The organism is Ureibacillus sp. FSL K6-0165, from assembly GCF_038004285.1.
In the GTDB taxonomy this organism is placed as follows: Bacteria; Bacillota; Bacilli; order Bacillales_A; family Planococcaceae; genus Ureibacillus; species Ureibacillus thermosphaericus.
The window spans coordinates 1938530-2053872 of record NZ_JBBOQS010000001.1 but is presented as its reverse complement, the minus strand read 5'-3'; the positions used below and the strand labels follow the sequence as shown (position 1 = coordinate 2053872).

General features: G+C 35.0%; 107 protein-coding genes, 6 pseudogenes and 1 riboswitch (2 of these 114 running past the window's edge). Of the genes and pseudogenes, 30 read left to right on the top strand and 83 right to left on the bottom strand.

Annotated features, from left to right (window positions below):
- From parE to NST00_RS10210, 3 genes are all read left to right on the top strand, one after another.
- On the top strand, positions 1 to 586 hold the final stretch of the coding sequence (gene parE / locus NST00_RS10220; protein WP_016838099.1) for a DNA topoisomerase IV subunit B. Its footprint begins 1388 nt before the window's first position; the window shows 586 of its 1974 coding nt (coding positions 1389-1974); its start codon lies off the left edge, out of view; it ends in the stop codon at positions 584 to 586.
- Entirely contained in the window at positions 586 to 3036 is a 2451-nt protein-coding gene (parC, locus tag NST00_RS10215; protein ID WP_096551117.1) for a DNA topoisomerase IV subunit A, read from the top strand. The genes parE and parC overlap by 1 nt, the downstream gene beginning before the upstream one ends.
- 115 nt (positions 3037 to 3151) lie before the next feature.
- A complete protein-coding gene (locus tag NST00_RS10210; RefSeq protein WP_016838101.1) occupies positions 3152 to 4054 on the top strand; it encodes a DMT family transporter in 903 nt (300 codons plus the stop codon).
- 122 nt (positions 4055 to 4176) lie between these two features.
- Here NST00_RS10210 and NST00_RS10205 read toward each other — a convergent pair.
- The 6 genes and pseudogenes from NST00_RS10205 to NST00_RS10180 all read right to left on the bottom strand — a co-directional run bounded on the left by NST00_RS10205 (position 4177) and on the right by NST00_RS10180 (position 10406).
- A pseudogene (locus tag NST00_RS10205) lies at positions 4177 to 5377 on the bottom strand (branched-chain amino acid ABC transporter substrate-binding protein).
- Between the two features lie 232 nt (positions 5378 to 5609).
- Positions 5610 to 7154: a solute symporter family protein gene (locus NST00_RS10200; protein ID WP_016838103.1), complete on the bottom strand. Its 1545-nt coding sequence runs from the start codon at positions 7152 to 7154 to the stop codon at positions 5610 to 5612.
- Complete coding sequence (locus NST00_RS10195; RefSeq protein WP_016838104.1) at positions 7151 to 7477, bottom strand: DUF485 domain-containing protein; 327 nt, start codon at positions 7475 to 7477, stop codon at positions 7151 to 7153. The genes NST00_RS10200 and NST00_RS10195 overlap by 4 nt, the downstream gene beginning before the upstream one ends.
- Positions 7478 to 8591: 1114 nt before the next feature.
- Complete coding sequence (locus NST00_RS10190; RefSeq protein WP_168412567.1) at positions 8592 to 8960, bottom strand: helix-turn-helix transcriptional regulator; 369 nt, start codon at positions 8958 to 8960, stop codon at positions 8592 to 8594.
- 279 nt (positions 8961 to 9239) lie between these two features.
- On the bottom strand, positions 9240 to 9989 hold the full coding sequence (locus tag NST00_RS10185; RefSeq protein WP_340709932.1) for an HAD-IIB family hydrolase: 750 nt from the start codon (positions 9987 to 9989) through the stop codon (positions 9240 to 9242).
- A gap of 222 nt (positions 9990 to 10211) precedes the next feature.
- The gene (locus NST00_RS10180; protein ID WP_016838108.1) at positions 10212 to 10406 is read right to left on the bottom strand and encodes a hypothetical protein; all 195 of its coding nucleotides are present in this window, start codon (positions 10404 to 10406) and stop codon (positions 10212 to 10214) included.
- Between the two features lie 801 nt (positions 10407 to 11207).
- Here NST00_RS10180 and NST00_RS10175 point away from each other — a divergent pair.
- Positions 11208 to 12599, top strand: a complete 1392-nt coding sequence (locus NST00_RS10175) for a hypothetical protein (protein ID WP_016838110.1) — start codon at positions 11208 to 11210, stop codon at positions 12597 to 12599.
- 185 nt (positions 12600 to 12784) lie between these two features.
- On the opposite strand, the gene NST00_RS10170 is transcribed toward NST00_RS10175, so the two are convergent.
- Positions 12785 to 12943, bottom strand: a complete 159-nt coding sequence (locus NST00_RS10170) for a hypothetical protein (RefSeq protein ID WP_016838111.1) — start codon at positions 12941 to 12943, stop codon at positions 12785 to 12787.
- Between the two features lie 128 nt (positions 12944 to 13071).
- On the bottom strand, positions 13072 to 13497 hold the full coding sequence (locus NST00_RS10165) for a GatB/YqeY domain-containing protein (RefSeq protein ID WP_016838112.1): 426 nt from the start codon (positions 13495 to 13497) through the stop codon (positions 13072 to 13074).
- A gap of 323 nt (positions 13498 to 13820) precedes the next feature.
- On the opposite strand from NST00_RS10165, the gene NST00_RS10160 reads away from it, so the two are divergent.
- The gene (locus tag NST00_RS10160) at positions 13821 to 14615 is read left to right on the top strand and encodes an enoyl-CoA hydratase/isomerase family protein (RefSeq protein ID WP_016838113.1); all 795 of its coding nucleotides are present in this window, start codon (positions 13821 to 13823) and stop codon (positions 14613 to 14615) included.
- A 160-nt stretch (positions 14616 to 14775) separates the two neighbouring features.
- Here NST00_RS10160 and NST00_RS10155 read toward each other — a convergent pair whose 3' ends face one another.
- On the bottom strand, positions 14776 to 15579 hold the full coding sequence (locus NST00_RS10155; protein WP_016838114.1) for a hypothetical protein: 804 nt from the start codon (positions 15577 to 15579) through the stop codon (positions 14776 to 14778).
- A 165-nt stretch (positions 15580 to 15744) separates the two neighbouring features.
- Here NST00_RS10155 and NST00_RS10150 point away from each other — a divergent pair, with 165 nt between their 5' ends.
- A complete protein-coding gene (locus NST00_RS10150; RefSeq protein WP_016838115.1) occupies positions 15745 to 16908 on the top strand; it encodes an aminotransferase class I/II-fold pyridoxal phosphate-dependent enzyme in 1164 nt (387 codons plus the stop codon).
- A gap of 138 nt (positions 16909 to 17046) precedes the next feature.
- On the opposite strand, the gene NST00_RS10145 is transcribed toward NST00_RS10150, so the two are convergent.
- Together NST00_RS10145 and NST00_RS10140 are read right to left on the bottom strand one after the other, a co-directional pair.
- Positions 17047 to 18216: an AI-2E family transporter gene (locus NST00_RS10145; RefSeq protein WP_040764551.1), complete on the bottom strand. Its 1170-nt coding sequence runs from the start codon at positions 18214 to 18216 to the stop codon at positions 17047 to 17049.
- Between the two features lie 115 nt (positions 18217 to 18331).
- Positions 18332 to 19282: an LCP family protein gene (locus NST00_RS10140; protein WP_016838117.1), complete on the bottom strand. Its 951-nt coding sequence runs from the start codon at positions 19280 to 19282 to the stop codon at positions 18332 to 18334.
- Positions 19283 to 19468: 186 nt separating this feature from the next.
- On the opposite strand from NST00_RS10140, the gene msrA reads away from it, so the two are divergent.
- The 4 genes and pseudogenes from msrA to NST00_RS10120 all read left to right on the top strand — a co-directional run bounded on the left by msrA (position 19469) and on the right by NST00_RS10120 (position 24545).
- Complete coding sequence (msrA, locus tag NST00_RS10135; protein ID WP_016838118.1) at positions 19469 to 19987, top strand: peptide-methionine (S)-S-oxide reductase MsrA; 519 nt, start codon at positions 19469 to 19471, stop codon at positions 19985 to 19987.
- A 388-nt stretch (positions 19988 to 20375) separates the two neighbouring features.
- Positions 20376 to 21032, top strand: a complete 657-nt coding sequence (locus NST00_RS10130) for a 2OG-Fe(II) oxygenase (RefSeq protein WP_340709931.1) — start codon at positions 20376 to 20378, stop codon at positions 21030 to 21032.
- Between the two features lie 319 nt (positions 21033 to 21351).
- The gene (locus NST00_RS10125) at positions 21352 to 22956 is read left to right on the top strand and encodes an ABC-F family ATP-binding cassette domain-containing protein (protein ID WP_340709930.1); all 1605 of its coding nucleotides are present in this window, start codon (positions 21352 to 21354) and stop codon (positions 22954 to 22956) included.
- Positions 22957 to 23184: 228 nt separating this feature from the next.
- Positions 23185 to 24545 (top strand): annotated as a pseudogene (locus NST00_RS10120) (transposase).
- A gap of 276 nt (positions 24546 to 24821) precedes the next feature.
- On the opposite strand, the pseudogene NST00_RS10115 reads toward NST00_RS10120, so the two are convergent.
- The 3 genes and pseudogenes from NST00_RS10115 to NST00_RS10105 form a co-directional block, all read right to left on the bottom strand.
- A pseudogene (locus NST00_RS10115) lies at positions 24822 to 26018 on the bottom strand (IS256 family transposase).
- Positions 26019 to 26129: 111 nt separating this feature from the next.
- Positions 26130 to 26312 carry a hypothetical protein gene (locus NST00_RS10110; protein WP_096551983.1) on the bottom strand — a complete coding sequence of 61 codons (183 nt, stop codon included), beginning with the start codon at positions 26310 to 26312 and terminating at the stop codon, positions 26130 to 26132.
- 97 nt (positions 26313 to 26409) lie between these two features.
- Complete coding sequence (locus NST00_RS10105; RefSeq protein ID WP_340709929.1) at positions 26410 to 27264, bottom strand: hypothetical protein; 855 nt, start codon at positions 27262 to 27264, stop codon at positions 26410 to 26412.
- A 149-nt stretch (positions 27265 to 27413) separates the two neighbouring features.
- Between NST00_RS10105 and NST00_RS10100 the strand changes: the two genes are divergently transcribed.
- Positions 27414 to 28091 carry a glutathionylspermidine synthase family protein gene (locus NST00_RS10100; RefSeq protein ID WP_340709928.1) on the top strand — a complete coding sequence of 226 codons (678 nt, stop codon included), beginning with the start codon at positions 27414 to 27416 and terminating at the stop codon, positions 28089 to 28091.
- A 568-nt stretch (positions 28092 to 28659) separates the two neighbouring features.
- Here NST00_RS10100 and NST00_RS10095 read toward each other — a convergent pair.
- Positions 28660 to 29825, bottom strand: a pseudogene (locus tag NST00_RS10095) (IS256 family transposase).
- Between the two features lie 263 nt (positions 29826 to 30088).
- Here NST00_RS10095 and NST00_RS10090 point away from each other — a divergent pair.
- From NST00_RS10090 to NST00_RS10075, 4 genes are all read left to right on the top strand, one after another.
- Positions 30089 to 31224, top strand: a protein-coding gene (locus NST00_RS10090) for an IS3 family transposase (protein WP_445329560.1) whose coding sequence is annotated in 2 segments (ribosomal slippage) — positions 30089 to 30323 and positions 30323 to 31224 — 1137 coding nt in all. Because the reading frame shifts where the segments join, the coding sequence is not laid out codon by codon here.
- A gap of 646 nt (positions 31225 to 31870) precedes the next feature.
- Positions 31871 to 32239 (top strand): hypothetical protein, encoded by a 369-nt coding sequence (locus NST00_RS10085; protein WP_340709926.1) that lies wholly within the window; start codon positions 31871 to 31873, stop codon positions 32237 to 32239.
- Between the two features lie 652 nt (positions 32240 to 32891).
- A complete protein-coding gene (locus tag NST00_RS10080; protein WP_340709925.1) occupies positions 32892 to 34214 on the top strand; it encodes a GntP family permease in 1323 nt (440 codons plus the stop codon).
- A gap of 22 nt (positions 34215 to 34236) precedes the next feature.
- On the top strand, positions 34237 to 35001 hold the full coding sequence (locus tag NST00_RS10075; protein ID WP_340709924.1) for a 3-hydroxybutyrate dehydrogenase: 765 nt from the start codon (positions 34237 to 34239) through the stop codon (positions 34999 to 35001).
- 105 nt (positions 35002 to 35106) lie between these two features.
- Here NST00_RS10075 and NST00_RS10070 read toward each other — a convergent pair whose 3' ends face one another.
- The 4 genes from NST00_RS10070 to NST00_RS10055 all read right to left on the bottom strand — a co-directional run bounded on the left by NST00_RS10070 (position 35107) and on the right by NST00_RS10055 (position 39375).
- Positions 35107 to 37305, bottom strand: coding sequence for a penicillin-binding transpeptidase domain-containing protein (locus tag NST00_RS10070; RefSeq protein WP_016838967.1), 2199 nt, complete (start codon positions 37303 to 37305; stop codon positions 35107 to 35109).
- A 353-nt stretch (positions 37306 to 37658) separates the two neighbouring features.
- On the bottom strand, positions 37659 to 38078 hold the full coding sequence (locus tag NST00_RS10065; RefSeq protein ID WP_016838968.1) for a pyridoxamine 5'-phosphate oxidase family protein: 420 nt from the start codon (positions 38076 to 38078) through the stop codon (positions 37659 to 37661).
- Between the two features lie 64 nt (positions 38079 to 38142).
- On the bottom strand, positions 38143 to 39027 hold the full coding sequence (locus NST00_RS10060; protein ID WP_340709923.1) for a patatin-like phospholipase family protein: 885 nt from the start codon (positions 39025 to 39027) through the stop codon (positions 38143 to 38145).
- Positions 39028 to 39186: 159 nt separating this feature from the next.
- Positions 39187 to 39375, bottom strand: coding sequence for a hypothetical protein (locus NST00_RS10055; protein ID WP_172597866.1), 189 nt, complete (start codon positions 39373 to 39375; stop codon positions 39187 to 39189).
- Between the two features lie 139 nt (positions 39376 to 39514).
- Here NST00_RS10055 and NST00_RS10050 point away from each other — a divergent pair.
- Positions 39515 to 39760 (top strand): annotated as a pseudogene (locus tag NST00_RS10050) (Lrp/AsnC ligand binding domain-containing protein); the annotation flags it as partial.
- A 98-nt stretch (positions 39761 to 39858) separates the two neighbouring features.
- Here the strand turns inward: NST00_RS10050 and NST00_RS10045 are convergent.
- Together NST00_RS10045 and NST00_RS10040 are read right to left on the bottom strand one after the other, a co-directional pair.
- Positions 39859 to 40464, bottom strand: a complete 606-nt coding sequence (locus NST00_RS10045; protein WP_016838971.1) for a superoxide dismutase — start codon at positions 40462 to 40464, stop codon at positions 39859 to 39861.
- A 209-nt stretch (positions 40465 to 40673) separates the two neighbouring features.
- The gene (locus NST00_RS10040) at positions 40674 to 41156 is read right to left on the bottom strand and encodes a DUF456 domain-containing protein (RefSeq protein WP_026019114.1); all 483 of its coding nucleotides are present in this window, start codon (positions 41154 to 41156) and stop codon (positions 40674 to 40676) included.
- Positions 41157 to 41272: 116 nt separating this feature from the next.
- Between NST00_RS10040 and NST00_RS10035 the strand changes: the two genes are divergently transcribed.
- The 4 genes from NST00_RS10035 to NST00_RS10020 all read left to right on the top strand — a co-directional run bounded on the left by NST00_RS10035 (position 41273) and on the right by NST00_RS10020 (position 43951).
- Complete coding sequence (locus NST00_RS10035; protein WP_016838973.1) at positions 41273 to 41788, top strand: DUF1189 family protein; 516 nt, start codon at positions 41273 to 41275, stop codon at positions 41786 to 41788.
- Between the two features lie 42 nt (positions 41789 to 41830).
- A complete protein-coding gene (locus NST00_RS10030) occupies positions 41831 to 42163 on the top strand; it encodes a LysM peptidoglycan-binding domain-containing protein (RefSeq protein ID WP_168412309.1) in 333 nt (110 codons plus the stop codon).
- A gap of 96 nt (positions 42164 to 42259) precedes the next feature.
- Entirely contained in the window at positions 42260 to 43366 is a 1107-nt protein-coding gene (gene ispG, locus NST00_RS10025) for a flavodoxin-dependent (E)-4-hydroxy-3-methylbut-2-enyl-diphosphate synthase (RefSeq protein WP_016838975.1), read from the top strand.
- A 9-nt stretch (positions 43367 to 43375) separates the two neighbouring features.
- Complete coding sequence (locus tag NST00_RS10020; protein ID WP_016838976.1) at positions 43376 to 43951, top strand: 5' nucleotidase, NT5C type; 576 nt, start codon at positions 43376 to 43378, stop codon at positions 43949 to 43951.
- 74 nt (positions 43952 to 44025) lie between these two features.
- Here the strand turns inward: NST00_RS10020 and NST00_RS10015 are convergent, their stop codons facing one another.
- Positions 44026 to 44154, bottom strand: coding sequence for a hypothetical protein (locus tag NST00_RS10015; RefSeq protein ID WP_016838977.1), 129 nt, complete (start codon positions 44152 to 44154; stop codon positions 44026 to 44028).
- A 130-nt stretch (positions 44155 to 44284) separates the two neighbouring features.
- Here NST00_RS10015 and NST00_RS10010 point away from each other — a divergent pair, with 130 nt between their 5' ends.
- Together NST00_RS10010 and NST00_RS10005 are read left to right on the top strand one after the other, a co-directional pair.
- On the top strand, positions 44285 to 44791 hold the full coding sequence (locus NST00_RS10010) for a hypothetical protein (RefSeq protein WP_016838978.1): 507 nt from the start codon (positions 44285 to 44287) through the stop codon (positions 44789 to 44791).
- Between the two features lie 275 nt (positions 44792 to 45066).
- Positions 45067 to 47253, top strand: coding sequence for an EAL domain-containing protein (locus NST00_RS10005; RefSeq protein ID WP_340709922.1), 2187 nt, complete (start codon positions 45067 to 45069; stop codon positions 47251 to 47253).
- Between the two features lie 24 nt (positions 47254 to 47277).
- Here NST00_RS10005 and NST00_RS10000 read toward each other — a convergent pair whose 3' ends face one another.
- On the bottom strand, positions 47278 to 47913 hold the full coding sequence (locus NST00_RS10000) for an alpha/beta hydrolase (protein ID WP_339288426.1): 636 nt from the start codon (positions 47911 to 47913) through the stop codon (positions 47278 to 47280).
- Positions 47914 to 48220: 307 nt separating this feature from the next.
- On the opposite strand from NST00_RS10000, the gene NST00_RS09995 reads away from it, so the two are divergent.
- Entirely contained in the window at positions 48221 to 48838 is a 618-nt protein-coding gene (locus NST00_RS09995; protein WP_340709921.1) for a hypothetical protein, read from the top strand.
- Between the two features lie 104 nt (positions 48839 to 48942).
- Here the strand turns inward: NST00_RS09995 and NST00_RS09990 are convergent, their stop codons facing one another.
- The 12 genes from NST00_RS09990 to NST00_RS09935 form a co-directional block, all read right to left on the bottom strand.
- Complete coding sequence (locus tag NST00_RS09990; protein ID WP_339288422.1) at positions 48943 to 49260, bottom strand: heme oxygenase; 318 nt, start codon at positions 49258 to 49260, stop codon at positions 48943 to 48945.
- An 82-nt stretch (positions 49261 to 49342) separates the two neighbouring features.
- Complete coding sequence (nrdF, locus tag NST00_RS09985) at positions 49343 to 50323, bottom strand: class 1b ribonucleoside-diphosphate reductase subunit beta (RefSeq protein ID WP_016838983.1); 981 nt, start codon at positions 50321 to 50323, stop codon at positions 49343 to 49345.
- Complete coding sequence (gene nrdE / locus NST00_RS09980) at positions 50311 to 52404, bottom strand: class 1b ribonucleoside-diphosphate reductase subunit alpha (RefSeq protein WP_340709920.1); 2094 nt, start codon at positions 52402 to 52404, stop codon at positions 50311 to 50313. The genes nrdF and nrdE overlap by 13 nt, the downstream gene beginning before the upstream one ends.
- 2 nt (positions 52405 to 52406) lie before the next feature.
- Entirely contained in the window at positions 52407 to 52772 is a 366-nt protein-coding gene (gene nrdI, locus NST00_RS09975; RefSeq protein WP_340436011.1) for a class Ib ribonucleoside-diphosphate reductase assembly flavoprotein NrdI, read from the bottom strand.
- Positions 52769 to 52999 carry a glutaredoxin family protein gene (locus NST00_RS09970; protein ID WP_340709919.1) on the bottom strand — a complete coding sequence of 77 codons (231 nt, stop codon included), beginning with the start codon at positions 52997 to 52999 and terminating at the stop codon, positions 52769 to 52771. Before NST00_RS09970 ends, nrdI begins: the two co-directional genes overlap by 4 nt.
- 135 nt (positions 53000 to 53134) lie before the next feature.
- Positions 53135 to 53321: riboswitch (cobalamin riboswitch) on the bottom strand.
- Positions 53322 to 53440: 119 nt separating this feature from the next.
- Entirely contained in the window at positions 53441 to 53854 is a 414-nt protein-coding gene (locus tag NST00_RS09965; RefSeq protein WP_340709918.1) for a bifunctional adenosylcobinamide kinase/adenosylcobinamide-phosphate guanylyltransferase, read from the bottom strand.
- Positions 53806 to 54402, bottom strand: a complete 597-nt coding sequence (locus NST00_RS09960) for a histidine phosphatase family protein (RefSeq protein ID WP_016838988.1) — start codon at positions 54400 to 54402, stop codon at positions 53806 to 53808. The genes NST00_RS09965 and NST00_RS09960 overlap by 49 nt, the downstream gene beginning before the upstream one ends.
- The gene (gene cobS / locus NST00_RS09955) at positions 54375 to 55148 is read right to left on the bottom strand and encodes an adenosylcobinamide-GDP ribazoletransferase (RefSeq protein ID WP_340709917.1); all 774 of its coding nucleotides are present in this window, start codon (positions 55146 to 55148) and stop codon (positions 54375 to 54377) included. Before cobS ends, NST00_RS09960 begins: the two co-directional genes overlap by 28 nt.
- An 11-nt stretch (positions 55149 to 55159) precedes the next feature.
- A complete protein-coding gene (locus NST00_RS09950) occupies positions 55160 to 55714 on the bottom strand; it encodes a bifunctional adenosylcobinamide kinase/adenosylcobinamide-phosphate guanylyltransferase (RefSeq protein WP_339288415.1) in 555 nt (184 codons plus the stop codon).
- 97 nt (positions 55715 to 55811) lie between these two features.
- On the bottom strand, positions 55812 to 57014 hold the full coding sequence (locus tag NST00_RS09945) for a Ger(x)C family spore germination protein (RefSeq protein ID WP_340709916.1): 1203 nt from the start codon (positions 57012 to 57014) through the stop codon (positions 55812 to 55814).
- The gene (locus tag NST00_RS09940; RefSeq protein ID WP_340709915.1) at positions 57011 to 58105 is read right to left on the bottom strand and encodes a GerAB/ArcD/ProY family transporter; all 1095 of its coding nucleotides are present in this window, start codon (positions 58103 to 58105) and stop codon (positions 57011 to 57013) included. The genes NST00_RS09945 and NST00_RS09940 overlap by 4 nt, the downstream gene beginning before the upstream one ends.
- Positions 58102 to 59706, bottom strand: coding sequence for a spore germination protein (locus tag NST00_RS09935; protein WP_340709914.1), 1605 nt, complete (start codon positions 59704 to 59706; stop codon positions 58102 to 58104). The genes NST00_RS09940 and NST00_RS09935 overlap by 4 nt, the downstream gene beginning before the upstream one ends.
- A gap of 191 nt (positions 59707 to 59897) precedes the next feature.
- Between NST00_RS09935 and NST00_RS09930 the strand changes: the two are divergent.
- A pseudogene (locus NST00_RS09930) lies at positions 59898 to 61290 on the top strand (MDR family MFS transporter).
- A 96-nt stretch (positions 61291 to 61386) separates the two neighbouring features.
- Here the strand turns inward: NST00_RS09930 and NST00_RS09925 are convergent.
- The 4 genes from NST00_RS09925 to NST00_RS09910 all read right to left on the bottom strand — a co-directional run bounded on the left by NST00_RS09925 (position 61387) and on the right by NST00_RS09910 (position 64436).
- Positions 61387 to 62322 (bottom strand): ABC transporter substrate-binding protein, encoded by a 936-nt coding sequence (locus NST00_RS09925; protein ID WP_016838995.1) that lies wholly within the window; start codon positions 62320 to 62322, stop codon positions 61387 to 61389.
- Positions 62323 to 62417: 95 nt separating this feature from the next.
- Entirely contained in the window at positions 62418 to 62831 is a 414-nt protein-coding gene (locus tag NST00_RS09920) for a Fur family transcriptional regulator (RefSeq protein ID WP_016838996.1), read from the bottom strand.
- A gap of 15 nt (positions 62832 to 62846) precedes the next feature.
- Positions 62847 to 63683, bottom strand: coding sequence for a metal ABC transporter permease (locus NST00_RS09915; RefSeq protein ID WP_016838997.1), 837 nt, complete (start codon positions 63681 to 63683; stop codon positions 62847 to 62849).
- Positions 63684 to 63695: 12 nt separating this feature from the next.
- On the bottom strand, positions 63696 to 64436 hold the full coding sequence (locus tag NST00_RS09910; RefSeq protein WP_016838998.1) for a metal ABC transporter ATP-binding protein: 741 nt from the start codon (positions 64434 to 64436) through the stop codon (positions 63696 to 63698).
- An 86-nt stretch (positions 64437 to 64522) separates the two neighbouring features.
- On the opposite strand from NST00_RS09910, the gene NST00_RS09905 reads away from it, so the two are divergent.
- Complete coding sequence (locus tag NST00_RS09905; protein ID WP_172597868.1) at positions 64523 to 64795, top strand: hypothetical protein; 273 nt, start codon at positions 64523 to 64525, stop codon at positions 64793 to 64795.
- Positions 64796 to 64925: 130 nt separating this feature from the next.
- On the opposite strand, the gene dacB is transcribed toward NST00_RS09905, so the two are convergent.
- From dacB to NST00_RS09890, 3 genes are all read right to left on the bottom strand, one after another.
- Positions 64926 to 66353, bottom strand: a complete 1428-nt coding sequence (gene dacB, locus NST00_RS09900; protein WP_083839543.1) for a D-alanyl-D-alanine carboxypeptidase/D-alanyl-D-alanine endopeptidase — start codon at positions 66351 to 66353, stop codon at positions 64926 to 64928.
- 112 nt (positions 66354 to 66465) lie between these two features.
- Positions 66466 to 67353 carry a deoxyribonuclease IV gene (locus NST00_RS09895; RefSeq protein ID WP_340709911.1) on the bottom strand — a complete coding sequence of 296 codons (888 nt, stop codon included), beginning with the start codon at positions 67351 to 67353 and terminating at the stop codon, positions 66466 to 66468.
- A 16-nt stretch (positions 67354 to 67369) separates the two neighbouring features.
- The gene (locus NST00_RS09890; protein ID WP_340709910.1) at positions 67370 to 68662 is read right to left on the bottom strand and encodes a DEAD/DEAH box helicase; all 1293 of its coding nucleotides are present in this window, start codon (positions 68660 to 68662) and stop codon (positions 67370 to 67372) included.
- A gap of 276 nt (positions 68663 to 68938) precedes the next feature.
- Here NST00_RS09890 and NST00_RS09885 point away from each other — a divergent pair, with 276 nt between their 5' ends.
- Positions 68939 to 69607, top strand: a complete 669-nt coding sequence (locus tag NST00_RS09885; protein WP_340709909.1) for a DUF2642 domain-containing protein — start codon at positions 68939 to 68941, stop codon at positions 69605 to 69607.
- A 397-nt stretch (positions 69608 to 70004) separates the two neighbouring features.
- Here the strand turns inward: NST00_RS09885 and NST00_RS09880 are convergent, their stop codons facing one another.
- The 11 genes from NST00_RS09880 to NST00_RS09830 all read right to left on the bottom strand — a co-directional run bounded on the left by NST00_RS09880 (position 70005) and on the right by NST00_RS09830 (position 80543).
- Positions 70005 to 70976, bottom strand: a complete 972-nt coding sequence (locus tag NST00_RS09880; RefSeq protein WP_168412319.1) for a 4-hydroxy-3-methylbut-2-enyl diphosphate reductase — start codon at positions 70974 to 70976, stop codon at positions 70005 to 70007.
- 66 nt (positions 70977 to 71042) lie between these two features.
- Positions 71043 to 71489 (bottom strand): VrrA/YqfQ family protein, encoded by a 447-nt coding sequence (gene vrrA, locus NST00_RS09875; RefSeq protein WP_016839005.1) that lies wholly within the window; start codon positions 71487 to 71489, stop codon positions 71043 to 71045.
- Between the two features lie 519 nt (positions 71490 to 72008).
- Positions 72009 to 73130 carry a Nif3-like dinuclear metal center hexameric protein gene (locus NST00_RS09870; RefSeq protein WP_016839006.1) on the bottom strand — a complete coding sequence of 374 codons (1122 nt, stop codon included), beginning with the start codon at positions 73128 to 73130 and terminating at the stop codon, positions 72009 to 72011.
- Complete coding sequence (locus tag NST00_RS09865; protein ID WP_016839007.1) at positions 73130 to 73825, bottom strand: tRNA (adenine(22)-N(1))-methyltransferase; 696 nt, start codon at positions 73823 to 73825, stop codon at positions 73130 to 73132. The genes NST00_RS09870 and NST00_RS09865 overlap by 1 nt, the downstream gene beginning before the upstream one ends.
- Positions 73826 to 73914: 89 nt before the next feature.
- Positions 73915 to 74259 (bottom strand): c-type cytochrome, encoded by a 345-nt coding sequence (locus tag NST00_RS09860; protein ID WP_340709908.1) that lies wholly within the window; start codon positions 74257 to 74259, stop codon positions 73915 to 73917.
- A gap of 275 nt (positions 74260 to 74534) precedes the next feature.
- Entirely contained in the window at positions 74535 to 75095 is a 561-nt protein-coding gene (locus tag NST00_RS09855; protein WP_340709907.1) for a hypothetical protein, read from the bottom strand.
- Between the two features lie 175 nt (positions 75096 to 75270).
- Positions 75271 to 75414 (bottom strand): hypothetical protein, encoded by a 144-nt coding sequence (locus tag NST00_RS09850; protein WP_172597779.1) that lies wholly within the window; start codon positions 75412 to 75414, stop codon positions 75271 to 75273.
- Between the two features lie 473 nt (positions 75415 to 75887).
- Positions 75888 to 77012, bottom strand: coding sequence for an RNA polymerase sigma factor RpoD (rpoD, locus tag NST00_RS09845; RefSeq protein ID WP_016838553.1), 1125 nt, complete (start codon positions 77010 to 77012; stop codon positions 75888 to 75890).
- 31 nt (positions 77013 to 77043) lie between these two features.
- Positions 77044 to 78861 (bottom strand): DNA primase, encoded by a 1818-nt coding sequence (gene dnaG, locus NST00_RS09840; RefSeq protein WP_016838554.1) that lies wholly within the window; start codon positions 78859 to 78861, stop codon positions 77044 to 77046.
- 213 nt (positions 78862 to 79074) lie between these two features.
- Complete coding sequence (locus tag NST00_RS09835; protein ID WP_340709906.1) at positions 79075 to 79893, bottom strand: pyruvate, water dikinase regulatory protein; 819 nt, start codon at positions 79891 to 79893, stop codon at positions 79075 to 79077.
- A gap of 11 nt (positions 79894 to 79904) precedes the next feature.
- Positions 79905 to 80543, bottom strand: coding sequence for a helix-turn-helix transcriptional regulator (locus tag NST00_RS09830; protein WP_016838556.1), 639 nt, complete (start codon positions 80541 to 80543; stop codon positions 79905 to 79907).
- 382 nt (positions 80544 to 80925) lie between these two features.
- Between NST00_RS09830 and NST00_RS09825 the strand changes: the two genes are divergently transcribed.
- Both NST00_RS09825 and NST00_RS09820 read left to right on the top strand, forming a co-directional pair.
- The gene (locus tag NST00_RS09825) at positions 80926 to 82311 is read left to right on the top strand and encodes a glycine--tRNA ligase (RefSeq protein WP_016838557.1); all 1386 of its coding nucleotides are present in this window, start codon (positions 80926 to 80928) and stop codon (positions 82309 to 82311) included.
- Positions 82312 to 82477: 166 nt separating this feature from the next.
- Positions 82478 to 82957 (top strand): hypothetical protein, encoded by a 480-nt coding sequence (locus tag NST00_RS09820; RefSeq protein ID WP_168412324.1) that lies wholly within the window; start codon positions 82478 to 82480, stop codon positions 82955 to 82957.
- 45 nt (positions 82958 to 83002) lie between these two features.
- On the opposite strand, the gene recO is transcribed toward NST00_RS09820, so the two are convergent.
- The 25 genes from recO to gpr form a co-directional block, all read right to left on the bottom strand.
- Positions 83003 to 83797 carry a DNA repair protein RecO gene (gene recO, locus NST00_RS09815; protein WP_340709905.1) on the bottom strand — a complete coding sequence of 265 codons (795 nt, stop codon included), beginning with the start codon at positions 83795 to 83797 and terminating at the stop codon, positions 83003 to 83005.
- Between the two features lie 125 nt (positions 83798 to 83922).
- Positions 83923 to 84837, bottom strand: coding sequence for a GTPase Era (gene era, locus NST00_RS09810; protein ID WP_016838560.1), 915 nt, complete (start codon positions 84835 to 84837; stop codon positions 83923 to 83925).
- Positions 84830 to 85231, bottom strand: a complete 402-nt coding sequence (locus NST00_RS09805; RefSeq protein WP_016838561.1) for a cytidine deaminase — start codon at positions 85229 to 85231, stop codon at positions 84830 to 84832. Before NST00_RS09805 ends, era begins: the two co-directional genes overlap by 8 nt.
- A gap of 20 nt (positions 85232 to 85251) precedes the next feature.
- Entirely contained in the window at positions 85252 to 85602 is a 351-nt protein-coding gene (locus NST00_RS09800; protein ID WP_016838562.1) for a diacylglycerol kinase family protein, read from the bottom strand.
- A complete protein-coding gene (gene ybeY / locus NST00_RS09795) occupies positions 85595 to 86077 on the bottom strand; it encodes an rRNA maturation RNase YbeY (protein WP_340709903.1) in 483 nt (160 codons plus the stop codon). Before ybeY ends, NST00_RS09800 begins: the two co-directional genes overlap by 8 nt.
- A gap of 8 nt (positions 86078 to 86085) precedes the next feature.
- On the bottom strand, positions 86086 to 88209 hold the full coding sequence (locus NST00_RS09790; RefSeq protein WP_340709902.1) for an HD family phosphohydrolase: 2124 nt from the start codon (positions 88207 to 88209) through the stop codon (positions 86086 to 86088).
- A 113-nt stretch (positions 88210 to 88322) separates the two neighbouring features.
- A complete protein-coding gene (locus NST00_RS09785) occupies positions 88323 to 89279 on the bottom strand; it encodes a PhoH family protein (protein ID WP_016838565.1) in 957 nt (318 codons plus the stop codon).
- Positions 89280 to 89281: 2 nt separating this feature from the next.
- Entirely contained in the window at positions 89282 to 90409 is a 1128-nt protein-coding gene (locus tag NST00_RS09780) for a sporulation protein YqfD (protein ID WP_172597871.1), read from the bottom strand.
- On the bottom strand, positions 90393 to 90647 hold the full coding sequence (locus NST00_RS09775) for a hypothetical protein (protein ID WP_016838567.1): 255 nt from the start codon (positions 90645 to 90647) through the stop codon (positions 90393 to 90395). The genes NST00_RS09780 and NST00_RS09775 overlap by 17 nt, the downstream gene beginning before the upstream one ends.
- 57 nt (positions 90648 to 90704) lie before the next feature.
- Positions 90705 to 91142 carry a hypothetical protein gene (locus tag NST00_RS09770; RefSeq protein WP_096551216.1) on the bottom strand — a complete coding sequence of 146 codons (438 nt, stop codon included), beginning with the start codon at positions 91140 to 91142 and terminating at the stop codon, positions 90705 to 90707.
- Positions 91143 to 91172: 30 nt separating this feature from the next.
- On the bottom strand, positions 91173 to 92165 hold the full coding sequence (floA, locus tag NST00_RS09765; RefSeq protein ID WP_445329559.1) for a flotillin-like protein FloA: 993 nt from the start codon (positions 92163 to 92165) through the stop codon (positions 91173 to 91175).
- Between the two features lie 2 nt (positions 92166 to 92167).
- Positions 92168 to 93493 carry an NfeD family protein gene (locus NST00_RS09760; protein ID WP_340709901.1) on the bottom strand — a complete coding sequence of 442 codons (1326 nt, stop codon included), beginning with the start codon at positions 93491 to 93493 and terminating at the stop codon, positions 92168 to 92170.
- A gap of 235 nt (positions 93494 to 93728) precedes the next feature.
- Entirely contained in the window at positions 93729 to 93902 is a 174-nt protein-coding gene (gene rpsU, locus NST00_RS09755; protein ID WP_016838571.1) for a 30S ribosomal protein S21, read from the bottom strand.
- Between the two features lie 102 nt (positions 93903 to 94004).
- Positions 94005 to 94658, bottom strand: a complete 654-nt coding sequence (deoC, locus tag NST00_RS09750; RefSeq protein WP_096551221.1) for a deoxyribose-phosphate aldolase — start codon at positions 94656 to 94658, stop codon at positions 94005 to 94007.
- A gap of 146 nt (positions 94659 to 94804) precedes the next feature.
- Positions 94805 to 96136, bottom strand: coding sequence for a tRNA (N(6)-L-threonylcarbamoyladenosine(37)-C(2))-methylthiotransferase MtaB (gene mtaB / locus NST00_RS09745; RefSeq protein WP_016838573.1), 1332 nt, complete (start codon positions 96134 to 96136; stop codon positions 94805 to 94807).
- 15 nt (positions 96137 to 96151) lie between these two features.
- Positions 96152 to 96892 carry a 16S rRNA (uracil(1498)-N(3))-methyltransferase gene (locus NST00_RS09740; RefSeq protein ID WP_016838574.1) on the bottom strand — a complete coding sequence of 247 codons (741 nt, stop codon included), beginning with the start codon at positions 96890 to 96892 and terminating at the stop codon, positions 96152 to 96154.
- A gap of 47 nt (positions 96893 to 96939) precedes the next feature.
- Positions 96940 to 97875, bottom strand: a complete 936-nt coding sequence (prmA, locus tag NST00_RS09735) for a 50S ribosomal protein L11 methyltransferase (RefSeq protein WP_026019091.1) — start codon at positions 97873 to 97875, stop codon at positions 96940 to 96942.
- 34 nt (positions 97876 to 97909) lie between these two features.
- Positions 97910 to 99043, bottom strand: coding sequence for a molecular chaperone DnaJ (dnaJ, locus tag NST00_RS09730; protein WP_016838576.1), 1134 nt, complete (start codon positions 99041 to 99043; stop codon positions 97910 to 97912).
- A gap of 372 nt (positions 99044 to 99415) precedes the next feature.
- Complete coding sequence (gene dnaK, locus NST00_RS09725) at positions 99416 to 101239, bottom strand: molecular chaperone DnaK (protein WP_016838577.1); 1824 nt, start codon at positions 101237 to 101239, stop codon at positions 99416 to 99418.
- Positions 101240 to 101287: 48 nt separating this feature from the next.
- Complete coding sequence (gene grpE, locus NST00_RS09720) at positions 101288 to 101926, bottom strand: nucleotide exchange factor GrpE (protein WP_016838578.1); 639 nt, start codon at positions 101924 to 101926, stop codon at positions 101288 to 101290.
- Between the two features lie 12 nt (positions 101927 to 101938).
- The gene (gene hrcA, locus NST00_RS09715) at positions 101939 to 102973 is read right to left on the bottom strand and encodes a heat-inducible transcriptional repressor HrcA (protein ID WP_168412331.1); all 1035 of its coding nucleotides are present in this window, start codon (positions 102971 to 102973) and stop codon (positions 101939 to 101941) included.
- A gap of 89 nt (positions 102974 to 103062) precedes the next feature.
- On the bottom strand, positions 103063 to 104205 hold the full coding sequence (hemW, locus tag NST00_RS09710; RefSeq protein WP_016838580.1) for a radical SAM family heme chaperone HemW: 1143 nt from the start codon (positions 104203 to 104205) through the stop codon (positions 103063 to 103065).
- A gap of 121 nt (positions 104206 to 104326) precedes the next feature.
- On the bottom strand, positions 104327 to 106156 hold the full coding sequence (gene lepA / locus NST00_RS09705; protein ID WP_016838581.1) for a translation elongation factor 4: 1830 nt from the start codon (positions 106154 to 106156) through the stop codon (positions 104327 to 104329).
- 305 nt (positions 106157 to 106461) lie between these two features.
- Positions 106462 to 107265, bottom strand: coding sequence for a stage II sporulation protein P (gene spoIIP, locus NST00_RS09700; protein WP_016838582.1), 804 nt, complete (start codon positions 107263 to 107265; stop codon positions 106462 to 106464).
- Between the two features lie 48 nt (positions 107266 to 107313).
- On the bottom strand, positions 107314 to 108342 hold the full coding sequence (gene gpr, locus NST00_RS09695; protein ID WP_096551240.1) for a GPR endopeptidase: 1029 nt from the start codon (positions 108340 to 108342) through the stop codon (positions 107314 to 107316).
- Between the two features lie 162 nt (positions 108343 to 108504).
- Here gpr and rpsT point away from each other — a divergent pair, with 162 nt between their 5' ends.
- Positions 108505 to 108765: a 30S ribosomal protein S20 gene (gene rpsT, locus NST00_RS09690; protein WP_016838584.1), complete on the top strand. Its 261-nt coding sequence runs from the start codon at positions 108505 to 108507 to the stop codon at positions 108763 to 108765.
- A 74-nt stretch (positions 108766 to 108839) separates the two neighbouring features.
- Here rpsT and ltrA read toward each other — a convergent pair whose 3' ends face one another.
- Both ltrA and holA read right to left on the bottom strand, forming a co-directional pair.
- A complete protein-coding gene (gene ltrA, locus NST00_RS09685) occupies positions 108840 to 110102 on the bottom strand; it encodes a group II intron reverse transcriptase/maturase (protein ID WP_096552510.1) in 1263 nt (420 codons plus the stop codon).
- A gap of 681 nt (positions 110103 to 110783) precedes the next feature.
- Entirely contained in the window at positions 110784 to 111794 is a 1011-nt protein-coding gene (gene holA, locus NST00_RS09680) for a DNA polymerase III subunit delta (RefSeq protein WP_016838585.1), read from the bottom strand.
- 174 nt (positions 111795 to 111968) lie between these two features.
- On the opposite strand from holA, the gene NST00_RS09675 reads away from it, so the two are divergent.
- On the top strand, positions 111969 to 112133 hold the full coding sequence (locus NST00_RS09675; protein WP_016838586.1) for a YqzM family protein: 165 nt from the start codon (positions 111969 to 111971) through the stop codon (positions 112131 to 112133).
- A gap of 55 nt (positions 112134 to 112188) precedes the next feature.
- On the opposite strand, the gene NST00_RS09670 is transcribed toward NST00_RS09675, so the two are convergent.
- The 3 genes from NST00_RS09670 to NST00_RS09660 form a co-directional block, all read right to left on the bottom strand.
- Positions 112189 to 114258, bottom strand: coding sequence for a DNA internalization-related competence protein ComEC/Rec2 (locus NST00_RS09670; RefSeq protein ID WP_340709900.1), 2070 nt, complete (start codon positions 114256 to 114258; stop codon positions 112189 to 112191).
- A 205-nt stretch (positions 114259 to 114463) separates the two neighbouring features.
- Positions 114464 to 115033: a ComE operon protein 2 gene (locus tag NST00_RS09665; protein WP_096551254.1), complete on the bottom strand. Its 570-nt coding sequence runs from the start codon at positions 115031 to 115033 to the stop codon at positions 114464 to 114466.
- Between the two features lie 58 nt (positions 115034 to 115091).
- A protein-coding gene (locus tag NST00_RS09660; protein ID WP_016838589.1) for a helix-hairpin-helix domain-containing protein crosses the window boundary here: on the bottom strand, positions 115092 to 115343 show its end. 387 nt of this gene lie beyond the right edge of the window; 252 of the gene's 639 nt are visible here — the last part of the coding sequence; its start codon lies off the right edge, out of view — the gene reads right to left on this strand; its stop codon occupies positions 115092 to 115094.

The window sequence follows — 115343 nt, the reverse complement described above, 5'->3', positions numbered from 1 at the left end:
AAAACTTACGGACATTATGAAAAATGAGGAGATTGCTACCATTATTCATACAATCGGAGCCGGAGTAGGTCCTGATTTTAATTTAGAGGATGTGGCTTACGATAAAATTATTATAATGACCGATGCAGATACTGACGGTGCCCATATCCAAGTTCTTCTACTGACATTTTTCTATCGTTACATGCGCCCATTAATTGAAGCTGGAAAAGTCTATTTAGCTTTACCACCGCTTTACAAAGTGTCAAAAGGCAGTGGTAAAAACGAAGTTGTTGAATATGCTTGGACCGAAAATGAATTACAAGAAAAAATTAAAAAAGTAGGGAAGGGCTATGTTATCCAACGCTATAAAGGTCTCGGCGAAATGAATGCGGACCAATTATGGGATACGACGATGAATCCTGAAACGAGAACACTGATTCGTGTAACGATTGAAGATGGCGCCCGTGCAGAACGTCGCGTTACAACTTTAATGGGTGATAAAGTCGAACCTCGCCGTAAATGGATAGAATCCAATGTAGATTTTGGTATGGAAGAAGATACAAATACTTTAGTAACCGATTTCATCCAACATAAGGAGGAAGAATAATGGCGTCAACCGAACGATTTCATGAATTGACTTTAGAAGACGTGATTGGTGATCGTTTTGGTCGCTACAGTAAATACATCATTCAAGATCGAGCGATCCCCGACGCTCGAGATGGATTAAAACCTGTGCAACGTAGAATTCTTTATGCGATGTATAGGGAAGGGAATACCCATGAAAAACCATTCCGAAAATCTGCGAAAACAGTCGGTAATGTTATTGGTAACTACCATCCTCATGGGGATTCATCCGTATATGAAGCAATGGTACGACTTAGCCAAGATTGGAAAGCTCGCTATCCGTTAATTGAAATGCATGGAAATAACGGTTCGGTTGATGGTGACCCCCCAGCAGCAATGCGTTATACGGAAGCGCGCCTTTCCGTTGTAGCTGCAGAAATGCTAAAAGATATTGATAAACAAACAGTCGATTTCGTTCCAAACTTTGATGACCAAGACACTGAACCGACTGTGCTTCCTGCTAAACTTCCTAACTTACTTGTAAACGGTGCTACTGGTATTTCTGCAGGTTACGCAACAGATATACCACCTCACAACTTGTCAGAAGTATTAGATGGAATATTGATGCGTCTAGACCATCCAAATTGTACTGTAGATGATTTAATGACAGTCATAAAGGGGCCTGATTTTCCTACTGGTGCAATCATAGAAGGGATTGATGGCATTAAAAAAGCCTATGAAACAGGCAAAGGAAAAATTATTATTCGCTCCAAAGCAACAATAGAACCCATTAAAGGTGGAAAAGAGCAAATTGTCATCACTGAAATCCCTTATGATGTGAATAAAGCACAACTTGTAAAGAAAATTGATGAAATGCGTTTTGACAAGCGTTTAGAGGGGATTGCTGACATTCGAGATGAATCTGACCGAACAGCAGGACTCCGAATTGTTATTGAATTAAAGAAAGATATTGATGGAGAAGCCATTTTAAACTATCTATATAAAAACACAGACTTACAAATCACATATAACTTTAATATGATTGCTATTCATAATCGGCGTCCAACAATGATGACACTTCCATTAATGCTAGATGCATATATCGATCATCAAAAGGATGTTGTAACAAGAAGGACGAAATTTGACCTTCAAAAAGCAAAAGATCGATTACATATCGTTGAAGGTTTGATAAAAGCTTTATCCATTTTAGATGACGTCATTCAAACAATTCGTTCTTCTAAAGATAAACGAGATGCAAAAAACAATTTGCAATCGAAATTCCAATTTACTGAAGCACAAGCAGAAGCAATTGTTAACTTGCAATTATATCGTTTAACAAATACAGATATTACGCAGCTCCAAAAAGAGCATGAAGAATTACAAAAAACAACAGAAAAACTATCGAAAATATTAAGTAGTGAAAAAGAATTAATTAAGGTCATTAAAAAAGAAATCCAAGAATTGCGTAAAAAGTTTGACGAGCCTCGACGTTCCACTATCCAAGCTGAAATTAAAGAAATCAAATTGTCTCTAGACGTTTTAGTGCCAAGCGAAGATGTTGTCGTGACTGTTACAAAAGATGGTTATGTAAAACGGACAAGTCTACGATCTTATGCAGCGTCAAGCCCGGAAGATATTGCAATGAAAGAATCGGATTATTTACTATTTGAAGAGACATTGAATACTCAACATTACCTATTAATTTTCACGAATAAAGGTAACTACATTTATCAACCAGTTCATGAATTGCCGGATATTCGTTGGAAAGATTTAGGTCAACATATTTCAAGTATTGTTCCGATTGAAGAAGGCGAAAAAGTAATAGGTGCTATTGGCGTTGAAAACTTTGATGATGAAAACTTACATGTATTAACGGCATCAAAACAAGGACAAGTGAAGCGTTCGAGTCTAGCTGAATATCAAGTATCTCGATACTCCAAACCAATTAAGTCAATGAACCTAAAAAATGACGATGAAATGATTTATGCAAACCTTGTATCTTCCGATAAGGATGTTATCCTAACATCATATTTAAGCTATACAGTACGATTTAACATGGAAGAAATACCGATTACGGGTGTCAAAACAGGTGGGGTTAAAGGCATCAATTTAAAAGATGATGATATATTAGCCGCAGTTAATGTAATTGAAAAAGATGCTAAACAAGATGTACTTGTCGTTACCCATCGAGGTGCAATCAAACGGATGAGTATTTCCGAAATCGAACGAACAGGCCGAGCTAAACGTGGTCTTGTCATATTGAAAGAATTAAAAACAAATCCTCACCGTATCTTTAACGTTTTGGTTGTTAATGAAGAAGATTCGGTACTTGTAGTAACGAAAAAACAAGTACAAGAGAAATTTGCAATTTCTGAACTCACTAAAGCAGATCGTTATTCAAATGGTTCATTGAAATTCGATATAAACAACGATGGTGAATTATTATTTGTAAAAATTCTCAAACCTATTCAAGAAGTTATAAAGGATTTATAATCAATAAGAACATAATATTGTGGATGACTCTATTATTGAGTTGTCCACTTTTAAATTGAAAAAATTTCGAAAACGGTTTACTATTGTTATCATCGTTTATTTTGGGGGAATCATTATGGGGAAATTAGTGTTATCCATTGAACATCGTTCGAAAGGAATGGCGTTAGTAATTCTTGCTGCATTGTTTTGGGGAATATCCGGTACTGTTTCCCAATATATGTTTCAACATTTACATATCAACACAGAATGGTTTACAACTGTTCGGTTACTACTTGCTGGATTGTTATTATTAATCATTGCTTATAATAAAGAAGGAAAACATATTTTTGACATATGGAAACAAAAAAATGACGCCATTCCATTAGTCATTTTCGGAATATTTGGTATGATCGGTGTTCAATATACATACTTAGCTGCTATCAAACACGGAAACGCGGCAACAGCAACGGTTTTACAATACTTAGGTCCAGGATTAGTGACAATGTATTATCTTATTATTGCCAAACGTCTACCGACATTAAAAGAACTGATTGCAGTTTTTTCAGCACTTTTTGGAACTTTTTTGCTTGTCACTCACGGAAACATTCAGACATTAACGATTTCAAAAGAAGCTTTTTTATGGGGAATTCTGTCTGCCCTTGGTTTAGCATTTTACACGATTTATCCAATTAAATTATTAAAAAAATGGGGATCCTTTATTACCATTGGCTGGGGAATGTTAATAGGTGGAATAGTTTTTAGCATTATAAGAGCTCCTTGGCAATTTGAAGGGCAATGGCATATTGAGGCAAACTTTGCTTTCTTATTTGTCGTTGTTTGCGGAACCGTTCTTTCATTTTATTTTTATTTAGATAGCTTAAAATATTTAAGCGCTTCTGAAACAAGTTTACTAGCTTGTTTTGAACCATTATCCGCAACATTAACATCTGTAGCATTCTTAGGGGTTGCTTTTGGATGGATTGATTGGATTGGATCATTATGCATTTTACTAACAATAGTTATTTTATCGAGAGAGTAGGGAAGGGAACCTTCGAATTAAATAAAATGATAAAAAGAGGAAAGCTCATCTGCCTTCCTCTTTTTGTTTTGAGTAAAATGCATTGTTTATTTTTCTAATTGGTTTTGTTGTTAAAAGTCTTTTTATTGGCTTATTTCACCAACAAATGTGGCTGGATATGTTGCTTCATCAAATTTATAAAGATACAATTTTGCGTTGATATTATCGCCTTTTTCATCAAAAGAAACGTCTGTTAAAACGCCTTTATAATCTTTGACGGATCGAACTGCTTCTGCTACTTCTTTTCTAGATGGTAACTCACCGTTATTGGCATGAATGGCTTTTTCTAATCCTTGTAAAAATACTCCCATCGCATCGTAAGCATATGCAGAATACGGCTCGATATCTTTATTAAATTTCGCCTTATAATTTTCAATAAACTGTTTACCTTCTGTTGTAGAGCTCGCATCTCCAGCAATATTTGTAATATACACATTTTTCACTGTTTCACCTGCAATATCGACAAGCGCCGAGGAATAGAGCGCATCTCCACCCATAATTGGAATTGTTATGCCTTTCTCACGTGCCTGTTTTATAAGAATTCCACCTTCGCCAAAAATACCTCCAAAGTAAATTAAATCAGGCTTTTTATTTAACACTAAGTTTAATACGCCATTGAAATCTTTTTCGCCAACAGTAATTCCCTCATACCCTACAATCTCAGCACCTAGATTTTCAGCTTCCTCTACAAAGGCGTCTGCCAATCCTGTTCCATATGTTGTTTTATCTTGAATAACAAAAATCTTTTTTGCTCCCAATCCATTCACCGCATATCTTGCTCCTGCAGGCCCTTGATGATCATCTCTTGCAACGATGCGATTAACTGTTGTCAGCCCCCGATCTGTCACTTCTGTTGCTGTACTTGCAGGGTTGACCATTGTAACATAATACTTTTCATATATTTCGGAAGCCGCAATCGATACGCCAGAGTTATAATGACCGATAACGCCGTAAATAGATTCATCTGCTCCAATCAAATTGGCATTGGATACGCCTTTTTTTTGGATCTGCCTGATCATCGTATGGTTCCAATTGTAATGTAAAACCCATTTCCTCAAACTTCGCTAATTCTTCCTCTAATTTCATTTGAGCGCCTAATTTGATGGCTTCACCAATGATAGCATTACTACCAGACATTGGTGCATGAGCAGCAATTTTGATGACTTTAGAATTTGTTGAATTGGAAGTGTTATTAGAAGTATTCGATGTGCTGGTAGAACAGCCTGCTAGTATTCCGAATAAGAAAAGCAAAGTTAAAATAATAATGGTAGTTTTCTTCAACATTACATTCCTCCAAACCCGTCATGTTCCACTGCATACCAATTAAAGTTATTACAGCTTTATGTGACAGATTTGTGATATATACCATCTAGCAATAAAAAAATAAAAATATTTCTACTATAATAAGAATTAAATAGAGAATAACAATTGGAGAAAAGAGTAGGGGAGTAATGGATAAAAGATGTGCAATTAAAAAATCCTTGAGTTATGAAACTCAAGGATCAAAGGGTTAGAATTAGTGAGAGACTTTATTAACGGAAATACCAGTTTGTGCGCGAACTTCAACTTCGCTATATTTTGCATAATCAGTTTCTTTAGATAAAATAGTTCCAATCCAACCGCAAATGAAACCAACTGGAACAGAAATAATTGCTGGGTTTGTTAAAGATACTAATGGCGTACCTACGAAAATCGCTTTACCTGGTTCTGGATTCCATACGTTTGGTGAAACTGCCACAAGAACTAAAGCAGTAATTAATCCACCAATGATAGCCCATACAGCACCATTAGAATTGAATCGTTTCCAGTAAATTGTGTAAATGATTACTGGTAAATTAGCAGATGCAGCAATACAGAATGCTAATGATACCAAGAACGCAACGTTAAGTGTTTGAGCTCCTAATGCAAGTAAAATAGAAATAACGGAAATGACTAATGAACCAATACGAGCAGCAATAACTTGCTCTTTTTCAGTAATTTTGCCTTTTTTAACAATTTGACCATAAATGTCATGAGATAGGGCAGAAGCACCTGAAAGTACTAGACCTGCAACTACCGCTAAAATTGTTGCAAAGGCAACAGCTGAAACGAATGAGAATAAAATATCTCCACCTAAAGCTTCAGCAAGTAATGGTGCAGCCATGTTACCAGCAGGGTTTGCAGCAACAATAGTTTCTTTACCAACGAATTTAGCTGCTCCAAATCCTAAGAAAATTGTTAATACATAGAAAATACCAACGATCCAAGTAGCCCAAATTACTGAAGAACGTGCAGTTTGAGCATCTTTAACTGTGAAGAATCGCATTAAAATGTGTGGAAGACCAGCAGTACCTAATACTAATGCTAATAATGTAGAAATTGTATTAATACCGCTCTTATAAAGCATACCAGGATTTAAATAAGCTTCACCTGCTTCGGTAGCAGTAGCCATTTCAGAGAACATTCTAATAATGCTGAAATCAAATCTCCATAAAACTAAAAGTGAAATAATTGCAGTACCAAACATTAATAGAACAGCTTTAATAATTTGTACCCAAGATGTAGCAGTCATTCCTCCGAACAATACATAGATTGTCATCATGACGCCAACGATTAATACAGAAACCCAATAAGGAATACCGAATAATAATTGAATAAGTGCACCTGCACCAACAAGCTGTGCAATCATGTAGAACAATACGATAACAATTGTACTTAATGCAGCTGCTCCACGAACTTTTGCCATATCGAAACGAGCAGTAATCATGTCTGCTAAAGTGAATTTACCTAGATTTCGTAAAGGCTCAGCAACAATATATAATACAACTAAATAAGCTACTAAATAACCGATGGAGAAGTAGAAACCATCATATCCATATAAAGCAACGGAACCTGCAATCCCTAAGAATGATGCAGCAGATAAATAATCCCCCGAGATAGCTAGTCCGTTTTGCCAACCTTTAAGGCCGCCGCCAGCAGTATAGAATTCACTTGCAGTGCTGGTTCTTTTAGAAGCCCAATAAGTAATATACAAAGTAACAGCAACAATAGCTAAGAACATGACTATAGAAGTAAGACTCATTGACCAGCACCTCTTTCGTATTCATCAATAATTTCTCTTGCTTCTTTGTCAAATTTGTTCGCTCTTCCCACATAGAAGTGTGCCAGTCCCCAAACCATTATAAAGAGACCAAATGAATAGAACCATACCCACGTAATTTCTCCAATTGCTTTTTGATGCAAAATTTCTGTGTACGATGTTAAAACTGGAAGAAGCATGTATAAGACAAAGAAAATTACTGCCATCGTCCAGAGAAATGAGTTTTTCTTTCTAGATAACTGTCTGAACGATTCCATTTTGGCGATTCTTTCGTAATCAATTTGCTTTCCGCTATCTTTCGCCATAAACATACCCCCTTATTTTTGATTTTTTTTGCTGCTTTGTGTGCGCAAAATTCTTTTTTAAGAATTTTACAATTTTAATTTTATTTAACAGTTCAAAAAATTGCAACAACTTTTTTCTATAAATATTCCAATTTTTTTTAGTAAAAAACAAGATTAAAAGAGAAATTTTTTTCAAATGTTAAGAAATATGCAGTATGTTAGAACTATTTATTTGACAATTAATTTACATATTTTCGGGATATTATAACAATGAAGGATAATGAAAAAAAACAAAAAATAGAAAAAAGGGAAAAAAGTTAGGAACAATGACCGAAGAAATTGGTGTGAATAGAAGTTAATAATTATTGAGGGAATAACAATTATAGGAAAGTACAAGATCAACATATGTGAAATAATGATGATCCTATAAATAGTTATGTATAACTGAAACATTTTATTAATTTAACAGTTCATATTATTAAATTTTTATTAATTTAAACTAATAAATCGGTAAAATAAATACAGTTATTTCAATTCTGTCTCACTATTACAAGTATTCTTATATTTTGAGATTTAACTTCCGATAAGATATATTATGTAAACTAAAAACAGAAATAAAAAATTAGTTTATTTTCATTCCATAAAATATGAATTCTTTCCCACCCATTGAATAATCAATAAATGGTTGAGTATCAATTTGTTGGTTTCAAAAGTTTAAGAAGAATCATTAATAAAAGTTTTATCTAAATTGACTTGCCTCATGATTAACTTTTGATGTTTTAGTCCAATTAACCGTAAATATAAGTGATTTCCCAACAACAATCTTTACTTATCAAAACTAAAATTGATATGTTTGAACACCTATATATTATAAGTAGAAAATTTATTATCTCGAGAAATGCTACTGAGGGTTTGATCGTTCCATTGGCAGCAAAATATACTCCATCTCCATATTTTATTTCGTTTTAAGTTGCTCTCGCTCTTTTCAGCAATCACTATTATATACGGTTGTTCCGTATATCATAAACAATTCTAAAATCAGACATTTCATTCATCGGAGATTTGCTTGGACTAAAATAAGTAATAGAGGATGGGTTATCAAATAATACATAATGTAAGATACAGATTTTTCTATTTAACCTCTCTTCTGGGAATAATTATCTTTTAGAGCCCTATTTAGTAGTGCAATTGAACGGTCGATATCAGCTTTAATCGTATCTTTATAGGCTTTTACCTTCTCTTTGTCTCCCAGCCTATAAATATAAATCGTCTGCATTTCTGTTCCTTCTTTTGTTATTGGCTCCCTAACAACATAGCCCTCTTTTAACAACTCATGCAAGGACTTATAAATTTCAGATTTTGTTGGTTTATAACCGAGATCTTTAAAATGATTTTGTAATTCTTCTAATATTTGAAGTCCATAAAGTCTTCCCTTCTCTGCTGCATGAAGCATATAAAGTTTTAAGTAAGCTCTTTGTTTAATGACAAATGTACTTTTCCCCATTTTATCCCTCCATAATAGCTGTACGTGTTTTTACTTGATTTTAATAAATCGTTCGGAGCGAGTGTTTTCAATAAATAAAGGATTTTTTAGAACCATCCTCTATAAGAATATAATAAACGAGTTTATTGATAAAAGTAATATGTCCTGACGAACTTTTTGTCAGGCCAAACCACTTATTATATGATTTTAAAATTTCTCTCCAGGTCGAAATTTATTGCTTTATAAGAATCAAATGGCTACTAAAAATTGCTTTTCAAACGCACTTCAATTGTTCAGTTATCATAATAATGAGAGGATTTTATCTGAGATTGCTTGTTCAACATCGCCGCGCATCGATAAACTTTCCTTCGCAAAAGGTGCTAGTTGTTCGTTTGAACCAATCATCACGTTATGGAATGCATGTTCAAACATCGATATATCATTTGCATCATTCCCGAATACAATATATGTATTTTCCTCAATTCCCAATGACTTTAAAGCACTTCCTTTATGAATCCCCTTTGGACTAATATCTATTACATCTTCATTGCGATGTCTATGTACAAAAACATCAAGTTTTAAGACCTGTTCAGATAATTTATCCATATCATTAGCTGTTAATAATAATACTTTTACAATTTTATCAAGAGAATCTATATTTACTTGTTTTGCTAATTTTCCTGGATCAATATTATGAAAAATTGGGTGTGTTTTCGGTCCAGTATAAGCATAATTCCATTCCCCATCAATCAAATAAGTAGCTTGATACAGATTAATCAGTTCTTTTAATTCTTCCACTACCTTCTTTGGAAATGTGTGACTTTTTATCACTTTTCCCTCTTTCCATATTAATGAACCATTTCCGCCTATCATTGTCAGATCATGAAATTCTTTATCTATTACAGGCAGCATATCACGAATGGGGCGCGCTGAAGCAAAAATGATTTCATGCCCTTCTTCCCTCAACTTTTTTAACGATTGAAGAATTATTTTTGATATCGGTTGCCCATTAAACACAATCGTCCCATCTAAATCGAACACATATATCAATGAACTCACCTTTTCTATGGAATAATACCATTTTAATGGTAGACTAAAATAGAGTACTTGTAAATAAATCCCAACAACATCTTTTTTTATGTCATATACACTGCTTTTGACGCTCTATAGTTCAAATCAAAATACGCTAGTTACAGAAACTGTGTAACTAGCGCTCGACAAATTGAGGTCGCCTACATATTGCATTGAGACGCCCTTTATATTTTAACTAGATTATGCTCTAGCAATTGTTAAGTTAGTAGTATCTGTACTTAATAATCTTGTTGCTCCGCTAATGAAAGTTACCCAAACTAAGAAATTATCTTGGAATGCAATGAAGATTCCTTGTTGGTTTGAAAAACCATTGCCTCCTACCAAAATAGTGTCACCGAATTCTAATCCTAAATTGTTAAAGTGTTTTTCCATCACTTCATTCACCTCCATTCTTGAAGTTACTATAATAAATGCAAGTTTTAATAATTGATTTGAGTCATATGTACTAGAAATGAAGGAAAAAATTTCACATTTTTATAGAAAATCATCTAACGTAAATCTCCTTCTACAAATGCCTATTCCTATTAAATAAAAATAATAACAACAGGCAAAATAACAGTAATTAGACAATCACTAACTTCCTGTATTATCTAAAATTTTTATATAATCCTTCAAATTTAATTGGAGTAACCATATCATTTTCACGTGCTAGTCCTTCCCCTTCCCCACTTCCCTTTTACCAACTCGAAAATATTTTCTTCAGCAATGAAAAGACTATCAATATTATTTAGGATGAATTTCCTCTACCTTAATTTTTTGATCTGCCCACTTGAGTTATATTGCCTCTCTTACAAATTTCGAGGAAAATTATTCTGTTACAAAACTAGCAACCTGGTTTTTCTAATCATATTTGCTGTTCCATTAAAAAACATTTTTATAGAAGTTCTATTTTGAATAAAAAAATCATCCAAACTTTCGTGGATGATTTTTTTTATAAATGATCATTTTTTACTTAATTATTGTTCATGTTCAATCAAAGAAAATGAAGAATTTGTTAAAATTAATAAAATTAAATGCAAATTATTCATGATTATGATATAACTTTCATAAACTTTACAAGATAGTCTATTAGTACATATACATGGAAATACTGTTGTTTTTTCCATCAATTTATTCAAACAATTTATTCTACGTTATTATTCCTAAAAGGGTATAATAACAATATGGAGGTCGAGCATGCTTAAAATTAAAAAAATCGAATTTATTAAAGCAGTATATGATGAATCTTTATCTCATAATATTTTTTCTATTGCTAACATCTATTTTTCAAATTATCCGCCCATTCTAGGTGCGTTAATATATTGGAAGAAAAATAATTCGCGGTCTGAATTTACTCGTGAAGGAGAATATAAATTTTATTACAATCTTGATGATATTACTTATTTTGCTGCTGTAAAATTTCCAAAAGATACGAAGTTAACGAGAGATCAAAAACAAGAATTATCTTATATTTTATTAGACGAAAGAGGTTCCATCGGGACATATACCATCAAAACTCATCCAAGCCGTCGAAAGCGATTTAATCCGAAAAAAACCCTTGAACAATTAAACATACCTGATGATTTTGATGTCACGTCCATACCTGTTCATTACGGTCCTATTATTGATGAAACAAGTGCAGAAGAAATCCAAAGAGACAATCCGCATTTATCAAAGAAATTTATAATGGATTATTGTTACTGGAGATATAGTTTAATAAAGTTGCATCCAACGGAATTTGAGCCATATTTAAAATATGTAGATTTTGCTTATGTATGTTATGCATGTGATCAAATCACTGAAAAATATTTAATCGATCATTTAGATTTAGTAGATGTTGCCGCGCTGCAATATAATTATCCAGTACTCGCAAGACTAACTCCTTCATTTAAAAAATATATTGTTGACGAATTAATACGTAAAAAAGAAGAAATCAATCCTCATTTTGCAGATGAAATTGATGAATTTATTGAAGATGACACTTATTTTAGTGAATATGCAACCATTCATTTATTAGATGAAGATGAATATGAGGAAGAAGAGGAAAAAATAGATTTCCAATTTTTTGAGTTTGATCGCGGTCCATTTAAATGGCCTGGCAGCGAACACATGGTAAAAGGGATTCCTTCCCTCGCTTGCCAGTTATATGATGACATGGGTTATAAAAAACCAACAAATGAAGAAATGGATGAACAATTTAACAAATACAATGCAAAACAAATTTCATTAATTAGTGCGATTTTAGAGCCCCATTGGTTAAATCGATATAAAGATAAAATTGATTGGAAAATCGTATGTTTATATAATAAACATTTAACGGATGAATTTTTAAATGAGCATATAGAATACGTAGACTTTGAATGCTTAGGAAACAATTTAAGGTGTGTTTTATCGGAAGAATTCATTGAAAAACATATGAACCAATTCAATCACGATAAACCGGTACCATTAATTATTCGCTTTTTAACAGAGCAAATGTATTTAAATCATAAAGATAAAATCAAAGTAAATTCCGACTTACTTTTCCAATACTATGATTGTATTGGTGCTCCCGAATACAATCGTATACTCGATTTATTGGATGAATAGCTTCATTATCTTTTTAATTGAACGCCATTTTTAATGAAAATGGTGTTATTTTTTTACATACTGCAATTTTTTGCAAATAAATACCTCACTTGTTGTTACAAAACAAGTGAGGCTTTTAATCGACTTCAATTTTAAATATATCCAAATTATTAACCTCTTTCCTATAATCTAGCGATTTTATCTGATTATTTAACTTGTTCTTTCATTATTCGTGCATGCTCATTAAATCTGTCTAACTGTTCTTGAGATAAATGTTCGATAAAGTTTGTAAAATTGATTGGTTCAAGACCAAACTGCTCACATTTTGAAACATAATACTCATAGCCTTCTTGATAAATTGTCATACATATCCCCCTTTTACATTGTACTATAACAGTTGTTTTATTTTGATTCTAATATAGTACAGTTTTAATTTTCTGTCAACGGTAAAATGAAAGACTTGTCTAAAAATTTAAACAAGTCTTCGTTAACCTTATATGAGGCTTTTCACCATTTTTGCGATTGTTGCTCCATCAGCCTTGCCAGCAAGGAGCGGTTTTGCAATTTTCATCGCCTCGCCCATATTCATTCCTTTTGTAATACCTGCGTCCACTAAAATTTTGACAATTTCTTCTTCTGATAATTGTTTTGGTAAGAAGCTTTGTAATATTTCCAGCTTACGATTTTCTTTTTCAATTAAGTCTTCACGGCTCGCTTGTTTTGCACCCTCTAACGCTTGTTGAGTCTGTTTCAATTCACGATTAATAACCGCTACTTCTTCTTCAAATGAAAGTTCAGAGCCTTTTTCTTTTTCTGCTTGATCTAATGCAGATTTTAATAATGTTAGAACTCCTTTCGCCACAACATCTTTTTCTTTCATCGCTTGTTTTAATTGTTCAAAAACTGTTTTTTTCAACATAATTATGCTCCTTTATTGATGTTTTATGTATTTCATTATAATAAAAATATTCAACCATATTAATTAATAGACATTCATTGTAATGGCTAACACTACATTTAATATAAATATGTGCTCGATTGAGCTTGCAGTATCACTACGGCGATTGGAGCAGATGGTCATCACAATGTTTCATTTCTTTTTGTTCCTCCTCCCTACCCTTCACTAAATAAATTTGTCGATTATTTCTGAAAATTGTTTAATTTATTGTGAATATTGAAATAGCTGTAGGATAATTTACTTAATTCAAGTAATATGAAACTAATGTAAAGGAGGTATTGAGAATGCAAGTTCGTACGACGAGACTCGAAGAAGAAGAAGCAAAAATTGTCTATCAAGAAACAGCTGGTTTAGCCATTATCACCATTCATCGACCGCAATTAAAAAACGCTTTGACAGCAAAAATGTGGGATCAACTAGCAAAAATCGCTACGCAATCTATAAAAAATCCAAAAAATAAAGTATTAATTCTTCGAGGATCCGGTGAGAATTTTACTGCTGGTTCAGATATAAAAGAATTCAATCGCATGTCATTAGAAGAAGCTGAAGAGGCCTTTGTTCGAATGGAAAATACAATCTCCACCATCGAAAACTTACCACTTCCTACAATTGGTGTCATTAACGGTCCAGCGATGGGAGCAGGTCTTGAGCTTGCATTAGCTTGTGATATACGAATTGGTTCTGAGAAAGCTCGCATGGGAATTCCAGTTGGGAAGCTCGGCATTACATTGAATAATAAGTTTGCAAAACGACTCGTTGATTTAGTTGGCCCAGCAACGACAAAAGATTTTGTTTTCACTGGCCGTACATTTAAAGCAGAGGAAGCATATAGAGCCGGTATGTTAAACTACTTAGTGCCTGAAAAAGATTTAACTCGTTTCTCTATTCGTTTGGGAAAACTAGTGGCGAGCATGTCCCCTGCTTCATTACTGGCGGTCAAAAATTCGGTAAAAGAGTGCGTTAACTCAACTCCAGCCCTATGGCAAGGCACTACATCTTTTGTCGATCCTGAGGATTTTCCTGAAGGAGTTCGTGCTTTCGTTGAGAAACGAATGCCTCAGTTTAGACGGAAAAACTAAAGCTTTGTAGGCTTCAGAAAAGTCATTAGTAAATCCAAATCACGGCTATCAATTCCCTTTCGCCTAAAATCAATAACTGCAAGTAGATGTTTTCATATAATTCACACAAAATGCAATAGTAAGACTGTCCGAAAAAGTATTGTAGTTTTTGGACAGTCCTTTACATTATTCCTTTAATAAAAATTTGCATTTGCATTGGTTCAAATTCAAAATGGCGTTGAAATTCAATGGAAATCTGCTTTTGCAATTCTTCGATAGCATTGACCACATCGTAATGTACTGGTGCTTTAATCTGAAGGGATATATAAATTTTTGGCGTCAATTTCTTCATTGTGAATTGTATAGAATCTACTTTCGCGATAACCGGATAATTCGAAACAACATAGTGAATTAAATCAATAAAAACATTCGGTGATATTTCAATTGTTTGACGATGAAAATCAGGTTGAACAATCGTCGTTTCTCCTAATTTCACCCGATTCTTTGAAAAAATATCAAACCCTTTTTGAATAAAACGTTTAAAAAAATTTTGCTCCACTTGACGATAAGGAATGGGCATTAAATGTTTACCTTGAGTCGAGCGAATAAATTGAGCTAATTTAATCTCATTTTTCGAGCGTATGTTATCAATATAATAAAACTGTTGAATTGGACCAATGTTCAATTGTTCAGCAATTTTTTTTGTCATTTTATCGCTCGTTCCAATAATTAAAATCGATTGAATATGATGTTTTTTTATTGCATCCATTACTTCTTTTCTATGTAATTCATCTTGAAATATCGCTCTTCGAATAGCTTTTATTGTATTTTTTTCAAATTTTGCTGAAGTACCTGCAATTTTTTGACCGTTCTTAATTAATAATCCATCATCAATGATTGCTTCAATTCGATGATCATGGGCAAACTGTAAAGCGCTCGTGCTTTTTCCAGAACCACTTGGACCACTTAGGGAATACACTCTCATATTTTCATCTCCAAAACTTTTACTATTTTTCTTGTATCATAAACAAAATTGTTAATTAAATCAAAAAACTTAATTTTTACTGTATTGAAGAAAGATTAAAAGTATTGAAAAATATGTTAAAATATTTTTTATATTCAAATTCGTCAAAATTAAGGAGTGTTACTATTGAATATTGTACCTTCTAAGAAGATGTCATTATTCCAACCAGCAATATTCGGTCAATTAAAGGATCATGCAAGAGCTTATCAAGAAAAAGGAATGAAAATGATTGATTTGAGCCTTGGAAGTCCAGATCTACCACCTCATGAAATGCTTCGCAATCACATGGCGGAAAAAAGCAAAAATCCTGCTGCCTATGGGTACACATTAACAGGAACAATGGAATTTAATGAGGCAGTTGCACGCTATTATAAGAGAGTCAATAAAGTAGATGTTAATGCCGAGTCAGAAGTTTTACTCACAATGGGTTCTCAAGAAGGACTAGTTCATTTACCAATCGCCTTTTGTGATCCTGGCGATATCGTTCTCACTACAAATCCTGCTTATGTCGCTTATATTGCCGGCATTCATTTGGCAGGTGCCCGCCCCTATTACATACCATTAAATAAGGAAAGAGGATTTCTTCCAGAATTAACAGCGATTCCTGAAGAAATTGCCCAGCAAGCGAAATTGCTTATTTTGAATTTACCAGGAAATCCTGTTCCGGCAATGCCTACTATCGAATATTTTACGGAAGTTGTAGAATTTGCAAAAAAATATAACATTATCGTCCTACATGATGCGGCCTACTCAGAATTTTACTTTACTGGAGAGGGACCAATCAGCTTCTTAAATGCTCCAGGTGCAAAGGATGTTGGAATAGAAATCAATTCTCTATCAAAAAGTTTCAGCTTAGCTGGCGCCAGAGTAGCTTACATCGTTGGCAATAGAGAAATGATAAATATTATGAAACAATTGAAATCAAATTTAGATTACGGTATTTTTGAACCGATTCAATCCACTGCCGCACTTGCTTTAGACAATTCGGAAGTTATCACTGATCATTTACGTAAGACATTTGCTGAAAGACATCATGTCATTACAAAAGGGCTAGAAAAAATCGGTTGGGAATACGCCCCATCAAACGGAGGGATGTTTGTTTGGGCGAAATATCCTTATTCCATTGATAGTGTGTCTTTCGCATTTAAAACTATAGAACAAGCAGGAGTAATCATGGTCCCAGGAATTACATTCGGATCTGAAGGAGAAGGATATGTACGCATTGCCCTCGTTCAAGAAAAAGAATTATTAGAGGAAGCGATTGAACGGTTACGCGAATTAAAAATTTAATATTATTCGAATTGATAAGCTATCATTCACTTGAATAGTTGAATGATAGTTTTTCTTTATTTAGAGCAGCGTTTATTACTTTAGTCATGCGAAGATATTTCTTCTAAAAAATAAAAAACCGGCTAATAAATAGCCGATTTATTCTACATGATATTTATTCGTTTCATCTTCTTCAAATCGATTATAGCGCCTTTTAAACAATTGGAACATGTATGTCACTAACACTTTCAGCAAGGCATATCCTGGAATTCCTAATACGACCCCAGCCACACCAAATAATGAACCCGCTGTTAATAATACGAAAATAATCGTAATTGGATGAATCTTTAATGAAGAACCCATGATATTCGGTGTAATAAGCTTTCCTTCAATTAATTGTACTATCGTCCATACTATAATTAATTTCAACACCATCAATGGTGAATTTACGATTGCAATGATGATGGCAGGTGTGATGGCGATGGCTGGCCCTAAATAAGGCACAACACTTGTAATCATCGCTAAAAATCCAAGTAAAAACGCATAATCTAACCCAATGATTAAAAATCCGATTGTCATCATGACGCCGATGCAGAAAGAAACTAAAATTTGACCTTGTATGTAATGACTGATTTGATGATCCATTGCTTTCATCACTTTGGATGCATCATTTCGCATGCGAGGAGGAAAAATACTTAAAATGAATTTTGGGAATTTTTCTCCTTCATATAATAGATAGAATAAAATAAACGGTACTGTTACTAAAGATAAAACGATTCCCGTTACCGTTGAAACAAATCCTGTGATGCCACTCGCTACAGTAGTTGCTAAATTCGCAAAAGTTTCCCTTACCGTCGTAATTAAATTGTTCGTTACATCCAGTAATACTCGGTCATAATCAATATTGTATTTTGAGAATAGTTCATTCACACCAGAATTATTTAAAAACGTAACAGTCCCTTCTACAACTGCCATGAAATAAACAGGAAACTCATGTACTAAATTCGTAAATTGATCCCGCAAAAATGGAAAGACAAGTAATACCAATAATGTAATGGCGCTAATCGCAATAATGAATATTAAAAAAATTGACCAAATTCTCGGGATCCACCGTTCCAACAAATACAATAACGGTCTAAATAAATAATATAAAATGACAGCAAGAACTCCTGGGAGTATTACTACTTCAAACAATACTTGAATCGGATAAAAGATAAACGAAACTTTATTAAAAACGAAAATTACGCAGCCTAATAATAAAAGAACGATTAGCGAGAAAAGTAAATTTTTACCTCCAAGAAATCGAATGTATTTTGTTGTCTGAAACATGGAATATTTATTTTGTTTTACTTCTTGCTCTAATTCTTTGTCTTTTTCCAAAAAATCACCTCATCAAATTTCGACAAAATTATTTTATCATGAATAATTTCTGAAAAAAACTTCTCTACTCCCCTATTTTTAAAAATTCATGCAATTTTTTCTTATTGGCCTCCAAGTCGATTTCAATGACCGATCCTGCATGTTGATAGGAGTTAAATCGATATGTCCCTTCTACAGGAATTGTCATCTTTTCGATGGAAGGTGATCCACCTTTTGCAATTGATAAAGCAGTTTTTAGTTCCTCTACTGAAGACATATCCGTGATGATATAGCCTTGTGCCGCACCGATAAGTTTTGGTAAATTTTTAACATTTTGCGGCTTTAACAATTCGTCTTTTAATGCTTCAATGACTTTTTGTTGACGCTCTACCCTTCCAAAATCGCCTTCAGCATCGTGTCGAAATCTCGCATATCCTAATAATTCTTTACCGTTTAAACGTTGCAAACCTTTTGTTAAGGTTACACCAATATAAGCGGACATGTCTTTTTCAACTTCTATTTCAATACCATTTGGTGCTAAAATATCAATCATCGCTTCAAAGCTTTTGAAATCAATCACCATATAATGATGAATCGGGATTTCAAACATATGATTCAATGTATCCTTCAACAGTTGTACCCCACCTAAATAATAAGCGGTATTTAATTTCCAACGATCATATCCTGGTATATCTGCATAAATATCTCGCATGAAAGAAACTAACTTTAAATCGTTGGTTTCTTTATTCCAAGAAAGAACCATCATCGTATCGGATCGGGATTTTTCCTCTCCCCTACTATCCACACCAATTATTAAATAATTCTCGATTTTTTCTTTAGGTTCATCGGGTGTAAATTCTATTTCTTCTTTATTCTCTTCGCCAGCCAGTTCCAACCCCGTACGATATTGGTGAATAGAATATGCAATGATTGCAATCAGCACAATGAAAATTGAAAATAGTATTACTCTACCTTTACGTAAACGTTTTTTCTTATAACGTTTTTCACTTCTACTACGAACTTGATTTTCTTCCATATTCATTCCCCTTAGACATATAACTTTATAAAAATATAACGATAATCAAAACGATAAGTTCGATATCAATTATTATACTATGCTATTTTACGAAAAGCTTTTTTTGTATATAAAAGTTGTAAATTTGATACTATAAAGTTATCTTGTAACATTGTTAAGAATTTTAAGCAATAGGAAGTGAAAAAAATGGAAAAAGCAACATTTGCTGGTGGATGTTTTTGGTGTATGGTAAAACCATTTGTTGAATGGGAAGGTATTGAAAAAGTAACGTCAGGTTATATGGGAGGACATGTTGAAAATCCTACATATGAAGATGTAAAGTCCGGGAAAACTGGCCATTTAGAAGTCGTTCAAATCGAATTTAATCCGAATATTTTCCCATATGAAAAACTACTTGAAGTTTATTGGATGCAAATCGATCCAACGGATGATGGAGGACAGTTTCATGATCGCGGAGAATCTTACAAAACAGCTATATTTTATCATTCAGAAGAGCAAAGAATCTTAGCGGAAAAATCGAAAAAAGAACTGGAAGCAAGCGGCAGATTCAAAAAGCCAATCGTAACTGAGATTCGACCTGCCATGATATTTTATGAAGCAGAAGAATATCATCAAGATTATTACAAGAAAAATCCCGAACATTACCTTGAAGACCGGAAGAAATCCGGAAGAGATGAATTCATTAAAAAATACTGGAATAAATAAATGTTGAGCGGTTAAAAGTGTGTTACTTTTGCCGCTCTATTTTTGACTGTTTTTAATTTTATAATTTACTGCCTTTCACTAAAAATATATTTCTGACCACTTATCCTAAAAATTAGTTTACATAATATTATTATCAAAATCTGAGAGTATAACTCTTTCCTTCTCCATTAGTGTGCTTGGTGTCTATATCCGACTTCATACTTTAGTAGTCAATGATATTAATAGTAATAAATTTTAATAGGAAGAAATCATTATAAAATAATCCATTCTCAAAAAAACAGTAATGATAAAACGAAAAAATTATAGTAAAATTTAATTATTCAAATAAAATATTCCTTTTTATACCTTTTTATTCCATTATATTCCAGTTAATCGGAGGGAATGAGCATTGACTACATATGTTACAAATACTCGTTCAAATGAACCAACAATTTTTAACTTCACTGGAAACAAAATCAAAACAGAAGACAGAGAAATTGATGTATTGGTAAAATTTGAGGAACCTTTAGTCGTTGTACTGGGTTCTGTATTAGATGATGAAGAATGTGACAGATTAATTGAATTATCAAGAAATCGTCTTCAACGTTCCAAAATTGGTGTAGAAAAAATTGTTAGCGATATCCGAACTAGTAGTGGAGCATTTTTGTCGGATGTTCAAGATGACCTTGTATCAACAGTTGAAAAAAGAATTTCTTCTATTGTAGGTATCCCTGTTGAACATGCGGAAGGTTTGCATATTTTAAATTACAAACCTGGACAAGAGTATAAAGAGCATTTTGATTATTTCGCAGCAACAAGTAAAGCAGCAAGCAATAATCGAATTTGTACAGTTGTTTTATATTTAAGTGATGTGGAAGATGGCGGAGAAACCTATTTCCCAAAACTTGGATTAAAAGTGTATCCTAAAAAAGGAATGGCTGTATATTTTGAATACTTTTACAACAACCAAACATTAAATGAATTAACATTACATTGTGGCGCTCCAGTTAATACAGGTGAAAAATGGATTGCAACGCTGTGGTTTAGAAGAAAGAAACTCGATTAATTTAATATGACAAATTTCCTTCTTTTCTTAAAAGTCATTGCCTATACATTATAATCCCCTTTTGCATTCCCCTTCCTACATAAAAATGCAGAATTGGATTACTCATGATTCCAATTCTGCTTATATTTTGTTAACCAGTCCCCATTTCATTACGTTGTTTTTATTCTATTCTTTCAAACTAATTCATCGTTGAATGCCAAACCTTCTATAGCTTTTCCCTTCACTTCTTGATATAATGGTGCCATTATGTGTAAAAGAGAAAAAGAAGTTAGATTCCATCTTTTTTGCACATTGAAGTAGTATTAAAGGAGGAACTTACATGATTCAAGTAAGTAATGTAGGTCTTCGTTATGGTGATCGCAAACTTTTTGAAGATGTAAATATTAAATTTACGCCTGGGAACTGTTATGGTCTCATCGGAGCAAACGGAGCGGGAAAATCTACGTTCCTTAAAATATTATCAGGAGAAATCGAACCACAAGAAGGTCAAGTAATCATAGGGAAAGACCAACGTTTAGCGGTATTAAAACAAAACCATTTCGAATATGACGAATATACGGTATTAGAAACAGTGATTATGGGACATAAGCGCCTGTATGACGTAATGAAAGAAAAAGACGCCATTTATATGAAAGAAGATTTTTCAGATGAAGATGGCATGCGTGCTGCCGAACTAGAAGCGGAGTTTGCAGAATTAAATGGTTGGGAGGCTGAATCAGAAGCGGCCACTCTATTACATGGCTTAGGTATCAGCGAAGATAAACATTATATGAAAATGGCTGATTTAGAAGGTTCAGAAAAAGTTAAAGTATTGCTTGCTCAAGCATTATTCGGCAAACCAGATGTGCTGCTATTAGACGAGCCAACAAACCACTTAGATTTAAAAGCTATTCGTTGGTTGGAAGAGTTTTTAATCAACTTTGAAAATACTGTAATCGTTGTTTCCCACGATCGTCACTTCTTAAACAAAGTATGTACACACATTGCTGATTTAGACTTTGGACGAATTCAAATTTATGTGGGGAACTATGATTTCTGGTATGAATCTTCCCAACTAGCTTTAAAAATGGCACAAGAACAAAATAAGAAAAAAGAAGAAAAAATTAAAGAACTTCAGGAATTTATTGCCCGTTTCTCAGCAAACGCTTCTAAATCAAAACAAGCGACTAGCCGTAAAAAAATGCTCGAAAAAATACAATTGGAGGATATTAAACCATCCAGTCGTAAATATCCGTACATTAATTTCCAAATCAATCGCGAAATTGGAAATGACTGTCTATCTGTAGATGGCTTAACTGCAACGCAAGATGGCCAAGTGCTATTTAAAGATATTCGTTTCATAATGAATCGTGACGATAAAATTGTGTTGCTAGGAAATCCTTTAGCAAAATCCGCATTGCTTGATATATTAATGGAAGAACGACAAGCTGATAGCGGTACATTTAAATGGGGCGTAACGACTTCGAGAGCCTACTTCCCTATGGATAACTCAAAATACTTTGAAGGCAATGAGAAAACATTAGTGGATTGGTTGCGCCAATTCTCTCCAGAAGATCAAACAGAAACATTTTTACGTGGTTTCTTAGGACGTATGCTCTTCTCAGGAGAAGAAGTAAAAAAATCACCTTCCGTGTTATCCGGAGGCGAAAAAGTTCGCTGTATGCTAGCAAAAATGATGCTTTCTGGTGCAAATGTGTTACTACTAGATGAACCAACAAACCACTTAGACTTAGAATCCATTCAAGCTCTGAACAACGGTTTAATTGCCTTTAAAGGTGCGATGATTTTCACATCCCATGACCATCAATTTATTCAAACAATAGCAAACCGCGTCATTGAAATTCAAGACGACGGGACTATTCTTGATAAACAATGCACATATGACGAATTCCTTGAGTGGAAAGAAGCGCAAGGATTATTGTAATATTCAATATTGCTGGGCTGTTCGGATTGATTCCCAACAGCCTTTTTTATGACATCTGAAGAATCGGTAAACTACCACTTTGATGAATATAATTATCAATCGAGTTAATTTCATAATTCTCACCCCTTGATTTTCAAGGGATTCAAGACAATAAAAAATGGGTACCTCCCCAAATTTCGTTATAATGGTAAGTAACCAAACAAACCATACGAAAGAGGTGAGTACCCTATGACTATTGTAAAACAAATTTCTCTTTTTGACATCCATCAATTATTAGAAATGGAAAGTTCCCATCGTTATGATGCCATTTTTAGTGTGATTGACATTCAACCTATTTTTCAATTGTTTTCTAAAAAGACATTGAAAGGTGCACCACGCCACGTGAATGGAATTATGGTGCAATGATTCAATCGCTGATTATTCGTATTGTCGAACGAATTCCAACAATGAAGGATTTAGTCAAACGTTTGGTCCATGATCCTTTATTTCGTTTCGACTGTGGATTCCTTGTGTCTGATGTCGTACCATCTGAAAGCTCTTATTCACGCATGATTCAAGTCATTAGTGAATCAGATGTGCTAGATAAAATGAACGATACACTCATCAAAACAGCGATGTTGGAAGGCTTTCTAAATGATGAACATGTCGCCATCGATGCGAGTCACTTTGAAGCTCGTGATGCTTTCACACCATCAGAAAAGAAAGCACCTAAAACTCCTAAAAAACGTGGTCGTAAAACGAAAGCTGAACGAGCTGTTTGGTTAGCCGAACAAGTAGAGAAAAAAGGAAATCAATCAACCTATGAAAAAGAACTGAAAGAACAGCTGGATATCCCATTAGAAACCCTTTGGAAGGATGTACCGATTGAGCCAAAATGGGGTGTGAAAAAGAATAGTAAAGGAAAAAATACATTCTGGTTTGGTTATAAAGCACATTTAGCTGTTTCGACGAAAAGTCAATATATCATCACTCGTTTGATGTCCTCAGGTAATTTAAGTGATTGTAAAGCTGCGATTCCATTATTGAAAAAACTTCATCACTTAGGAAACGGTCAATTTACAATAGCTATATTTGATGCTGGTTATGATGTTGAACCTATTTACCGTCAAGCCGTATCACAGTCCATGCGAGTCGTGATTCCTTACAACGTTCGCCGAGAAGGAGAATATATAGGATTCGATGAACATTTTCGTCCAACCTGTGTGCGTGAACATAGTTACCAATATGACAGCTTTGACGCTAAGTACAATACATTAAAATTCACACGTCCAAAGGAATGTGCAACTTGCCCATTACGAGAAGACACCCTTTGCCAAAAAGTTTTCAAAATCAAATGTGATATAGATATCCGTAAATTTACCTATCCAGCACGTGGGACAGAACGATGGAAACAGCTTTATCAAGAACGTACAGCAGTCGAACGCGTTAACGCTTATTTAAAGGAATACTTTCAATTAAACAATGTCCGTCATCGTACAGGAAAGAAAGCAAAAATGCATTTCAATCTGGTGACGTTAATTTATAATACCTGCAAACTAGCAGTTGATCGAATCAATGCTTTATTACAGCAACAAAACCAAGTTGCATAATTTAAAAAAAAACAAAGTTTTTAGTATAGGGGTACTCTATACTTCAGAAATACTATGATTTATGAAATTGATTCAATCTTTTATTTTAAAATTTGTTTTAATAGTCAAAGTCATGAATTTAATAGGGAGTGTCAAGAATTTTGTGTAAATGAATTTACCCTTTCAGATAGAATTTTACCTTCGGCATATAGAAACACGTGAGTGGTGGATTGATTTTGACTGAACGGAAATGGCTAGCCATTTCCGTTCAGTCAAAATTTCGCAGTTGGCAGAGGGCTAATCCTTCTTGCGATAGAAATTTTCAAACATGCGTTCCAGTTCTGTCCTTGCCATGTGGAAGCCTCGATGACATCGCATGACACCTCGTTGATTATAATTTTCAAATTGAGTGACAAGGAATCGTTCGAGTGATTCTTCATTCGGAAACTGTTCTTTACGACTCGTATATCTTTTGATTGATTTATTGAGCGATTCAATTAAATTGGTGGAATAAATACTCAATCGAATTTCTTTAGGAAAATGATAGAATGTCAATAAATTCGGATTATCTCGCAAAGTTTGAACGTCTTTTGAATAAATCTTCTCCCATTTTCAACAGAATGCATCGAGTGCCTCTAGTCCTTCTTCGAAACAATTTGCTTGATGAATCTTTTTAAAGTCATTACAGATTTCTTGGCGATCCTCTACTCGAACTTTATGTGAAATATTTCGGGCAACGTGAACTAAACATTTTTGATATTTGGCTTTTGGGAATACGCTAAAAATCGCATCTACAATGCCTTTTAAACCGTCTGAAATAAACAATAATACTTCCTCTACGCCACGTTCTTTGAATTCTTCTAAAAGCTCTTGCCAGTTATAGGCTGATTCTGTTGGGGCAATCGTATATCCTAGCACTTCTTTTGTGCCGTCTATACGGATACCTACAGCAATATAAATAGCTTCTTTCGTTACAGTATCCCTTCGCAACGGAAGATAAGTAGCATCTAAATAAATACACACATAGCGTTTATCTAATTCTCGTTGATTGAACTCTTCTACGGCTTCGGAAACGGCTTTAGTCATATTGGAAATGGTTTGAGGTGTATAGTGATGACCATACATTTTTTCAATTAAATCTGCTATTTCAGACGTAGTAATGTCTTTTTGGAATAGATGGATAATCGTTGTCTCGAGTGAATCAATAGTGCGTTTATATGGAGCAATCGTTTGTTGTTTAAATTCTCCCTTTCGATCTCGTGGAATTTGAAGTTGTAAATCGCCATATTCCGTATGAAGGGTGCGTGAATAATACCCATTGCGCGAATTTCCAGAGTTAAAGCCAGCACGATCATATTTTTCGTAATCCAGAAAGGCTGTTAATTCTGTTTCTAATAGGAAGTTCATCGCTTTTTCTAAATGAACACGAAAAACTTCTGTAATATCTTGTTTTTTTACTAGTGCTTCAATTAATTCTGTTGTAAACTGATTCATAGGAAGACCTCTTTTCTTGGGATTTTGTTGGTAACTTTATTCTATCAAGAAAAGCTCTTCCTTTTTTATTGGATTTTTTATTTACACAAAATATTTTATACTCTCGGTAGTTCACCTCATATGACTTTTATTTTCGTAATTTTTATGATTTTCATCAATCTTTTTTTCAAGCTTTTTTAGTTTTAAATATATATCAATTAGAAATCCAAAAATCAAGCCCTGTCCAGCAAAAACTTCTGTTTTAAAATATGCACCGCTAGCAAAACCAATAATAAATCCTATAATTGCAAACATATTTAAACTTCTCCTTTAGAATAAAATAAATAACAAGTACAAAATTAAAGAAAAATCTCGCAATGTAACATTAATATTTGAGATTTTTCTACTACAATCACCATGAAAGATTAGCTGCTATATTTCCTTTTTTAACACCTGTTGTAACACTAACACTAAATACACCATTTTTATCGAATCCAATTGAACTCAAAGCTAGTGTTTGATGTCCATATTCGAATTTAATAGTAGCGTCTCCAGATGACTTTTTAGTATAAACATATTGTTCCATATAACCATTGTGTAAATTTAATTGTCCTTGTCTTAAATTTATAAAACATCCTACCCCACCATTTGTAGAAAAATCATCGGGATGATTTCCGTTGTCTCTTAATTGCCATCCACCAGCGCCTGTCCAATATTCATGTCTATGTTGTACAACTTGATTGTTGGAAACAGGAAGAATAAATCCCGCACTATCTGCAACACCAATTGCAAAAGCATCTGTTAAAGTAACTACTGGAGTAGAAATCCACTTCCATCTTCCTACAATTCTGAATTTTTTATAACCACTTTTATCTGATTTTACTTCATAAGCTTCTCCCTCCATTTGGATCGAACCTTTTAAATCTCCTTGTGGATCAGTATACATTGGTTGAATTGTATTAAATTTATTATTAGAAATTCCATCTGTTACAGTAATTATATCACTTGTAATAAATTTCTTCTTTGCTCCTTCTTCGATTAAGGAACGTAAGAATTCTGGTGACCTAGTCTTAATTTCTTCTAATGTTAGTCCTACATCTTCTTGTAATATATTAATTTCTTCCTCAGTAAGTAATTCTAGCGAGTTACTTTCAACTTCAATTTCTGAAGCTTTAGCAAATGATGGAACGATTAAAAATAATATAATCGTAAATAATAAAACAACATAATTTTTCATCATAGATGTTTCTTCAATTTTTTCAATCATTTTACATACCTCCTAAAATTTGACTTTATAATATTATAAAAAATATTAAAAATTATTACTAAATAACAAAGTACTATTTTTTAAATTAGTTAATATGTAACACAAACAATTCAGAGGTTGTTGTTCAATCGCTCGGAAAAACTCTAGAAATGGCTCTAAAACACGTTGGAAAAGAGAAAAGGGATAATCCTAAGATAGTTATTACAAGTTTCCGTGAGGATGATGATTTTGAGGAATATTGCAATGTTCAAACGATTAAAAACCTAATTCCTTACGATAATGTTGAATATGTACCGATTACCGATTTAATTTTTCCAAAAAGCACAAACGAATATGAGCGAGGATTATATACAAGCTCATTAGAGAAAATAGATGTGCTGTATCGGCCAGCCCATCCAGCCCATCCTATTGATTTTCTCATTTATGATGTAGCTACAGATGGGAATAGAATTGGTTTGCATTTATTGGATTTAGTAAAAGACCATAAATTAGCAATCATCAATCCACCTGTTTCATACTTCTTACAATCAAAAGTATTGATGATGTTAATTTGGGGTTGCCGTGAAAGCGAAATGTTCACGAAAGAAGAACGTCATGCTATTGAAAAATATATGTTGCCCACTTACCTTACTGAAAGCGAATTTTTAAAAAATAAAATGCCTTATGTAAAAAAATCTGTATATAGCCGTGAAGGCAACACAATTGAAATTTATGACGGCAATGGTAGAGCATTGAATGCTAGTGGTTACCGTCATTATGAAGATAATCAATACATCTATCAAAAGTACATTAATCTCCCAGAAATTGATACCGTAAATATTGGCTAATTGGTTCATTTGTAGCGAATGGACAAGCATGTGGTTTATCTTGCAGAGTAGGAAACGAAATAACAGAATGGGATTCTCACTGGATGGCAATTAGTTATAAAAGTTAAGGAGAAATGAAGAATGAAAAAGTTTTCAATTCTATATATTAATGGTTTTTCTTAAACAAAAACTAAAAAAAACAATAACCATTAAATAAGTTAAATATAGAAAAGGAGTTTAAAAACATATGAAAATTGCAATTTTAGGCGGTACAGGATCACTCGGAACTATCATTGGTGGATTAATTGCCAAAAACGGATATGATGTAAAGTATGTAAAGTCAAGTCCCGATAATTGTGTAAAAACTCTAATACACTGTTTCCAAATCCGATTAAAGAAGCGTAAGTGGAATCAAACCAAATATAGCAGTTTTGATTCCATTCCCCCCCACATTTTTTAGCCGCAACTTCCATGGGGTTTTCTATCCATATTCGTAAAGGGCTGTCAAAGGCTCTTTTCACTTTGACAGCTGCTTTGCGAATATGGAATCATCCCACAATGGAAGATGCGCGTGAAAAAGAGTGAGTGATTATCTACCTGATAGATTCTTACGTCGGTCATAGATATCTTGGTAATCCATTAAGACAGCACCAATCAAACGAAAAGCTGATTGTGTATTAGGGAAAATTCGGATTACTCTTTCTCTTCTCCGAACCTCTTGATTCAACCGTTCAAGAGTATTTGTACTGCGAATATGAGGACGAATTTTTTCAGGAAAATTCATATATTGAATTGTATCTTCGAAACCTTCATCTAGAATTTTCAATGCTTTTTCAAATCGTGCTTGGTCACTAAACTTTTCAAACAATTCATCTTTAAATTGACGCATATCTTCAATCGTGACAGCTTCGAAAATTCGTTTCAACATTGTTCGGAATTCAGCAGTATCTTTTTTAGGTAACTTGTCAATGATATTACGTTTAAAATGAACATTGCATCTTTGCCAAGAAGTCCCGACAAATTCACGCTGGATGGCCTTTCGTAACCCTTCATGCGCATCTGAAATCACAAGTTTAGGGGATTGTAATCCTCTTGATTTTAGATGCTGGAAGAAACGGCTCCAACTCTCCGCACTTTCAACGTGGTCAATATGAACACCAAGGATTTCACGTTTATTTTGATCGGTAATCGCTGTCGCGATATAAGCCGCTTTAGACACTACACTATGACCTTCGCGAACTTTAATATACATAGCATCGACAAAGATGTAAGGATAGTATGTAGTATTTAGAGGGCGATTGGCCCATTCATTGACAATTGGATCTAATTGTTTTGTCAAAGATGATACGAATGATTTGGAGACATTTTCTCCACAAAGCTGTTCAACGATTTTCGTTACTTTTCGAGTAGACACCCCATTCACGACCATCTCAAGCATAGAAAGAACGAAAGCTTGATCACAACGTGCATATTTTTCAAACACGGTAGTTGAAAACTCTCCATTGCGAGTTCTTGGAACCTTTAATTGAATCTTTCCAATACTCATCATTAAATCACGTTCATAATAACCATTTCGGTAATCACGACGTTCAGGAGAACGTTCATAAGCAGCAGCTTGAAGATAGTCATCAGTTCTTTTTCCATAAATTCATTCAGAATTAAAACTATCGCTGATTTGATAACAGTATCAAGATTCGAATTGATAATTGAGTCTTTTAAAAGGTCCATGTTTAAGTTAAACTTTAATTGAGTCATTTTTTCATCCTCTTTCTAATTGTTTTTATTGGGTCTGAAAACAGTGTATCAAAAGAGGAGGAAAAATGACTCTTTTCTTTTTACACAATTATATGGACTTTATCCATTCTTCCAGTTATAATAGTCAAATTTTCATCAATATTAGCCAATCTCTAATTTTTCACTTCGAAAATTTGTTTTATTAGTCTAGATGTAGTATAGATTTATGGACACAACTTGGTTAAGTCATTAATATTAAACTAACGAAAGGTTGTGTCCGAATCATGAGTCAAAAGCGCTATAATCAAGAATTTAAACAAACAGTAGTTGAGCTTTATCGCTCAGGCACTCCAGTCAGTCAACTCTCTAGCGAATATGGTGTTTCAGAAGTAACGATTTATAAATGGATTAAGCAACTCTCTCCAATTGAATGTGAACAGGAATTAACTTTGGCTGATATAGAAGCCATTCAAAAGGAAAATCTTCGATTAAAACAGGAGATCGAAATCTTAAAAAAGGCTATGACCATATTCGCGAGAAAATAGATGAGCAAGAACTGATTGACTTGATTACAAAAGAAAGCGAACATCATCCAATCCAAATGATGTGTCGTGTTTTAAAGATGCCTAAAAGTACGTATTATCAATCGTTTCACAAGAAGCCGAATAGCTATCATGTCGCCAACGAACAACTGCTTGAACGAATTCGAGCAATCCATAAAGAAAGTAAGGGTCGTTATGGGGCCCCTAAAATCTTTGAAATACTAAAAAAAGAAGGCTATACAGGCAGTATCAATCGAGTTCAACGTTTGATGAAACAAGCAGGCATCCAATCATGTATTGTAAAAAAATTCCGCCCAACACCAACACAAAAGCCCGTAGAAGAACGAGAAAATGTATTAAATCAAGATTTCACTACAACAACAATCAACGAAAAATGGGTAGCTGATATTACATATGTCCATACGCTTCGTGATGGTTGGTGTTATCTAGCGTCCGTTCTTGATTTACATACAAAAAAAGTGCTCGGATATAAATTCTCTCGTACCATGACAACAGAAATTGTGCTGGAAGCACTTCAGAATGCGATTCAAGATCAAAAGCCCGATCCTGGTCTTATCGTGCATACAGATTTAGGCACACAATATACAAGTGAAGCCTTTCAAAAACTACTAAAAAAACATGAAATAGTTCCGTCATTTAGTCGAAAAGGATGTCCATATGATAACGCTTGTATTGAATCTTTTCATGCCATATTGAAAAAAGAAGAAGTGTATCTAACCAAATACGAAAGCTTTGAGACAGCGAGAATTGCGTTATTTCAATTCATCGAAGGTTGGTATAATCGAAAACGAATTCATGGAAGCATTGGTTATTTGACACCGGATGAATACGAAAAAATGTGCCGAATAGCAGCGTAAAACATGGGGTACAGAACACTTCCCCCCTTCACATTTTTTTGGCACAACAGCCATGGGTTTATTTCTCCACGTCCCAAGTAGATTGTCAAAGGCTCTTTTCACTTTGACAATCTACATGGGATGTGGAACAATCCATGAATGGTTGTTGTGCAAAAAAACTTAATCTTTTTGTGTCCAAAAACTTGACGTAGATCCAGTCAAAATAATCGATTTTATAGTCATTCTTCAAGAAATAATAGTCAAATTTCTATAAATAATAGCCATTCAATAAATAAACCCATTTTTGTTTACATAATATTATTATCATTAATATAGTGTTTGAATTTATATAAAACTATATAATGATAAATACTAACCAATGAAAGGAGTCGATAACACTGAAGGCTTTTTATCTTTCTCTCTGCTTTTTGTTCCTGTTGATTGGCTGCCAACCCCAAGAAAACACAACTAATAAAACGATGTTTCCCCAACCGATCAAAATGCTTCAGAAAATAATCATGAAGACTTAAGTCGATTTTTTAAACCTGATAAATCCATTGCGAAGTTCATAGGAGACGGGAATGAATTTGCAACGTATACTGAAAAAACAACTTGGTTGGACAAAGAATATGTAGGCACGATTGTCGATAACGGCGGCGTAACCCTAATGAATATTTATAAAATCGGCGATGATAAAATTGAAATCATTTACAAAGAACCGGTTGATCACGATGCAACTTTCCCTGGATTAGAAGAAATCAAATCAATGCAGCCAATTGAGACTTATTTTGCAATGCCAATTCAAGTCGGTACAACGTTCGGCAATTGGAAAATTGTCGACACAGGTATAAGTATTGAAACCCCATATAAAACATTTGAAGATGTTATTGTAATTGAAGAAAACGGCGATAACTATGTAAACCGTAAATATTTCGCGGAAGGATTTGGAGAGATTAAATCTGAATATATAATGAATACAGATCAAGGCGAAAAATATATTGTCACTTCCACTTTAGAATCCATTACAATGGATTAAAGTTTATACTTAATACTCAGCAATCACCAGACAAAAGGAATAGAAAAACCGAACGATATTGAAACTCTATATTTAGTTTCAATATCGTTCGGTTTTTATGTTAATGAAATAACAAAATACATATTAAATTTTATGAAAGTTCATTTTAGTTCTAACCCTACCCTTCCTTCTGCCATTATTCTGAGCCTCAGTCAGCTAGAATATAAATTTCCAGTATTTCTGAGCATCTCGTACAATTTTCTCAAAATATGATTCCCTAGTTTTTCTGATGGAGACAACGGATTTCATGTAAAACTCATTTTCTTAGTGGGCATTTATAATTGTTGCTATATAGGATGATACATGTATAACTTCTACCAAATTCTTCTTCAATAGCAATTTAATTTTTAAAATAGAATCTTTATCAAGCATATTATGCTGTGCAAAATCAATGTTATCAATTAAATTTGAGCTCTGCTTCGCAATCATATGATTAATTTTATATATGTAAATCTATGAAAATTATTTTCTGTTACTTTTGACTTATTTAATATAATGCATCTATTTTTAGAGAATAATTTCTACCCTTTTACATACGTATTAATGAGGAATTTCTGAAAATATGTAAGAAATTTCTTGAGAATTCTAGAATTTTACAAAAAGGAGGTTTTTTATGGTATTAGGATTTATTGGGCTTCTAGGTAGTTTAGCATTAATGATTTATTTGACGATGAGAGGCGTAAACTTGCTGATTGCAGCCCCTTTCGCAGCATTTATAGCAGCAATATTAAGCGGTATTACAATTTTCCCACAATTAGCTGCTGAAGGAGATCCTGATTTTATCACAAGTTATATGGGCGGATTTACGGGATTCATTAGTTCTTGGTGGCTCATGTTCTTAGCGGGAGCAATATTCGGAAAAGTGATGGAAGATAGCGGTGCTGCAGATAGCGTTTCAAAATGGATTATCGAAAAAATCGGTGCTAAACATGCCATTTTAGCAGTTGTTGTCGCATGTGCAGTACTTACTTATGGGGGAGTTAGTTTATTCATTGTTGCCTTCTCGGTATTCCCAATGGCATTAGCCCTATTTAAAGAAGCTAATCTACCAAGAAGGTTCATTCCTGCTGCTTTGGCATTAGGGTCTGTAACTTTTACGATGACTTCTGCTGGTTCACCGGAGATTCAAAACTGGATTCCAATCCAACACTTAGGAACGACTCCATACGCTGGATGGCAAGTTAGCTTAATCGTGGCCATTTTCATGGCAGTCGCAGGGTATTTTTGGCTAAAATGGATGGTCAATCGTGCAGTTACGAAAGGTGAAAAATTCGTTGCAAAAGAAACTGATAACCTAGATAAAGCAGAAAATCGACCACTTCCTAGTCCTTTGCTTAGTGTTTTGCCATTAATCGTTGTGCTCGGGTTTTCGTTTATTTTCCATGAACGTTTGGGTACGTCTGCATTGATCATTGCTTTACTTGGTGGAATTATTATGACTTATCTCATCAGTTTCAAGTATATGCAAAATCGTGATAAAGCAATTGCAGAAGGTGCACTGGGAGCCGTGATTGCCATTGCGAATACAGCAGCTGTGGTTGGTTACGGCGGAGTTGTGAAAAAAACAGAAGCCTTTTTAACGACAGTTGATTATATGACGAACATCCCTGGCAGTCCACTTATTGGTGGTGCTATTGCTGTTGCTGTATTAGCAGGTCTAACTGGTTCATCTTCTGGCGGTCAATCTATCGCTTTACCATTAATTGCACCACATTACTTAGATATGGGGGTTAATCCGGAGCAGTTGCATCGGGTTATCGCCATTGCTTCAGGATCTTTAGATACATTGCCACATAGTGGTTACGTTGTTACAACCATCACTGCCATTGCACAAGAATCGCATAAAGATGCTTATCCAGCAATGGGCGCTTTAACAGTAATTATTCCGTTACTCGGAACTATTCTAGCAATCATTCTATTCTCTTTAGGTTTATAAAAATAATGTTGGAGGTCCAAACATGAAAGGAAAAACACTTTTTGTTACAGGAAGTGCACAGGGAATTGGATTTGAAATTGCAAAAAACTTTGCGGAAGCGGGTGCAAATGTCGTCATTTCGGATATTCATCAAGAAAAATTAGACCAAGCATTAAAGGAATTACCTGATAATGTTTCAAGTGTTGTCTGTGATGTAACGAGCGAAGAACAAATTAAACAGGCAATTGATTTCACTGTTGAAAAATACGGTTCCATTGACATTTTAATAAACAATGCAGGCATACAACATGTAGCGTTCATTGAAGATTTCCCTACTGAAAAATTTGAATTAATGATTAAAATTATGTTGACTGCTCCATTTATTACGATGAAATATGCGATTCCATATATGAAAAAGAATCAATTCGGCAGAATCATCAATATCGCTTCGATCAATGGTTTAATTGGATTTGCTGGAAAGTCAGCATACAATTCTGCAAAACACGGTGTAATTGGTCTAACAAAAGTAGCCGCATTAGAAACAGCACCGCATCAAATAACTGTGAACGCGATATGTCCAGGCTATGTAGATACAGCTTTAGTTCGAGGACAATTTGAAGATTTGGCGAAAACTCGCAATATAGCAGTTGAAAATGTGTTAGAAGAAGTCCTTTACCCTTTAGTTCCTCAAAAGCGGCTAATTTCGGTAGATGAGATTGCTTCCTTAGCGCTTTTCTTAGCTAGCGATGCCGCTAAAGGAATTACAGGGCAAGCAGTTGTGTTAGATGGAGGTTATACCGCTCAATAAGCGAATGTTCAACATTTACTTAGATTGAAATAGTAATTAACATATTTAAAGCAACATCTTCTCTTGGGAGAAAATGTTGCTTTTTGAATTGTTGTTTGAAATTTATTATTCATTTACAACTTGTTCTTCTGTATCCTCATCAATTTTTTCATTCGTAGTTGGAGGTAAAATTTCTTTCTTCACAGTTTCGTCAGTGATTTTACTACTTGCATATTTCTTTTTCAATTCGAAGTATACATCCAATACTTCTCGGGCAATTTGATTGTTATGTGAAATATATTGGCTAAAGTTTGTTGTCACCCAAGGAATCACCACAGCATAAGCAACCTCAGGGTTTTCAAACGGAGCGAAGCCAACATGAGATACTGTTTCAGTTAATGTGCCAAATTTTTCTCGAATCGGGCCATAGTAAACTACTTCCGCAGTACCTGTTTTCCCTGCTGCTGTAAACGGTGCATTTGCAAATTGAGCGCGGGCAGTACCTTGGCTGCCAATATATACTCTGCGAAGCCCTTGTTTTACATGATTAATTTCTTCTTCAGTATTTGAGATTCTATTCAAAATTTTCGGTTGGACTTCTTCAATTAACGGCCCTAAAGTTTTTCCATCTTTAGATGGTTCACGAATTTCTTTTAATAGTCTTGGCTGCACTCGATATCCACCGTTTGCTACCGTTGAAATATATTGCACCAATTGCATCGGTGTATACGTATCGAATTGTCCGATTGCTAAGTCTAGAATTTTACCAGGAGTATCCATTTTTCCTTGGAATCCTGCAAATTCATTCGGTAAATCAATTCCTGTATTGACACCTAAACCAAATTCAGCATAACCATTTCTCATTTTTTTCAAAACATCTTCTTTTAATTGTAGCCCCATATTATAGCGATAGTTTACTCCACCAATTTTCATAGCAATTTGGAACATATAGGAGTTTGAAGAACGCTCTAACGCTGTTAAATCATTCATTGCAATGCGGCCACCTCTGTTGAAGATGGAACTTTTCGATTTTGTACCTGCAAGCTTAATTGGTTGGTCAATTAAAACTGTACCAGGCTTTATAACGCCTTCTTTATATCCCATTAATATAGTAGCCGCTTTCACCGTTGAACCGGCTTCATAAGCTGTCGTAAATGTTCCGTAAGAATAATCAATCACATATGGTTTTCCCGTTTCTGGATCCTTTTCTATTTTCTTTCCAACCATCGCCAGTATTTCACCAGTATTCGGATTCATCATCACAAAAAAGGCACGATCCAATAAGGACGAACCACCCATCGATTTTAATTGCAGCAATTTCTCTTCAACAATTTTTTCAGCAGCTGCTTGCAATTCAATATCGATTGTCGTTACCAAATCATTCCCAGGTTTCCCTTCAAAAGTCGTAATCATATCAATGACTTCGCCTTTTTTGTTCGTAATATTTTTCACAACAGATTTTTGCCCCTGTAGTAATTCTTCATATTGAGATTCAAAATAACTTTCTCCAACACGATCATTTCGAGAATAACCACGGGCTAGATAATAATTTAATTCAGACTTAGGAATCCCCTTACTTGGGACTGTTGTTCTACCTAATACCGATAACGAACTTAACTTTACCCTTTTCCAATCGGTCGTCGTATTGACACCTGGCAATTCATATAATCGTTCAGAAACACGTGCAAACTCTTCATCGGATACATTTTCACTTTTAATAATTTGTGGAGATAAATAATATCCAGAAGACATTTCACGATAAATTGCTAACACTTCCAAATCAAAAGGCGTTAGCTCCGCCAATTCTTCTTCGGTAATTCGATCTCTCACTAGTTGGTCGATTTCTGCTTGAGCCTTTTTCTCATCTTCATGTTTTTCCTTTATTTTTTTCTCTTCTGCTTTCGAAACTTTCGCATAGGCTTTTTCTGTATTTTTTAAAATCCAAAAGTCTTGCTTATCACGAAGCGTTACTCGTTTCGTTGGTTGTTCAATTAACATAGCCAATTTTTCAGCGACTTCTAACATTTCTTCTTGGGACGTTGATTGAAACTTTGTATATGTAATGGCGTTTTGCGGATCGTTATCTACGAGAATTCTTCCATATCGATCATAAATTCTTCCACGGGGAACACTCGTATTGACCGCTACTTCTTCCGTTCTTTCTATTGCCCGAACATATTCTTCACCTTTTACGATTTGTAAATAACCTAAGCGAAAAATGAGCATGGAGAACAAAACAAAAATCGAAATAAACAGGACGTTCATTCGAAATGAAAGATTCGTACGAGAGTTTCCTTTATTGTTCGTTTTCTTTACATTTCGCATATGTCCCCCCCTTTCAAAAGAAACCCATACATGCTCTTTAGTATAACATTTTAAAGTTTGAGAAAAAAGGAGATTCCCTTCTTGATTTGTAACGGTTCTTTTCATTTTTAGGTTTCCTTTTTTAACATAAATACATTACTTCATTTATATTGGATTTTTCAAATTAAACATTCATCGATGATTAGTTTAATAAAAAATTAAAAAACATCAATAAATAAACATTGATCAACTTTTTCTATAAAATTGAAAACGACTCAAGCTTCCTACATTTTGAAGCCTAAGCCGTTTATGTTGTTAACTTAGTAAATATTATTTTTTCAAATTGATAGGACTATCAGCAATAGTTCTATCAATTAAAATTGAATAATTTTCGGATCTTTTCCTTTCGAATTCATGATGCGAATTTGAGAAGGAACGATTTTTAAAACTACCATATTCGGATCATCTGGACCATCGAACCAAAATCTTAATACTTTGTTCCACACTTTTTCTTTCATTCCTTCATCGGATGAAACTTCCGCTTTTCCTTCTATTTCTAAATAGGCATCGCCAAATCCTTTCCCATCATAACCAATTAAAATATGTGTGTATGGATTTTTCGAAAGTTCTTCAACTTTATGGGTATTTTTGCTCGTAACCGTATACAAAGTGAAATTATCGTTATAAAACGTCATATAGCGAGTGTGAGGTTTATCTCCTTCAATGGTAGCCATTGTTCCAATTAACTGATTATTTAATATTTTTTCAGCAATTTCTTTATCTGTTTTTGGCATTGCAACCACTCCATTTGACCTTTTTAATTTTAGTATTTCATAAATTCCTAAAAATATGTGATTGTTAAATAACGGGTCGCCAATTTTTTAGAAATTCTTCAGTTCTTGCCCTTCCCAATTGAATTAATTGCTCTTTTGCATCATCATCTAAATCAAATTGTGTAGCACTATATTGTTCAACAGGAATGAAGATAATATTTTTTTCGTGTCTTCTTGAGATATATCGATTATCGTGGGCATTCATCATCGCCTTAAATAATGCTTCAAATAAATCTAACCCATTATCAATTATCTGTGGTGGAATTTCTCCTTCTGGTCTGCTGAGTTTTAATCCTAATAATGGCCTTTTCCTTTTACCGTTATCATAAATCCATAATGGAAAATTGCTTAATACCCCACCGTCAACGAATACGGAATCTCCTTTTCCATTACTTAACATGACCGGCTCAAAGAAAAAAGGAATACCACAGCTCATTCTCAACGCTTTTGCGACAGAAAAATCTCTCCAGTCCTTTCCATATAAATGCAAGTCATCAGGTATGACAATTATGCGACCATTCGTTAAATCGGAGGTGACAACTTTCAATGAATCCTTTGGTAAATCCCCAAATGTATACACATCTTTTTCTGCTAGTTTTTTGTACAACCATCTTTCTAGCGCTTTTCCTTTGTACAATCCTAATCGAAAATATAAATTCAGCCATTTTATAAAAGGAAGAGTTTTTGAAAATTTGGGTGGATCAAGAAGCGATTTTGTATCTAATTCTTCTAATGCCTTTTCAATCTCTTTTACGGTAAACCCTGCCGCGATAAATGCAGCTACGATTGAACCAGCACTCGTTCCTGCGACTCTTTTAAAGATAAAACCCTTCTCACTCAAAACTTGATAGGCACCAACAAACGCAAAAGCTTTTATTCCACCACCTGAAAAAACACCATCAATTTCCATTTTCTCTCTCCCTTATTTTTCATTGGTATACTTTAAGAAAAAATAAGGGATTTTAGAACTATTTATCGAAAATAATCGAATCAATAAGAAAAAATTCGCAAGTTCCATAACAGTGTAGACTGTTTATTCGGAATGCTTGCGAATTTTTGGTAATATTGATTACTCATTTAAGATAGAAGGATTTTGCTTACTAGAGGGTTTACGTTTATTTTCATTTTGATTTTCTTTTTTTGCTTTTTCATTTTGACCTATCACATCTAAATCATCGGGACTTAAATCATATCCATATCCATACTCTTCCCGATCTAATTGATTTCTTTTCTTCTTTGACAATGTAGTCACCTCCATTGGACTTAATTTGTCACAAACCCATTATTTTATACTGAAATATGAATCACTAATAATTACATCATTGAAATAGTAAAAAAAGACGAACCCAAATGATTCGCCTCTTACTTTAAATTCTCTTCTTATCCAGATCTCTTCTATCCAATGTATAGTAGAAGCAACCGTTAAAAACGGAGATTATAAATCCTTTAAAAATTTTATAGAAGGTCTGCCAAATGTGGAGTTTTGTTACCGTATATCAGGAAAAGCATGCTTTATGCTTAAACTGCAATTTGAAAGCTTTTCCAAGGTAGAAGAGTTTATCAATGATGTAAGTCCATACGCAACTACCGTCACCCATTTCATTTTTTCCAAGGTTCAAACAACGATGAAATTTAGTGAATGAAATTTAATATCTAGGCTCGGTCAAACTTACCGATAATCTTTTCAAAAATAAAAAAAGGAAAACCTATGTTTAGGCTTTCCTCATTTTTTTAAAGTCAATTATTTTGCTGCAGCATATTTTTCTGCTACAACGTCCCAGTTTACTACATTCCAGAATGCAGCAATGTAGTCAGGACGACGGTTTTGATATTTTAAGTAATAAGCGTGTTCCCAAACGTCTAATCCAAGGATTGGTGTTTGGCCTTCCATGTATGGAGAATCTTGGTTTGGCGTAGAAGTGATTTTTAATTCACCGTTATCTACTACTAACCAAGCCCATCCAGAACCGAAGCGGCCTGCAGCAGCTTTTGCAAACTCTTCTTTAAATGCATCGAAGCTACCGAATTTCGCATCAATTGCAGAAGCTAACTCACCAGTTGGAGTTTTTGAACCTCCAGGTGTTAAAATTTCCCAGAATAATGAGTGATTTGCATGTCCGCCACCATTATTGCGAACTGCAGTTTGTTTATCAGCTGGAAGAGCATTGATATTTGAAATAAGTTCGATTAAATCTTTATCAGCGTATTCAGTACCTTCTACAGCAGCATTTAAATTTGTTACATACGTATTGTGGTGTCTTGTATGATGGATCTCCATTGTTTGTGCATCAATATGTGGTTCTAAAGCATCGTAAGCATAAGGTAATTTTGGTAATTCGAATGCCATTATAATTTCCTCCTTTGTATAAATCAGTAATTTCCTACCTCTATAAGATTATCAAAATAGAGGTAGTCATTCAATGATTTAGCTCTTTCTTAGTGATTTTCATACTTTTGGCTGAAATCAATCCATTGTTTGTCTTTTAACAGTGACGCACTTATTTTTCAACCAAACTCACTATTTCCTTTTAGATGATTTTTTATACAAAAAACTTATTATGCGATTGCGATTACAAAAACAATAATCATCACTAATTGGATCATCGTTTTTGTTACAACAGATGTTAAGAAGCCAACAAGCGAGCCAATACCAGCTCGAACCGCTTGGCTAAATTCTTTTTTCGCAACTATCATTTCCCCAATTACTGCACCTATAAATGGCCCGATAATAATGCCCAGAAATGGTATGATAAATGGTCCTGCTAATAAACCAATCGTGCTGCCCCAAAGTCCAGCCTTCGTTCCGCCAAACTTTTTCACGCCAATCAGATTCGCTAAAGTATCCGCCACAAACAATAAAATAACAAACAGAATCTCGATGATCCAAAACCACCATGAAAGTTCTGCAAAGGAGAAAAACAAACCATAAACGATAAATCCTAATAGTATAAATAATACCGATGGAATGATTGGATAAACTAATCCTACAAAAGCCACGATAAAACAAATAATAATGAGTAACCAAGCAATGATTTCCAAGTTCTTCCCTCCATGATACAGTTTACGGACAGGTTTGCAAAAAGTTTCAATAAAATGTTTTTGTACGTTTTTTCTTTTCATCATTTCATGTTAAACTCTCAATGGAGGAGAAGAAAATGGTTACTCATTTACAAATATTCATACACAGTCTGTTTCAACCAAACAAGCTAGCTGCTTATCGACTATTAACAATCGGTAAAGTAATTCAATATGTATTTATTCTAATTGCGATTGTTACGATTTTCTCGTTTATACAATTTTTAACAGGGGTATCGAAAACTACTATTCAATTTGAAGGGTTGCAACAATATGTCTCTGATATTCAATGGCTGCTCTATCCTTTTGCGCTTCTTTTATTACTCTTAACTTCTACCGTTTTATTATTTGTGAGAATTACCATTTACGCAGCCATAGGAACATTATTATTAAAAATATTCAATCGTCGCGGGGAATATCGACATATGTGGAGAACGACCGCATTAGCGATTACATGGTCAACACTACTATCTATCCTATTTTCATTTATTAATATATCTAGTTGGTTTGGAACAGTTGTTAATGCCATCATTACCATCATTCTATTAACAATTGCATCACTAAAATATCCAAAAATAGAAAAAAAGAAGTTCTGAATCCTTCCTTGCTTCATATAGTGGAGCAAGGAGGGTTTTTATATGAGATTTTTTCTATTAACATCTATCATCATCATAATCGTTACGGTCATTAAAATAGATTTAACTGAAGGAACAGTACCATTAATCGCGTTTTCTGAAAGCGTTGACCAATGCAATGAACAACTAGCTGTAAAAACAGTACCTGTTATTACAAAAGAAGGGGATACTTTACAAGGGTTACTCGCCCAATATCCAACAGATGAAAGAATTTCAGTACCAGAACGAATGGCGGATTTTTACAAATTTAATCCACATTTAAAAAATCAAGTCATAGCACCAGGTGAATTAATCAAAATACCGATTTACTCAAATAACCATGAATGTAAAAAATAAAAAAACGTGTTTCTTCCTTGTCGACACTATTTTACACTGCTAAAATAATGGAAGTGAAGGTACGGAAAAAGTACCTCAAGAAGGAGAGAGTTATTGATGAGTGAAATTATTCATCGTTCGAAAACACGTCCAGTACGTGTCGGCAATTTAACAATCGGCGGTAGTAACGAACTAATCATTCAAAGTATGTGTACAACGAAAACTCACGATGTGGAAGCTACTGTTGCTGAAATTTTACGATTAGAAGAAGCAGGGTGTCAGCTAGTACGTGTTGCTGTTCCAGACGAACGAGCTGCAGCGGCGATTCCTGAAATAAAGAAACGCATCCATATCCCTTTAGTAGCGGATATTCATTTTAACTATAAACTTGCCTTGATGGCTATAGAAAACGGTATCGATAAAGTACGCATTAATCCCGGCAATATTGGTCGTCGCGAGAAAGTTGAAGCCGTAGTGAATGCGGCAAAAGAAAAAGGTGTTCCAATTCGAATTGGTGTTAATGCAGGATCCTTAGAACGCCATATATTAGAAAAATATGGCTATCCTACTGCAGATGGAATGGTTGAATCTGCTTTACATCATATTAAAATACTGGAAGATTTAGATTTCCATGATATTATCGTGTCGATGAAAGCTTCTGATGTAAATCTTGCTATCGAAGCTTACGAAAAAGCTGCACGTGCATTTGATTATCCATTGCACTTAGGTATTACAGAATCTGGAACGCTCTTTTCCGGTACAATTAAATCCGCTGCTGGTTTAGGTGCTCTTTTATCCAAAGGAATCGGCAATACATTACGTATTTCTCTTTCTGCTGATCCAGTAGAAGAAGTAAAAGTAGCTCGAGAATTATTGAAAGCATTTGGTCTTGCATCAAACATGGCTACTTTAGTTTCATGTCCAACATGTGGTCGAATCGAAATCGATTTAATTTCCATTGCTAACGAAATAGAAGAGTATATTTCAAAACTGAATGTACCATTGAAAGTAGCGGTATTAGGCTGTGCGGTAAACGGGCCGGGAGAAGCGAGAGAAGCAGACATTGGAATCGCAGGTGCTCGAGGAGAAGGTTTACTCTTTATGAAGGGTAAAACCGTACGAAAAGTACCAGAAGAAACAATGGTAGAAGAATTGAAAAAAGAAATCGATAAATTGGCAGCAGAAATGTTAACAGAGCGAGAACAAAAACAAATTGAATCTTAGGGGGTCCATATGAAGCAAAATAAGCCTCGTTTCGGTATTGATATTGATGGAACAGTAACAACTCCTGATACGCTGATTCCACATATAAATAAACAATACAATACAAACATCGTACTTGATGATGTCATTGAATATGATTTTTTAAGCGCATTCCCCCATCCGGTTGATCGAAACGAGTTTGCTCGTTGGTTTAAAGAAAATGAACCTTATTTATATTCAGTAAGCAAAATTGCTAACGATGCTCAACAAATCTTAAACAATTGGCATAAACAATATGAATTATATTATATATCCGCTCGAGACTTGCATTTATACGATGTGACGAAAAAATGGTTTGAACAGCATCAAGTACCTTATGATCATATTGAATTAATAGGTAGTCATGATAAATTGGAAGCTGCAAAAAAGTATCGCGTAGATGTTTTTTTTGAAGATAAACATGATAATGCGGTGATACTTGCAGAAGAACTCCAAATTCCCGTACTGTTATTTGACACACCATACAATCGTAAAGTTATACCTTCCAACGTGATTCGAGTTCATAATTGGAAAGAAGCAAACGAATGGATTGAGCGTCATTTTTAGCCACATTTCAATCGCTAGACTTGTCCAACCTATTGGTGACATCGTCTAGCGATTTTTTGTGAACGCTATTCGTTTTAAATCTCTAATGTTCCCCTCACCCAACGTTCAACAAATGTTTCAAAAGTAATTCCATATCGATTATAAATATCATGATATACAAAATACACTCCTAATTTTTCAAGCAGTTCATCATTGATTTTCATGAAAACTTCCCTTCTATTAAAGTTGAAAAACAAGAAATGTAAAGGAATTTTCTAAAATCTCCTAATACAACGATGAATTTTTTCGCTATGATGAAAATAGCCAATAGTTTGAACACTAGGAGGTTTTATAATGAGAAACATACATATTTATGTTGTATTACTACTTGCTATGTTTCTATTAATAGGTTGCAAAAGTTCCGTCAGCGACTTAAAGGAGGCAGTTTCTGGTATCCATACACAAGCAGAAAAAGCAAAAAGCGGTCTAACGATCGATGCATATACTTTGCGTGAGTATGAGATTGAATATAAAGACGAATTATTTACAGTTGACGAATTATTTAAAACTATTCTACGTGATGTCCAATGGGAATATGAAAAAAATCATAATAAGCATATTTTGCTAGTAAAAGGTACATGGAAGGAACCATTATTTGAACAATTACAGCTTTCGGATGATGTAAAAGAAAGACTCTCAAAGAGCGGTAAAATTTTTATTGAATTAGTATTTGTAGATGAACTGCTAAATTCAAATGAAACAACGGTCAGCATGAAATTAAATGAAGAATTGTTAGTGGATGAAAAAGGAGCAGAAATACTTTATTACTTATACGATATTTATTTACAACAGAAAATGTAATGAAAATTTACTCTAGTAGTACTAACCATCGCAAGGTTTGTACTACATTTTTTTAATGACTTATTCAAAATAAAATGCATAAACCCACAATTTTATTAAAAAATTACAATTTATAGAAAAACCATTTAAACTTTTCAAAAACCATCCTCTTCTGCCAAAAATACGACAAATTAAACATAAAACACTATCATTATTTCAAAAAATTATTAATGCATGTTAATAAATACTTTTGTTATAATTACTTTACAGTATTATCAAAATTTGGTGGGAAGTATATGTTTAAACAAGAACAAATCGACCTAACAAATGATGATTTATATTCATATTTATACACGATAGGTGAACAACTTCAGCAACCAATTGTAATCATTGATTTAAAACGGCAACCACTTTCCATTAAGTATTACAATCAATCATTTGCCCAATTAACTGGTTATGATATGGCTGAATTATTAAACAAGCATATTTCATGTTTATGCGGTCCAAATACCCTTCCCGAAACTGAACAAGATCTGGAGTTTCATATATTAAATAAGCTCACCTATGAAACAACAATGATTCATTACAAAAAAGATGGTACCGCTTTTTGGAACCAGCTTAGTATTCAACCAATTCAAAACTCCAAGAAAGAAGCAACCTTTGTGCTTATTCAATGCAAAGATATTACATCCGAAATGTTGGAAAAAATGCTTCACAAAATTGAGCATGAAGTATATGTCGAATTAGGAAAGGATAGTAAACTAGAAGATATTCTTCAACGAATAACCGCACAGGTAGAAAAAAATTATATTAGACAAGTTTATTGTGCTATTCATGTTCTTCAAAAAGATGGTACATTAAAGGCTATTGCCAGTCCCACGATACCCTTCAGTTGGATAGAAAACCTCGTCGGAATGGAAGTTAGTCCAACAACTGGTAATAGTGAAAATGCAATTTATATGAAAGATTTATCTTATATACAATCCATTAGCTTACAAGAGGATTATGAAAAATTACGGAAAATTATTTCAACCTATAACATTCAGTATTGCTGGTCAAAGCCAATTGTCGACAACGAAAAAAAGATGATTGGCACATTTACGATCTATATTCAAAAAAATTTATATTTGAAACAATCGGATATTGATTTTTTAAATAAACTGTCCCCTATTATCGCCTTGACAGTCAAACATTTTAAACAAAAAAACCTATTAAAACAATTAGCTTATTATGATATAAATATAGGAATTCCAAATTACCATTATTTTTATAAAAAATTAAACGAGTGGATTCAAAACGGTGTTGAAGGAGTCATTTTATTAATACAGCCAGGAGAATATACTTCCATAGTCGATATGTATGGGCGCAAAGTTGGCGACCGTTTAATTAAACAAATCGTTCATCGCATTGAAATGATTACTCAAAAAAACCGAACGATTTTTAGTCGTTTTTCAAATTCTACATTTATTTTAGGGAGCGTAATTCCTGTAAATAAAGTGGATGATTACATTCATAAGATTATTGAATGCACTTCCCAACCTTTTGATGTAAATGGAAGGGAAATGTTTATATCATTAAAAATTGGCGTTAGTTATTTTCATCAACAACTGTCGATTGATGAAAGTATACGGCAAGCAGATATTGCTATCACAAAATCAAGAAAAAAAATAGGAACTGTCATTTCCTATTTTGAAAAAGAAACCGATCAACAAATACAAAGAGAACTGAACGTATTAAACGAATTAACAACTGGATTAAAAAATGATGAACTTTCCGTTTATTTGCAACCAAAAGTCCATTTGTTAACAAAGGAAATTATTGGATTCGAGGCTCTTGCGAGATGGTATTCTCCTGTACTTGGAAACGTTTCGCCGGCAGAATTCATCTCGATAGCCGAACATAGCGGAAAAATTAGGGATATCGATCATGCTATTTTTGAAAAAGTATTACGATGGCAATGGGAAAGAAAGAAGCAAGGCCATCAATTGTATCCTGTATCCATCAATGTATCACCTGTACACTTTTATCATGATTCTTTTGCAGATGATTTATTAACCCTTGTCCGCCAATATCAAATTGAGCCGAAATATATTAAAATCGAAGTTACTGAGAACTTTGAATTATTTGATTTTGAAAAAGCAAAGAACATCTTATTAAAATTAAAGGAACATGGCTATGAGAGTTCGATTGATGATTTTGGAGTCGGATTCTCGTCATTAAGTTATCTACAACGGCTGCCTTTTTCAGAAATTAAAATTGATAAATCGTTTATTAATGAAATACATGATTCAGGTATGTATGCAATCGTAAAATCAATTGTTCAACTTGCAAAAAGTTTAAACATGCATGCGGTAGCGGAAGGGATCGAAACGTTGGAACAATATAAAACCCTTGTTCAAATTGGTTGCCATACAGGTCAAGGTTATTATTTCCATAAACCAATGCCGATTGTAGAAGCTGAAAAATTAATCAATTCAAAATAAAAAAGCTGACTAGCGTCAGCTTTTTTATTTAATTTCTTCCATTATAAAATGAACAAAATCTCTCATATTTTCTGGCGAAACGCCGTGTCCTACAGGATATGTTTTATAAACAACTTTCGCTCCATGTTGCTCAAAAAATTCTTTACTATCTGCACTCCACATAATTGGAAAATCGTAATCATATTCCCCATGAGAAATGAATAATTTCGTCTCATCCATTTTATTTTTGTGATATTGTTCTTTCACAAAATCTGGTAAATACCCTGACATTGAAGCACATGCTTTAATTTGATTTCCCATCACGATGCATAATGTTTGTGCGATGACTGCTCCTTGATTAAATCCTGCAATACATATCTTCGTCGGATCTAATTGATATTCTTTGATTGCTTGTAAAATAAAATCTCTTGTAACAGCAATCACTTTATCAAAAACAGGTTGAATAGGCTTTCCTTCCTCTACAAAAGTATAGAAGGCATAACCAGGATCATGACTGATTGGTCCCCTTAAACTAAATACATGGCAAACTTCTTTTATTTCACCTATAATTTGTAATAAATCTTCTTCATCGCTTCCTAATCCATGAAATAAAAAAATAGCTGGACTTTGTTCAATATTATTCTTCGGTTCAATATGTTTGAATGTATATAATGACTGCATTCTATTTCCTCCTCAAGTTTCCCTTACCTACAACGCTTCATTCCCAAATCTTTTTTTCCAAAATATTATTTTATTCTTAATTTCTATTTAAAAATAGTATGTTTCATTTACTAAAAATACTGATATTAATCAAAAATTTTGTCGATAACATAAATCTTTCTTATTATTTTTAAAAAATTTGTCTGATTTTTGAAATATGATTTGGAAAAATAGTTTTTAAACGATAAACTATTAGTAGAGTTGGTTAAAAATGTCTGTTTTGACTGGGTGAAAACAAAACAACATTCTTAGCAAAGGGGTGTTTGGAATGTATAGGAAAATTACAGTAGAACGAAGCATACTATATATTGAGCAATATCATGTAGACAAATTTATTGATTTAGCGAAACAAAATAGCCAATTCAATTATCTAGTTAAAGAAGGCGCATTAAATACCATCGATGCTTGGATTATCGCCTTCAATATTTGGCTTTTATTGCTGCCCAATAAATACAATATCATTCACTCAGCTGAGAAAACCTTATACTACTCCTCGAATTTCGTTATACTAAATGCTCTTCAAGACAATGTACATTTTAACCAATTAAAGTTCCGTGAAAATCGCCCAGAACTATTATATTATATCATGTCACTCCAACTAGCTACAGGATTAAACGAATGGATTTTACGCGTGATGATCAAACATGATTTAACATATATGATTGAAAGAAATAAAAAACGTATCTATTTTGATGCTCATTTAGGATCAGAAGATGAAATTCAATCCTTTTTAGAAGATCAATCGAAGTTTGTAAAGGCAGCTGTGAAAGAACTGCATTCTACTAATTCATTTGATCGAATGATAAGAAATGCAATTGATGAAGCATACAAAGTATATAATAAACATCGTGAACGGTTAGCAAAAGAAAAATTGAAACGAGGATAGTACAATCTTGTTTCGACTACTTCAGGAGCAAAGGTCTATATATAAGAAGCGAGGGTATCTAGAAAGTTTTCGACTTTCTAGACACCCTCTTTCCTATTTAATCATTAATTGTTTTCTAATGTTGAGACAACTTCAGAAATTACGATTACATTTTCGATTGTAGGGGCTTCTTCGCTATTACCGCTTGGACGTTTATGAGCTTCTTTAAATGCATCACTTGCTCTCCACGCCTCAAATTCTTCGAGTGAATCCCAATACATAACGACGTTCATTTCATCGTAGTCTTCAAATTGTGTACTTACGAGTACTTCTACTTTACGAAATCCTTTAAACGTTAATAATGGACCAGGTTGCGTGAAGAGTGGTGCCATCTTTTTTGCCAAGCCTTTTTTCACTTTAATTCGATTAGTTACTGTATACATAAAAACAAAACTCCTTTTTGAATTTTTGAAATTCATTATAATAATTAAAACATTATTTTAATAGAACAGCAATTTATAAGCCTCAATCATCTAGTAAAATGTCAAAATGGAACGTTTCATCCGTGATAGGCTCTACTTTTGCTAAGGCATATGTGGAACCCTTTTGAGAAAAGAAATCATATGTGGAACCTTCATTTCGTATTCCATTCATCACGATTGGATGAATTTCTTCTTCAGGAAACATTGTATCGAACCCTAAATTCATTAATGCTTTATTCCCATTATAGCGAATATACGCCTTCACCTCATCTTCCAAACCTGTTCCTCGATAAATTTCATCTGTATAACGCAATTCATTATCATATAAATCTAGCAATAATTCATAGCCCCAATTTTTTAATTCATCTTGTTGTTCTTTAGAAAATTGATTAAAAATGTTTTGTGCGAATATTCCAACAGCCACCCCATGAATGGATTCATCCCTCAATATTAGCGAAATCACCTCTGCGCTGTTCCTTAAAATGCCTTGTCCCCCTAAATAGAGCGGATAGAAAAAACCAGAATAAAATAAAAAGGATTCGAGCATGACGGAAGCAAACATCGCTTTCCATAGGCTGACTAAATCATTTTCCTTAATAGACGAATATATATTGGCAATTTTTGAAGCTTTATATTGTAATAGTTGATTTTTTTTTACCCATTGAAAAATTTCTTCGATTTCGTCGTTATGACAAAGGGTTGTAAAAATATACGAATAGGATTTCGCATGAATGGCTTCAAAGGCACCAAATACCGTTAATACAGCTTTTTCTTGTAAATTGGGATTGTATTTTGCTATTTCATTCATCCCGATATTTGTTTGAATTGTATCGAGCAGCGTCAGTCCACCAAACACTTTTTTATATGTTTCTTGATGCTCAAAATTTCTCCATTGTTGAATATCCTTTGAAACTGCAATTTCTTCTGGAAACCACATTTGTTTCCATTGTTGATCCCAAAAAATTTTAGCAAGACTGCTTGCTGACTGATTCCAATTGACTGCTTCGTATGTTAAATTGTACATGCTACACATTCCTCCAGTGATTGTAATCGTTGGCGTACATAATAGACCGTTTTGATTCCTCGCATCCAAGCATAAATATAGGCTTTCGCTAATTGTTCCGTCGTCCACTTGTCTGTTACATATAAAGTCATTGAGATACCTTGATCAACATGCTTTTGTGCAGCGACGTATAAATCAATGATTTTATAGACATTCATGTCATATGCTTCTACGTATAAATGTTGATTGTCATTATTTAAAAATGGCATCGGATAAATCGTGCGGCTATCTGCATAATCTCGTATCTCTACTCGCTCAGTAATGGGTGCAATGGATGCCGTGCAAGAACGAACGTAAGAAATCGAGCCGGTTGGTGCGATTGCTAACCGATAAGCATTAAATAATCCGTATTTCATTATATCTTCTTTCAATTTTCTCCACATTTCTTTTGTAATGATTGGAACATTACCTAAAGCTTTTTTCACCAATTCACTAGGTTCCTTTTCCAATTTATTCACGTACTTTTCAAAATAATGACCATTTGCATATTCGCTTATTTCAAATCCGTAAAAAGTTTCACCTTTTTCTTTCGCAAGTAGCATCGATGCTTTTAATGAAAAGAAGTTCAATGCTTCCATAAAGTAATCGATAAATTCAATTGATTCTTTTGAACCATATAATATATTTTGAGTTACAAGATGTCCGTGCAAATTCATAACACCTAATCCGACAGAATGCATCATCTGGTTTGCTTTTTTTACAGATGGAACGTTTTTTATATTGGTCATTAAAGACACTTGTGTTAACAAACGCATGGCTGTATCTACTAACTCTTCAAAATCATGAAACTTCGTCGCATGGTGAATATCTAATGATCCAAGATTGCAAGATACGTCTAATCCATATTCATTTGGTGTATCTTGATCATTAATGATGCTCGTTTGTTGAACTTGTAAAATTTCAGTACAGAGGTTGGACATTTTGACTCTTCCAAGTTTTTTTAGTGGATGTTGTTTATTTACATTATCATCAAATATTTCAAAAGGATATCCGGATTCGAATTGGCTCTTTTTGATTTCCGTATATAGTTTTCTAGCATTGATTTGCTTTAACTTTCGTATATTTGGGTTGTTCAACAACTCCCGGTACATTTCCGTTATGCTTATTTCAGACATTCTTTTTCCGTATTCTCGATAAATATCATAAGGACTAAAAAGAACGATATCTTCATCTTTTTTCATCAGTTCAAAAAATATATCTGGAATAATGACACCAGTCGATAAAGTTTGTAACCGAATTTTTTCGTCGGCATTCGGCTTCTTAGAAGAAATAAATTCTTCAATATCCGCGTGGAAAATATTTAAATAAGCAACACCTGAACCATTCCGTTGTCCTAATTGATTGGAATAAGAAAAGGCATTTTCTAATAATTTTGCAACGGGCATAACACCGCTTGCCCGATTGGCGATACCTTTTATCGGATCACCCAAAGGTCTTAAATCCGTTAAATTTACCCCTACCCCTCCGCCAAGCCTTGAGAGTTCTAAACAATAACCGAGGTTTTCTGCAATGCTATTCATCGAATCATCCATGGATAATTTAAAACAACTTACCAATTCCCCACGCGCTTTTTTACCGCTATTCAGTGTGGTTGGTGTTGCTGGTTGAAAAGCCTCCATCATCGCACGAATTGCTTTTTCTGCCAACAATTCATCACCATTCGCTAAATATAAGGCGATAATGCTCATCCGATCCTCATAAGTTTCTAAAATTTCTTTTCCATCTCGACTTTTCATTGCGTAACTTTCAAAAAATTTGCTCGCGCTCATAAATGTTTGAAATCGAAAACGATAAGAATACGCAATGTCAAAAATTTTATTTATAAATTCGAAAGAATATTTTTGTAAAAATTCTTTCTCATAATATCCTTCTTCAATGAAAAAGCGAATCTTTTCTTCCAAACTAGAAAACTTCCGCATTTTCTGATTAACATGTTCGATAAAATATTGACGAGTAGCCTCTCGATCTTTCTCTAAATCAATTTTTCCTGTTTGGTGGTAGTGATTCAAAATTTCATTATTCAAAGTTAAATAGCTTTTCATCACTAAATCTCCTTTTGAATTACTCTGTTATAATAATCAATTATGGCATCATAATTTTTCTGAAATCCGCGTAATTCTATCTTTTGAACAATGGGAATTCCGTACCTTTCGTTAATCAAATGAGCAGAACGGCAAAAATAAGCATGGCCGAAATTCGAGTTCCCACTTGCAATAACACCCTTACAGAAACGAACATTATGTTGTAAAAACGTTTCCACGTTTCGTGGTACTTCGCCTAATCCATCGGTATAGGTGAACAATAAGAAGGGTTCATTCAAAATAAGATCATCGCGAATTTCAATGTGGGGTAATTCTAATTGATGAACGATAAAACGCACGTTGCCCGTTCGAGATGCATAAGCAATCATAGTGTGATCCTGCTAATGAATTTTTTTATATTTTCTATGTTATCCATTAGCTCTCCATCGATTTCGATTACAGGGACAGAAAGGAATCCAGCATTCAATAATTTTTCTTTCGCTTCTTCATTGTGATCAATCAAAATTTCTTCATATTTCCCTTCATAACCAAGTTGATTTAATTCGTATTTCATCAACAAACATTTTGGGCAAACTTTTTTTGAATATAATTTCATTTCCTTCTCCCTTTCTACCATTCTTTTATGAAAATAAAAAAGCCATACCTTTTTCGGTATGGCTTTGAAATGGAAACAGTCAGGTACTAGGAAATGGACCGTCTTGCTTCCATTTCCTAGCCCCCGAAGAAATGAGCAATTCACGTTTATTAGGCAGGTCTCCTGGCTTATGCTTCATCCTCCAAGTTCCCTTCCCATACAAATTTGTACAGTGGATTTGAACTTTTCGTCAGCAATTACAGTTGCGGGGACAGCGTCAGATTTTCACTGACTTCCCTTTTAATCTACTATATATAGTAGAACCTAATAAACGAAATGCTATATATTGTGTTTTCGTGTTTCATTGTAACATGTAGTATTGTTAATTACAAGCTTATTTGGTAAATGATACAGTATCTACTAAAATCATTCACTCGATACGTAGAACTTAAGAACGGTTGGTTAATTTTCCTCTTTTAATATCTCAGGAATACCATACCAAACGCGAATGACTTTCTCACTTTTCTCAAAAAGTTGTTGATACAATCTACCACAAGTATCTCTCAAATGACGATCCTCTTTTGAAAGCGGCACTATTCCACGTCCGATATCCGTACAAATACAAATTAGGTTTGTCTTATAATCTAAATTCATTAATTTCCCCATTATTTGTGATACGATTTCATCTTCCGATAAATCCGGGACGAGCAAAATCATATTTTCAAAACTACCTATAATAACGTATTCATCTTTTGTAAAAGGGCCTTCCGGTATTTCGCCTTCATAAAAATAACAGCGATTCGCACCTATTTCTTTTAACATGTTACTTACAAATTTTCGTTTACCATTATAGGCGCCTCCAATAACTGATTGCATTCTCTTCCCCCTTTCAAAGATTCAATATCGTCCCAACATAGGGTATAAATCATCCGATGCTGTGCAATAACATCTTGAAAACTTTTCTCTTTTTGAAATTTCGATAGGATAACACGAATGACACCACCGTGGACGACAAACACATATTCTCCACCACAGCTCACGATTTGATGAAAACAATTTAAAATCCGTTCTTTAAACGAAACAAAAGATTCACCATTTGGTGGCGCAGCTTTCTCTGGTGAATCAATCCACTGCCGATACGCTGGATTATCTTTTAATTCATCATAAGTTTTCATTTCAAAATCTCCAAAATGTAATTCCCTTAATTGAAAAAAAGGATGGTATTTTGCCTCGGGGAAATAAAGTTGCGCTGTTTCTATGCAGCGCTTTAAGTCACTGCCAAATACATCCTTAGTATGAATCGGTACTTGACAATTTGCTGTTTGTATGTATATCGATTCATTCGTCCATCCAATATATTTTCGCTCTAAATTCGCTTTCGTTTTTTCATGCCGAATTAAATGAACAGTAACAGCATTCCCCATAATGCCAATTCCATCCCTTCATATAAAGCACCTAGCAAGTCTCCCGTCATTCCGCCAAAATGGCGATATGTCCAATGCCGATAAATCCAAGTCATCACAAACATGCTAAATGTTAAAACAAATAGTTTATATTCATTTAACACAAAACCTGTTATGAGGATAATGAATATATAACACGCAATATAAATCCATAACGATTTTGCCTTCACAATTTTTTTAAAGTAGGCTGCCAATCCAGATTCCTTCACATTTACTGACAGATTGAAATAAATCAATATTGCTAATCGACATAAGACAGGTATGATGATAAAAAATAAATAAAAGTTTGTTGGGCGCTGATGTAAATACTCATAAAATATGCCGATTTTCAGTAGAACAATGAGCACTAGATTAATAGCACCAAAAGCTCCAATACGGGAATCGCTTAATATTTCTAGTCGTTTTTCTTTATCTCTATAAGAAAAATAAGCATCGCTTAAATCGATCCAACCATCGAGATGCAACCCACCCGTCATCATAATATTGATAATGACAATGATAATTGCTAAGAAAAGTGGAGTAAAATTGAAATAAACATCATTCAGTAGAATGACAAGTACAACGATTACCCCCATAAAGAAGCTAATGAAAGGCATTGTGCCAAACATCGCTGTAACAGTTTTATTATTCATTGGAAGTGTCTTCCGAATGGGGAAAGAAGTAAAAAATTGAAGAGATAATAATAACCCTACAATAATATTTTTCACAAAAACACCGCCTATTTTCTGCGTACGCTAATACCATAATCCAACTCATATGCTTCATCACAAATGGAGACAATCCATTGATGAAGAGTTCCGAGGAGTTTTCGATATAGTTGGACTTCTTTGAATGAAGATGGTACTTCATCAAGCACTTCATTTGAAACAATTAAGATGATAACACCATTTTCTTTCCATTGCGTTATTGCCTGTTGAAACTGATGCATCCAATGATAGATTGTATGTAATCGGTCTTCTTTTAAATGTTCGGTCTTGTATAAAATATTGTTCAGCCAAGTTGTTATACAATCCCATAATACAATGTCATTCTCTTGAAACCTTTGTACAGGCAAGTCATCAATTACGTCTATTGTATACCATGGCTTTTTCGAGCGTTCTCGATCCTTTTGATGTCGAACTATTCGACTTTTCATTTCTTCATCGAAGGGGACACCGGAAGCTAAATAATAGAGGCCTTTTTGATTTTGGTCGAAAAACTTTACAGCCACACTTTCTGCAAAGGAACTTTTACCACTTCGAACCCCGCCTGTAATAAAAATGATTTTTCCCATTCTCTCCCCTCCTCTAATCTATTTTCCCCCAAAAATAGAGCTGTCCAAAATGAGTATATCATTTTATGGACAGCCTGCGAAAAATATATTTTATTTATCATTTCCATTCCATTCCGACACGCAAAATCTTATAATCCATTTTGACTTGAATATCCATCTCTTTATAAATTTCACGCCAAGCATCTTCTGTTTTTACATTTTCTTCCCAATATTTCGGATGATATGCACGCACCCTTGCACCAATTGCAAGTATATCCGATTCATCTTGCTGCAATTTTTTCACTAGACTATTTAAGGCTTTTCCTCCCAACTCAGATGCTGATTTTTCAAGTTCTTGCAATTTTTCTTTACTTAAATCATTCGTATAAAGTTGTTCTTCAACAAAACCTTCTACTTTGACATCGATCAATACTTTCGGTTTTCCGTCTTGAATTTCTACTGAGATTTTTGAAATTCTTTTGAATGGCTTTACAAGATAAACCCCTTTTTTATCACCAGGTACAATTACATTAGAATAACCAGCAGGATTTATTCCCTGCATCGCTAAAATAGCTCCTGTTTCCGTTGGCGTTAACGTACCAACCATTTGATAATCTTTAAAATAAACGAGTCCGTCAACCAAAATATGATCTCCCATCGGCTTTACAAGAGGAATGATTGCATCCACACCTTCATCAGAAAAATCAATCCACACTTTCCCTAAATACTCTTTCGGTAACTTTCCGAACTTTACAGCATCTCTTAACGTATTAGCTAAATATAAAGAAGGGACTGTTTGAATGGGTGGTGTAGCATTTAATATTTCTAGTGCTTCCCCTTCCGTAACCATAATCCACGCAGTTCTTCTTACTTCAAAATCTCTTTTTAAAAAATCCATAATATCTTCAAGACCTTTTTTTGCAATTTTGTCACTGACAACAATCAATTGAATATGTCCTAAATAAATTTTTTCTGCAAGTTCTTGTTGTAAATTGGATAATACATCCTTCATTGAATATCCATATGTTACTAACAGCCAATCAGTCTCTGCGGAATTTGTATCTCCTCCTTCGGGTCCAAGCATAATTTTTCCTGGTACTGCTAATTGGGCTGCCACTTTATAAATGATTTTTTCCTCTGCTGGAAACTCTCCTTTCGAATGGGTGACTTCAGGCATTTCAATGTCTTCACCTTCTTCAGCAATATCAATCGATAAAGCTAAAATATTTGCCCTTTCTTCAAGTTCATAACGATCCCAACAACCACTTAACAAAAAGACAGCAATCAGAACAAAAGCGAATTTTAATTGAAACCTTTTCATTGCACTCCCGTCCTTTTTCGAAAATGGCCAATGATTAATAAACAAACTGGGAGTATAATAAATAGAAATAGACCAACATAAGTAATTTTTGAAGCATATTCATATATTTCATAAACATTATTTGGAATTAACGCAAAAACAAAAATTACCGGAATCATGAGCACTGTAATGAAACTATATTTATCTGTACGAAATAACTCTGCAGTGCCACGTACAATCACGAAGTAATATGAAAGCAATGTCGTAAATACAGCAAAAATCCAAGTAATTAAAATAATGGCGTCGATTCGTGATAAAACTTCTCCGGGTATTTGGATAATTCGACTAAGGGATAAAATAGGCCAATACATTTCTTGTAATTCCTTAGCACCAAATACCCCTAGAGAAACCACAATGCAATAAAGAATGGCTAATGCTCCTAAAAAGAATCCCCAAATTCCATTTTTAACACAATTTTCGTAATCCTTTATATACGGTATCAACATGGCAATAACAAAATAATTCGTTATGACCTGCGTCATGATGATGGCCCCAGACAAAAACTGTTTCACCGATAAATTATGGCCTAAAATCGGCAGTAAATGATAGATTTCAACATCTTCTAGGGCAAACAAAAAGAAAAACATTGGAACTAATAAAAACGGTAAATAAAAAAAGTGAATATAGGCGAAGGTAGAAACATTGCTATAACCGACTAAAGCACAAATTATAATCATGATAAGAATGGAAATTTCAATAGGTGTATTGGGCAATAACCCAGTTGCTAATACTTCCGCGAACTGTCTTACTTCAAGCCCCATAATAACAATAAACACAATGACAATCATGTAATTAAATAAATTTCCTATATATTTTCCTAACAATAGTCGATTGCACCCAATGATTGTATGTTCTCGATACTTCCTTGCTAATAGGGTAATAGCAATCACACTTATAGACGAGATGAGTATTCCAACGATACTTGCAAGAATGGCTGCTTCTCCTACTTCAGCAGCAATGAATCGAGGTAATACCAATAAAGATACACCGATGATTGTACTTGCAATTATGACAGCTAATTGAATCGAACTGATGGAATCTGTATGTTTCATAATTTTTCCCTTTCTTCTTCATCAAGGAAATTGTAATTCGTATAATCCTTTTCCGTTTCTCCCACACGAACTGGATTCTTTGGATGAATGTTGGATGGACGTCTTTTTAATTTATGGAATGGAGCTCGAATAATGCTATCTTTTAAAGCTTTTATATTTAATGGTGCATATGGATCCATATATGGAACACCAAAGGAGCGCAAAGAAAGCATATGATTCACGACAATCATAAGCCCTGCCGCAAGTCCTAATAAACCTAGAGTACCGGCTAAAATGATTAGCAAAAATCGTAACATGCGGAAAGTATTGGCTGCATTATAAGATGGAACAGCAAAGGACCCGATCGTGGACATCCCAATAATAACCACAGTAATTGGACTAACAAATCCCGCTTGGACAGCAGCCTGACCAACAACAAGTACCCCTACAATCGATAAGGCTCCACCTACTTGTTGAGGCATTCGAACACTTGCTTCTCTCAACACTTCCATCCCTAATTCCAATAACAATACTTCAATAACAACCGGGAATGGAATACTGTGTCGGCCGCTAGTTGCTGCCACAACATACTTTGCAGGTATCAATTCCGGATGAAAAGAAATGACGGTTACGTATAAAGAAGAAAAGGTCAATGAAAAAACAAGTGCTATGATTCGGAAAAATCGTACAAATGAAGAGATAATCCAATGCTCATTATAATCTTCCGTTGTATGATAAAACTGATTAAAAGTTGCAGGCGCAATTAATGCAGATGGACTGCCATCCATTAATACAGCAATGCGACCTTCCAGAAGATTCCCAACCACTTTATTCGGTCTTTCTGTATTGATGAGCTGAGGGAAAGGAGATGTTGGATTATCCTCGAGAAACTGTTCAACATAACCTGAATCTAAAACCCCATCAATTTTAATTGCATCAATTCTCTTCTTAACTTCTGTCACTAATGTGGGATTTACAACATCCTCAATATAACAGACAGCGAGTTTTGTTTTTGTACGAGTACCAACTTCCGTTTCTTCTACACGGAATTCAGGAATGGGAAGGCGATATCGAAGCAATGCAACATTGATAGGCAATTGTTCAATAAATCCATCTCTCGGTCCTCGTACAACCCGCTCCGTATCCGGCTCCTCTATACTTCTTTTTTCTTTTTCAATTGCATCGATTTCCAATGCTTCTTGAATACCATCAATAAAGACAATCGCTTTTCCTTGAACAATGGCGCTGATAATTTTCGGTATGTCTTTAATCGCTTTCACATCATTAAAAAAGAGTATATTCTCAATAATATATTGGGGTAAAATTATATTTTTTTCTTCATCCATCTCATGATCTTGAAGGGGTTTAATAACATCGTTATTAATGATGTCTTTATTGGCTAATGAATTAAGATAAATAATTGTAGATTGTGTTTCGTGAAATAATTTAAATGTCCGAACAGAGAAATCCATATCTTTTTGAAATATTTCTTTAAAAATTTGTACATTTTCTTCAAGACGATTTGTGATTTGTTTGTCTTTGTATTTATTGACAATATGACTTTCTGGAAATATTGGGGTTCTGTCTACATAATGATTGCTTTTCTTAAAGAACGGTGACAAGCTGAATCACCTTCCTATTCTTTCATCATTTGCTGTTATTATGGCTCAAAATAGAAATAACATACATCTTTTCTTCATCCACTTAGTTATTGTTCAATTCTTTCTTTGCTTGATTTCTTTACCAACATATTTTAAGCTTTTCTTATTACAAAATCCCTTTCATTAAAAGGAGTATTACCGCTTTGGATACTATGAATCATGTTTCATATAATCGTAGTTTAATTGTCAGCATTTTACTTGCAGCATCCTTTGTTTCTTTACTTAATCAAACATTGTTAATTGTTGCTTTACCGTCTATTATGAATGAATTCTCAATCAGCCCAACCGAAGCTCAATGGGTGACAACGGGATTTATGTTAGCAAACGGAATTATGATTCCTATTACTGCATTCTTAATCGAAAAATTTAGTAGTAAATCTTTACTAATTACCGCCATTAGTATTTTTGGACTAGGTACACTTCTCGGTGCTATTACACCACACTTTTGGCTATTGATTGTTGCTCGCATCGTGCAAGCGATTGGTGCGGGGATGTTAATGCCATTAATGCAAACAGTCATTTTTTCAATTTTCCCCGTGGAAAGACGAGGTACTGCAATGGGGATGAGCGGTTTAGTGATAGGTTTTGCTCCAGCCATTGGACCAACTCTTGCAGGGTGGATCATTGATCACTTTTCATGGAGATCATTATTTTATACAGTCTTGCCATTTACACTAGTGGTCCTGGTATTAGCAATCTTTTTAATGAAAAATGTGACGGAACAAAAGGAAAGAAAGCTCGACATATTGTCCGTCATATTATCTTCCATTGGATGGGGAGGTATACTTTACGCATCGAGTTTAGTAGGTACGTATGGATGGGGTAGTTTAAATGTCATCTCATCTCTTATAATTGGAGCATTTGCTTTAGTATTCTTCATTCGAAGACAGTATAAGTTAAAGCAACCTATGTTGAATTTTAGCGTGTTTCAGTCAATTTACACTCACAACAATCCTATCAATTGTTGTATTTGGGTTGTTAATCGGCATTGAAACAATCTTGCCGATTTATGTGCAAAATGTTCAACAAGGTTCTGCACTTACTTCGGGGGCAATGCTTCTTCCGGGGGCGATCATCACTGGAGCAATGTCGCCAATTTCAGGGAAATTATTTGACAGATTCGGGGCAAAAGGATTATCCATCGTCGGTTTTGGATTTACGGTTCTTTCGGCCATTTTATATACCTTCATCAACCAAGATACATCCGTTATCGTCATTACTGTCATATTTTCCATTCAAATGCTTGGCATGTCATTACTAATGATGCCATTAATGACTGCTGGAATTAATGCATTGCCACAATCATTAATTGCCCATGGAACAGCCATGCATAATACCATTCGAACAGTTGGTGCTTCAATTTTCACTGCACTCTTGGTTTCGGTGATGAGTTTGGGTAAATCGCAACAGATAGCAAATAGCGATGAAATCTTTCAAGGAATTAAACTCGCATTTCTAGTGGCACTCATTTTTGCTTTTGTCGGACTTCTTCTATCTTTCTTCTTATCAAAAAAGAAAAAAACTCCGATGGAAAGTGTGAATTAAATTATAAAGGCTATGCCCTAAAAAAGTAAACGAGCGAATTGGAAACAATTTCTCCATTCGCTCGTTTTTGCACAAATTGGGATAAAGCCCTGCCTTTTAATCTTCAAATAATTCTGGGTAAATAGCCCGAGCAATTATTTCTGTTGCTTCTGCAATTCGTGGACCTGGTCTATCCAAAATATCTGGGTTTAATACATATACTTCATTATTTAAAACAGCAAGTACAGATTCCCAGCCTTTTCGAGATTTAATTTCTCCAGTTGGATCATCAGAAAAATTGACCGTTGTAATAATAGCTTCTGGATTTCGATTAATAATATCTTCCTCAGAAACTGAGAACCATCCTTGTTGATCCGCATATATATTTTCAACACCCGCTGCTTCTATTAACTCCTGTTGAAACGTACCTGATCCGATAGACCAAATATCAGGAGCTGGTGCAATTTCAAAATATACTTTCTTTTTCTGTTCAATTGAAGCTGTTTTTTCTTTAATTACTGCAAACTGTTCCTTTATTTTTTCTACTAATTCATTCCCTTTTTCTTCAACACCCATGACTTGAGCAATTTGCTGAATGTCTCCATATACATCATCAATGGAGTTTGCTGGCTTGATTACAAATACTTTCAAACCAATGCTTTCTAATTGTTCCAATTGTTCCTCTCCACCAGTGATATAAGCAAATATGACATCAGGATTTAACTCAACTACTCTCTCCACATTGACAGTCGTAATATCGGAAACTTTTTCAACATGTTGTACTTCTTCTGGCCACTTATCATACTCTGTAACACCGATAACTTTATCACCAACACCTAATTCATATAAAATTTCTGTATTGCTCGGCTGTAATGATACGACCGTTTCAGGTACTTGTTCGAAAGCAATTTCTACTCCCCGGTCATCAACAACTGTATATAAATAATCGGATTTATGTAGATCTGTTTCCTGTGAAGTTCCATTTTCTTTATTGTTGCCACAGCCTGCTAGTATCACGATTAATAATACAGTTAAGAACCAAATACGCTTCAATTCTTTTCCCTCGTTTCAATTTGCTTTTCTCATTATTTCTTTTCAACGAAATATTTTGTTTCTGGAGTGACAGTATCGCCTTTCAAGCTTAAACATTATCCGTTACATTGTGGACATTTCCCATAGATTTCAAATTTATGGGATTCGATTGTATATCCAGGAAGCATTGCTTCCAACTTTTCTATTGGACATAACGAAACTTCCTTCACATTTCCGCATTCCATGCATATAAAATGATGGTGATGATGATCGATTTCGCAATGCATTCGGAAATTTCTCTCTCCATTGAATTCCGTTTCTTCTAATATACCTAATTCAACAAATGTTGCTAGATTACGATAAATGGTATCATAACTCATTCCAGGATAGTCTTTTTTTAATACTTCCAATAAATCGCGAGCTGTTAAATACTTATCTGTTTCCTCAAACATTGATAAAATTAGCTCACGTTTATCTGTTTTTTTATATCCATGGGCTTTTAATATTTCCCACGCTCGTGTCCGATTCACAGCTGTGACTCCCTTCTAATCGAATTTAAACCATTTCTTGAATAAGATTACTACCACTAAAATGATGATCGATGTTATGACAATTGTTCCACCTGGTGCAAGATTTAAGTAAAACGCCAATATTAAACCAATAATAACCGCTAATTCGCCAAATAAAACAGAATATATTATCGTCGCCTTAAAGCCTTTCGACAATCGCATGGCGCTGGCAACTGGCAACGTAATTAATGATGAAACGAGCAATATTCCTACAATCCTCATACTAGCAGCAATCGTCAATGCAACAACGAGCATAAATAATAGGTGAATCATTTTTGATGGAAGCCCTGATGCATTCGCATATTCTTCATCAAAGGATAAGACAAATAACTCTTTAAAAAATAAAGCTAAAAATAGGATTACAATAATCGCAATCGTAATCACAACAAATAAATCTTGCCTTGAAACAGCAGAAACAGTACCAAAAAGATACCCCATCACATCGGTACTAAAACCTTTTGCTAAAGAAATAAATATAGCACTTAATCCAATTCCACAAGACATAATGATTGGAATGGCTAATTCCTCATAATGTTTATATATAGTCCTTAACCGTTCAATCAAAATGGAACCAAGTACACTAGCCGCAATTCCAAAATAAATAGGATGAATAAAAAAGAAAACAGCGATATTTTGACTTAAAAATAACCCTCCTGTGATTCCGGCTAATGTTACGTGGGACAGTGCGTCGGCAATTAAAGACATTCTACGAACAACTATAAATACTCCAAGTAATGGAGCTATGAAACCAATTATAATTCCAGAGATGAAGGCATTTTGTAAAAATTCATAGTTGAGTAATGCTTCAATCATAGCCCTCTCTCCTTACATCGCCCGTACGGAATGACCGTACCACTTATAAATTTGTTCTTTTGAAATTTGATTGTATTGTTCGATGTCTCCGTAAAATAGAATTCTCCCATTTAAAAAAGCAACATGGCTGATTTGATTGGAGGGTGTTTCAATGTCGTGCGTCACTAAAATAATGGTTAAATTATGTTTCTTATTTAATTCACCTAACATATCATAAAATGATTGTACGTTTTTCATATCAATTCCAACAGTTGGTTCATCTAATACGAGTAATTTTGGTTCAGAAATTAATGCTCTAGCAATGAATACTCTTTGTTGTTGGCCACCGGATAATTCTCCGATATTACGATTGATAAATTTATCCATTCCTACAGCGCTTAACGCATCATTTACTCTTTTAATCGTATCTTTTGGGAGTTTTTTAAATAAACCAACTTTTTTCGTTAATCCGCTTTGCACAACTTCTTTCACCGTTGCAGGAAAGGCAGAATTGAAGGCATTTGATTTTTGCGAAACATATCCAATCCATTCACGGTGTTGGAATGAAGTGAATGGTTCACCAAAAAGTTTTATTTCACCTTTAGGTTTCAATAATCCTAAAATGATTTTCAGTAAAGTAGATTTACCAGAACCATTCGGTCCGACAATCGCTAAAAAATCCCCTTCATTCACATTAAAAGAAATATCATCTAATACAAGTCTCGAATTATATTTAAATGAAACATTCTGTAATTCCACAAAAGTTTTTTTCATCATTTCTCTTCTTTCTAATTCATAATCATTACGATTTACATTTTGTTAGTATAAGGGATTTAATTTTCTTTGTAAAGGTTTCTTGCTTGATGAACGGAAAGGATGATGTTATGAATGCGATTGAATTTTGGGAATCCCTAATTTCGAAATCCGATAAAGAAATTCGGAAATTGGCGAAACAATATGGTGTGGATTTAACGATTGAGGAAATCCAACAGCTTCGTCCACTAGCCCAACAAGCAAACATCACCTGGCTTATTACAGGCATTCCTGAGAATGTGTTAAAACAAGCCGAGCAGATTTTAGGTTCTAAGAAGTATAAAAAATATAAAAAAATGCTTGATGATTTAAGAAATTAAATTTCCCTCAAGAAGCACTTAAAAAACGATGAGTTAGTTCAAAAAAGATACTAATGGCAATCGTGAACGAATGTAGGCTGTTTAGAAAGTTTTTCCTTCCTAGACAGCCTATTTTTTCTTAAATGTTTGTTTAGTATTGTTCAATAATCGATTCCACAACTTTGTCAATGTCTTTTATTTTGTTAGTTGTTTGATATTGCGTCATGATTGCAAATGCATACATTTTCCCACTATTAGCCTTTACATATCCTGCTAACGTATATACACCAGTAATGTGGCCAGTTTTGGCAAATACTCGATTTTTCAAATGTTCACCTAAATATCTTTCTCTTAATGATCCCCCGATTTGTCGATTCGTGTCTCCTCCCACAGGCAAACTGCTAAAAAAGATCGGGAAAAAAGGTTCTTCTTGAACTTTTACTAATAAGTTCGTTAACTCATTAGCAGTTGTACGGTTATAATGTGAAATTCCTGAACCATCTTCAAACTTCCACTGTTCCATTTTTAATCCTAAATCTTTGCCATATTGTTGAATGACCTTTAATCCATTTTCAAAATTTCCATTTCCATATACTTTTTGTCCCATTGTCTTTACTAAAATATCCGCAATGCTATTATTGCTTAATTTCAAGAATGTATGGTTGATATATTTCAGAGGGGGGGATTGTTTTCTATAAATCAACGTTGCATTTTTAGGTACAGATTTTCGAACAACAGATGTTTCATAAAATGCAATCCCTTCTTCCTCCAACGTGATTTTGAGAGCCTCGAGCGTGTTGAGCGTTGGGTCATATAATGTCACCCAATCTTTATGAGATGCCCCTAACGGAATATTTCCTGAAATTACTACCTCATTTGAATGATATTTACGAATGATTTCGATAGTATTTTTGTTATTCGAAGGAACCGTCATTGCGTAGTTCAATAAAATCATCCCACTATCATTCGGTTCCGTTTGTATGATTGGTTTATTTCCAATGGAAGTAGGGATTACATGAACAATGAGCGTTCCTGCATCGTAATCTCCATCCGGTGACATCGTTAATGCGCTTATTCTTGATGCGTAATAAAAACTTTCATCTTCTTTAGAAACGCCAGGAGAGAGTGCTTCACCATTAAAATAAAAATCATCGCCATATAAATTGCCTCTTACCGAATAAATGCCTAACAACTTTAATATATCTGCAATTTGTAAAAAATGTTTCTTTTGAAAAGTAGGATCACCTTTTCCTTTTACATAAAGATTACCTTGAAGTTCCCCGTTGTTTACTTTCCCATCAATATAAACTTCTGTTGCAAATTGATGCTGTTGTCCCAATACATGTAATGCACTAGCTGAAGTAAGCAATTTTAATGTGGACGCGGGTTTCATTCCAATATCCCCATTTTTCGTATATAATAGCTGTCCAGTTTCTAGATCGCGAATGGACACGCTGATATCCTTTGTACCTAAATGGTGTGTTATTTTTTCATGGAGTGACATCGCTTGACTTGGATGAAGATATTGGAAAAAGAAAAACACGATAACAATACATAATACACACTGTTTTTTCATCATGGCAGCCACCTTGAACCATTCTTTTATATTCTATTATGCTCGTATACGCCTTCTTTTATCGTCACCTTCACTTAAAATTTCCTTCATTAAAAAAAGGGACTTATTTCAGTCCCTAGTTGCGTAACGCTTCAATCCATTCAGGTTGAAATGTACTTGTTTTAAACATTTCAATTTCTTCTTTATATGGTGGCTTTTTATTTTTTGAATCTGTACCTACCCAAGGTGTTTCAAGTATTTTTGGGATTTCTTTAAATGCTTCGTGATGTACTATGTAATTTAATACATCAAAGCCGATATGGCCAAATCCAATATTTTCGTGGCGGTCTTTTCTTGCCCCTCTCTCATTTTTGCTATCATTTATATGAACCACTTTAATGCGGTCTAGACCAATGATTTTATCGAATTGTTCTAGAACACCATCAAAATCTTCTACAATATTATAGCCTGCATCATGAGTATGGCATGTATCAAAACATACAGAGAGTCGCTCATTATTCGTAACCCCGTCGATAATCATCGCAATTTCTTCAAAGCTTTTGCCACATTCTGACCCTTTTCCAGCCATTGTTTCTAATGCAATTTGAACAGGAGAATCGACTGACAACACTTCATTTAATCCTTCAATAATTTTTTTAATCCCCTTTTCTTCCCCTGCTCCTACATGGGAACCCGGATGTAAAACAATTTGTGTTGCACCGATCGCTTCTGTGCGCTCAATTTCTTTTTGCAAAAATTCCACCCCTAAAGCAAACACTTCAGGTTTTACAGTATTTGCAATGTTAATGATGTACGGTGCGTGGACAACAATATTTGAGATACCGTGTTCTTTCATATGCTTTAATCCTGCTTCAATATTTAAATCTTCAATAGCTTTTCTTCTTGTGTTTTGGGGTGCCCCCGTATAAATCATAAAGGTCGTTGATCCATATGATACAGCTTCCTCACTAGCAGCAAGTAACATCTTCTTGCCGCTCATGGATACGTGCGATCCAATTAACATTCTCTTCCCCTCACTTCTAGCGATTTCTTTTTCTTCTTTCTCTCTTCTTAATCTGTTCTATTTGCATTTTCATTGCCTTTTTATAGCCCGGCTTTACTTTTTTCGGTTTGCGCACTAATGCTTTAGCGAGTTGGTCTAACTCATTTTCCTGTTTCACTCGTTTTTTTCGAGCGTGCCGTTCTTTTAACTCAATCCATTCGCCGTTTTTAACATCTTTCTGTTGGAATGGAATACCCATTTTTTCAATTCGGGCTAAATCATTTTCATCGTCCGGTCCATATAAGGTAATCGCTGTTCCTTGAAGTCCAGCACGCGCTGTTCTACCTACACGATGGATGAAAAATTCTAAATCCTCAGGTATTTCATAATTAATAACATGAGAAACACCCTGTATATCAATACCTCGAGCAGCTAAATCTGTCGCTACGATATATTGATACTCTAAATCTCGAATTTGCTTCATCATCTTTTTACGCTCTCTAGGCGTTAAATCACCATGTATTTGTCCTGTACGTATGCCATTTTCCGCTAAAAAGTCTGCAACTTCCTCAGCAGTTTTTCGCGTATTGCAGAAAATAACACATAAAAATGGATTAATCGCCTCACAAACTTCTAGTAGTCGAGTCGTACGAGATTTAGAGCGAATCGGTACAAGGAAAAATTCGATTCCTTCCGCCACCGGTTTTCGATCGTTCATTTGAATGTGTACTGGGGATTCCATATATTTTTTGAGGAATGGTTGCAATTTAACAGGGATTGTAGCAGAGAACACATACATTTCTAAATCTTCAGGCATTCGAGCTGCAAATCCATCTATTTCTTCAATGAATCCCATATCGAAGGCTAAATCCGCTTCATCTACTACTAAAATAGATGCTTTGTGAACTAGTAAAACATTTTCCTTTACTAAATCATGAATTCGCCCTGGTGTTCCTACAACAATTTGCGGTTGATTTTTTAATTTTTCAATTGTTCGCTGCTTGTCCGTACCCCCAATTAATAATTTTGCGGAAATTTCAGTGCCTTCTATTAATTGCTTTAGATGTTCAAAAATTTGAGTTGCTAATTCCCTTGTTGGTGAAGTAATTACTGCTTGGACTTCTGTATTCTCTACATCTATTCTTTGAACGATCGGTAATAAAAACGCATGGGTTTTGCCTGTCCCTGTATGGGCTTGTCCAATCGCACTCTTCCCTTGCAATATTAACGGAATCATCTCTTTTTGGATGGGAGTTGGTTCTTTAAAGCCGAGCTTTTGAATTGCATCCGTAATAAATGGTTTGAATTGAAAATCTGTAAAGTTCGACATTTTTCGTACCTCCTAACATGAATATTATTGTACCAAATACGCTTTCTAAAGAACAATAAACAACTTTGGTTCATTATGCTTTCAACAGCGATTATTAAATAGGAACAATTAAACTTTGTGTCTAACAAATGGAAACAAATGATAATGATACATAATTTTTTTCTTTGTTGAAATATGTACCGATTGTTTAATTAAAATGGAATATTAATAAAAATAAAAAAATATCATAAAGTAATACTTTTGTTCTTGATTGTAAGTAGATTGGAGGGGCACCATATGCATCATTTAAATAATGAAGTTGTTTTCATTGAAATCATGGGCGGGAAAATATTTAACGGCTCCTTAATTGATTCAAGTGATGAAATTTTCGTGATCCACGTAAATAATCAATTTGTATATTTGCCAACTGACCATATATATACTTTGGAAAGGGATATTGATAATGAAAATAATATTCAATCCCCTTCAGAATTACCGCAATTTATTACAAAAGTCAATCAAGATTTGACGTTATTAAATATTCTTTCCATGGCAAAAGGACTGCACGTAGAATTAATGGTGACAAGAAATGAAGCGCTACATGGCGTCATTACGTCTGTGATGGATGACTATTTTGTATTTCAGTCACCCATTTATAACACTATGTACATTCCAAATAAACATTTAAAATGGATAATACCTCATATTAAAAATGACCTTCCTTACGGCATCAGTGAAACCGAATTCTTATCCTTATCGAAAATTAAGCTTCCAACATTAAAAAAGCAATTTGCTGATCAAATTGCCGAATTAAAAGGTCAACTGGTTATTTTAAATTTAGGCAAAGATTTTTCTCATATTGGAAAAATCAATCATGTAGAGGGACGATTAATTGAAATGAAAGATGGAAAGTCAAATACTATATACTGCAATCTTTCACACATACAAATTGTCAATCCTGTATAAAAAGTTAAGTAAACTTTCAATTATTCGCACTCATTTCACTTAAATCTTACATAATTCTTAACATTCTATTTAAACGATAATTATTATATGATAGATTATTCATTTTTCCCTTTCGGCTTATAAAACTAGCGATAAAATGAAAAAGGGGAAGTCTGAAAAGTTATTTTGAGACGCCCCCTTTGCGGCTGTCGCGATCGCTTTCGCCGCAGATAAATTGCGGCTGTCGCGATCGCTTTCGCCGCAGATAAATTGCGGCTGTCGCACAAGCTTAGCCGCAGATAAATTGCGACGAGGAGGCACGTTTGATGTGACCACCGCAGGAGCAAAGTTTTTAAGAGAAGTTTACTATAAGAAGTAAGACTGTTCAGAAAGTGTTCGACTTTCTGAACAGCCCCTTTTACTCGTTAGGAAGAATAACGTTAACAGGTTTTGGTTCTTTAATTTTTGGAAGTATTTTATCCAGTGTCACAGTACGCTTTATTTCATGAGTAGATGGATCATTTTTATCAAACTTCTCTAAAAATGATATGACTTCCTTCACAATAGGAGTTGGTGTCGAAGCACCTGCTGTAACAGCAACTTTTTCAATATCCATCAACCACTCGATTTTTAACTCTGATATATCAGCAATGCGGTAGGCTGGGGTACCTGCAATTTCTTCAGAAACTTGAGTTAAACGATTTGAGTTGTTGGAACGAGGATCTCCTACTACAATAAGTAAATCCGCTTCTCCTGCTTGATTTGCTACCGCTTCTTGTCGTACTTGAGTAGCCATGCAAATCTCTTTATGCTCTTCCACATGGGGATATTTTTCTTTAATGTAATCCATTAAATCCTTAACATCCCATTGGCTCATAGTTGTTTGATTTGTTACTAGCAATTTATCATTTTGTAAATTTAGATTGTCAATATCTAGTTTATTTTCAACTAAATGAACGTGGTTCGGTGCAACTCCAATTGCTCCTTCAGGCTCTGGGTGATTCTTTTTCCCTATATAAATAATGTCATATCCTTGCTTAGACTTTTCACGGATTAATTCATGAGTGACTGTTACGTCTGGGCATGTAGCGTCAATTGCTACAAGTCCTTTTCTTTTCGCAATTTCTCTTATTTCAGGTGATACTCCATGAGCAGTGAAAATAACAGTCCCTTTATCCACTTTTTCAATGATTTCTTTTCGATTGCTTCCGTCAAGAGTGATAATCCCCTCTTTTTCAAAAGCATCCGTTACATGTTTATTATGAACAATCATTCCTAAAATGTAGATTGGTCTTGGCAATGATTTATCTAATGAAGCATTTCTTGCAATAACCATTGCATCAACTACACCATAGCAATAGCCTCGAGGATTTATTTTAATGACTTCCATCATGACAACTCCTTTTGTTGGTACATAACTTTATTATAACGGAGCTATGGTGTTATTACAAAGTTTCTATTCAAAATGATCGAACGGCGGTTGATAGATTTTTGGAATTGACGGTCTACTAATTTCTTCTTGTCTTAGATTTCTTTCATTTCTTCTTTCTTGTCTTGAATGATTTGACGGTGATATTTGTCTTTTTCCTTCCTCATTTGATTGTTTCCCTTGAGTTTGAGTTGGAAGCCCTTGAAACCCTTTATATAATTTCCATAGTGCAGGCAAATTCCGAAGCATCGGCGCTGCTTGTTGGATATAAGGTTGGAAACTTTGTGCTGTCGCTAAAAATCGATTAGCTGTTTCTAAAATGGAGTCTAATCTCGCTGTTCCTTTTGGTGGTTGAAAACCAGGTGGCATTGGTGGCGGATATGGTCCGGGTCTAAAGCCGTATTGAGGAGGTCTTGGTGCATAAAAATTAGGTCTTCCTGGAGGCATTTGGTTTGGAAAGTGATGTGGACGCATAGAAATCTCCTTTCTGTTTATTCCAAATGACGTAAGCTTTCTAAAAGCTATCATATGCAAATGCATTTTGAAAGGTACAGCAACAGGTAGTAGGCTATGCTGAAAAGTTGGTAAAATTCATGTCATAGAATTTGGCAATTAATTTTCAAAATTTGACTATTATATTTAGTAGTTTGACTAATAACTGTTAAGTTTTGGCTATTATCTTACTTTTCAGAGGTTATTTTTTTTAGATTGGCTATTAAAATGACAGGAATGACTATTATTTTTCATGATTGGCTATTATTGTAACGAATTTGACTATTATCTTATTTTTCAAAAGTTCTTTTTATCCATTTGGCTATTATGTTCACAAGTGTGACTATTATCCATTGGAGATTGGCAATTATTGTCACATATTTGACTATTATCGGACCTTTCGTATACGAATTTTTCTCGCCTGTTTTCTGTACTCAAATAAAAAATTGAGCGAATGAAAAACAAATTGTTTTCTCATTCGCTCACGTAACTTTTAATTTCCTATATAAAAATAAATGGTTCTGTATTTACTTCTGATTCAATAAATTCTACATCAAGCTTATTCTCTTGACACAGGCTTGTCATTTTTTCTTTAACGCCTTTTATCATCACTTTTTCAACATGATGGCCGGGGTCCACAATATTTAGTCCTATCGCTTGTGCTTCTTGAGCAACATGGAAATACATGTCTCCTGTTACAAATACATCCGCACCAGCTCTTTTTGCAATATGGATATATTTATTTCCATCTCCTCCAAGTACAGCAACTTTTGAAACTGTACTGTTTTCATTCCCTACTATACGAACCATTGGAACTTGTAGTCTTTTTTTTACATAATCAGCAAATTGTCGCAAACTCATAGGTTCCTTCAACATTCCGATGCGTCCAATACCGTATTCATTCGTTTCTTGAGCTAGAGTATAAAGATCATATGCTGGTTCTTCATATGGATGTGCATTTAACATTGCTTTTAATATTCGGTTTTTCATTGATGTTGGAAATACTACTTCTATTTTTTCTTCATCGGTTACTTCGATCTCTCCAACATCACCGATATATGGATTAGCACCTTCTAATGGACGAAAACGCCCTTTTCCATCCGTTGAATAACTGCAAGAATCATAATTCCCTATCTTCCCGGCACCTGCTTTTGCTAGGACATATCGAAGTTCATCCGCATGCTCATCAGGCACAAACACTGCTAACTTCATTAAATGTTCTGAATACGTTTTTTCTAAAATTTCACGATTTTGTAATTGTAAAGCATCAGCCAGCAAATCGTTGACGCCGCCTTCAGCAACATCTAGATTCGTATGAGCTGCATAAACAGCAATATCATTTTTCAATAGCTTTTCATATAGTCTTCCGCTCGGTGTATCTGTTCTTAAATTCGACAATTTCCGGAAAATAGGTGGATGGTGGGCAATAATTAATTGGCACCCTTTCTCTATAGCTTCATCTGCAACTTCTTGATTGACATCAAGAGTAACAAGCACTTTCGTAACTACTTTATTTAAAGTGCCTATTGCGAGTCCAATCGGATCATTTTCCATACAAGCAAGTTTTTTCGGTGACCAGCTCTCAAAAAGTTGAATGATTTCGTTTCCATTAGCTTGTTTCATCAATGGATTACCTCCTCAACTAGTGCTATTTGATGAAGCAATTCTTGACGTTTTTCAACGATTTCAGGAGTCGGCTCCGCATATTCTAATGATTTAAGTACTTTTTTCCAATGGTTTACTTCATTCGACCATTTTTTTAGAAATACCTCTGATTTTTCTTGAATTAATATGTTCCCCATCAAAATTTCTGCTTCAGTCAATTCCATGTTCCCTCGTTCTAATACGATGATTTCATAAATTTTTTGATCTTCCTCGACTATAGCTTCTTCAATAATCTTCCACTTGTTTTCTAAAGCCCATTGTCGAATGACGCGTGCATGAATATTTGGTTGTAAGATGAGGCGATTAACGGTTTCGAGTTTTTCAGGATTTTTTTCTAAAATAGAGACGATTAAGGAACCACCCATTCCTGCAATCGTGATTGTATCAACATGATCGCTGCTCTCAATTGCTTCTAATCCGTCAGCAAGTCGAACGGTAATTTGATTTTCTAACCCTTCTTCTTTTACTTTCTTTAACGCTGACTGATAGGGTCCTTTCACTACTTCTCCTGCAACAGCTTTTTGTATGATTCCTTTATGGACTAAGTAACATGGTAGATAGGCATGATCTGAACCAATATCTGCAACAATTGCCCCTTTTGGCACAAAAGAAGCAACTTTTTCTAGTCGTTTGGAAAGATTTTGTGCATTCATGTTGTACCCGCCTTTATTGTAAAATTCTAACTCTCATTATATAAAAAAATAAACCCTTAGTCGCCTTTTGCAACTAAGGATTTATTTTTTTATTCTAATGAACTGATGTACTCAGCAATCGCGCGAGCTTCGTCACCAGTTTTAAGACCTGGAGTCATTAGAGTTCCTTCAATACCGTTTTCTAAAACGTCAACGATATGATCTGCATCAAGTCCAACTAATGAAGGTCCCATACCACCTTTTAAGTCGCCGCCGTGGCAACCAATACAAGCTTGAACTAGTGCTTCATCTCCTCCTGCACCTTCTTCAGTTGTTCCATGTTCACCTTCAGCTAATTCAGCTTGTTTTCCAACTCCATCTAATGACATAAAGAAGATAAGTGCGATACCGAATGCCATAATGAGGATATAAGGAACGATCGGATTATTTTTCATGTCTTTACCTCCCTTGTAGAATCATCAATGCTATAAATATAGAATATAGTCAACAACAATTATTGTACTTCATATTTCTTAAAACGAAAAGACCTAAACCATAACTTTTACAAGGAATGTAACAATTTCGACATTTTTTCACAATTTAGCCAAAGAATAAATTTCCGATTGAATAATTATATATTCATCATTTTTTCTATCAATTGTCTTTATTATTTGCTTTCAACAAAAAATTATATTTAAAAAATGAAATGAAAAACTACTTTTCGATGGAATTATAGGAAAAACAATTGATATGCAATAATGATAATGAATCCTAATACACCAGAAATTGTGAAATATAATAGTTTTAATTTAATACCTGTAATCGTCCACATAAAACAATTAGCTACTAATAAAGAATAAAGTACAACATTATTATTTTCGAAATATACTAAACTAACTTTTACTGAAATTCCAAAAATTAATAGCGCCGCAGCTACTTGTAAAATGGGAGCAATCAAATCATGCTTCTTTGCAAATTTGTATGAATATACAAGAAAAAGTATTGCTATTATTCCGACTATGAAAGCAGCGATATAAAAATATGCAGTCATAAGAAAAAGGAATATTAAGAGTGCTGCTGTTATCGCCATTATTAATAAAGAAATAGTTGTTTTTTTACGTTTTTCTTTCATTTTAATTGATTTTTTAATACTAATATGATTTTGAAGTTGAATGTCTTCACCTTCAGTATAAAGTGTCATTAAAAAGTCGCAGTAATGTTCTGGTAATAACTTATTTTGCTTCCAAAATAAGATTTCATTGATTATGATTTGTTTTTTCGGATTATCCATAAACATTCACCAAATTTGTTTATTTATGTATTATTGTATAGTATTTTCTATATTTCGACATCCGTACAAAGTATTATCAAAGAAAATTTTTTATAATTTCAATCGAGTAGGAGGGAGCGATTAACTCCCGTCCTCTCACACCACCGTACGTACGGTTCCGTATACGGCGGTTCAATTAAGATGATTGACGCAAGTCTTTATAACTTCCGTGAATAGCTGTTCTCTTTATGCCAGTGGTCACTCCACCCTCCAAGAGGTCTCCCACGGGATTCACCGCTTCCTTCCTCAAGTGAGGTACTACGTTTTCTGTGTTCATCATGACTCACTGAATGCCAAGGGCTATTCTCTCTTAATTGTTCGGTCCTTCTTAGTAGTTCTAAACCAACTAATACTATGACCTCTGCTGACTTCTGACGGTTCAGCTACTTATCACTAAGTAGGTTATGAAGCGTACTTCACATATCCGCCAGACCTCCCCGGGTAAGAATGTAATCTTTCCTTCCATCTATCTGCTTCATTTACTCTGTACCACCTTTGGCAGAAAGGACTTTGTTTTGTTTAGCAAACTCATCCAATGATACCTAGCCTTATATGAAGTTCGTGTTCCTCAGACCGGAAGTTTGCCGCTCGCTTCCTTCAGATTCCGCGTCACCACGGACACCCTTGCGTTAAGCTAACTGTTACTTCTGCCTTCACAGTTCGGGACTTACACCCTATAGATTACACCCATGCCAGGCGCACTAATAAAAAAGGTACCTAAAATTAGGTACCTTTACATTTCTCAGAATGATGTTACTCAAGAAAATCTTTTAGTCGCTTACTACGAGATGGATGACGTAGCTTTCTTAGTGCTTTTGCCTCAATTTGGCGAATACGTTCACGAGTCACCCCGAATACTTTCCCTACTTCTTCAAGAGTGCGTGTACGACCGTCATCTAAACCGAAACGAAGACGAAGCACATTTTCTTCTCGATCTGTTAAAGTATCTAAAACGTCTTCAAGCTGTTCTTTTAACAGTTCGTATGCTGCATGGTCAGCAGGAGATTGCGCTTCATGGTCTTCGATGAAATCGCCTAAATGTGAATCATCTTCCTCACCAATTGGTGTTTCTAATGAAACCGGTTCTTGGGCAATTTTTAATATTTCACGAACTTTTTCAGGCGTTAAGTCCATTTCCTCTGCGATTTCTTCTGGCGTTGGTTCACGCCCTAAATCCTGCAATAATTGACGTTGGACGCGGACTAATTTATTAATCGTCTCCACCATGTGAACTGGTATACGAATCGTTCTTGCTTGGTCCGCAATCGCTCGCGTAATAGCCTGACGAATCCACCAAGTGGCATACGTAGAAAATTTAAATCCTTTTCTATGGTCGAATTTTTCTACTGCTTTAATTAATCCCATATTTCCTTCTTGAATTAAATCTAAGAAAAGCATTCCACGACCCACATAGCGTTTAGCAATCGAAACAACTAATCTTAAGTTTGCTTCCGCAAGTCGTTTACGAGCTTCCTCATCACCTTGCTCAATACGTTCTGCAAGTTCAATTTCTTCTTCAGCAGTTAATAAATCTACACGCCCGATTTCTTTCAAATACATTCTGACAGGGTCATTGATTTTTACACCAGGAGGAACGCTTAAATCATTCAAATCAAATTCTTCTTCACTTGCTTCCTGTTTCGCAAGTGCTTCTTCTTCAAATTCTTCTTTTCCTTCCACACGAATATCATATTGGCTTTCTAATTCTTCAGCAAAATGAAAAATTTCCTCAGGTTCCAATTCAAATGGATCTAATTTTTTTGAAATATCATCCATGGATATACCATCATTTTTTGCTTTTTGTCGAAGAAAATTTTTCGCTTCTTCCAAGTTTTTTTCCAAAATTTCTCTTGAACGTTCTGACATATTGTCCGCCATAAACCTTCCTCCTTATAACAACCAATATCACTCAAATCGCAGATAATGTTTTTTTCAGTTCAATCATTCGTTGGACGAGTTCTAAAGCTTTTTTATATTCATGCATTCTTTCAGCTTCTTGGGAATCGTGCATGAGTTTTTCTATTTCAAGCTTTATGCGATGTTTTTTTAGTTGTTTTAAACAATCTTCAATCTCAGCCTCTTTAAATTCTGGATCGCGCTCTATTAATGCAGCTTCCATAACAATTTTTCGAAGTTCTGCATCATCCAAAATTTCTAAAAACCTTTGATAATCCGCCGTGCCATGCTCTTCGTAAAAGCCGATTAAGCGAACAAACACTGCCATATACTCATCATGAATAAATGGTTGCGAATCATCACTGTGTAAAATATTTTTCACTAGTTCCATATCAAACAACATATGTGAAAGGAGTAATCTTTCAGCACGTTCAGTCGCATTTAAATTTTTGGAATGAATTTGGCCACTAAATATTGTATTTTTTTGTTCAGCTCGTTTATAATTTTTAGAAAAGTCAGCATCTAATTTTCTGAATTGTGCATAAATAGCTTCTTCCGATATTTTTGTTTCTTTCGATAGTTCTTTAATATAAAGTTCTCGTTCGATAGGCGATGATTTTCCAACAAGATGCTCAAGCACTTCTTGAATATATTGCAAAATATCATTTTCAAATTGAAAATTTTTATTGCGACGTGCATACATCATCATAAAAGCCATGTATGCATGTGGTTTTTCAATCATCTGTGCAAAGGACTCTGAACCATACTTCCGAATGTATTCGTCAGGATCTAATTGATCGGGTAGTACGACAACTTCAACATCCATTTGTTCGTTGTAAATCATTTCTGCGGCCCGTTTTGCTGCTTCCCAACCTGCATAATCACCGTCATAACAAACCACTACGTTTCGAACTAAGCGTTTTAGCCTTGTGATATGCTCTTTTGTTAAGGAAGTGCCCATCGTTGCCACAGCGTTGTCTATACCTGCTTTTTGCGCAGCAAGCACGTCCATAAATCCTTCCATTAATATAACTTGACGTTTTTTACGAATTGAAGCTCTAGCCTTGTCCAAATTAAAAAGAACTTCACTTTTTCGAAAAATCGGGGATTCTGGACTATTTAAATATTTCGCTTCTGATTCATTTGCCTCAAGAATTCGACCAGAAAAACCAATGACCTTTCCAAATTCGTTGCGAATTGGAAACATGATACGTCCTCGAAAGCGATCAAAGTAAGTATGGTCATTTTCCTTTTGGATGATGAGTCCACATTCAACCATTTCATCTAACGAAAAACCTTTTCGCTCTAGTAATACAGTCACTGAATCCCATACTGGCAATGAGTATCCTATACCATTGGATTCGATATCTTCCCTTGTAAATCCTCTTTTTAATAAATAATTTACTGCTTTTTCGCCTTCTTCTGTGTTCATCAATAAATGATGATAAAATTCAGCAACAAATTGATGGGCATTTATCATATTTTCTTCTTTTGGTGAATATCGGCGAAAATTTTTGTCCATACTTTGATTTTGGATATCAATATGTATGCCGATGCGCTCCCCTAATTTAGAAACCGCTTCAGGAAAGGATACATTTTCGATATCCATGACAAAGGTTATAACATTTCCCCCTGCACCACAACCAAAGCAATGGAATATTTGTTTGTCTTCAGAAACAGAAAAAGAAGGTGTATTTTCACCGTGGAAAGGACATAATCCAAACCAATTTCGCCCTCTTTTTGTTAACTGAATATATTCGCTGATTACATCAACGATATCCGATTCTGTTCGGATTTTTTCAATTAATTCTTCAGGAATTTTGCCTATCATTCCATCACCAACTTTGTTGCTAAATAACACAATTCGATAAAAAATTAAAAATTCCTTTAAAATGCGACAAAAAAACTTCACTTTTTATAATATTTATTTGTTAGAAATATTTTTACCACAATTTTATTATTATAAAACATTCTTTATAATTTTTCTATACTTATTTATAAAAAAATGAAAAAAACCTCCTCGATAATCTGGAGGTGTAAATAATTACTTATTTTTTAAACGCTCTAGTCGCTCAATGATGTCATTCGCTGTTTCTTCAACAGCTTTATTTGTAACATCGATGACTTGACAACCTAATTTTTCTACCACTTTATAAAAATGCGCAATTTCCCGTTCAATGCGATCTCTTTTTGCATAAATCGCATCATCACTTAGACCCAATGCAATTAACCTTTGTTTACGGATGACGTTTAGTTTTTCAGGAGAAATCACTAAACCAAAACATTTTCTTGGATCTACTTGAAATAATTCTTCAGGCGGTTCGACTTCTGGAACGATTGGAACATTGGCTACCTTATATCTTTTATGAGCCAAATATTGTGATAGTGGAGTTTTTGAAGTTCTAGATACACCAATTAACACCACATCACTCAATAATATTCCTCTCGGATCTCGTCCATCATCATATTTTACGGCAAATTCGATCGCTTCTACTTTTTGAAAATAGTCATCGTCTAACTTATGAACTATTCCAGGTTCTTCTAACGGAAATTCTTCAAGTCTATTACTAAATAAATGAATAATAGGACCTAATAAATCAATGCAATCAATGTTATTTTGTTGACATAAATTATACATTAACTGACGTTTTTGTTTTTCTACTAATGTATACACTATAATTGCACCTTGCATCGCCGCAATTTCTACAATGTTTTTTATATGGTCATCATTTGAGATATGTGGGAATCTTCGGATAATGATGCCATCAAAATTTGGTCTAAATTGTGTAGCAGCTGCTTTAACCACTTGTTCTCCAGTTTCTCCGACAGAATCAGATACGACAAAGATTTTTAAGTTTTTCAAATTAGCACCTCTTACAAATCATTCGTCTCAGCTAATGAAATAAAAGCTTTTGTAATATTGGTTTTGGTTATACGACCGACAATTTCTAACCCATCTTCTTTCTCTTCTACAACTGGCAATGAGTCAACTTGTCGCTCGATCAATTTTTTAGCAGCATGAATGAGTGAATCATTCTTATGACAATACACAATATTCGGCATTCTCGTCATAATAATATGAACGGGAATCTTTGTTATAGCTTGAGTTCCAATACTTGTGCGAAGTAAATCTTTTCTTGAAAGCACACCTTGCAAACGGGATCGATCATCCACCACAAACAAGGTTCCAACATCTTCCAAGAACATTTGACAAATAGCATCATAAGCTGTCATATTCTCAGATACAACAACTGGCATAGATTGGAAATCTTTAACTTTTAAATTCATCATTGACTCTGTTACAGAAGCCATCGTTTTTTTGCCAGAATAAAAATACCCGACTCTAGGTCTGGCATCTAGAAACCCTGCCATTGTTAAAATTGCTAAATCTGGTCGAAGGGTTGCTCGAGTCAAGTTTAATTGTTCAGCAATTTTCTCCCCTGTTATTGGACCCTTCTCTTTAACAATTTGCAGAATTTTATCTTGACGTTGATTGAGTTCTATTGGACTCACCGCCTCAATTAGTGTTATACTTTTCTTAAATATTATATACTATTTTCTTTATAATTGCTAAGAAAAGTCCTACATGATAAAATAATGTCACAACTAATTAAAAAAATTACTATATTCAAATATTTTGGCAATGACAGGACTATAAGTATCTTTTCAACAAACAGCGAGTAGGGATGGTGAAAGCCTACACGAAAAGAGAAACGGCAGCCTCGAGCCATGATGAAAAAAAGAGGATTGCAATTCTATGAATGAAATGCAATCAATCGGGGTGGAACCGCGGGTGTAATTATGTATTCCAGCACTCGTCCCCGGGCTTATGGCCCGGAGACGGGTGCTTTTCTATTATTATTATGAAAAATAAAATTAAATAGGAGGAACAAAAATGGCTGTTCAATCAATGGAAACTATTGTGAATTTATCAAAACAACGTGGATTTGTATTTCCAGGTTCTGAAATATACGGGGGACTTGCTAATACATGGGATTATGGTCCTCTTGGTGTGGAACTGAAAAATAATATTAAAAAAGCATGGTGGCAAAAATTTGTTCAAGAGTCACCTTACAACGTTGGACTTGATGCAGCAATTTTAATGAATCCACGCACTTGGGAAGCATCAGGACATGTTGGAAACTTCAATGACCCAATGATTGATTGTAAACAATGTAAAGCAAGACATCGAGCTGATAAGTTAATAGAAGAAGCAGCTCTACAAAAAGGTGATGAAATTATCGTTGACGGCTTATCATTTGAAAAAATGGCAGAAATCATGAAGCAATATGATGTTTCCTGCCCTGATTGTGGTGCACAAGATTTCACTGAAATTCGCCAATTTAACTTAATGTTTAAAACATTCCAAGGTGTTACAGAAAGCTCTTCTAACGAAATTTATTTAAGACCAGAAACGGCTCAAGGTATTTTTGTTAACTTCAAAAACGTTCAACGTTCTATGCGCAAAAAACTTCCATTTGGTATTGCACAAATTGGTAAATCTTTCCGAAACGAAATTACGCCTGGTAACTTTACATTCCGTACGCGTGAATTCGAACAAATGGAGTTGGAGTTCTTCTGTAAACCTGGTGAAGATTTAGAATGGCAAAATTACTGGAAAGAATTTTGTAAAAACTGGTTGTTAAGTTTGGGCATGAGCGAAGAAAACATTCGCCTTCGCGATCATTCCGAAGAAGAATTATCCCACTATTCGAAAGCAACAACAGATATCGAATATAAATTCCCATTCGGTTGGGGCGAACTTTGGGGTATTGCAGACCGCACAGATTATGACTTGAAGCAACATATGCAATATTCAAACGAAGATTTCACTTACATCGATCCAGTTACAAATGAGCGTTACGTTCCTTACTGCATCGAACCATCTGTCGGAGCAGACCGTGTAACATTGGCATTCCTATGTGATGCATATGACGAAGAACAACTAGAAGATGGAGACAAACGCACAGTGCTTAGATTCCATCCGGTTATCGCTCCATTTAAAGCGGCAGTTCTTCCACTATCGAAAAAACTGTCTGAGGAAGCAACTGAAGTTTGGAACGAATTGCGCAAATATTTCCCAGTAGATTATGATGAATCTCAATCCATCGGTAAACGTTATCGCCGCCAAGACGAAATTGGAACACCATTCTGCATCACTTACGACTTCGATTCAAAAGAAGACGGTCAAGTGACTGTGCGTCATCGAGATTCAATGGAGCAAGTACGCATGCCAATTGCGGATGTAAAAGCTTATATTGAAAAGCACTTACAATTCTAATATTGCTTACATGATGAAAGCTGTACATGATTGTACAGCTTTTTTTCTTTTGTCTAATGATATGTTGTTCATTATTTTAAAATCAGAATTATCTGAATTAAATATACATATTCTTTCCCCCTCTAGTATAATTGAGTTAAGGGATTTTGGATTAGGGGGGAGCTATATGCTGTTTAGTTCATTTACAAGTTTTAAGAAACAACAAGAACTTCAAGTTAGCGACGTTTTCAGCCAATTAAAGAATATTGTGACAGCGATATTAAAGCGAGAAGTACCTTCCAATAGTTCCAACAGTCAATTAATATTCAATACAAATTTGAAAATTCAACAATATTTTCATGCGGCACAATATCACCGAAAACAGATCGATCTTACTACATCGCTTGGTGTGTTTCATAAAGAAGCTTACGAAAGTACAATAAAAAAATATAATCAACTTAAACTTTTGATGGATAGTTTTATTATTCTAAATATTGAAGAAGAACGAGAGAAAATCAATCATCGAATGAGACTTGTCGATGACAAAATTGAAAAGCTGTATTTGGAATTGAAAAATGTTAAACACATCCTAATTCCTGAGCTAGAGGAAAAATTTTGGCAAGCTTTTAAAGAAGATTTAATGCCTATTTTAGCTGAATTAAGATAATGATAGAAATATTAATACAATATATATTTCAATAAAAACAGGCGCCTAAAGTTTGTCGCCTGTTTTGTCTTTATTGTCTTTTTGTAACGAGTACAAAGCTTCTGATTTTTCAAGCTGTTCAATAAATGAACGAGACTTTAAACGCATACCTGTTTGTTCTTCATAAATCGTCGTTACAATTTTCTTGATAAAGTGTTTCGTTTCACGCTTTAACTCCAACTTTCCAATTTTCTCAATTGGAATAGTAGAAAACACGCGAATTAATTTTAATTGTGTTGGACTTAGCCGAATAATATAGGGGTCAACATGAAAACAACGGTGGCAAAGAAATCCTCCTTGTGAAAAGGAAAAGGCAAATTCCCCTTCTACCGCACCACAGGATGAACATTGATGCAAAATAGGCCTTACCCCTGCATAAGGAAGAAACTTCCAATCAACGAACAATGCGATTGCTTCTGGATCATGCTCATCTTCAATCGCATATAAAGCTTGTTTCAACACTTCGTAAGGAAATGGTTGCGGATTTCCCTCTTCTATTAATCGATCTACCATTTCCACAATGTAACTAGCATAAGCTGCTCGTAATATATCGGTTTGAATATGTCGCATCGAATTGATAAGCTCACCTTGCTGTAACGTGCCTATACCCGAAGATCGTTGTACAATGAAAATACCATGCATAAAAGTTTGAGATATTGACGCTAACCTGCTCCGCGGTTTCTTAGCACCTCTAGCCATCACTGCAACTTTTCCAGCTTCTTTTGTCATCAGTGTAACAATTTTATTTGATTCCCCATAATCTCTTGTTTTTAAAACAATGCCCTCTAATTTACTTAGCATCTGTTGCACATCCCTTTTCACTGAGGCATTCTAGAATCTTATTTAATAATGATTTCGATAAAAGGACGATGAATAAAAATTCATAAAGAGTGCGTCGTAAGTAATTAGACGCACTCTTAAACATTTTAATATTCATCTTCTCGATATCCAAAGTCTCTTAGGTATGTGATTTTATTTCGCCAATCCTTTTGAACCTTTACCCAAAGTTCTAAATAAACTTTTGAACCGAGGAGCATTTCAATATCTTTTCTTGCTTGAGTTCCGACTTCTTTTAGCAAAGATCCGCCTTTACCAATGATAATCCCTTTCTGCGAGTCCCGCTCAACCATAATCGTGGCATTCACGTGAATGAGATTTTCATTTTTTTCATCCCTGCGAATTTTATCAATGATAACCGCTACAGAATGAGGTATTTCTTCTCTCGTTAAATGTAATACTTTTTCACGAATCAGTTCTGATATGATAAAGCGCTCTGGATGATCTGTAACTTGGTCGCTTGGATAATATTGAGGTCCCTCTGGTAAGTAGTTTTCAATTGTTTCTAGCAATCGTTCTACATTATTCCCCTCCAATGCAGAGATTGGAATGATTTCTGCAAAATCCATTTTTTCTCTATAAGCATCAATAATTTCTAATAATTCATCTGGATGAATTTTATCTATTTTATTAATCACTAAAAACACCGGAGTATTCGTTTCACTTAACAATTCCATAATGAATTCGTCGCCTTTGCCAATCTTTTCTTCTGCATTAACCATAAACATAATTAAATCTACTTCACGCAGTGTATTTTTAGAGACCTTCACCATAAATTCGCCTAGTTTATGCTTCGGTTTATGAATTCCTGGTGTATCAATAAATACCATTTGGCTTTTTTCTCTCGTCAATACACCTTGTATTTTATTTCGAGTTGTTTGAGGTTTATCCGACATAATAGCAATTTTTTGGCCAATTACACGATTTAAAAATGTCGATTTTCCTACGTTTGGTCTACCAATAATTGAAATGAATCCTGATTTAAAACGATGATTGTCATGCATCTTTCATATCCTCCGAATTAAAAGCACTTGGTAATAATTGTTTTACAGTTGTTTTTTGTATTTTTCCTTGTAAATTTGCTAAATAAACAGGCATCTCTGGTGAACAAAATTCAGCCATTACCTGTCTACATGCACCGCATGGAGAAACGGGATTTTTTGTATCGGCAATGACAGCAATTGCCTCAAATTTTGTTTCCCCTTCTGAAACGGCTTTAAAAATTGCAGTTCGTTCTGCACAATTTGTCATACTAAAGCTAGCATTTTCAATATTACAACCGTGAAAAATTTTCCCGCTCTTCGTCAATAATGCGGCTCCAACAGAAAATTTAGAGTAAGGAGCATATGCTTTTTCACGGGCGTGTTTCGCTTCATTCATTAACTTTTGTACATCCATATGTACGGATACGCCTCCTATTACATGAGAAACCATTTAGGCAGAAAAATAATCAATCCAATGAAAATGCTTGCGATTGCAGAAATGAGCACTGCACCAGCCGCAACATCCTTCGCTGCTTTTGCAAGAGCATGATATTCTGGTGAAACAAGATTGACGACTGTTTCTATTGCAGTATTCACCATTTCTAACGCAATCACAAGGGCCATCGTTAAGATTAACACCAGCCATTCCGCTGCACTTAATTGCGAACATAAGCCTGCAATCGTAACCAATACAGCACAAGTAACATGGATGCGCATATTTCGTTCTTTCATTGCAAATCGTATTCCTTCAATTGCATAGTGGAAAGAACGAAAAAATTTACGCATGAAAATCACGACCTAAGCCGTATGATGTGAGAATTTCCTCTTGTCTTGAAAACATTACTTTTTCGTCTTCTTCCGTCATATGATCATATCCTAATAAATGCAAAAATCCATGTACGGCAAGAAAACCAAGTTCTCTTTCAAATGTATGCCCGTACTCTTCTGCCTGTTCCCTCGTTCGATCGACAGAAATAATAATATCACCTAGAACACGAGGTAATTCTCCAACTCCAATAATTTCGATTTCTCCTTCGCCCATTTCTTCTAGAGCGAAGGAAATAACATCTGTCGGCTGGTCTTTGTCACGGTATTCACGATTTATTTCATGTATCTTTTCATTAGTTACAAAGGTAACAGAAACTTCTGCATTGTTGATATTTTCTAGTTTCGCAGCATATTGAAGCAATTTTTCAACAAGTTCGATATGTTCATCGCTTAATTTATTTGTCTCATCTAAAAAATCAATTGTTAAAGTCATAGTTCCTCCTAATTTTTATCCTCTTTTGGATACTCAATTCTAGAGTGGAACGTGCCATTTAGTGTTTCACAAAGCACTTTTTCAATTATTTTTAACTCCTTAATGGAAATATCGCATTCATCAAATTGTTGTTCCTCTAATTTATTTTTAATAATCGATTGCACTAAATTGCGAATTTTCTCAGCATTAGGTTGCTTCATGGAGCGAGCGGCCGCTTCTACACTATCAGCGATGCTAATGACCGCAATTTCTTTCGTTTGAGGTTTTGGCCCCGGATAGTGGAAGATGGACTCATCTTTAACTACGCCTTGTTCTTTTGCTTTATGCAAAAAATATTTTAACGAACTTGTGCCATGATGTTGAAGTGCAATATCAATAATTTCTTGTGGCATTTTATGCTTTTGTAAGATTTCTGCTCCATCAGTTGTATGGGCTATAATAATTTCTGCACTTCTTTCCGGTGGCAGCGAGTCATGTGGATTGATACCTGACATTTGGTTTTCGACGAAAAATGCAGGACGTCTCGTCTTCCCAATATCATGATAATAACTTCCTACTCGAGCAAGCAATCCATCTGCTCCAATAGCTTCACAAGCGGCTTCCGCTAAATTTGCGACCATGATGCTATGATGATACGTTCCAGGTGTTTCGGTTAATATTTTTTTCAATAGCGGATGATTTGGATTCGATAATTCGATTAATTTCATTGTCGACAAAATTCCAAAGGCTGATTCAAAGAATGGCAACAATCCCATCGTTAAAGCGCCAGACAACAAACCTGAAACTACTGCTGCCACTCCGTAAAATAATAATTCTAACGGTTCATAATGGGATTGGGACATTAATAAATAGAATGCAATAAATAATATATTAATAATAACTACAATTCCACAACCCTTTAATATATCAGAACGATTTTCAATCGATTTCATAAAGTAAATGCATGCATAGCCACCAAGCAATATATACAATGCAATTTCCATTTGCAATACTGCCGAATACCCTTCTTGGAATATAACACCTGCCGATGCGGCCGTGAGTAATGTTACTAGACTTGCAACTTTGTGAGATGCTAATAAACTCACAAGCATAGTCGTTAAAGCAGAGGGAAATAAAAAGGCTATTTGGACTTCAAAATCATCTAATAAATTAATAAGTTCCATAAATCCGATTGAAAATAGATAAACAATTACCGTTGCAACAACTTGTTTTCTCTTTTTTTGCACATCAATATTAAGTTTGTCAAATAAGAAATAAAGAAAAGTCATTTGCAATATAACTAAAATTGCTAGTCCCAATACAGGTTTTATAGATGCCTTATTATTTGTCATCCCTAATAATTCCAGCTGTCGATATTTTTCTCTGTCGATCAATTCGCCTTCTTGTACGATAATTTGACCTTGTAAAATACGAGTTGGTTCAACTGCTTGCCGTGCTCGTTGTTTTAATTCTTCAGTTTTTTCTTCATCCAACGTTTCAGTTTCAACAACTGCTACCCTTCCTAAAATAACTAATGGTGGTATAAGGGAATTACTAATACTCTCATGTGCACGAATTTTTGATTCTAATTCATTGCGCACGGATGTGACATTTTCCTTGCGTATTGGGACCGATAGAGTATCTTTCACTAGTTGAATCAATGTGGTATGAGCTTTACTTAATTCCTTTTCGTCCACAGTGATAAAAGTCCATAAATGTTCATCTGTGAATCGCAGGGAAGTTTGACTTTCAGTGATTTCCTTTAATTTATCTTGAAGCAGTTGAATTTGCTCTTCTTTCAATAATATTCTAGTACCATTTCCGGAAATTTCTTTTCGGACGTCCAAAATAATTTCATGTATTGTTTCAATAAGCGCCACCCGATGATCGACAATTTCTTCATCAAAGACATATACGGATTCCACAGCATCTACTGCTGCTTGTCTCTCCTTTTCTGTTTTTTCAGTATCTTCTACGGTTTTCACAGCTCGTATTGTTTCTGGAGCTAATTGAAATGGTTGGACATCATATGTATCTCCTCGAACATTGCCAAACATGATAAAAAACTGTAATAGGCCAGTAATAAATAATATAGTAATCAGTAATACACGAAAACCGAACATGTCCAGTAATTTTATTAAGTGCTTATCCATAACGCACCCCCAATATTGTATATTAATAGTTTATCAATTTCTCGTTCGTTTTTCATTGGTAGAATTGGATTCTTTAGTAAATAAAAAATGTGTACGAACTGGCGTACACATTTTTATAGTTCTTGATCGAAATAGGCTTGAATAATTTTTGCCACAAGAGGATGCCTTACTACATCTCCTGCTTCCAAATAGGTAAAATGAATATCTTTCACATTTTTCAACACTCGTTCAGCAATCATCAATCCAGATTCTACATTTTTCGGTAAGTCAATTTGAGATTTATCTCCTGTAATAACCATTTTGGACCCAAATCCTAATCGAGTTAAAAACATTTTCATTTGCATATGGGTTGTATTTTGAGCTTCATCCAAAATAACAAAAGCATCATCTAACGTACGGCCACGCATATAAGCAAGTGGAGCAATTTCAATTGTTCCCCGCTCAATTAATCGTTGAGTATGTTCTGTTCCATAAATATCGTGTAAGGCATCGTATAATGGCCGTAAATATGGGTCAACTTTTTCTTTTAAATCACCAGGTAAAAATCCGAGCGACTCTCCTGCCTCTACAGCTGGACGTGTTAGAATGATTCGTTTAACATGTCCATTTTTTAATGCTTGTGTTGCCATGACTACTGCTAAATATGTTTTCCCCGTACCTGCAGGCCCGATGGCAAAAACTAAATCATGAGAACGAATAGCCTTTATATATTCACGTTGACCAATCGTTTTGGCACGGATAGGCTTGCCATTATGAGTTCTACCTATTTCAACGTCATATAACTCTGAAAAATATTCAAGTGTTCCTTTATTTAACATTTCAATGGCACTTGAAACGTCTCTTAAATCAATATTAATGCCTTTACGAATAACTTTTAATAATTCTTTTAGCAACAATGTTACTTGCTTCTTTTGTTCTACTTCACCTGTAATTTGAATGATTTCACCGCGAGTAATGATACGACAATTAAATGATTCTTCAATTAACTTTATATTAGCATCGCCCATTCCTAGAAGCATAATTGCTTCATTTGGGTTTTCAACATGTAACTCTGTTAATTCTTCAGCCATATCTAATCTCCTTGACTAATTGGATATTCTTTCGCAATATTTTCGTTTACCAAAAAAAGGACTTTCCCTTTAACTTTATCATCATCGAAGGTAACGTGCAAAATATTTTCTTTCTTGATAATCGTTTTTGGAGGTAGTGATTTTAAAATTTTTTCGTGCAATAGCGGCAAAATAAATGAGTCGATTTGATCTTCTGACAGTTCTTGTACAGTTGTAATATAATTTTGCGTCTTTTTGATTTCGATGTAATTTGAAATCCAATTTGGCAATTTGATTTTTTGAAACGATAACTCTTTCTCCTTTTCATCGCTATTTTTCAATCCAAATATCCACTTGCTGTCAGCGGCTGAAATGTATTTGACTTTCCTCGGTATCTCAAAACTCGTTTCTAGCCAGTAATCAGCATATACTTCTCCCTGCGCACCCACAGCCATATATTCATCTTCACCTACAGTAATGACTCCTGATACAAGAACATCTCCTTTATACACAGTCATATTTGGCATAACTCGACGCTCACCGCTTGTAATATTAAAATGAGTTATCACACCACTTTTCGAAGCAACTAAATGATATAGTCCGTCGCTTTTCTTTTCTTTATTTTCCGTTATTGGTGCTAGTTGGGGAACAATTGTCATACTGCTTCCCTTTTTGATAATATGCACCCAAGAAAGATCACGTACTTCTTCCATAATGGTTTGTCGTATTTCAAAATCGGATACAAGTTTTCGTTTTAACACAGGATTGTCTAGTTGTAATTTTTCATCTATTATCTTTTCAACTTTCGCCTTCAATTCTGGCGTACTTGCTTCCACTTCAACTTTCCAAATAAATTGTGAACAGATGATGGGGATGAAAATCAACAGTATTATTCCAATAATTGTCCAACCAGTTTTTTGAAAAATCCTTGATTGTTGCAGGTAACGTATTTTTACTTTCAAATTTAATTTTTTCCGCAATGAACGTACAATAGTCACATCTTTTCTAGAAATTTCAAATTTGACTTCATCCTCTAAAAACTCTATTTCTCGTAATTTCACTCGATTTTGTTGTAAGCGTCGAATCAATTCATGTACGTTTCCACTGCGAGAAACACGAATTTCTACAGGGCGGCTATCGTATAATTTCATTTTCATTCACCTGTCGCTTCATTTCAAAATTTTTTAACTGATCAACATGTACTAAAATTTCTTCTTCTTTTAGTACATTAATATGTACTTTGTCAGCCTCAATCATCACGAGAAAACCTTCATAATAAAACTTACAATGATGCTCCGATGCTTCTAAAAATTTATAGTTTCCTATCATTCGTAATTGGCGACAATTCATCATTTCAATTATAGGGTCAATCTGGAATAATTTTTTCAAAAAAAACTGCCCTCCCTTTCACCAAGTATATGCTTAGGAATGGGAGGACATGATTTTTTACCGTTTTTTCGATTTTGGTGGTCCTAAAATTTCTTGTGTAATGATAGCATTCCTTAACGCTTCTTTTGAAGATAAGAATGGAAGTTTATGACTTACCTGTGGATGAGATTTCGTTTCTTTCGTTACGACAGGAGTTTGATTTGAACGTTCTTTTAACTCGACATTATTGGGCACAGGTTGTACTTGTTGTTGTATTGGTGAAGGTTCTTGCTCCTTCTCATCTACCATTACGGATTCTCTCTGTTTTACTTCCTTTTCTTCCGTTAATTGTTTCATCACTTCATTTGCAAATTCATCTAATGTTTTGATTTCAATTTTTGGTCTTTGACGATGTTCTTTTTGAATAGGAGGGGTAGATTGATCATGCCGTCTTTTTGACGAGCTAAAAAAAGAACTAACTAGAGCTATAATGATAAATAGAATTAAACTCTCCAACTATAACACTCCTTTCTGGAGGAGTATCTCTTAATCCTCTTGTTGATTCTTCGTCACATTTGCAATAGAATCACGCATTGCAGTGTCCGCTTGAATATTTTTGTAATTCATATAATCCATAATTCCCAAATTACCAGAGCGTAAAGCTTCCGCCATTGCCAACGGTATTTGTGCTTCAGCTTCTACTACTTTTGCTTTCATTTCTTGAGTTCTAGCAACCATTTCTTGTTCTTTCGCTACTGCCATTGCACGACGTTCTTCCGCCTTCGCTTGAGCGATATTTTTATCTGCTTGAGCTTGCTCAATTTGCAATTCTGCCCCAATATTTTTACCAACATCCACATCTGCAATATCGATGGATAAAATCTCAAAAGCTGTTCCAGCATCTAACCCTTTTTTCAACACTGTTTGAGAAATCAAATCTGGATTTTCTAAAACTTTTGAATGGGATTCACTGGCACCAATAGTGGAAACGATACCTTCTCCCACGCGGGCAATCACGGTTTCTTCACCGGCACCGCCGACTAAACGGTCTAAATTCGCACGTACAGTAATTCTTGCTTTAGCCTTTACTTCAATCCCGTTAAGGGCGACACCGGCAATAAACGGTGTTTCAATAACTTTAGGATTTACTGACATTTGAACCGCTTCTAATACATCACGACCAGCTAAGTCGATTGCAGCGGCACGTTCAAAAGATAATTCGATATTTGCTCTTTGCGCTGCAATTAATGCATTTACAACGCGGTCAACATTACCACCAGCTAAATAATGGGATTCCAATTGATTGATTGACACATCTAAACCTGCTTTATGAGCCTTAATTAATGGGTTCACAATACGACCAGGAATTACTCGACGTAATCGCATTCCGATCAAAGTAAATATGCTAACTCGCACTCCAGCAGCTAAAGCGCTAATCCACAGACCTACTGGCACGAATGTAAAGAAAATACCTAATACAATGATTGCAAAGACAATTCCAACAATGGAAGTGATGAATAAACCATCAATCAACATCATGCTTAATCTCCCTCTTTCTCTTTTATTTCTCTAACAACAATGCGTGACCCCTCTACTTCAATCACTTTAACTTTTTTGTTGGAATCGATGTAACTACCTTCTGAAACAACATCGATTCTTTCATCATCCACTAAAACCGTTCCTGAAGGACGCAATGGTGTAACCGTTATTCCTTCTTTCCCAATTAAATCAATTCGATTGACGTTGGATACATAACCTTCTTCTGTGGAGGTTGCATCCTTCAAGACAAGTTTGCTAAAGACATGTAAATTTTTTCCGAAAAACTTCACTAATACCACCATTCCTATTATGGCAATTGCCAATGCTATGATAATTGAATAAGCCATATGAACGAAGCTTTCACCAGCAAATAATAGACTGATGATCATAATAGCACCACCAATGAGGCCTAAAATTCCTCCAGGTACAAATAGCTCAGCAATTAGTAAAACAAAACCAATTATAAATAGTATAATCGTTTCAAAACCAGCAAAACCTGCTACTGTGTGGCCGAAGAAAAATAAAATTAATGAAATAATACCAATGATACCCGGTGCTCCGAAACCAGGGGAAAATAGTTCTAACACTAAACCTAGAGAAGCGATTGTTAACAATAACGTTACCACAATGGGGTTCGTTAAAAATCTAGCCAATTTTTCAGCAAAGGTTTCATGCAGGGAAAAAACTTCGCTATCCTCTAAACCTGTTTTTGCTAGCAATTCATTTAAATTTTCAACCGTTCCATTAGAATACTCGATCCGATAAGCTTCTTCTGCTGTTAGTGTTAACAGTTTCCCTTTCGGACTATTCAATTCTGGCAAATCAAGGCTAGCATCCGCCATCGCTCGAGCATAATCTGGATTTCGATTGGTTGATTCTGCTGCAGCTTGCATATTTTTAATCCAAGCACTATTCGCTTTTTCACTTGCAGCATTTCCATTCATATCGATAATTTGCGCCGCTCCCATCGTCGCATTTGGTGTCATGTAGATTTCATCTGCATGAAGAGCGATATAAGCACCTGCTGAAAGAGCTTTTGAGTTAATAAATGCTATAATTTTCGCAGGCGTCTCATCCATTAATTTTCCTATATCGTAAGCGACGTCAACATAGCCACCTGGGGTATGTATTTCAAGTACGATAGCATCTGCTTTATTTTCAATCGCTTCTTTAAAGGAACGTTTTAAAAATTCATATAAACCTCTTTCGACTTCATTTTCTATAGGAATGTGATATACTTTTTCTTTCGCAAAAGTGTTATTCGGAAATAAGAAAAACAATGTAGCTGCTAGAAGTACAATCCATCGGAAAATGTGCGGCTGATTCATCTGTTCCCTCCTTCCTCAATATTGTTTACGTCTCAATTGAATGAAAAGTTTCAAATTTTTCATTTAATAATTAATTATATTGTACATGAAAATCAATTGTTGTTCCTCTGTTAAGTATGTAAATGATTGAAGTATTAATGCAAAAAACCCTAGTATTTGTTTAACAAATACTAGGGTATGATTTACTAAGCTAAAGTGTATCTTACGCGTGTTACGAACGAAGGGTATAATTAGATTACCACTTACGTTTACGTGCAGCTTCAGATTTTTTCTTACGTCTTACGCTTGGTTTTTCATAATATTCGCGTTTTCTAATCTCTTGAATTGTACCACTTTTAGATACAGTTCGTTTGAAGCGACGAAGAGCATCTTCAAGTGTTTCGTTTTTTCTTACGACAGTTTTTGTCATCTCTTTTCCCTCCCTCCGAACACACGTCAATACACAGAAAACATGCGTTAATTGTGTACTCGAAAATTATATCGTATTGTAAATATTGAGTCAATAGAAATCCTATAAAGTTTCTTCAATAATTCTGACTCCGCTGCTAGTACCAATACGATTTGCTCCAGCCTCCAACATTTTTTTCATATCAGAAAAACTTCTAATTCCACCTGAAGCTTTTACTCCAACTTGTTGGCCAACAGTTTTTCGCATTAATGCGACATCTTCTACAGTGGCTCCACTTTTTGAGAATCCTGTTGATGTTTTGACAAATGCGGCACCAGCATCAACTGCCAATTGACATGCTCTCACCTTTTCTTCATCGGTTAACAAACATGTTTCAATAATTACTTTCACAATTTTTCCACCCGCAGCATCAATAACGTGTTGAATATCTTCTTTCACTCGTTCATAATCACGCGTCTTAAGCAATCCGATATTAATGACCATATCAATTTCATCTGCACCTTGTTCAATTGCTTGTTTTGTTTCAATTATTTTTGTTTCCGTCGTTGTAGCTCCGAGAGGAAAACCAATGACTGTGCAAACTTTAACGCATGTGTCCTGCAATAAATTTTTACAGTACTTTACCCAATATGGATTCACACAAACAGATGCAAAGCCATATTTTCTTGCTTCTTGGCACAATTTTCCAATTTGTTCTTTCGTTGCATCTGGTGAGAGCAACGTATGGTCAATATATGAAGCATAATTTGTTATCATTGTAATTGCTCCTTTAATGTATTATTTATTCTTGTCCAATTGACCTTATGATAACATACGAAAATCATTCATATTAAGGTGAAAATTGTTCAATGAATAAAACAAATGCGCATTCCTGTATCTGTACAAGAATGCGCAATGAATTATTATTGAACTTGTTCTTCTAATACGCGAACAAATTGACCTTCATTATATGGATATCCCGCTTTTGTAATCTTCACTTTAACTAATTTTCCAATGAGATCTGGCGTTCCTTCAAAAACAACTCGCAAATAATTATCTGTATAACCGGCTAACATGTTTGGTCCAAATTCTTTCACATGTTCTTCAGGAATAACTTCCAATACTTCCCCTTCGAATCGAGAAGCGTATTCTTTCGCCAATTGATCATTTAATGTAATCAAACGATGTACTCGTTCATTTTTAACTTCTTCGTCAATTTGGTTTTCCATTCTTGCCGCTGGAGTTCCAGTTCTTTTTGAATATGGGAATACGTGTAACTCTGCAAATTTATGTTCAGCTACAAAGTTGTACGTTTCCATAAACTCTTCTTCCGTCTCACCTGGGAAACCAACGATGATGTCAGAAGTTATTGCCAAATTTGGCAATGCTTCTTTTAATTTATTTAATCTTTCCGCGAAGAAATCCATTGTATATTTTCGGCGCATACGCTTCAAAACTGTATCAGAACCAGATTGGAGCGGAATGTGTAAATGATTCACAACGATTTTCGACTTTCTCAATACGTCAATGACTTCATCTGTTATTTGAGAGGCTTCAATCGATGAAATTCGCAAACGTTTAATTCCTTTTACATTTGCTTCAATATCGCGTAACAATTGGGCTAAATTGTAATCTTTAAAATCTTGACCGTATCCACCTGTATGAATACCCGTTAACACGATTTCTAAATAACCTGCATCTACAAGCGCTTGTGCTTGTTTGATTACTGCTTGTGGATCACGTGAACGCATTAATCCGCGCGCCCAAGGAATAATACAGAAAGTGCAGAAGTTGTTGCAACCCTCTTGTATTTTTAACGAAGCACGAGTGCGATCAGTAAAATAAGGAACATCCAATTCTTCAAATACGCGATTTTTCATAATATTATGTACTGCATTAATGGGCTGTCTCTCTTTACGGTACTGTTCAATATAATCAAGCATTTTTACTCGATCTTGCGTACCTACCACAATGTCCACACCTGGAATTTCTAAAATTTCAGCAGGTGAAGTTTGTGCGTAACATCCTGTTACACATATCACAGCATCCGGATTTTGACGAATAGCTCTACGAATAACTTGGCGGGACTTTTTATCTCCTGTATTTGTAACAGTGCATGTATTTATGACATAAACGTCTGCTTGTTCTTCAAAATCAACACGTTCGTAACCATTCTCTTTAAATAATTGCCAAATGGCCTCAGTTTCGTAATGATTTACCTTACAGCCTAATGTGTGAAACGCCACCGTTTGCAAGGCAACACACCTCTTTCATTCAAATTCATATGATATGGCAGAAAGGACATATAATGGCGCCGTTTCTGCACGTAAAATTCTTGGACCTAAAGCAACACTGAGTGCACCTTGTTCTTTTAGAAGTTCAATTTCTTTCCTTGAAATTCCACCTTCTGGGCCAAAAATAAATAAAATGCACTTCGATTCACTATCATACACTTTTTTTAGCTGATCCGCAAATCTTGTGCGCTTACCCTTAGCCTCTTCTTCATCAGCAACAAATACTGCATCGTATGAAGGAAATGTTTCCAATAGTTGTTTGAATGAAAGAGGAGGGGAAATAATCGGCACAAATGTGCGATGGGATTGTTCTGCAGCTTCCTGAGCTATTTTGGATAGCCGTTGGATTTTCTTATCGCTCTTTTTTTCATCCCATTTGACGATGGATCGTTCTGCTACAAAAGGAATCAATGCATGCATGCCAAGCTCTGTCCCTTTTTGTGCTATAAATTCAAGTTTATCTCCTTTAGGTAAACCGCAAGCAATGTCTACTTGAATGGGCATTTCAGGAGAAGGAATCGTTTCACCCGTTTGCTCTACTAACACTTCTTGTCCAACAGAAAGAATTGTACAAAGATAAGCAATTTCCTTTTGCACGACAATAATTTTGTCTCCTTTTTGCATGCGCATTACTTTCGAAATATGCCGAGCACTTTCACCTGTAATTGTCAATTGCTTTTGTTCATTAAATGGTTCATCAACAAAATACCTTTGCATTATTTCCTCCTAAAAGTAAGGAGTTGCCCTAAAGACAACTCCTAAAATTATTTTTTCGCAATGATGGATACCCAATCCTCCAGCATTAATACTTCTTCAATAATAAAACCTGATTTTTCAAGAGCACTTTTCACAACTTCTTTTTTCGCACCGATGATTCCAGATGTAATAAAGAATCCACCCGGCTTGATAATCGAATATGCATCATCTGTAAATGTCATGATGACTTCAGCTAAAATGTTCGCTACGACAACATCCGCTTCCGTTTGTACCTTTTCTAATAGATTTCCTTGCTCCACTTCCACAATTTTCTCGACATGATTTAGCTGAACATTTTCTTGTGCTGACTTCACAGCTACAGGATCTAAATCGAGAGCATGCACTTTATTTGCACCTAGTAGAGCTGAAGCAATGGATAAAACCCCTGAACCGGTACCAACATCAATGACTACGTCGCCCGCTTTCACCGTTTTTTCAAGAGCCTGTAAACACATGACCGTCGTCGGGTGAGTTCCTGTACCAAAAGCCATGCCAGGATCTAACTCAATAATGATTTCATCTGAATTTTTTGGCTGATAATCTTCCCAAGTAGGTACAATCGTAAATCGCTCTGACACCTTAATTGGATGATAGTATTGTTTCCAAGCAGTCGCCCAGTCTTCTTCGTGAACTTCACAAGTTGTTAATATATTTTCACCGACATTAATATCAAAATTCTTTAAATTTGCGATTGCAAGTTTTATCTCCTCAATAGTTTCCGCTAAGAAGCTGGATGCAGGAAGATAGGCTTTAACGATCACCCCTTGTGCTGGATAATCATCGGGATTTAATTCATAAATTTCTCCATATTGATTTTCACGATTTTTACTAAGTTCTGAAGATTCTTCAATGACAACTCCGCTTGCTCCAGCCTCATGAAAAATATTCGATACCGCTTCCACCGCTTCAGTTGTTGTTAGTACTGATAATTCAGTCCATTTCACTTGCAATCACACTCCACTTTTCTATCATTATTCCTTATTTTGTTTCACCTTTAAAAGTTTTTTTCAATTTATCAAATAATGAACTTCCTTGTTCTTCAGGAATATCACCGCTAATTTCAGCAAATTCCCGCAATAGTTGTTTTTGACGTTCTGTTAATTTCGTCGGAGTAACAACTTTTACATTCACGTATTGGTGACCTCTTCCATATCCATGAATATTTTTTACACCTTTATCTTTAATTCGGAATTGAGCGCCCGATTGAGTACCTGCTGGAATTTTTAATTTCACTTTTCCATGAATTGTTGGAACTTCAATTTCATCCCCTAAAGCTGCTTGAGGGAACGTAATTTTTAATTCGTAGTAAATATCGTCTCCATCTCGTTCAAAATAAGGATGTTTTCCAACACGAAAGACAATATATAAATCCCCAGGTGGTCCACCATTAATGCCTGGTTCTCCTTGACCAGATACGCGTAATTGTTGACCGTCATCGATTCCTTCTGGGATAGTAATTTTAATTTTTTTCCTTCTTTGTACAGTTCCTTTTCCTGCACAAGTCGAACATTTTTCCACGATTATTTTACCAGTGCCCTGGCAATAGCTACAAGTACGACGGTTGACAATGCGGCCTAATGGAGTATCAATAGCTTGGCTCATTTCCCCAGTACCGTTACACTTATCGCATGTTTTTGGTGATGTACCAGGTTTTGCACCAGAACCGTTACACGTATCACATTGTTCTTCCCTCGGGATTTCGATTTCTGTTTGTTTGCCAAATACTGCATCTTCAAAAGAAATGTTCATACGATATTGTAAATCGTCACCTTTTCGAGGGGCATTCGGATCTCTTCTACGTCTTGAACCACCAAAGAAAGTATCAAAAATATCTTCGAAACCGCCAAAGCCACCGAAGTCACTAAATCCTCCGCCGCCAAAACCGCCTTGTCCATTGACACCTGCATGACCAAATTGGTCATATTGTGCTCTTTTTTGATCATCACTTAAAACTTCATATGCTTCACTAATTTCTTTAAATTTTTCATCTGCACCAGGTTCTTTATTAAGATCGGGATGATATTTTTTCGATAATTTTCGATATGCCTTTTTTATTTCATCCTTCGTTGCGTTTTTGCTTACGCCAAGGACTTCATAATAGTCGCGTTTCATACCTCACACTCGCTCTCTTTTACATAAGGTCTATTTTATCATATATGCTAAAGATTGAAATGAAGTTTATTTAAACCATGCAAATAAAAGATGAGAAAATTTAACACAGTTTTCTATTTCTATGATGTATCTGCCACAAACGCTACATTAAAAATTGCATTATTTTAATGTAAGCGTGTGCGAAAGATACTTTACCTTATAATGCTATCATTCAGTCTATATCATGGAAAAAGTCAAAGACCAAAAACGGCTTTGACTTTCTTGCTTTCCAATTATTCAATCAACCAATATTGACAATACAAATCGAAAGGCGGTCAACGAAGGAGGGTTTATTTATTAGAACCGCCTTTCGCTTATATCATTGGCAATTTATTATTTATCGTCTTTTACTTCCTCAAAGTCTGCATCTACTACACCGTCATCTTTTTTGTCTTCTCCTTGAGCATTGTTTGCTTGTGCTTGTTGTGCAGCTTGTTGATATACTTTCATCACTAACGGTTGTAAAACACCTTCAAGTTTTTCTTTTGCAGACTTGATATCATCAATTGAACCTTCTTTTAATGCTTTCGTTAACTCTTCTTTTGCATCTGTCACAGATTTCTTTTCATCTTCTGTAATTTGATCGCCTAAATCTGTAATTGTTTTATCAACTTGGAACACTAATTGGTCTGCTTCATTTCGAAGGTCTGCTTCTTCTTTACGCTTTGCATCCGCTTCAGCGTTCTCTTCTGCTTCTTTAATCATGCGTTGAATTTCTTCTTCTGATAAACCAGAGTTCGATTGAATAACAATTTTTTGCTCTTTGCCAGTGCCAAGATCTTTTGCTTTAACAGACACAATACCGTTTTTGTCGATATCAAATGTTACTTCAATTTGTGGTACACCACGTGGAGCTGGTGGAATATCTGTTAATTGGAATCGACCTAATGTTTTGTTATCTGCTGCCATTGGACGTTCTCCTTGTAAAACGTGAATGTCCACGGCTGGTTGGTTATCTGCAGCAGTAGTGAAAATTTGTGATTTTGATGTTGGAATTGTTGTGTTGCGTTCAATTAATTTCGTAAATACTCCACCCATTGTTTCAATACCTAATGAAAGCGGAGTTACGTCCAACAATACGATATCTTTCACGTCACCAGAGATTACGCCACCTTGGATAGCAGCTCCCATTGCTACCACTTCGTCTGGGTTTACCCCTTTATGTGGTTCATGACCTGTTTCACGTTTAACTGCTTCTTGTACAGCAGGAATACGAGTAGATCCACCAACAAGGATTACTTTATCGATATCAGATGCAGAAAGTCCAGCATCAGAAAGTGCTTGACGTACAGGGCCCATTGTGCGTTCTACTAAGTCTTTTGTTAACTCTTCGAATTTCGCACGTGTCAATGACATTTCAAGGTGTAGAGGACCTTCTGGGCCAGCTGTGATGAACGGTAATGAAATTTGTGTAGAAGTAACGCCAGATAAATCTTTTTTCGCTTTTTCAGCAGCATCTTTTAAACGTTGCATTGCCATTTTGTCTTTAGATAAGTCAATGCCATGTTCCTTTTTAAATTCTTCAACTAAATAGTCAATAATTTTTTTGTCAAAATCGTCTCCACCAAGTTTATTATCACCTGCAGTAGCAAGCACTTCGAATACACCATCACCAAGTTCAAGAATGGATACGTCGAATGTACCTCCACCAAGGTCGAATACTAAGATTTTTTGGTCTTCATCTAATTTATCTAAACCATATGCAAGAGCTGCAGCAGTAGGTTCGTTAATGATACGCTCTACTTCAAGACCCGCAATTCGTCCAGCATCTTTTGTCGCCTGACGTTGTGCGTCGTTGAAATAAGCTGGTACTGTAATGACAGCTTTTGTTACTTTTTCTCCTAAATAGTCTTCGGCATAGCTTTTCAAATATTGTAAAATCATTGCAGAGATTTCTTGAGGAGTGTATTCTTTATCCTCAATCTTTACTTTATAATCAGTCCCCATGTGAGACTTAATAGAGAGAATTGTATTTGGGTTTGTTATTGCTTGGCGTTTTGCCACTTCCCCTACTTGACGCTCTCCATTTTTAAATGAAACAGCAGATGGAGTTGTACGATTTCCTTCTGGGTTAGGAATGATTTTTGGTTCTCCACCTTCTAATACAGCTACACAAGAGTTAGTTGTTCCTAAGTCGATACCAATAATTTTACTCATATTGAATTTTGCCTCCTATTTCACACACAAATTTCATTCAAATTTCAATTATTCATTTACTGAAACCATGGAAGGTCTTAATACGCGATCTTTCAATTTATAGCCTTTTTGTAATTCCTTCAAGACAATACCAGATTCTTTTTCTGAATCTGATTCTTGCATTACAGCCTGATGAACATTTGGATCAAATGGTTCACCGACAGCCGGAATCACTTCTAGCCCTTCTTTTTTCGTCGCATCTATGAGGGCATTATAAACCATTTCAATTCCTTTATATAGTGATTGAGCATCTTCAGAAGTAACTTTTACTTGAAGTGCCCTTTCGAAGTTATCAATAATCGGTAATAAATCTGTTAATAAGCTTTGAGCACGATATTTTTCTGCCGCTTGCAGGTCGAGCTGACTACGGCGACGCAAATTTTCAAAATCTGCTCTTAATCTTAAATAACGATTTTCTTCTTCTGCTAATTTTGCTTCTAACTCGGCTATTTTTGTTTTATATTCTTCTACTGATAGTTCTGCTTGTGAACTTTCATCAGCCGATGTATCTTCTTCTACATTCACGACTTCCTCGTCTATTAATTCTTCTGAATTCGAGAAAGTTGCTTCTTCTTTGAATGTTTGTTTTGTTTCACCGTTTTCAACTGCTTCTTCTAGTTGGTCTTTGTTTTCTGTTGTTTCGGACACTGATAATCCTCCTTACTGTCCATCATTCAATTTTTCCGAAAAAGTTCTTGATAATCCTCTTCTTACAATGTCAAGTAACGTCACGACCCGCTTATAGTCCATTCGCGTTGGCCCGATAATGGCAATGGCTCCGCTCTGCTCTTCACCAGCAGTATAGGAAGCGGTAATTACACTGCAGTTTTCGACTGCAATATGATTGTTTTCAGACCCGATTCGAATCGTAATGCCCTGTTTCACTGGCTGAAACAGTGAAATTACTTGGTTTTTCTTATCCATTAATTCCATCAACTGGCGGACTTTATTTAAATCATGAAATTCCGGCTGATTCAGCATATTTGTTTTTCCGCCAAAGTAAATTTTACTATCATTTTCCACAGATGCAACTTTTATTAACGAAAGAATGAGGGAATCAGCCATATGAACATGTTGTTTTAATACTTCATATGTTTCTTTTTCTAATTTACTTTGCAAATGAATTAACGGTACACCAATTAACCTTTCATTAAGAATGTTAACTGTTTTTTCAATATCGGAAGCATCAAAACCTTCAGGTAATGCTATAACTTGGTTTTCTACATGACCCATATCTGTTACGATAATCGCAACAGCTGTTTGTTTTGAAAGAGGTATAATTTGAAAGCGTTTAACCCGATGATCCGTTACATTTGGACCAAGTAGAATCGCTGTATAAGATGTTAATTCGGATAAAATGCTTGCTGATTCACGTATGATTTGTTCAATTTCAACCTTTTGTTTTTCAAAAATGGATTGTATTAAATTTATTTCATGAACAGACATACGTTTCGGTTGCAGTAGGTGATCTACGTAATAACGATATCCTTTTTCTGAAGGAATACGTCCAGAAGAAACATGTGTCTTTTCTAAATACCCAAGCTCCTCTAAATCTGCCATTTCATTTCGAATTGTGGCAGGTGAGTAATTAATTCCTTTTTTCTTGGAAATTTGACGTGATCCAACAGGCTGAGCTGATATCACAAAATCATCAACGATTACTTGCAATATTTGTAATTGACGATCAGTTAACATTGAAACCACCTCTGTTAGCACTCGTAAAAAGAGAGTGCTAATACTATAATTAAATTAACAAAACTATGAATTAGTGTCAACGAAATAACCTACTCGTACAATAAAAATTGTTGAAACACTTCATTTCCTAAAAAACGACCTTTTCTTGTTAGTTTTACTCGACCTTCCTCTTCCATCACTAACCCTTCATCCATCAGTTTGCTTATAATCTCACCATATTTTTCATTTAATGAAAATCCTATTTTCTTTTCAAACTGGTGGTACGAAACTCCTTCATTTTTTCGTAATCCGAGAAACATTTCTTCTTCACATTTTTCGTTAATCGAAACTTGATGGCGATGAAGAATTGGCAGCTGTCCCATATGGATGGATTGTAAATATTTTTTGATAGGTCCATAATTGGAGTAGCGAATGCCATTCATATACCCATGGGCACCAGCACCGAAGCCTGCATATTCATCGTTATCCCAATAAATTTTATTGTGAAGCGATTGAAAACCTTCTTTTGCAAAATTACTAATTTCGTATTGAGAAAGGCCGCTATCCTCCATACGCTCCATCAACAAATCATACATTTTCGCTTCCTGTTCTTCAGGTGGCAAATGCAACATTCCTTTTGAAAACTGAATGTAAAAAATAGTCTTTGGTTCCACAATTAATGAATATGCAGAATAATGAGGCAAGTTTAGTAGAAGAGCTTTTTCTAAAGTATCTTCCCACAGTTCAATTGACTGTCCAGGTAGCCCGTACATTAAATCAATGTTAATGTTCTGAAAACCAACAGCAATCGCATTGTCAATTGCTTTATAAACATCATCATTGGTATGTGTTCTCCCCAGTTTTTGAAGAAGTTGTTGGTCAAATGATTGAACCCCTAAACTTAAACGGTTGACCCCACCATTTTTCAATGCTCTTAATTTTTCTATTGTTAATTCATCTGGATTAGCTTCAGCAGTGAATTCTATTACATCGATGTTTAAATGTTTTGCAATTAATTCTAGCAAACGTCTGATTTGATTGGGAGATAATGCTGTTGGTGTACCTCCACCTAAGTAGATTGTTTCTATATTTTCAAATTGCTCCGGCATATTATTTACAGCCATTGCAATCTCTTTCCCAACTGCTTCAATATATTCATCTACTGGCTGATTGTGAAAAAACACTTTATTAAAATCACAGTAATTGCATATTTGATGACAGAAAGGAATATGGATGTAAACTCCTCGAACCATTCTATCCCTTCTTTCTTTAACACTATTTATCTTACTATTGTACCGTTTCAATCATAAAATTCAATGTAACAAATAAAAAGCCACCCGATTACCGAATGGCTTTTCCAAATTTTTGTTTAACTTAGTTCTTTTCGTCATCCATTTTTAATACTGCCATGAATGCTTCTTGCGGAATCTCAACAGATCCTACTTGCTTCATGCGCTTCTTACCTTCTTTTTGCTTCTCAAGGAGTTTACGTTTTCTGGAAATGTCTCCTCCATAACATTTCGCTAACACATTTTTACGTATTGCTTTAATTGTAGAGCGGGCAATAATTTTTGTTCCAATAGCCGCCTGTACAGGTACTTCGAATTGTTGACGCGGAATAATATCTTTTAATTTTTCAACAATGACTTTTCCTCTTTCGTACGCAAAATCACGATGTACAATGAAGCTTAATGCGTCGACTTGATCACCATTGATTAAAATATCCATTTTCACAAGTTTCGAAGGTTTATAACCAATTAACTCATAATCGAATGAAGCATAACCTTTTGTATTCGATTTTAAGTGATCGAAGAAATCATAAACGATTTCTGAAAGTGGCATTTCATAAAAGATGCTCACTCGTGTTGAATCAATGTAATCCATGTTGATAAATGTGCCACGCTTTTTTTGGCATAATTCCATTACCGCACCAACATAATCGTTTGGCACCATAATGGTTGCTTTGACATATGGTTCTAACACTTGGTTTATTTTTTGTGGTGCTGGCATCATGGAAGGGTTATCCACACTAACTTTTGAACCATCCGTTAATTCCACTTCATAAATAACAGATGGAGCTGTCGTAATAAGGTCAAGCTGGAACTCTCTTTCTAAGCGTTCTTGCACAATTTCCATATGCAATAAACCTAAGAAACCACAGCGGAACCCAAAACCTAATGCTTGAGATGTCTCAGGTTCAAATTGTAATGCAGAATCATTTAGTGCAAGCTTTTCTAATGCGTCTCGTAAATCGTTGTATTTTGCTGTATCGATTGGATAAAGGCCGCAAAATACCATTGGATTTAGCTTTCGATAACCTGGCAAAGGTTCTTTCGCCGGACGATCCGCATGGGTGATTGTATCCCCCACATTCGTGTCATGAATATTCTTAATTGAAGCAGTAATGTAACCTACATCACCAACCGTCAACTCTTCAACAGGAGTCACTCTCGGCGTATGTACACCTACTTCTACCACTTCATATTCCGCATTTGTTGCCATAAATCGAATTTTATCTCCAGGTTTTACTGTTCCGTTTACGATTCTTACAGAAACAATAACACCTTTATAAGCATCATATAATGAGTCGAAGATTAATGCTTGCAGAGGTGCATCTGGATCTCCTGATGGAGCAGGTACTTTTTCAACAATTTGCTCCAAAAGCTCATCAATACCGATGCCTGCTTTTGCACTCGCTAACACCGCATCTTCCGCATCGAGACCAATCACATCTTCAATTTCATTGCGAACTCTTTCTGGATCAGCTGCAGGTAAATCGATTTTATTTATTACCGGCAATATTTCTAAATCATTATCTAACGCTAAATAAACGTTTGCTAGTGTTTGCGCTTCAATTCCTTGCGCAGCATCTACAACTAAAATGGCTCCTTCACATGCAGCTAAACTTCTTGACACTTCATAAGTAAAATCGACGTGTCCTGGAGTGTCGATTAAATGGAAGATATAAATTTCCCCATCTTTTGCTTGATACTTTAACTGAACAGCGTTTAATTTAATTGTAATTCCACGTTCTCGTTCTATATCCATCGAATCTAGTAGCTGTTCTTTCATTTCTCGCTCTGTTAAAGCTTTCGTTTTTTCCAAAATGCGATCCGCTAATGTAGATTTTCCATGGTCAATATGAGCTATTATTGAAAAGTTTCTAATGCGTTCTTGTCGTTTTAAGCGTTCTTCACGATTCATATTTCCACTCCTAACAAATGCCTCCATGCGATTTGAATCTAACCAAAGTCATTTGGTTTTCGCAGGAGGCTTTTCACCTTTCACTATATACTGCTATTTTGTGTTGTTTTTCAACATGATTTTACAAAGTTACAATAAACTAAGTTGAATTATACTATGAAGTATGGCGTAAGCACAATAATAAACAAGATAAGCAAATAAAGGGAATCTTTATTCTTATTCTATAAAATAATCATAATTGCCTTGTGAAAATAAAAAATAGCGTTTAAAAGTCATTCTCTTAAACGCTACTTGCAAATATAAATTTATTGTTTTGCAATACTATTCGCCACCGCTTGCGCCATTACGGCAACAGTACGATAAACTTCATCTTCTGTATTATCAATGCCACCAATCTCCACTAATATCATTTCTTTTGCCAAATCTTGATTATATACCCCATCCACACCGCTGCCTTTTTTCTCAATAATACCTCTTGAAATATTTGGTATAATTTGATTCATTGAATCACTTAAGGCTTGAGCAAGCGTTTTATTAGATTTATAATTTGGATTTTCTGCACCAATAACAAAAGCTACTTTCGCATAGGAAACATTTTTATGAACAATCGTTGTTTTATTTCGAGAAGTAGAATCTCGATGAATATCCAAAATCAAATCATAATGATTTGATTTTAATTCTTCGGCAATATATGGCCTAGCTGTTTTATAAGCCTCATGAAAAGCTTTGCCATTCTGCTTCATGACATTCATTACATCTACATCAAGAGTTGTCGCAGAAATTCCATTTAACCGAAAATAATCTTCAAACAAACTTTGCATGGAAAATAAATTTGAATGATCATCGTATACAGCGACCATTCCCTTTTCATTCTCCACGAAAGGCTTATACGTTTCATGGGAATGGGTAAACACGAGCAACACTTTAAAAGGATCTTTTGGAGGCACAACATCAGATACTACTAAATCATTCGATGCATAGACTATCTTTTCTTCTGGTGTGGCAGGAACAAATTTCTCGTTGTTTGGAAAAGGTAATAGTCCTGTAATGATTGGTAACAAGAAAAAGAAAAGCAATAACAGTACAAATCCTTGAATTTTTTTAATCATAGCATCCTCTCCTTCCACTACGATATGGAAGAAAGAGAATTTTTAGAACTAGTTCAATCTATCTTCTACCCAATTAAATAAACCATTGCTAATCAATACCGAATACTTCGTCATCCAAATGTCGACTTCTTTCGGCGTAACAATAAGTCTTTGCGAACCAGATAACAATACTTCCTCAAATAGTTGCCTTCGTTCAGCCTTTGACCAAGTCGACCATTCTCCAAAAATCGGTCGAACAACATTTAAATCGACATCTGAATTTGAATCCGATGTCCAAGATGTGACAGAAAGTTTGCCAGAAGGCTTGTCTTTCTCTTGAATTTTTGTCGCAATGGAACGAAATACCTTATCTACCGCATCGGCAATAATAACCGTAGCATCAACGACCGTTGGAACACCGATTGCGGTTACAGGAATACCTAACACTTCTTTTGATATTTCTGCCCGCTGATTTCCGACACCTGACCCTGGATGAATTCCGGTATTAGTTATTTGGATTGTTTTACATAATCTAGCTGTTCCTCTCGTTGCTAAAGCATCGATGGCGATAACTAAATCGGGTTGAATTTTTTCTGCTAATGCAAGTACAAAATCACTCGTTTCAAACCCTGTCTGCCCAGTTACACCCGGAGCATATAAAATAAATTGTTCATTATGTTCTTCTAACTGTCTTGATTGCATTGCATCAATAGTAAACGGGCCTATCGCATCAGGTGTGATTGTCTTATTGCCGAGTCCAATTACTAATATTTTACTCTTCTTTGTTAACTTAATATTTTGATGAATTTCATCGATATATTTAACAAATGCTTTTTCCAACTGCTTCATACCATCGTGATCGTCAATATTCAATGTTGGAACAGTTAAGGTAAAATATTGCCCTTCTTTTTTTCCAATCTCTTTAGCTCCTTCTTGATTGACGGTCACCTTTGTCACTTTTACTCGATTTTCGTAAAATTCTTCAAATTTGACTCCTTCTGTATCATCTAGTTTCTCTTTTTGTTGTTTCGTTTGATGTTGAACAACCTCTTCTGTTTCATCAATTAAATCGGTTCTATTCCAGATAATTTCTTGCATTTTTATCACCTCTTCTCTATCATGTTCAATCTGTCAAGTAAATATTCTTTGCATTTATGTATTGCAAATATAGATTACCTTTTGTATAATGTTTTTTGTTGTATTGACAAATGATATTTTTGAAAAATTGTCATCTCGTATTTCAACTAGGAGGTGAAAAAAATGCCAAATATTAAATCAGCAATTAAACGTGTAAAAACTACGAAAAAAGCAAACGTTGCAAACGCTCAAGCTAAATCAGCAATGCGTACTGCTGTTAAAAAAGCTGAACAAGCAATCGCAAGCGGTGCTGAAAACGCTCAAGAATTAGTGATTCAAGCTACAAGAGCTCTTGATAAAGGAGTAAGCAAAGGAATCATTCATAAAAATGCTGCAAGCCGTAAAAAATCACGCCTTGCTAAAAAATTAGCTCAAGCTAACTAAATCGAGTAGGAGGGAGCGATTAACTCCCGTCCTCTCACACCACCGTACGTACGGTTCCGTATACGGCGGTTCAATTAAGATAATTGACGCAAGTTTTCATAACGAGCTTCAAGACTTTTCAGCCCTTGGTTTCTCCAATAGGAGTTACCAAGGGTTCTGTGTAATATTGGACTATTTGAAATACGCCAATAACTCTTCCGAGTATTTCCCCATTCATACGCTTGCCATTGTGGTACGCCAAGTTGAATAAGGTTGCGTATCTTTGTTTTCGGTTTCTTCCAGTTCTTCCATAGACACATTCGAAGTCTTCTACGAATCCATTTATCTAATTCAAGGAATATAGATTTGGTGTCTGCTAACGCAAAATATCCACACCATCCCATTAGATATTGATTCAGTTTCTGAATGCGGTATTCCATCGGGTAGGGCATCTTGCGTGATGTGATTTCACGAACTTTATTCTTCATTCGTTTAAGGCTTTCTTTTGCGATACGAACCTTTGGCTCTTTATGATAGGTAAAGCTAAATCCTAGAAACTTACGTTTCCATGGACGGTCGACCGCTGATTTCTTTTCATTTACTTTCAGTCGTAGTTTTCCTTCAATGAATCGTTGAATGCTTGCCATTGTGCGAAGTCCTGCTCGTTTACTTTTCACGTAAATGTTACAGTCATCCGCATATCGAACGAATTTGTGTCCTCTTCTTTCCAATTCTTTATCTAGTTCATCTAGTACAATGTTAGATAGTAGCGGACTTAATGGTCCTCCTTGTGGAGTTCCTTCTAATGTGCTTGACACCACACCATTAATCATGACTCCCGATTGTAAATACTTACGAATCAATTTCAGTAATGGTTTATCTTGGATTCTCTTCGCGAGTGTACCCATTAATCTGTCATGGTTGACCTTATCAAAGAATTTCTCCAAGTCCATATCTACAACCCATCGATGTCCATCTCTTATATATTCTTTCGCTTTCCTCACCGCATCATGGGCACTTCGGTTTGGTCTAAATCCGTAGCTGTTTTCAGAGAATGTAGGGTCATACACTTTTGAAAGTACTTGGGCGATTGCTTGTTGAATCAAACGGTCTGTTACGGTAGGGATTCCTAGTAAACGAACACCGCCGTCAGGTTTCGGGATTTCGACTCTGCGGACTGGCATTGGTTCATAAGTTCCCTTGAGAATTGCCTCCTTAATAGATAGCCAGTTTTCGACTATGTGCTGTCGTAGGTTTTGTACGGGCATCATATCTACTCCGTGGCTTCCTTTATTCTGTTCTACACGTTTTAGTGCTTGAAGCATGTTCTCCCGTGACAGGATTTGATTCAAAAGCATCGTTATTCTCCTTCCGTGAATAGCTGTTCTCTTTATGCCAGTGGTCACTCCACCCTCCAAGAGGTCCCCCACGGGATTCACCGCTTCCTTCCTCAAGTGAGGTACTACGTTTTCTGTTTTCATCATGACTCACTGAATGCCAAGGGCTATTCTCTCTTAATTGTTCGGTCCTTCTTAGTTGTTCTAGACCAACTAATACTATGACCTCTGCTGACTTCTGACGGTTCAGCTACTTATCACTAAGTAGGTTATGAAGAGTACTTCACATATCCGCCAGACCTCCCCGGGTAAGTACATGCACTTTCACACCATCTATCCGCCTCATTTACTCGATATGACCTTCGACAGAAAGAGCTTTGTTTTGTTTTGCAAACTCACTCAATCATACCTAGCCTTATATGAGGTTCGTGTTCCTCGGACCGGTGTTTTGCCTCCAGCTTCCTTCAGATTCCGCGTCACCACGGACACCCTTGCGTTAAGCTAACTGTTACTTCTGCCTTCACAGTTCGGGACTTACACCCTATAGATTACACCCATGCCAGGCGCACTAAAAAGATCAATTGTTATTAAAACAATTGATCTTTTTTCGTCTAAACTTAATTTATGAAAATACTTAGGCTGTATAAAAAGCATAGCACTTTTTACACAGCCTTTTTTGGATTCCTTTTTATGAATGCTAATTTATAAACTTTTTAATAAAAACATTTCCAAATATCTTTCCCGGTTTCCTCCAGTTGTTTTTAATAGAATATCAATTTCAGCAAGTTCATTTAGCGCCTTCAATAACCGCTCTTCACTTGGACGATTCCTTTTTTCTAGCATTAATTTTACTCTGTAAGGATGAATCTTCAATTGTTTCGAAATTTGTGTCGGAGGATAACCTTTCTTATGTAAATAGTAAACGTTATTCATCGTCCGTATATTGTTTGCTAATAAACCAACTAATTTTATGGGTTCTTCCTTTTGACGCAACAAGTCATGATAAATTCGAAGCGCTTCTGAAACGTTATGAGCAAGGTAAGCATTTAACATTTTAAACGCATCGTGTTCAAGGGTTTTTGCTACGAGATTTTCCACTAAATCACTTGTAATCATTTTATCTTCGCCTAAATAGAGAACAAGCTTTTCAATCTCCCTTTGAAGCTGATTCATATTTTCGCCAACCATTTCAACCAGCTTGTCTATAGCTTCGTCTTCTATTTTTTTCTCAAAGCTTGCAACCTCACTTTGAATCCAAACAGCTAAATCTTTTTCCCCTAGCGCTTCTGCATGAAGCATGACGGTTAATTCCTTCATCAACTTTGTGATTTTTTTTCGTTCATCCAATTTTTCATATGGCGCTGTAAAGATTGTTACTGCAAAATCGGAAGGATGATTTAACCAGTTTTCTAGTCGCTTGACGTCATGCTCAACTTTTTCCGAACCTTTTTCGGCAGCTTTTAAAAAGGTTGCATTTTTCGCAATGATTAATTTACGATCTGATAAAAATGGATATGTATCCGCTTCATCCATGACAAAGTCGACCGGTGACTCTTCCAAGTCAAAAATCGTCATCTCCACTTCCTCGTGAACACTCAAGGCTTTTTTTATACGTTCAATTGTTTCATCTATAAAGTAAGTTTCTTCGCCATAAATACAATATACTGGAGCGATTTTTCCATTTGCTATTTCTTTCCACGCTTTCGTAAACATTTTGTAAACCTCCAAACAATTCGTACCCATTAGTATACACGAATTATGAGAAGAACTGTATTTTTTGTATAAAATGTGTCAAAATGAAATAGAAATCAAAAAGAAATTCAATAATCTCTTATAGCTTTTTACTATCTATTGACTTATAATGGACTTTGAGTAGGAGGTTATCATATGGCAAATCATAATGAAAATTTCGTTACACATAACCCATTCGAAGGTGATAATGCTTCTTGCAAACGTAATGAAGCTACTGATGCTGCGGTTGGTTTCACGGTATCATTCTTATTTTTCACATTAATGTTCATTATTGCCGTAGTTATTGATGCTGTCGCTTAATACTTAATAGAGTGTAGACAAGGTTTCTCCCTCTGTCTACACTCTATTTTTCTTTTCAGTCAATAGTTATTGTAACGGTTCTTATTTCCATCTCAAGAGCTTTTGCGATGATTTCAATCGTCCCAACTTCCCCTGTCGTAAATGTTTTTAATCCCATTCGTTGAAATCGTTCTACAACTTCTATATGAGGATGTCCAAATCGATTATTTTCCCCCGCACAAAAAATCGTAATTGCAGGCTGTAATTGTCGAATAAATTCTTCGCTGCTGGAGGTCTTACTACCATGATGGCCAGCCTTCAATAAATCGATGGATGATAATGTAGGATATAATGAAAGCAGCTCTTGTTCTCCCTCCTTTTCTAAATCCCCAGTAAACAATGCATGAAAATGACCATGTTGAACATATAAAACGAGCGAATCATTATTTCCTTCATAATCCGTATCAAAAGGCCAAAGATATTGAAAAAACACTTCTCCATCACGCCATGCATTTCCAGCCATTTGTTCCTTAATAGGAACTTTTTGAATCTTTGCCTCAACCATTAAATCATTCATAACTGGCTTTTTCAAAGAAGAAGGCGTTACATGTATTTCTCGAACGCGAATCTCTTTTAATATTTCTTCAGCTCCTTCCACATGATCACTATCAGCATGTGTTAATATAAGCGTATCAATGCTTGAAATTCCCTTTCCTTTCAAATACGGAACGACTACTTGTCTTCCCACTTCATATCGAGTACCTTCTTTCCACTCCTCCTGTTGAAATCGCAAAACCCCGCCTGTATCAATCATATACACTTTCTTTCGAAAAGGAAGTTCGATGACGATACAATCGCCTTGTCCAACATCCACAAAGGAAATAACTAAATGTGGGTTTATTTTTCCTTTAAAATGTAGTAGAAATACAGGAATTAGTAATACCAACACGATATATGGGATTTTTGCTCGACAATCGATGAAGTATAATGCCATCAACACACTGACATAAGCCAGTATCATCGAAAATAAGGAAGGTTTGCCTGGCACCCACATTTGGTAAGGAACAGATTGTAGTACGAAAGTAAATTTTGTTATTAGAAGCCGAAAAGGTTCATACACTGTAAAAAATAGATTGGATAAAGGAATTGGAATAAATGAAAGGATTAACAAAACAATATTGATTGGCAAAATAAGAAAGGAAAACAGAGGCACATAAAATAGATTGACGATAAACGAGGAGATACTTAGTTCATAAAAATGATATAGCAATAGAGGATAAACGATTAACTGGCAAACAAAAGTAATGAAAAACGATTTTAACCACCAAGAATTAATCGAATGCAAAAATCTACTAGAATAAATTAAACTAACTGTAGCTAAATAAGATAGTTGAAAGCCAACTTGATAGATAACCCATGGCTCAATCATCACAAAACCGATGAAACTGATGGCAAGAGCATCATCTATTGCAAGGCGACGTTTGTATCGTGAAATGATGATCAGCTCCAAAACAGTTACCGCCCGCCAAACAGAAGGAGCTCCACCTGCAACAATCGCATAAATTGGCAATAGAATTATTAGAAGAATGGTCGCAATCTCTTGCCTTATACGCAAACAAATCAGCCCTTCATAAATAATGAAAGCAAAAATTGCAATGTGCAATCCCGAAATGGCGAACAAATGAGTAATACCTAATTTTTGATAAGCCCTCGTTGTTTCATCATCCACATCATCTTGTAAACCGATTAGTAAAGCTTTTGCTTCAGGAGCAAGAGATGTTGGAAACGTCTTTTCAATATGTTTTTTCAAATGAAAACGCATAACACGAATTTTTTGATGGAAAGATGATTTCGTGTCAATATATTGAAGCCTATGAATTTCGAAGATACCTGTCGCACCTTTACTTTTTAAATACTTTTTCATATTATAACTATAGGGATGTTGGGGTCTATTAGGTTCCACCATTTCCCCTTCAACTAAGAATCCCTTTCCTTCTAAAGGCATCGATTCGAAAATATGTTTTTCTTCTTCAGAGCTGAGTTTATATGTCACATAGACTTTCCTACCATTTTCATCTTTCATCAACCCTTTTATCTTATCGCCATTTACTTTATATTCATGCGTCCACGTATAGATTCCCGTCAAGATGATAGGCTTTTCTATTTCTTTTAATTGGGTAGAGAAATAGAGAAAAATACTAATACTACAAAATAAAAGTATAGTAATTTGCACTGGATGAAACTTTATCAAATAAGCATGCAAAACTAGCGGTATAAGTAACAATAAAAGCCATGTGGTCTCATGCGCACTGAGGGAGGCAATGAGCACCGACAAGGCATAGTAAATCCACTTATGTTGAAATATCAAATAACTCCTTCACCTTCTCTTCATATAAGGATAATTCTTCTTTATCGGCGCCACTTTGTCGTAACTTCTCCAACAAATCTAAAACTATTTGATATTTCTCGTCTTTTAAAAAGTCAATTTTTGATTTATTAAACGGCACATGAACAACATTTACTCCGGCTTTATTTAATATTTCGATAGCATATGGATCATTTTTATAATCACTAGCATAGTAAACATTTTTAATACCAGATTGGATGATTGCTTTAGTGCATTGCAAACAAGGAAAATGAGTGATATATATATCTGCTCCATTTGTTGAAATACCGTATTTTGCACATTGTAATAGAGCGTTAATTTCTGCATGGATTGCGCGCACACAATGGTTATCTCTTATATAACAACCTTCATCAATACAATGTTCATCACCTGATATGGAGCCGTTGTAACCTCCCGCAATGATTCGTTTATCCCGCACAATCGTAGCACCAACGCTCAAACGTGGACATGTGCTTCGTAAAGCCAATAAATGACTTTGAGCCATAAAATACTGATCCCAAGTAATGCGCTCCATATGATTACCTCCAAATGATTTCTATTTACTAGTATAGAAGAAAATAATTAAATATTAGTTATATCGTGATAAAATCCTTCAATTTTTCAAAGGTTTTTTCACCGATGCCAGAAACACTTTTTAAATCCTCGATTTTTTTAAACGGTCCATGTTCTTCACGATACTGGATGATTGCCTGAGCTTTTGAAGGACCGATTCCTGGCAAAGTTATTAATTTGGACTCATCGGCGGTGTTAATGTTTACTAACGACTCTTTCTTGCTTGATGAATGGCTTTGTTGAAGAGCTTGTCCTAACGGTTGGTATTCTTC

Bases quoted from the DNA above. Each gene is read 5' to 3' on its own strand.
- NST00_RS10015 (WP_016838977.1), bottom strand. From the start codon at position 44,154: ATGAAAATCAATGATGAACTGCTTGAAAAATTAGGAGTGTATTTTGTA.
- parC (WP_096551117.1), top strand. From the start codon at position 586: ATGGCGTCAACCGAACGATTTCATGAATTGACTTTAGAAGACGTGATT.
- NST00_RS10065 (WP_016838968.1), bottom strand. From the start codon at position 38,078: ATGCCAAAAACAGATAAAGAAATTGCTGAAAAAATATTAAATAATCAG.
- NST00_RS10030 (WP_168412309.1), top strand. From the start codon at position 41,831: ATGAGATTTTTTCTATTAACATCTATCATCATCATAATCGTTACGGTC.
- NST00_RS10060 (WP_340709923.1), bottom strand. From the start codon at position 39,027: ATGGAAATTGATGGTGTTTTTTCAGGTGGTGGAATAAAAGCTTTTGCG.
- recO (WP_340709905.1), bottom strand. From the start codon at position 83,797: ATGCTAAGTAAATTAGAGGGCATTGTTTTAAAAACAAGAGATTATGGG.
- dacB (WP_083839543.1), bottom strand. From the start codon at position 66,353: ATGATGAAAAAACAGTGTGTATTATGTATTGTTATCGTGTTTTTCTTT.
- NST00_RS10175 (WP_016838110.1), top strand. From the start codon at position 11,208: ATGCTTAAAATTAAAAAAATCGAATTTATTAAAGCAGTATATGATGAA.
- ybeY (WP_340709903.1), bottom strand. From the start codon at position 86,077: ATGACTTTAACAATTGATTTTTTAGATGAGACAAATAAATTAAGCGAT.
- NST00_RS09910 (WP_016838998.1), bottom strand. From the start codon at position 64,436: ATGAAAAAAACTTTTGTGGAATTACAGAATGTTTCATTTAAATATAAT.
- NST00_RS10110 (WP_096551983.1), bottom strand. From the start codon at position 26,312: ATGTTTGCAATTATAGGATTTATTATTGGTTTTGCTAGCGGTGCATAT.
- NST00_RS10140 (WP_016838117.1), bottom strand. From the start codon at position 19,282: ATGGAAGAAAATCAAGTTCGTAGTAGAAGTGAAAAACGTTATAAGAAA.
- NST00_RS09960 (WP_016838988.1), bottom strand. From the start codon at position 54,402: ATGGGGAATGCTGTTACTGTTCATTTAATTCGGCATGAAAAAACGAAA.
- NST00_RS10085 (WP_340709926.1), top strand. From the start codon at position 31,871: ATGAATATTTATAAAATCGGCGATGATAAAATTGAAATCATTTACAAA.
- holA (WP_016838585.1), bottom strand. From the start codon at position 111,794: ATGTTTACGAAAGCGTGGAAAGAAATAGCAAATGGAAAAATCGCTCCA.
- nrdE (WP_340709920.1), bottom strand. From the start codon at position 52,404: ATGAAAAGCTATTTAACTTTGAATAATGAAATTTTGAATCACTACCAC.
- NST00_RS10055 (WP_172597866.1), bottom strand. From the start codon at position 39,375: ATGGAGGTGACTACATTGTCAAAGAAGAAAAGAAATCAATTAGATCGG.
- NST00_RS10020 (WP_016838976.1), top strand. From the start codon at position 43,376: ATGAAGCAAAATAAGCCTCGTTTCGGTATTGATATTGATGGAACAGTA.
- NST00_RS09790 (WP_340709902.1), bottom strand. From the start codon at position 88,209: ATGGATAAGCACTTAATAAAATTACTGGACATGTTCGGTTTTCGTGTA.
- NST00_RS09850 (WP_172597779.1), bottom strand. From the start codon at position 75,414: ATGATGAACACAGAAAACGTAGTACCTCACTTGAGGAAGGAAGCGGTG.
- gpr (WP_096551240.1), bottom strand. From the start codon at position 108,342: ATGCAAGAAATTATCTGGAATAGAACCGATTTAATTGATGAAACAGAA.
- lepA (WP_016838581.1), bottom strand. From the start codon at position 106,156: ATGAATCGTGAAGAACGCTTAAAACGACAAGAACGCATTAGAAACTTT.
- rpsT (WP_016838584.1), top strand. From the start codon at position 108,505: ATGCCAAATATTAAATCAGCAATTAAACGTGTAAAAACTACGAAAAAA.
- NST00_RS09780 (WP_172597871.1), bottom strand. From the start codon at position 90,409: ATGAAATTATACGATAGCCGCCCTGTAGAAATTCGTGTTTCTCGCAGT.
- rpoD (WP_016838553.1), bottom strand. From the start codon at position 77,012: ATGGCGGACAATATGTCAGAACGTTCAAGAGAAATTTTGGAAAAAAAC.
- NST00_RS09880 (WP_168412319.1), bottom strand. From the start codon at position 70,976: ATGGAAGTCATTAAAATAAATCCTCGAGGCTATTGCTATGGTGTAGTT.
- NST00_RS09820 (WP_168412324.1), top strand. From the start codon at position 82,478: ATGCTGTTTAGTTCATTTACAAGTTTTAAGAAACAACAAGAACTTCAA.
- NST00_RS10165 (WP_016838112.1), bottom strand. From the start codon at position 13,497: ATGTTGAAAAAAACAGTTTTTGAACAATTAAAACAAGCGATGAAAGAA.
- vrrA (WP_016839005.1), bottom strand. From the start codon at position 71,489: ATGCGTCCACATCACTTTCCAAACCAAATGCCTCCAGGAAGACCTAAT.
- nrdI (WP_340436011.1), bottom strand. From the start codon at position 52,772: ATGATTGCTTATGCATCTCGAACGGGCAACGTGCGTTTTATCGTTCAT.
- msrA (WP_016838118.1), top strand. From the start codon at position 19,469: ATGGAAAAAGCAACATTTGCTGGTGGATGTTTTTGGTGTATGGTAAAA.
- NST00_RS09995 (WP_340709921.1), top strand. From the start codon at position 48,221: ATGTATAGGAAAATTACAGTAGAACGAAGCATACTATATATTGAGCAA.
- NST00_RS09740 (WP_016838574.1), bottom strand. From the start codon at position 96,892: ATGCAAAGGTATTTTGTTGATGAACCATTTAATGAACAAAAGCAATTG.
- NST00_RS10200 (WP_016838103.1), bottom strand. From the start codon at position 7,154: ATGAGTCTTACTTCTATAGTCATGTTCTTAGCTATTGTTGCTGTTACT.
- dnaJ (WP_016838576.1), bottom strand. From the start codon at position 99,043: ATGAAACGCGACTATTATGAAGTCCTTGGCGTAAGCAAAAACGCAACG.
- NST00_RS10070 (WP_016838967.1), bottom strand. From the start codon at position 37,305: ATGCGAAATGTAAAGAAAACGAACAATAAAGGAAACTCTCGTACGAAT.
- nrdF (WP_016838983.1), bottom strand. From the start codon at position 50,323: ATGTACAATTTAACATACGAAGCAGTCAATTGGAATCAGTCAGCAAGC.
- deoC (WP_096551221.1), bottom strand. From the start codon at position 94,658: ATGATAACAAATTATGCTTCATATATTGACCATACGTTGCTCTCACCA.
- NST00_RS09860 (WP_340709908.1), bottom strand. From the start codon at position 74,259: ATGAAAAATAATCCGATCGTTCCTTATATCCTCATTATGGCATTCGGT.
- NST00_RS10170 (WP_016838111.1), bottom strand. From the start codon at position 12,943: ATGACAATTTATCAAGAAGGCTATGAGTATTATGTTTCAAAATGTGAG.
- NST00_RS09915 (WP_016838997.1), bottom strand. From the start codon at position 63,683: ATGATTGAAGCATTACTCAACTATGAATTTTTACAAAATGCCTTCATC.
- ltrA (WP_096552510.1), bottom strand. From the start codon at position 110,102: ATGCTTTTGAATCAAATCCTGTCACGGGAGAACATGCTTCAAGCACTA.
- NST00_RS09895 (WP_340709911.1), bottom strand. From the start codon at position 67,353: ATGTTAATTGGATCGCACGTATCCATGAGCGGCAAGAAGATGTTACTT.
- NST00_RS09800 (WP_016838562.1), bottom strand. From the start codon at position 85,602: ATGCGTAAATTTTTTCGTTCTTTCCACTATGCAATTGAAGGAATACGA.
- NST00_RS09965 (WP_340709918.1), bottom strand. From the start codon at position 53,854: ATGCAATCAGTTATTGGAGGCGCCTATAATGGTAAACGAAAATTTGTA.
- hrcA (WP_168412331.1), bottom strand. From the start codon at position 102,973: ATGTTAACTGATCGTCAATTACAAATATTGCAAGTAATCGTTGATGAT.
- NST00_RS10190 (WP_168412567.1), bottom strand. From the start codon at position 8,960: ATGGGGAAAAGTACATTTGTCATTAAACAAAGAGCTTACTTAAAACTT.
- NST00_RS10145 (WP_040764551.1), bottom strand. From the start codon at position 18,216: ATGTTTCAGACAACAAAATACATTCGATTTCTTGGAGGTAAAAATTTA.
- NST00_RS10075 (WP_340709924.1), top strand. From the start codon at position 34,237: ATGAAAGGAAAAACACTTTTTGTTACAGGAAGTGCACAGGGAATTGGA.
- NST00_RS09760 (WP_340709901.1), bottom strand. From the start codon at position 93,493: ATGAATCAGCCGCACATTTTCCGATGGATTGTACTTCTAGCAGCTACA.
- spoIIP (WP_016838582.1), bottom strand. From the start codon at position 107,265: ATGATTAAAAAAATTCAAGGATTTGTACTGTTATTGCTTTTCTTTTTC.
- NST00_RS10160 (WP_016838113.1), top strand. From the start codon at position 13,821: ATGCAAGTTCGTACGACGAGACTCGAAGAAGAAGAAGCAAAAATTGTC.
- era (WP_016838560.1), bottom strand. From the start codon at position 84,837: ATGCATGACAATCATCGTTTTAAATCAGGATTCATTTCAATTATTGGT.
- NST00_RS10125 (WP_340709930.1), top strand. From the start codon at position 21,352: ATGATTCAAGTAAGTAATGTAGGTCTTCGTTATGGTGATCGCAAACTT.
- NST00_RS10100 (WP_340709928.1), top strand. From the start codon at position 27,414: ATGGCTCTAAAACACGTTGGAAAAGAGAAAAGGGATAATCCTAAGATA.
- NST00_RS09825 (WP_016838557.1), top strand. From the start codon at position 80,926: ATGGCTGTTCAATCAATGGAAACTATTGTGAATTTATCAAAACAACGT.
- NST00_RS09805 (WP_016838561.1), bottom strand. From the start codon at position 85,231: ATGGATGTACAAAAGTTAATGAATGAAGCGAAACACGCCCGTGAAAAA.
- NST00_RS09675 (WP_016838586.1), top strand. From the start codon at position 111,969: ATGGCAAATCATAATGAAAATTTCGTTACACATAACCCATTCGAAGGT.
- NST00_RS09945 (WP_340709916.1), bottom strand. From the start codon at position 57,014: ATGAAAAGGTTTCAATTAAAATTCGCTTTTGTTCTGATTGCTGTCTTT.
- NST00_RS09970 (WP_340709919.1), bottom strand. From the start codon at position 52,999: ATGAAATTATATTCAAAAAAAGTTTGCCCAAAATGTTTGTTGATGAAA.
- rpsU (WP_016838571.1), bottom strand. From the start codon at position 93,902: ATGACAAAAACTGTCGTAAGAAAAAACGAAACACTTGAAGATGCTCTT.
- NST00_RS09885 (WP_340709909.1), top strand. From the start codon at position 68,939: ATGCATCATTTAAATAATGAAGTTGTTTTCATTGAAATCATGGGCGGG.
- floA (WP_445329559.1), bottom strand. From the start codon at position 92,165: ATGATGTTGATTGATGGTTTATTCATCACTTCCATTGTTGGAATTGTC.
- dnaG (WP_016838554.1), bottom strand. From the start codon at position 78,861: ATGATAGGCAAAATTCCTGAAGAATTAATTGAAAAAATCCGAACAGAA.
- NST00_RS09990 (WP_339288422.1), bottom strand. From the start codon at position 49,260: ATGTATACAGTAACTAATCGAATTAAAGTGAAAAAAGGCTTGGCAAAA.
- NST00_RS09665 (WP_096551254.1), bottom strand. From the start codon at position 115,033: ATGGAGCGCATTACTTGGGATCAGTATTTTATGGCTCAAAGTCATTTA.
- ispG (WP_016838975.1), top strand. From the start codon at position 42,260: ATGAGTGAAATTATTCATCGTTCGAAAACACGTCCAGTACGTGTCGGC.
- NST00_RS10045 (WP_016838971.1), bottom strand. From the start codon at position 40,464: ATGGCATTCGAATTACCAAAATTACCTTATGCTTACGATGCTTTAGAA.
- NST00_RS09870 (WP_016839006.1), bottom strand. From the start codon at position 73,130: ATGAAACAAGCTAATGGAAACGAAATCATTCAACTTTTTGAGAGCTGG.
- NST00_RS10105 (WP_340709929.1), bottom strand. From the start codon at position 27,264: ATGATTGAAAAAATTGAAGAAACATCTATGATGAAAAATTATGTTGTT.
- NST00_RS10195 (WP_016838104.1), bottom strand. From the start codon at position 7,477: ATGGCGAAAGATAGCGGAAAGCAAATTGATTACGAAAGAATCGCCAAA.
- NST00_RS09890 (WP_340709910.1), bottom strand. From the start codon at position 68,662: ATGTCGAACTTTACAGATTTTCAATTCAAACCATTTATTACGGATGCA.
- NST00_RS09865 (WP_016839007.1), bottom strand. From the start codon at position 73,825: ATGAATGCACAAAATCTTTCCAAACGACTAGAAAAAGTTGCTTCTTTT.
- NST00_RS10000 (WP_339288426.1), bottom strand. From the start codon at position 47,913: ATGCAGTCATTATATACATTCAAACATATTGAACCGAAGAATAATATT.
- NST00_RS10080 (WP_340709925.1), top strand. From the start codon at position 32,892: ATGGTATTAGGATTTATTGGGCTTCTAGGTAGTTTAGCATTAATGATT.
- dnaK (WP_016838577.1), bottom strand. From the start codon at position 101,239: ATGAGTAAAATTATTGGTATCGACTTAGGAACAACTAACTCTTGTGTA.
- NST00_RS09950 (WP_339288415.1), bottom strand. From the start codon at position 55,714: ATGGGAAAAATCATTTTTATTACAGGCGGGGTTCGAAGTGGTAAAAGT.
- NST00_RS10010 (WP_016838978.1), top strand. From the start codon at position 44,285: ATGAGAAACATACATATTTATGTTGTATTACTACTTGCTATGTTTCTA.
- hemW (WP_016838580.1), bottom strand. From the start codon at position 104,205: ATGGTTCGAGGAGTTTACATCCATATTCCTTTCTGTCATCAAATATGC.
- NST00_RS10210 (WP_016838101.1), top strand. From the start codon at position 3,152: ATGGGGAAATTAGTGTTATCCATTGAACATCGTTCGAAAGGAATGGCG.
- NST00_RS09785 (WP_016838565.1), bottom strand. From the start codon at position 89,279: ATGGCTGAAGAATTAACAGAGTTACATGTTGAAAACCCAAATGAAGCA.
- NST00_RS09940 (WP_340709915.1), bottom strand. From the start codon at position 58,105: ATGAAACATACAGATTCCATCAGTTCGATTCAATTAGCTGTCATAATT.
- NST00_RS10155 (WP_016838114.1), bottom strand. From the start codon at position 15,579: ATGAGAGTGTATTCCCTAAGTGGTCCAAGTGGTTCTGGAAAAAGCACG.
- NST00_RS09855 (WP_340709907.1), bottom strand. From the start codon at position 75,095: ATGGATAATCCGAAAAAACAAATCATAATCAATGAAATCTTATTTTGG.
- NST00_RS10005 (WP_340709922.1), top strand. From the start codon at position 45,067: ATGTTTAAACAAGAACAAATCGACCTAACAAATGATGATTTATATTCA.
- NST00_RS10035 (WP_016838973.1), top strand. From the start codon at position 41,273: ATGGTTACTCATTTACAAATATTCATACACAGTCTGTTTCAACCAAAC.